General features: G+C 70.8%; 100 protein-coding genes, 1 tRNA gene and 1 pseudogene (1 of these 102 only partly in view). 51 read left to right on the forward strand and 51 right to left on the reverse strand.

Going from position 1 to position 115,343, the window contains the following annotated elements; translation table 11 throughout:
• Positions 1-206: 206 nt before the first annotated feature.
• Positions 207-473: a hypothetical protein gene (locus F1721_RS25835; protein WP_211840628.1), complete on the reverse strand. Its 267-nt coding sequence runs from the start codon at positions 471-473 to the stop codon at positions 207-209.
• 227 nt (positions 474-700) lie between these two features.
• On the opposite strand from F1721_RS25835, the pseudogene F1721_RS35185 reads away from it, so the two are divergent.
• From F1721_RS35185 to purB, 3 genes and pseudogenes are all read left to right on the forward strand, one after another.
• Positions 701-1,153, forward strand: a pseudogene (locus F1721_RS35185) (RNA polymerase sigma factor); the annotation flags it as partial.
• A gap of 98 nt (positions 1,154-1,251) precedes the next feature.
• Positions 1,252-1,632 carry a hypothetical protein gene (locus tag F1721_RS35190; RefSeq protein WP_246155325.1) on the forward strand — a complete coding sequence of 127 codons (381 nt, stop codon included), beginning with the start codon at positions 1,252-1,254 and terminating at the stop codon, positions 1,630-1,632.
• 423 nt (positions 1,633-2,055) lie between these two features.
• Positions 2,056-3,489, forward strand: a complete 1,434-nt coding sequence (gene purB / locus F1721_RS25845) for an adenylosuccinate lyase (RefSeq protein WP_150069386.1) — start codon at positions 2,056-2,058, stop codon at positions 3,487-3,489.
• A 50-nt stretch (positions 3,490-3,539) separates the two neighbouring features.
• On the opposite strand, the gene F1721_RS25850 is transcribed toward purB, so the two are convergent.
• Complete coding sequence (locus F1721_RS25850) at positions 3,540-4,190, reverse strand: TenA family protein (RefSeq protein ID WP_150069387.1); 651 nt, start codon at positions 4,188-4,190, stop codon at positions 3,540-3,542.
• A gap of 144 nt (positions 4,191-4,334) precedes the next feature.
• On the opposite strand from F1721_RS25850, the gene F1721_RS25855 reads away from it, so the two are divergent.
• The 3 genes from F1721_RS25855 to F1721_RS25865 all read left to right on the forward strand — a co-directional run bounded on the left by F1721_RS25855 (position 4,335) and on the right by F1721_RS25865 (position 6,619).
• Complete coding sequence (locus F1721_RS25855) at positions 4,335-5,228, forward strand: phosphoribosylaminoimidazolesuccinocarboxamide synthase (protein WP_150069388.1); 894 nt, start codon at positions 4,335-4,337, stop codon at positions 5,226-5,228.
• Between the two features lie 186 nt (positions 5,229-5,414).
• A complete protein-coding gene (locus tag F1721_RS25860) occupies positions 5,415-6,098 on the forward strand; it encodes a DUF2334 domain-containing protein (RefSeq protein ID WP_150069389.1) in 684 nt (227 codons plus the stop codon).
• 116 nt (positions 6,099-6,214) lie between these two features.
• Positions 6,215-6,619 (forward strand): ATPase, encoded by a 405-nt coding sequence (locus tag F1721_RS25865; RefSeq protein WP_246155308.1) that lies wholly within the window; start codon positions 6,215-6,217, stop codon positions 6,617-6,619.
• 391 nt (positions 6,620-7,010) lie between these two features.
• On the opposite strand, the gene F1721_RS25870 is transcribed toward F1721_RS25865, so the two are convergent.
• The 3 genes from F1721_RS25870 to F1721_RS25880 form a co-directional block, all read right to left on the reverse strand.
• Positions 7,011-7,646, reverse strand: a complete 636-nt coding sequence (locus F1721_RS25870; RefSeq protein WP_150069391.1) for an MBL fold metallo-hydrolase — start codon at positions 7,644-7,646, stop codon at positions 7,011-7,013.
• Between the two features lie 41 nt (positions 7,647-7,687).
• Positions 7,688-8,677, reverse strand: coding sequence for an NAD-dependent epimerase/dehydratase family protein (locus F1721_RS25875; RefSeq protein WP_150069392.1), 990 nt, complete (start codon positions 8,675-8,677; stop codon positions 7,688-7,690).
• Positions 8,678-8,776: 99 nt separating this feature from the next.
• Positions 8,777-9,181 carry a hypothetical protein gene (locus tag F1721_RS25880; RefSeq protein WP_150069393.1) on the reverse strand — a complete coding sequence of 135 codons (405 nt, stop codon included), beginning with the start codon at positions 9,179-9,181 and terminating at the stop codon, positions 8,777-8,779.
• A gap of 267 nt (positions 9,182-9,448) precedes the next feature.
• Here F1721_RS25880 and purS point away from each other — a divergent pair, with 267 nt between their 5' ends.
• The 3 genes from purS (at position 9,449) to purL (ending at position 12,772) form a co-directional block, all read left to right on the forward strand.
• Positions 9,449-9,688 carry a phosphoribosylformylglycinamidine synthase subunit PurS gene (gene purS, locus F1721_RS25885; protein WP_093159179.1) on the forward strand — a complete coding sequence of 80 codons (240 nt, stop codon included), beginning with the start codon at positions 9,449-9,451 and terminating at the stop codon, positions 9,686-9,688.
• A 136-nt stretch (positions 9,689-9,824) separates the two neighbouring features.
• Positions 9,825-10,496, forward strand: a complete 672-nt coding sequence (purQ, locus tag F1721_RS25890; protein ID WP_150069394.1) for a phosphoribosylformylglycinamidine synthase subunit PurQ — start codon at positions 9,825-9,827, stop codon at positions 10,494-10,496.
• Positions 10,493-12,772: a phosphoribosylformylglycinamidine synthase subunit PurL gene (purL, locus tag F1721_RS25895; RefSeq protein WP_150069395.1), complete on the forward strand. Its 2,280-nt coding sequence runs from the start codon at positions 10,493-10,495 to the stop codon at positions 12,770-12,772. Before purQ ends, purL begins: the two co-directional genes overlap by 4 nt.
• A 111-nt stretch (positions 12,773-12,883) precedes the next feature.
• Here purL and F1721_RS25900 read toward each other — a convergent pair whose 3' ends face one another.
• From F1721_RS25900 to F1721_RS25910, 3 genes are all read right to left on the reverse strand, one after another.
• A complete protein-coding gene (locus tag F1721_RS25900) occupies positions 12,884-13,918 on the reverse strand; it encodes a pentapeptide repeat-containing protein (RefSeq protein WP_150069396.1) in 1,035 nt (344 codons plus the stop codon).
• Positions 13,911-15,050 carry a hypothetical protein gene (locus tag F1721_RS25905; RefSeq protein WP_211840629.1) on the reverse strand — a complete coding sequence of 380 codons (1,140 nt, stop codon included), beginning with the start codon at positions 15,048-15,050 and terminating at the stop codon, positions 13,911-13,913. The genes F1721_RS25900 and F1721_RS25905 overlap by 8 nt, the downstream gene beginning before the upstream one ends.
• Before the next feature lie 91 nt (positions 15,051-15,141).
• Positions 15,142-15,867, reverse strand: coding sequence for a lysozyme (locus tag F1721_RS25910; RefSeq protein ID WP_150069397.1), 726 nt, complete (start codon positions 15,865-15,867; stop codon positions 15,142-15,144).
• Between the two features lie 646 nt (positions 15,868-16,513).
• Between F1721_RS25910 and F1721_RS25915 the strand changes: the two genes are divergently transcribed.
• Entirely contained in the window at positions 16,514-18,577 is a 2,064-nt protein-coding gene (locus F1721_RS25915) for a putative bifunctional diguanylate cyclase/phosphodiesterase (RefSeq protein WP_150069554.1), read from the forward strand.
• Between the two features lie 172 nt (positions 18,578-18,749).
• Here F1721_RS25915 and F1721_RS25920 read toward each other — a convergent pair whose 3' ends face one another.
• Together F1721_RS25920 and F1721_RS25925 are read right to left on the reverse strand one after the other, a co-directional pair.
• Positions 18,750-20,627, reverse strand: coding sequence for a glycoside hydrolase family 15 protein (locus F1721_RS25920; RefSeq protein WP_150069398.1), 1,878 nt, complete (start codon positions 20,625-20,627; stop codon positions 18,750-18,752).
• 185 nt (positions 20,628-20,812) lie between these two features.
• A complete protein-coding gene (locus tag F1721_RS25925) occupies positions 20,813-21,391 on the reverse strand; it encodes a type VII secretion system-associated protein (RefSeq protein WP_150069399.1) in 579 nt (192 codons plus the stop codon).
• 172 nt (positions 21,392-21,563) lie between these two features.
• On the opposite strand from F1721_RS25925, the gene F1721_RS25930 reads away from it, so the two are divergent.
• From F1721_RS25930 to purM, 8 genes are all read left to right on the forward strand, one after another.
• On the forward strand, positions 21,564-21,971 hold the full coding sequence (locus F1721_RS25930) for a PRC-barrel domain-containing protein (RefSeq protein ID WP_150069400.1): 408 nt from the start codon (positions 21,564-21,566) through the stop codon (positions 21,969-21,971).
• Positions 21,972-22,267: 296 nt separating this feature from the next.
• Positions 22,268-23,443 (forward strand): S8 family peptidase, encoded by a 1,176-nt coding sequence (locus F1721_RS25935; protein ID WP_150069401.1) that lies wholly within the window; start codon positions 22,268-22,270, stop codon positions 23,441-23,443.
• 256 nt (positions 23,444-23,699) lie between these two features.
• Positions 23,700-24,500, forward strand: a complete 801-nt coding sequence (locus F1721_RS25940) for a helix-turn-helix domain-containing protein (RefSeq protein ID WP_150069402.1) — start codon at positions 23,700-23,702, stop codon at positions 24,498-24,500.
• A 101-nt stretch (positions 24,501-24,601) separates the two neighbouring features.
• A complete protein-coding gene (locus tag F1721_RS25945; RefSeq protein ID WP_150069403.1) occupies positions 24,602-24,988 on the forward strand; it encodes a sterol carrier family protein in 387 nt (128 codons plus the stop codon).
• 165 nt (positions 24,989-25,153) lie between these two features.
• Positions 25,154-26,266, forward strand: a complete 1,113-nt coding sequence (locus F1721_RS25950; RefSeq protein ID WP_150069404.1) for a polymorphic toxin type 44 domain-containing protein — start codon at positions 25,154-25,156, stop codon at positions 26,264-26,266.
• Positions 26,263-26,853 (forward strand): hypothetical protein, encoded by a 591-nt coding sequence (locus tag F1721_RS25955; protein ID WP_150069405.1) that lies wholly within the window; start codon positions 26,263-26,265, stop codon positions 26,851-26,853. The genes F1721_RS25950 and F1721_RS25955 overlap by 4 nt, the downstream gene beginning before the upstream one ends.
• Before the next feature lie 210 nt (positions 26,854-27,063).
• Entirely contained in the window at positions 27,064-28,590 is a 1,527-nt protein-coding gene (gene purF, locus F1721_RS25960) for an amidophosphoribosyltransferase (protein ID WP_150069555.1), read from the forward strand.
• A gap of 105 nt (positions 28,591-28,695) precedes the next feature.
• A complete protein-coding gene (gene purM / locus F1721_RS25965) occupies positions 28,696-29,808 on the forward strand; it encodes a phosphoribosylformylglycinamidine cyclo-ligase (RefSeq protein WP_150069406.1) in 1,113 nt (370 codons plus the stop codon).
• 1,052 nt (positions 29,809-30,860) lie between these two features.
• Here purM and F1721_RS25970 read toward each other — a convergent pair.
• A complete protein-coding gene (locus F1721_RS25970; protein WP_150069407.1) occupies positions 30,861-31,049 on the reverse strand; it encodes a DUF3073 domain-containing protein in 189 nt (62 codons plus the stop codon).
• Between the two features lie 225 nt (positions 31,050-31,274).
• Between F1721_RS25970 and F1721_RS25975 the strand changes: the two genes are divergently transcribed.
• Complete coding sequence (locus F1721_RS25975; protein WP_150069408.1) at positions 31,275-32,153, forward strand: DUF8083 family protein; 879 nt, start codon at positions 31,275-31,277, stop codon at positions 32,151-32,153.
• A gap of 29 nt (positions 32,154-32,182) precedes the next feature.
• Here the strand turns inward: F1721_RS25975 and F1721_RS25980 are convergent, their stop codons facing one another.
• The 4 genes from F1721_RS25980 to F1721_RS25995 all read right to left on the reverse strand — a co-directional run bounded on the left by F1721_RS25980 (position 32,183) and on the right by F1721_RS25995 (position 35,655).
• Positions 32,183-32,992, reverse strand: coding sequence for a methyltransferase domain-containing protein (locus F1721_RS25980; protein ID WP_150069409.1), 810 nt, complete (start codon positions 32,990-32,992; stop codon positions 32,183-32,185).
• 392 nt (positions 32,993-33,384) lie between these two features.
• On the reverse strand, positions 33,385-33,945 hold the full coding sequence (locus tag F1721_RS25985) for an RsiG family protein (RefSeq protein WP_150069410.1): 561 nt from the start codon (positions 33,943-33,945) through the stop codon (positions 33,385-33,387).
• An 89-nt stretch (positions 33,946-34,034) separates the two neighbouring features.
• Positions 34,035-35,177: a CAF17-like 4Fe-4S cluster assembly/insertion protein YgfZ gene (ygfZ, locus tag F1721_RS25990; RefSeq protein ID WP_170301604.1), complete on the reverse strand. Its 1,143-nt coding sequence runs from the start codon at positions 35,175-35,177 to the stop codon at positions 34,035-34,037.
• A 49-nt stretch (positions 35,178-35,226) separates the two neighbouring features.
• A complete protein-coding gene (locus tag F1721_RS25995) occupies positions 35,227-35,655 on the reverse strand; it encodes a Fur family transcriptional regulator (RefSeq protein WP_246155310.1) in 429 nt (142 codons plus the stop codon).
• Positions 35,656-35,777: 122 nt separating this feature from the next.
• Between F1721_RS25995 and F1721_RS26000 the strand changes: the two genes are divergently transcribed.
• A complete protein-coding gene (locus F1721_RS26000; protein WP_150069411.1) occupies positions 35,778-36,626 on the forward strand; it encodes an aminodeoxychorismate lyase in 849 nt (282 codons plus the stop codon).
• A 442-nt stretch (positions 36,627-37,068) separates the two neighbouring features.
• On the opposite strand, the gene F1721_RS26005 is transcribed toward F1721_RS26000, so the two are convergent.
• On the reverse strand, positions 37,069-37,587 hold the full coding sequence (locus F1721_RS26005; protein WP_150069412.1) for a DinB family protein: 519 nt from the start codon (positions 37,585-37,587) through the stop codon (positions 37,069-37,071).
• Positions 37,588-37,704: 117 nt separating this feature from the next.
• Positions 37,705-38,346: a heme-binding beta-barrel domain-containing protein gene (locus F1721_RS26010; RefSeq protein ID WP_150069413.1), complete on the reverse strand. Its 642-nt coding sequence runs from the start codon at positions 38,344-38,346 to the stop codon at positions 37,705-37,707.
• Between the two features lie 224 nt (positions 38,347-38,570).
• Between F1721_RS26010 and F1721_RS26015 the strand changes: the two genes are divergently transcribed.
• On the forward strand, positions 38,571-39,311 hold the full coding sequence (locus F1721_RS26015; RefSeq protein WP_150069414.1) for a class I SAM-dependent methyltransferase: 741 nt from the start codon (positions 38,571-38,573) through the stop codon (positions 39,309-39,311).
• A 106-nt stretch (positions 39,312-39,417) separates the two neighbouring features.
• Here F1721_RS26015 and F1721_RS26020 read toward each other — a convergent pair whose 3' ends face one another.
• The 7 genes from F1721_RS26020 to F1721_RS26045 form a co-directional block, all read right to left on the reverse strand.
• Entirely contained in the window at positions 39,418-39,720 is a 303-nt protein-coding gene (locus tag F1721_RS26020; RefSeq protein WP_150069415.1) for a DUF1416 domain-containing protein, read from the reverse strand.
• A gap of 29 nt (positions 39,721-39,749) precedes the next feature.
• Entirely contained in the window at positions 39,750-40,598 is an 849-nt protein-coding gene (locus F1721_RS26025; protein WP_150069416.1) for a sulfurtransferase, read from the reverse strand.
• 30 nt (positions 40,599-40,628) lie between these two features.
• On the reverse strand, positions 40,629-41,078 hold the full coding sequence (locus tag F1721_RS26030; RefSeq protein WP_150069417.1) for a DUF4395 domain-containing protein: 450 nt from the start codon (positions 41,076-41,078) through the stop codon (positions 40,629-40,631).
• Positions 41,079-41,184: 106 nt separating this feature from the next.
• Positions 41,185-41,259: a putative leader peptide gene (locus F1721_RS35690; RefSeq protein WP_350945149.1), complete on the reverse strand. Its 75-nt coding sequence runs from the start codon at positions 41,257-41,259 to the stop codon at positions 41,185-41,187.
• A 99-nt stretch (positions 41,260-41,358) separates the two neighbouring features.
• On the reverse strand, positions 41,359-41,799 hold the full coding sequence (locus F1721_RS26035; RefSeq protein WP_150069418.1) for a TlpA family protein disulfide reductase: 441 nt from the start codon (positions 41,797-41,799) through the stop codon (positions 41,359-41,361).
• Positions 41,796-42,599 (reverse strand): LmeA family phospholipid-binding protein, encoded by an 804-nt coding sequence (locus F1721_RS26040; RefSeq protein WP_150069419.1) that lies wholly within the window; start codon positions 42,597-42,599, stop codon positions 41,796-41,798. Before F1721_RS26040 ends, F1721_RS26035 begins: the two co-directional genes overlap by 4 nt.
• 43 nt (positions 42,600-42,642) lie before the next feature.
• A complete protein-coding gene (locus tag F1721_RS26045; protein WP_246155311.1) occupies positions 42,643-43,401 on the reverse strand; it encodes an alpha/beta hydrolase in 759 nt (252 codons plus the stop codon).
• A 186-nt stretch (positions 43,402-43,587) separates the two neighbouring features.
• Between F1721_RS26045 and F1721_RS26050 the strand changes: the two genes are divergently transcribed.
• Positions 43,588-44,334 carry a response regulator transcription factor gene (locus tag F1721_RS26050; protein ID WP_150069421.1) on the forward strand — a complete coding sequence of 249 codons (747 nt, stop codon included), beginning with the start codon at positions 43,588-43,590 and terminating at the stop codon, positions 44,332-44,334.
• Positions 44,335-44,533: 199 nt separating this feature from the next.
• Here F1721_RS26050 and F1721_RS26055 read toward each other — a convergent pair whose 3' ends face one another.
• A complete protein-coding gene (locus tag F1721_RS26055) occupies positions 44,534-45,757 on the reverse strand; it encodes an APC family permease (RefSeq protein WP_246155312.1) in 1,224 nt (407 codons plus the stop codon).
• 134 nt (positions 45,758-45,891) lie between these two features.
• Between F1721_RS26055 and mshD the strand changes: the two genes are divergently transcribed.
• From mshD to pstB, 5 genes are all read left to right on the forward strand, one after another.
• Complete coding sequence (mshD, locus tag F1721_RS26060; protein WP_211840631.1) at positions 45,892-46,845, forward strand: mycothiol synthase; 954 nt, start codon at positions 45,892-45,894, stop codon at positions 46,843-46,845.
• 221 nt (positions 46,846-47,066) lie between these two features.
• Positions 47,067-48,182, forward strand: a complete 1,116-nt coding sequence (pstS, locus tag F1721_RS26065) for a phosphate ABC transporter substrate-binding protein PstS (protein ID WP_150069424.1) — start codon at positions 47,067-47,069, stop codon at positions 48,180-48,182.
• 166 nt (positions 48,183-48,348) lie between these two features.
• Entirely contained in the window at positions 48,349-49,311 is a 963-nt protein-coding gene (gene pstC, locus F1721_RS26070; RefSeq protein WP_246155321.1) for a phosphate ABC transporter permease subunit PstC, read from the forward strand.
• Positions 49,308-50,222 carry a phosphate ABC transporter permease PstA gene (pstA, locus tag F1721_RS26075; RefSeq protein ID WP_150069426.1) on the forward strand — a complete coding sequence of 305 codons (915 nt, stop codon included), beginning with the start codon at positions 49,308-49,310 and terminating at the stop codon, positions 50,220-50,222. Before pstC ends, pstA begins: the two co-directional genes overlap by 4 nt.
• Positions 50,223-50,232: 10 nt before the next feature.
• Positions 50,233-51,009 carry a phosphate ABC transporter ATP-binding protein PstB gene (gene pstB, locus F1721_RS26080; protein ID WP_150069427.1) on the forward strand — a complete coding sequence of 259 codons (777 nt, stop codon included), beginning with the start codon at positions 50,233-50,235 and terminating at the stop codon, positions 51,007-51,009.
• 100 nt (positions 51,010-51,109) lie between these two features.
• On the opposite strand, the gene F1721_RS26085 is transcribed toward pstB, so the two are convergent.
• The 3 genes from F1721_RS26085 to F1721_RS26090 all read right to left on the reverse strand — a co-directional run bounded on the left by F1721_RS26085 (position 51,110) and on the right by F1721_RS26090 (position 53,489).
• A complete protein-coding gene (locus tag F1721_RS26085; protein WP_150069428.1) occupies positions 51,110-52,810 on the reverse strand; it encodes a PstS family phosphate ABC transporter substrate-binding protein in 1,701 nt (566 codons plus the stop codon).
• 96 nt (positions 52,811-52,906) lie between these two features.
• Positions 52,907-53,053, reverse strand: coding sequence for a hypothetical protein (locus F1721_RS34560; RefSeq protein WP_170301605.1), 147 nt, complete (start codon positions 53,051-53,053; stop codon positions 52,907-52,909).
• 79 nt (positions 53,054-53,132) lie between these two features.
• Positions 53,133-53,489, reverse strand: coding sequence for a nuclear transport factor 2 family protein (locus F1721_RS26090; protein WP_150069429.1), 357 nt, complete (start codon positions 53,487-53,489; stop codon positions 53,133-53,135).
• Between the two features lie 108 nt (positions 53,490-53,597).
• Here F1721_RS26090 and F1721_RS26095 point away from each other — a divergent pair, with 108 nt between their 5' ends.
• On the forward strand, positions 53,598-54,401 hold the full coding sequence (locus F1721_RS26095) for a helix-turn-helix domain-containing protein (protein WP_170301606.1): 804 nt from the start codon (positions 53,598-53,600) through the stop codon (positions 54,399-54,401).
• A gap of 310 nt (positions 54,402-54,711) precedes the next feature.
• Here F1721_RS26095 and F1721_RS26100 read toward each other — a convergent pair whose 3' ends face one another.
• The 9 genes from F1721_RS26100 to F1721_RS26140 all read right to left on the reverse strand — a co-directional run bounded on the left by F1721_RS26100 (position 54,712) and on the right by F1721_RS26140 (position 63,943).
• Positions 54,712-55,554, reverse strand: coding sequence for a helix-turn-helix domain-containing protein (locus tag F1721_RS26100; RefSeq protein WP_150069430.1), 843 nt, complete (start codon positions 55,552-55,554; stop codon positions 54,712-54,714).
• Between the two features lie 151 nt (positions 55,555-55,705).
• Entirely contained in the window at positions 55,706-56,353 is a 648-nt protein-coding gene (gene phoU, locus F1721_RS26105) for a phosphate signaling complex protein PhoU (RefSeq protein WP_150069431.1), read from the reverse strand.
• A gap of 95 nt (positions 56,354-56,448) precedes the next feature.
• Positions 56,449-58,809: an LCP family protein gene (locus F1721_RS26110; RefSeq protein WP_246155313.1), complete on the reverse strand. Its 2,361-nt coding sequence runs from the start codon at positions 58,807-58,809 to the stop codon at positions 56,449-56,451.
• A gap of 250 nt (positions 58,810-59,059) precedes the next feature.
• Positions 59,060-59,929, reverse strand: a complete 870-nt coding sequence (locus tag F1721_RS26115) for a GGDEF domain-containing protein (RefSeq protein WP_150069432.1) — start codon at positions 59,927-59,929, stop codon at positions 59,060-59,062.
• A 297-nt stretch (positions 59,930-60,226) separates the two neighbouring features.
• Positions 60,227-60,664: a hypothetical protein gene (locus F1721_RS26120; protein ID WP_246155314.1), complete on the reverse strand. Its 438-nt coding sequence runs from the start codon at positions 60,662-60,664 to the stop codon at positions 60,227-60,229.
• Positions 60,665-60,701: 37 nt separating this feature from the next.
• Entirely contained in the window at positions 60,702-61,850 is a 1,149-nt protein-coding gene (gene dusB, locus F1721_RS26125) for a tRNA dihydrouridine synthase DusB (RefSeq protein WP_211840632.1), read from the reverse strand.
• An 86-nt stretch (positions 61,851-61,936) separates the two neighbouring features.
• Positions 61,937-62,626, reverse strand: coding sequence for a YqeB family protein (locus tag F1721_RS26130; RefSeq protein WP_150069435.1), 690 nt, complete (start codon positions 62,624-62,626; stop codon positions 61,937-61,939).
• Positions 62,623-63,225 carry a TetR/AcrR family transcriptional regulator gene (locus tag F1721_RS26135; protein ID WP_150069436.1) on the reverse strand — a complete coding sequence of 201 codons (603 nt, stop codon included), beginning with the start codon at positions 63,223-63,225 and terminating at the stop codon, positions 62,623-62,625. Before F1721_RS26135 ends, F1721_RS26130 begins: the two co-directional genes overlap by 4 nt.
• Before the next feature lie 88 nt (positions 63,226-63,313).
• Positions 63,314-63,943 (reverse strand): superoxide dismutase family protein, encoded by a 630-nt coding sequence (locus tag F1721_RS26140; RefSeq protein WP_150069437.1) that lies wholly within the window; start codon positions 63,941-63,943, stop codon positions 63,314-63,316.
• Between the two features lie 189 nt (positions 63,944-64,132).
• On the opposite strand from F1721_RS26140, the gene F1721_RS26145 reads away from it, so the two are divergent.
• The gene (locus tag F1721_RS26145) at positions 64,133-65,059 is read left to right on the forward strand and encodes a DMT family transporter (protein WP_150069438.1); all 927 of its coding nucleotides are present in this window, start codon (positions 64,133-64,135) and stop codon (positions 65,057-65,059) included.
• 78 nt (positions 65,060-65,137) lie between these two features.
• Here F1721_RS26145 and F1721_RS26150 read toward each other — a convergent pair whose 3' ends face one another.
• Both F1721_RS26150 and F1721_RS26155 read right to left on the reverse strand, forming a co-directional pair.
• Positions 65,138-66,262 (reverse strand): S8 family serine peptidase, encoded by a 1,125-nt coding sequence (locus tag F1721_RS26150; RefSeq protein WP_150069439.1) that lies wholly within the window; start codon positions 66,260-66,262, stop codon positions 65,138-65,140.
• A gap of 315 nt (positions 66,263-66,577) precedes the next feature.
• A complete protein-coding gene (locus tag F1721_RS26155) occupies positions 66,578-69,778 on the reverse strand; it encodes a right-handed parallel beta-helix repeat-containing protein (RefSeq protein ID WP_150069440.1) in 3,201 nt (1,066 codons plus the stop codon).
• Positions 69,779-70,010: 232 nt separating this feature from the next.
• On the opposite strand from F1721_RS26155, the gene F1721_RS26160 reads away from it, so the two are divergent.
• The gene (locus F1721_RS26160) at positions 70,011-70,808 is read left to right on the forward strand and encodes a sensor histidine kinase (protein ID WP_170301607.1); all 798 of its coding nucleotides are present in this window, start codon (positions 70,011-70,013) and stop codon (positions 70,806-70,808) included.
• Between the two features lie 46 nt (positions 70,809-70,854).
• On the opposite strand, the gene F1721_RS26165 is transcribed toward F1721_RS26160, so the two are convergent.
• Genes F1721_RS26165 through F1721_RS26175 form a run of 3 tightly spaced genes read right to left on the reverse strand, consistent with a single transcriptional unit; the run spans position 70,855 to position 72,163 of the window.
• Positions 70,855-71,097: a DUF397 domain-containing protein gene (locus F1721_RS26165; protein WP_150069442.1), complete on the reverse strand. Its 243-nt coding sequence runs from the start codon at positions 71,095-71,097 to the stop codon at positions 70,855-70,857.
• A gap of 29 nt (positions 71,098-71,126) precedes the next feature.
• The gene (locus F1721_RS26170) at positions 71,127-71,318 is read right to left on the reverse strand and encodes a DUF397 domain-containing protein (protein WP_150069443.1); all 192 of its coding nucleotides are present in this window, start codon (positions 71,316-71,318) and stop codon (positions 71,127-71,129) included.
• Complete coding sequence (locus tag F1721_RS26175) at positions 71,315-72,163, reverse strand: helix-turn-helix domain-containing protein (RefSeq protein ID WP_150069444.1); 849 nt, start codon at positions 72,161-72,163, stop codon at positions 71,315-71,317. Before F1721_RS26175 ends, F1721_RS26170 begins: the two co-directional genes overlap by 4 nt.
• Before the next feature lie 177 nt (positions 72,164-72,340).
• Here F1721_RS26175 and F1721_RS26180 point away from each other — a divergent pair, with 177 nt between their 5' ends.
• Together F1721_RS26180 and F1721_RS26185 are read left to right on the forward strand one after the other, a co-directional pair.
• On the forward strand, positions 72,341-72,586 hold the full coding sequence (locus F1721_RS26180) for an HC3 family zinc finger protein (protein WP_150069445.1): 246 nt from the start codon (positions 72,341-72,343) through the stop codon (positions 72,584-72,586).
• 1 nt (position 72,587) lies between these two features.
• Positions 72,588-72,896, forward strand: coding sequence for a hypothetical protein (locus F1721_RS26185; protein WP_150069446.1), 309 nt, complete (start codon positions 72,588-72,590; stop codon positions 72,894-72,896).
• Between the two features lie 224 nt (positions 72,897-73,120).
• Here the strand turns inward: F1721_RS26185 and F1721_RS26190 are convergent, their stop codons facing one another.
• Entirely contained in the window at positions 73,121-73,843 is a 723-nt protein-coding gene (locus F1721_RS26190; RefSeq protein ID WP_246155315.1) for a response regulator transcription factor, read from the reverse strand.
• 112 nt (positions 73,844-73,955) lie between these two features.
• Positions 73,956-77,891 carry a type VII secretion protein EccCa gene (gene eccCa / locus F1721_RS26195; protein ID WP_211840634.1) on the reverse strand — a complete coding sequence of 1,312 codons (3,936 nt, stop codon included), beginning with the start codon at positions 77,889-77,891 and terminating at the stop codon, positions 73,956-73,958.
• A gap of 275 nt (positions 77,892-78,166) precedes the next feature.
• Between eccCa and eccD the strand changes: the two genes are divergently transcribed.
• The 11 genes from eccD (at position 78,167) to F1721_RS26250 (ending at position 104,403) form a co-directional block, all read left to right on the forward strand.
• A complete protein-coding gene (gene eccD, locus F1721_RS26200) occupies positions 78,167-79,549 on the forward strand; it encodes a type VII secretion integral membrane protein EccD (RefSeq protein ID WP_150069447.1) in 1,383 nt (460 codons plus the stop codon).
• Between the two features lie 105 nt (positions 79,550-79,654).
• Entirely contained in the window at positions 79,655-81,085 is a 1,431-nt protein-coding gene (gene eccB, locus F1721_RS26205; RefSeq protein ID WP_281288820.1) for a type VII secretion protein EccB, read from the forward strand.
• A 93-nt stretch (positions 81,086-81,178) separates the two neighbouring features.
• Positions 81,179-81,532 carry a hypothetical protein gene (locus tag F1721_RS26210; RefSeq protein ID WP_150069449.1) on the forward strand — a complete coding sequence of 118 codons (354 nt, stop codon included), beginning with the start codon at positions 81,179-81,181 and terminating at the stop codon, positions 81,530-81,532.
• Between the two features lie 26 nt (positions 81,533-81,558).
• Positions 81,559-81,864, forward strand: coding sequence for a WXG100 family type VII secretion target (locus tag F1721_RS26215; protein ID WP_150069450.1), 306 nt, complete (start codon positions 81,559-81,561; stop codon positions 81,862-81,864).
• 38 nt (positions 81,865-81,902) lie between these two features.
• Positions 81,903-82,247, forward strand: a complete 345-nt coding sequence (locus F1721_RS26220) for a hypothetical protein (protein WP_150069451.1) — start codon at positions 81,903-81,905, stop codon at positions 82,245-82,247.
• A 57-nt stretch (positions 82,248-82,304) separates the two neighbouring features.
• Positions 82,305-84,473 (forward strand): hypothetical protein, encoded by a 2,169-nt coding sequence (locus F1721_RS26225; protein WP_150069452.1) that lies wholly within the window; start codon positions 82,305-82,307, stop codon positions 84,471-84,473.
• 15 nt (positions 84,474-84,488) lie between these two features.
• Positions 84,489-84,923, forward strand: a complete 435-nt coding sequence (locus tag F1721_RS26230) for a YbaB/EbfC family nucleoid-associated protein (protein ID WP_150069453.1) — start codon at positions 84,489-84,491, stop codon at positions 84,921-84,923.
• Positions 84,913-85,272: a hypothetical protein gene (locus F1721_RS26235; protein WP_150069454.1), complete on the forward strand. Its 360-nt coding sequence runs from the start codon at positions 84,913-84,915 to the stop codon at positions 85,270-85,272. Before F1721_RS26230 ends, F1721_RS26235 begins: the two co-directional genes overlap by 11 nt.
• A 51-nt stretch (positions 85,273-85,323) precedes the next feature.
• Positions 85,324-102,849 (forward strand): WXG100-like domain-containing protein, encoded by a 17,526-nt coding sequence (locus F1721_RS26240; RefSeq protein ID WP_150069455.1) that lies wholly within the window; start codon positions 85,324-85,326, stop codon positions 102,847-102,849.
• A 56-nt stretch (positions 102,850-102,905) separates the two neighbouring features.
• Positions 102,906-103,871 carry a hypothetical protein gene (locus tag F1721_RS26245; protein ID WP_150069456.1) on the forward strand — a complete coding sequence of 322 codons (966 nt, stop codon included), beginning with the start codon at positions 102,906-102,908 and terminating at the stop codon, positions 103,869-103,871.
• A 25-nt stretch (positions 103,872-103,896) separates the two neighbouring features.
• The gene (locus F1721_RS26250; RefSeq protein WP_150069457.1) at positions 103,897-104,403 is read left to right on the forward strand and encodes a type VII secretion system-associated protein; all 507 of its coding nucleotides are present in this window, start codon (positions 103,897-103,899) and stop codon (positions 104,401-104,403) included.
• Positions 104,404-104,554: 151 nt separating this feature from the next.
• Here the strand turns inward: F1721_RS26250 and F1721_RS34855 are convergent, their stop codons facing one another.
• Positions 104,555-104,764, reverse strand: coding sequence for a MerR family transcriptional regulator (locus tag F1721_RS34855; protein WP_150069458.1), 210 nt, complete (start codon positions 104,762-104,764; stop codon positions 104,555-104,557).
• A gap of 277 nt (positions 104,765-105,041) precedes the next feature.
• Between F1721_RS34855 and F1721_RS26260 the strand changes: the two genes are divergently transcribed.
• From F1721_RS26260 to F1721_RS26270, 3 genes are all read left to right on the forward strand, one after another.
• On the forward strand, positions 105,042-106,193 hold the full coding sequence (locus F1721_RS26260) for a hypothetical protein (protein ID WP_150069459.1): 1,152 nt from the start codon (positions 105,042-105,044) through the stop codon (positions 106,191-106,193).
• A gap of 29 nt (positions 106,194-106,222) precedes the next feature.
• Positions 106,223-106,720 (forward strand): hypothetical protein, encoded by a 498-nt coding sequence (locus tag F1721_RS26265; RefSeq protein ID WP_150069460.1) that lies wholly within the window; start codon positions 106,223-106,225, stop codon positions 106,718-106,720.
• A gap of 650 nt (positions 106,721-107,370) precedes the next feature.
• On the forward strand, positions 107,371-107,967 hold the full coding sequence (locus F1721_RS26270) for a helix-turn-helix transcriptional regulator (protein WP_211840635.1): 597 nt from the start codon (positions 107,371-107,373) through the stop codon (positions 107,965-107,967).
• Between the two features lie 9 nt (positions 107,968-107,976).
• Here F1721_RS26270 and F1721_RS26275 read toward each other — a convergent pair whose 3' ends face one another.
• Complete coding sequence (locus tag F1721_RS26275) at positions 107,977-109,089, reverse strand: sensor histidine kinase (protein WP_150069461.1); 1,113 nt, start codon at positions 109,087-109,089, stop codon at positions 107,977-107,979.
• Between the two features lie 161 nt (positions 109,090-109,250).
• On the opposite strand from F1721_RS26275, the gene F1721_RS26280 reads away from it, so the two are divergent.
• The gene (locus tag F1721_RS26280) at positions 109,251-110,294 is read left to right on the forward strand and encodes a carbohydrate-binding protein (RefSeq protein ID WP_150069462.1); all 1,044 of its coding nucleotides are present in this window, start codon (positions 109,251-109,253) and stop codon (positions 110,292-110,294) included.
• 53 nt (positions 110,295-110,347) lie between these two features.
• Here F1721_RS26280 and F1721_RS26285 read toward each other — a convergent pair whose 3' ends face one another.
• A complete protein-coding gene (locus F1721_RS26285; RefSeq protein WP_150069463.1) occupies positions 110,348-110,971 on the reverse strand; it encodes a DUF4232 domain-containing protein in 624 nt (207 codons plus the stop codon).
• A gap of 266 nt (positions 110,972-111,237) precedes the next feature.
• On the opposite strand from F1721_RS26285, the gene F1721_RS26290 reads away from it, so the two are divergent.
• The 4 genes from F1721_RS26290 (at position 111,238) to F1721_RS26305 (ending at position 113,470) form a co-directional block, all read left to right on the forward strand.
• A tRNA-Lys gene (locus F1721_RS26290) sits at positions 111,238-111,310 on the forward strand.
• 305 nt (positions 111,311-111,615) lie between these two features.
• Positions 111,616-111,921, forward strand: a complete 306-nt coding sequence (locus F1721_RS26295) for a hypothetical protein (protein WP_150069464.1) — start codon at positions 111,616-111,618, stop codon at positions 111,919-111,921.
• A 335-nt stretch (positions 111,922-112,256) separates the two neighbouring features.
• Positions 112,257-112,883 carry a ClpP family protease gene (locus F1721_RS26300; RefSeq protein ID WP_150069465.1) on the forward strand — a complete coding sequence of 209 codons (627 nt, stop codon included), beginning with the start codon at positions 112,257-112,259 and terminating at the stop codon, positions 112,881-112,883.
• Positions 112,880-113,470, forward strand: a complete 591-nt coding sequence (locus tag F1721_RS26305) for a ClpP family protease (RefSeq protein WP_150069466.1) — start codon at positions 112,880-112,882, stop codon at positions 113,468-113,470. Before F1721_RS26300 ends, F1721_RS26305 begins: the two co-directional genes overlap by 4 nt.
• Before the next feature lie 2 nt (positions 113,471-113,472).
• Here the strand turns inward: F1721_RS26305 and F1721_RS26310 are convergent, their stop codons facing one another.
• From F1721_RS26310 to F1721_RS26320, 4 genes are all read right to left on the reverse strand, one after another.
• Positions 113,473-113,820, reverse strand: a complete 348-nt coding sequence (locus F1721_RS26310) for a helix-turn-helix domain-containing protein (protein WP_150069467.1) — start codon at positions 113,818-113,820, stop codon at positions 113,473-113,475.
• 450 nt (positions 113,821-114,270) lie between these two features.
• Complete coding sequence (locus F1721_RS35420) at positions 114,271-114,396, reverse strand: hypothetical protein (RefSeq protein ID WP_281288822.1); 126 nt, start codon at positions 114,394-114,396, stop codon at positions 114,271-114,273.
• Positions 114,396-114,710 (reverse strand): hypothetical protein, encoded by a 315-nt coding sequence (locus tag F1721_RS26315; protein WP_150069468.1) that lies wholly within the window; start codon positions 114,708-114,710, stop codon positions 114,396-114,398. Before F1721_RS26315 ends, F1721_RS35420 begins: the two co-directional genes overlap by 1 nt.
• A protein-coding gene (locus F1721_RS26320; protein WP_150069469.1) for an NUDIX hydrolase crosses the window boundary here: on the reverse strand, positions 114,707-115,343 show its 3' portion. It continues 599 nt past the right edge of the window; only the last 637 of its 1,236 coding nucleotides appear in the window; its start codon lies off the right edge, out of view; it ends in the stop codon at positions 114,707-114,709. The genes F1721_RS26315 and F1721_RS26320 overlap by 4 nt, the downstream gene beginning before the upstream one ends.

Consider the following 115,343-nt stretch of genomic DNA (forward strand, 5'->3'; position numbering starts at 1 on the left):
GGCTCATCGCCGCGGCCGTCCGGACCGCAGTTTCAACGGGAACTGCGGTTCCACCGGCGTGTCGCGCCCGGACACGCCGAGACCTGTGGACAGGTCGTCGTCGCTGCGGTGGGGATCCTGCGATTTCAATGGAAATCGGAGGTCCGATTTCCATTGAAATTGCGTCCCCGGTCGGCGGATCGCAGCCGGGGAGCGCGCATCTCGGGTCAGAAGTCCCAGGTGGTCTCGGCGAAGTCGGCCTCGGTGACGCGATCGGCGCAGTCCGGGCACTTGTCGGTGATGTTCTTCGAGCGCGGGTCGCGGCCGATCGGGGTGGGCTGCGGGATCTTCAGCTCGGTCCCGCACAGCGCCGGGACGACCTGACCGGCGTACACCGCGCCGGGGCGCATGGTGATGGCGTGCCGCTCGGTCAAGCCCATCCCGACTATCCAGAACACGTCCTGCCGCTCGCCGCCGAACACGTCGATTTCCATCTCTGCTGCGCCCTCGCTCCTCGTCGTCCGCACCAACGATATTCGGGCGGACATTCCCACGGCCACCACCGCCCGAGGTATTGAGGTCCCCTTAAGGACGCGCACGGTTCTCCTTGTGAGCGCGGTCGGCGGAGCAACCCCTTTCCCCGCCCCGCGTCCGGACCCGTGCAACCGCACGCGGATCGGCTGCGTACAGAGCGGCGGTAGCGGGGAAGGGGACAAGCTCCATGCGAGCCGAACAGGAACGGGCGTTGTGGCTGCGCCGCTCGGCGTACCTGCTCTGCGGCGATTGGCGCCTGGCCGAGGACCTGGTGCAGAACACGCTGCTCAAGCTCTACAAGGCGTGGCGCCGCGTGGACATGTCCACAGTGGATTCCTACGTGCGCCGCGCCCTGCTGCGCGTGTGGCTGGACGAGCACCGCCGACCGTGGCACCGGGCCGAACGGCACGACGCCGATCCGCCGGAAACCGGTGACACCGCGGCGGATCCCGCCGAACTCGGCTAGCGCGCCTGGCACCGCGACACCGTGCTGCGCGCGCTGGCCGAGGTCCCGCCGAGGCAGCGGGCGGTGCTCGTCCTGCGCTGCTGGGAAGACCTGCCGACTGCCGAAGTCGCCGCCGCGCTGGGGTGTCCCGAAGGCGCGGTCAAGAGCCAGGCGTCGCGCGGGCTCCAGAACCTGGCGCGGCGATCGCCGGGTCCGATCCGGACCTGGCCCGAACGGATGCGGGGAGCCAGTGATGTCGGAGGAACTGCTGCGCGAGAGCCTGCGAGCCGCCGATGGGGCTCGACCCGGACGCCGTGGTCGCCGAGGGCAAGCGGAGGCAGCGCAGACGTGCCGGAATCGGCGCGACGGTCGCCACCGCGGTCGTCGTCGCGGGTGCGGCGGCGGTGCCGAACCTGCTCGTCCCGCAGTCGACCGCACCGGCAGCGCCGCAGATCGAGGTCGTCGACCCGATCGCCTGGCCACCGCCGGGCATGGTCCGGATGACGCTGCTGGAGGGTGTGCGGTTGAAGGCCTACCTGCCCAGGGCGATCTCCCGCGTCGTGCCGGACGCGCAGGGCATCACCACCGACCAGCCGTACGAGCCGGGGCCCGGGTTCGGCACCGAGACCCCGGCCACCGTCACGCTGCGCGCGGAGTTCCGCCGGTGGACCTGAAGATCGCGGTGCTCGGCCCCGGAACGGTGGACGTCCCGCCCGACCAGGCCTGCCGGGACGGCGAGCAGGTCGTCCTGCACTGCGAGCAGTACGTGCAGAACGACCGGTCCGTCGTCGTGGACGCCCAGACCCGCGTGGGATCGAACGTGCTGACGTGGTCGGTCCGGCACTTCCGGCCGGGCGGCACCGTCGTGACGGTCGACGTGCGCTACGGCGCCGACGACGCCGAGAGGTTCGGCGAGCCGCTGAGCCCCCCCCCGAGCTCACTGCGCTGGTCACCGACCCGAAGTTCGCCCTGTCCCGCTGAGCGACCCGAGGGACCCACGACGAGAGGAAGTCAACTCGGGCTCCCGGGGGCTGATCGCGCGGCCGGAGGGCCGGGGTGGGCCGAACGGGGGGTGCGCGCCGGTATCCTGGCTGCTCGTGACGGTCAAGCCCAGCATTCCGAACGTCCTCGCCGCCCGCTACGCCTCGCCCGAGCTGGTCGAGCTGTGGTCGCCGCAGCACAAGATCATCCTCGAGCGCAAGCTGTGGCTCGCGGTGCTGCGCGCCCAGGCCGACCTCGGCATCGAGGTGCCCGAGTCGGCGCTGGCCGACTACGAGCGGGTGCTGGAGCAGGTCGACCTGGACTCCATCGCCGCCCGCGAGCGGGTCACCCGCCACGACGTGAAGGCCCGCATCGAGGAGTTCAACGCCCTCGCCGGTCACGAGCAGATCCACAAGGGCATGACCTCGCGGGACCTGACCGAGAACGTCGAGCAGCTGCAGATCCGGCGCAGCCTGGAGCTGGTGCGCGACCGCACCGTCGCCGTCCTGGCGCGGCTGGGCCACCTCGCCGCCGAGCACGCCGAGCTGGTGATGGCCGGGCGCTCGCACAACGTCGCCGCCCAGGCGACCACCCTGGGCAAGCGCTTCGCGACCGCCGCCGACGAGCTGCTGGTCGGCTTCCACCGGCTGGAGGAGCTGCTCGCCCGCTACCCGCTGCGGGGCATCAAGGGCCCGGTCGGCACCGCGCAGGACATGCTGGACCTGCTCGGCGGCGACGCGGAGAAGCTCTCCGAGCTGGAGCGCCGGGTGGCCGGTCACCTGGGCTTCGGCCGGACCCTGACCAGCGTCGGCCAGGTCTACCCGCGCTCGCTGGACTTCGAGGTGCTGACCGCGCTGGCCCAGCTGGCCGCCGCACCGTCCAACGTCGCCACCACCATCCGGCTGATGGCCGGGCACGAGCTGGTCACCGAGGGCTTCAAGCCCGGCCAGGTCGGCTCCAGCGCGATGCCGCACAAGATGAACACCCGGTCCTGCGAGCGGGTCAACGGCCTCGCGGTGGTCCTGCGCGGCTACGTCTCGATGACCGGCGAGCTGGCCGGTGACCAGTGGAACGAGGGCGACGTGTCCTGCTCGGTGGTCCGCCGGGTGGCGCTGCCGGACGCGTTCTTCGCCTTCGACGGGCTGCTCGAGACGTTCCTGACCGTGCTCGACGAGTTCGGCGCGTTCCCGGCGGTGGTGTCCCGCGAGCTGGACCGCTACCTGCCGTTCCTGGCGACGACGAAGGTGCTGATGGGCGCGGTGCGGGCCGGGGTCGGCCGGGAGACCGCGCACGAGGCGATCAAGGAGAACGCGGTCGCGGTGGCGCTGGCCATGCGCGAGCAGGGCGCGGAGCGCAACGACCTGCTCGACCGCCTGGCCGCCGACGACCGCCTGCCGCTGACCCGCGAGCAGCTCGACGAGCTGCTGGCGGACCGCCTGGCCTTCACCGGCGCGGCGGCGGCCCAGGTCGGCGACGTGGTCGCGCAGGTCGAGGAGGTCACGGCCCGCTACCCGGAGGCCGCGGCCTACCGCCCCACCGACATCCTCTGAGGTCGTGAGTGCGCAGCCGTGCTCGAGCACCGCTGCGCACTCACGACCGGTCAGCGCCAGTGGGCGTTGAAGAAGTCCAGCTCGCAGCGGGTCGCCTGCTGGAACAGGCGGAGGCAGCGGGCCCGCTCGCGCTCGTCCAGCCCCGCGCCCACCCGGTCCAGCTCGCCGCACAGCCAGCGCACCCACGCCTGGAAGTCCGGGTTGTTGTGCAGCGTGATCCACTCCGCGTGCACGAAGTTCTCCGGCAGCGCGCTCGGCGCGCGCATCGCCCACTCCAGGTAGGACCACTCCGCGACGGTCAGCACCGTCAGGACCTCCGCGTAGCTGCCGCGCGCGTTGGCGTCCTGCATCAGCTCCCGGAACGCCACCGTCGCGTCGTCCAGCTCAGGGTGCACCCGGTCGGACTCGCCGACGCCCAGAGCGTCGAACGAGCGCTGGAAGTAGGTGTTCTCCTCGCTGGTGACCACCCCGATGCTGCCCGCGATCGCCAGCCGCGACGCGTAGCGGTCGGCCTTGGCCAGCCCGGAGCCGAGCAGCGCCAGGAAGTCGTCCACGAACTGGTAGTCCTGCACCAGGTAGGAGCGCATCGAATCGACCGGCACCAGCCCGTCGAACAGGGCCTGCGTGAACGGGTGCGTGATGACCGCCGTCCAGTCGGGCTCGCTGCGCTGGCGGAGCCAGTCGGTGAATGTCTCGGTCACGGAAGTCCTCCTGCGCCGGGTCCGGTGCTCATGCGTCCAATACACGGCGAACCGGCCGCCCCCGCCAGGCGAGCGCCCGGTGGCCGGGTCACTCCTACCACCGGGGTGCGGGCGCCCGGTCCCCGGTGGGGGAGAATCCGGCACGTGGTTGCACTCGCCGATTACCCCCAGATCGCAGCGGGCAAGGTCCGCCAGCTGCACGCCGTGGACGACGAACACCTGCTGCTGGTCGCCTCCGACCGCCTGTCGGCGTACGACCACGTGCTCGACACGCCGATCCCGGACAAGGGCCGGGTGCTCACCGCGATGAGCGTGTACTGGTTCGAGCTGCTCGCCGACCTGGTGCCGAACCACCTGGTCAGCGCCGACGACCCGCGCATCCCCGGTGAGGTGCGCGGCCGCGCGCTGCTGGTGCGGCGGCTGGAGATGCTGCCGGTGGAGTGCGTCGCGCGCGGCTACCTCACCGGCTCCGGGCTGGTCGACTACCAGCGCACCGGCGCGGTGTGCGGGGTCGAGCTGCCCGCCGGTCTGGTCGAGGCCTCGCAGCTCCCGGAACCGATCTTCACCCCGGCCACCAAGGCGGAGATCGGCGACCACGACGAGAACATCAGCTTCGACGCGGTCGCCGCGCAGCTGGGCGCGGAGCGCGCCGAGCAGCTGCGCGAGGTGACGCTGCGGGTGTACCAGCGGGCGGCGGAGCACGCGCGCAGCCGCGGCGTGATCCTGGCGGACACCAAGTTCGAGTTCGGCCTGGCGCCCGACGGCACGCTGGTGCTCGGCGACGAGGTGCTGACGCCGGACTCCTCGCGCTACTGGCCGGCGGACGGCTACCAGCCGGGCCGGGTCCAGCCGTCGTTCGACAAGCAGTACGTCCGGAACTGGCTGACCTCCCCGGAATCCGGCTGGGACCGCGCCTCGGACGTCCCGCCGCCGTCCCTGCCCGCGGAAGTGGTGACGGCAACCCGCGACCGCTACGTGGAGGCCTACGAGCGGATCACCGGCCGCTCCTTCGCCGACTGGCCCACCCCGGAGTCCTGACCGGCGCAGGAGCCCCGGCGTTCCGGGGCGGGGTGAGGTCGCTCGGTCGGGGTATGCGTCGGCGTGTCGTTGATGTCGGGCCGGGTGGACTGCCGAAGGTTGCGGCGTGGAGGTTCGCCGGATTTGCGCCGGGGCGACACCTGGTGGTCAGGTCGTGGACATCCCGGCCAGGCCGAATGAGGCATCGTGAGCCCGCCGCTGGTGGTGTCGTTGTCCGGACTCGACGTCCGGGTGCTGGACCAGTGCGCCGAGTTCGGCGCTGCGCTGGACCGGCGCGCCGTCCCGATGTCCCTGCTGATCGCGCCGCACCCGGCCCCGCACGCCGCGGTGCTGGACTGGATCGCCGAGCGGGTGGCCGCCCGCGACGCGGTGAGCCTGCACGGGTTCGCCCGCACCGCGCCCGGGCTGCGGGCCCGGCTGGCCCCGGCCGCCGGGCTGCCCGCGCACGAGGCGGGGCTGCACCTGGTGGCCGCCGCCGCGATCCTGGAGCGCCTCGGGCTGCGGACCAAGACCTTCATCCCGCCGCGCTGGCTCGGCTCGCCGGGCACCCTCACCGCCCTGCGGTGCCGCGGCTTCTCGGTCTGCGCGGACGCGATGACGGTCCGCGAGCTCGCCACCGGCCGGGTGCACCGGGGCCGCATCCGCGTGATCGGACCGGGTGAGCGGGCCGAGCCGTGGTGGTGCCGAGCGCTGGTGCTGGGAACCGGGCGGGCGGCCCGCCGAGCCCGCCCGGTGCGCCTCGCGGTGGACTCCGGAGTGCTGCGAAAACCCGCTGCGCGACAAGCGGTTCTGGACGCGATCGACCTGGCCCTGCACCACGGTGCCCGGCCGGTCACCTACGCCTCGTTCGGTGCCCCGGGCGGCCTGTGAAGGCCGATGAGGATCCCTTCATCGCACCTTCAGAGCTGCCTCACGCTCACCGCCGAAGCTGGTTCTCGTCAAGGGGAGAACGAACGAGAGGCAGCACGACGATGCGGAAGCGGACGATGAAGCGGACCTGGCTGGTGGCGGGCGCGGCGCTGGCGGCCCTGGGCCTCGGCGGCACGGGAGTGGCCCTGGCCAACACGGGCACAACCCCGCCCCCGGCCCCCCTCCCGACAACCCAACCCCAGCCCCCGAACCAGAACCAGGCCACCCCGGCCCCCCTCTGCATCGACGACGACCAGGACGACCTCGACGACCGCTTCGACGACCGAGACGACCTCGACGATCGCTTCGACGACCGTGATGACCTCGATGATCGCTTCGATGACGACCGCTTCGACGACGACCGGGACGACCGGTTCGACGACTGCGACGACCAGTTCGACGACGACCACGACGATCACATCGACAACCACACCGTCGACCGCGATGACCACGACGACGTGGACGACCGCGACGACGACTGAACCCCGGAAACGCCCACTACAACGGCGGTCCGAGGGACGGTCTACGACGGCCGTCCGGGGAGTGGTCTACGACGGCCGTCGGAGGGATGGTGACGACTGCAATTTCGATTGAAATTGCCCACCTCACCACCGCAGGCTCCGTCGAGAACGAGGCAATTTCGATTGAAATTGCAACACGCCCAAGCCGACCACCCACCGCTTCGAACCCAAACCCAACCACGCACCCAAACGACCCCCCGCACCAACCCAACCCCGGTATCACCACCGCGCCCCAGGCCCTGGCGAAGTCCGCCTGTACTGGTACGGGGTGCCAGTTCCACCGGAAACTGACACCCCGCCACGCCCGACAAGGCCAGCCCGCTCCCCGAGCGGTGGTACCCGCCCCGGGGGCTCAGACCGACGTCCGGGTGCCCTTCGCGAGCACCTCGACGGCCGTTCCCTCCGGGCGGAGCTGCTCGAACATCCGGTAGTGCATCTGCGGCGCGGCCAGCACCGCCTCGTGGATCGGGACCGCCGTTCGCGGGGCGACCGCGCGGAGGAAGTCGACCGCTTCGGAGAGCTTCAGCCAGGGGGCCGCGGTCGGCAGGCCGAGGACGTCGATGCGCTGCTCCGGCACGAAGAACGAGTCGCCGGGGTGGTAGAAGGCGCCGTGGTCGACGACGTACCCGATGTTGTCGACCACCGGGATGTCCGGGTGGATCACCGCGTGCGCGCCGCCGACGACGCTGACCGCCGCGCCGCCCAGCTCGATCGCGTCACCGGGCCGGGCGGTGGTCGCGGTCAGGCCGCGCTCCTCGACCGACGCCGCCGAGCCGGGGTCGACGACCAGCCGGGCGTTCGGGTTGGCCGCCAGCAGCGCGGGCAGCCGGTCCAGGTCGAGGTGGTCGAAGTGCTGGTGGGTGACCAGCACGGCGTCCAGGTCGCGCAGGTCCTCGAAGTCCGCGGAGAACGTCCCCGGGTCGATCAGCAGCCGCGCCGATCCGGTCTCGACCAGCACGCACGAGTGTCCGAAGTGGGTGATCTGCACGGTGTTCCTCCTCGTCAGACGGCCCGTCCACTGTCGCACGATCACCAGGGGCGGCTCGGCAGCGTCCCGAGCAGCTCGGCCTCCTCGGCGGCGGTGAGCCCGGCCTTGCGCGCCCGGTCGGCGCCCAGCGCCCGCTCGGTCGCCAGCGCCGCCGACACCGTGTCGGCCAGCGGCCGGACGCGCAGACCGGCGGCCAGCGAGGGCGCGGCGTCGTGCGAGGCGAGGCCCTCGTAGTCGTCCGGGATCCACAGCGGGAGCGACTTCGGCCCGCTCCAGCGCTGCACCCCAGCCTCGTCGAGCGCGTCCGGCGCGACGGCCGCGATCTCGGTGCCGGGCGGTGCGACGAGCGCGGCGACCTCCGCCAGCAGCGCGCCCAGCGTGCTGACCGGCCCGACGCCGTCGAAGGTCCCGGCGAGCCCGCGCTCCGCAGCGGTGACGATCCAGGTGGCCAGGTCGCGCACGTCGATGTGCTGGACGGGTGCGCCGGGGGTGTCCGGTACGAGCACCCGCCCGCCGCGGGACAGCCGCAGCGGCCAGTAGCCGAACCGGTCGGTGGGATCGTGCGGCCCGGTGATCAGGCCCGGCCGCACCACGAACGCGCGGTCGCCCATCGCGGCCCGCACCGCGTTCTCGCAGGCCACCTTGATCCCGCCGTAGGACTCGGGAGTGCTGGTGTCGGCGGAGTCGGTGATCGGCGCCAGCAGCGCGCCACCGGCGTTCTGACCAGTGGTCTTGTTGTCCGAGTAGACGTTGATCGTGGACACGAACGTCCAGTGCCCGGCATCGCCCAAGGCGTCCAGGGCCTCGCGGACCCACTGGTAGTTCCGCGCGACGTCGACGACCGCGTCGAACCGCTCCCCGGCCAGCGCGCCGAGCCCCTCGGCCCGGTCCACGACCACCAGCTCCGCGCCGTCCGGCACGTCGCCGCTCGCGCCGCGCGCCGCGCAGACGACCTCGTGCCCGCGCTCCAGCGCTGCCGCGGCGACCGCGTGCCCGACGAAGACCGTCCCGCCCAGGACCAAGATCCGCATGCCCAGCACACTTCCGGAAGAACCCGGCCGCGGCGACGGATCTCGCTACCGGTGAACACCGCGGGCGCCCCGGTGGCCGGAGCGCCCGCGGTGTCGCGGTCAGCCGGTGACGGTGATGGTCATCGTCGGTCCGGCGCCGCCGCCGACGCGGGTGTGCACCGGGTACTGCCCGGGCGGGACGTCGGCGATGGTCGCCACCGCCTCGGCGACGCCGTCCCGGTCGGTGACCACCTCGGCCAGGCCCTCGTCCGCCCCCACCGGGTGCTCGCGGTTGCGCACGAACGCGGCCGACGAGATCCAGCTGACGCCCTCCAGGCCGTGGTCGAGCCGCATGACCAGCGTGTTGCCCGCCTTGACCTGGGACTTGTCGGCGGTGAACCGCGGCTGCTCGGCGACCGCGACCCGGGCGGTGCCGGGGCTCGGTGCGGCGGTGGCCGGGACGGTCGTGGTCAGCGCGAGTCCGGCGAGCAGCGCCGCGCCCAGCAAGGTCTTGTAAGTGCGCATCGGAATGCGTTTCCCCTCAGTGGCTTTCGATCAACACCGGGCACCTCCCCTTGGTGCCCGCTCTGTTAGACGCCCCGGAGGGCCAGAGGTTTAGACAAGCTGGGAAATATGTGACGGAAGACACAGCTCGGGCCGGATGTGGTGAGCCACACCGCACCCAGCGCCCCTGCCCGGAGGGGTGAACGCCCAGCTCAGTTACGCTTTGCCGGTACTGCTGGCCATCCGCCGGATCCCGGCGGATCTGCACGGAAACCGGGAGCAGCACCCGTGGCCCGAGTCGTTGTCGACGTCATGCCGAAGCAGGAGATCCTCGACCCGCAGGGGCAGGCGGTGGCGAATGCGCTGCCGCGGCTCGGGTTCGAAGGGATCGCCGAAGTCCGCCAGGGGAAGCGTTTCGAGCTGGAGGTCGCCGACGACGTCGACGACGACACGCTCGCCAAGATCGCCGAAACGCTGCTGGCCAACCCGGTCATCGAGGACTGGACCGTCCGCAGGGTGGACGCATGAGCAGGTCTGTGCCAACTCCAGTTCTGCTCAACCGCACCTCAGGGGAACGTGACGCAAGCCAGCCACGGGAAACCGCGAAACGTGAGATCAAGCTGGTCGCAACCACCACTGTGAATCGCGGAGAGGCGGTACTGGCATGAAGATCGGCGTCATCACCTTCCCCGGAACCCTCGACGACGTCGACGCGGCCCGCGCGGTGCGCCGCGCCGGTGCCGAGTCCGTCGCCCTCTGGCACGCCGACCACGACCTGAAGGGCGTGGACGCGGTGGTCGTGCCCGGCGGCTTCTCCTACGGCGACTACCTGCGCTGCGGCGCGATCGCCAAGTTCGCCCCGGTGATGACCGAGGTGGTCGAAGCCGCCCGCAAGGGCATGCCGGTGCTCGGCGTGTGCAACGGCTTCCAGATCCTGTGCGAGTCCGGGCTGCTGCCCGGCGTGCTGACCCGCAACGCGGGCCTGCACTACGTCTGCCGCGACCAGTGGTTGAAGGTGGAGAACAACAGCAGCGCCTGGACCACCCGCTACGACGCGGGCGCCGAGCTGCTGATCCCGATCAAGCACGGCGAGGGCAACTACATGGCCGACCAGGCCGTCCTCGACGAGCTCGAGGGCGAGGGCCGGGTGCTGTTCCGCTACGCGGGGGAGAACCCGAACGGGTCCCAGCGCGACATCGCGGGCATCACCGACGCTCGCGGCCGGGTGGCGGGCATGATGCCGCACCCCGAGCACGCGATCGACCCGCTGACCGGCCCCACCGACGACGGCCTCGGCATGTTCCTGTCCGTTCTGGATGCACTGGTGGCAGCGTGACCAACATCGACACCGTCGAACAGGCGAAATCCACTCCCGAGCTCGACCAGCCCTACCGCGAGCTGGGGCTGAAGGACGACGAGTACGCCCGGATCCGCGAGATCCTGGGGCGCCGTCCCACCGACGCCGAGCTGGCCATGTACTCGGTGATGTGGAGCGAGCACTGCTCCTACAAGTCGTCGAAGGTGCACCTGAAGTACTTCGGCGAGACCACCACCGACGAGATGCGCGAGAAGATGCTCGCGGGCATCGGCGAGAACGCGGGCGTGGTCGACATCGGCGACGGCTGGGCGGTGACGTTCAAGCTGGAGAGCCACAACCACCCGTCCTACGTCGAGCCCTACCAGGGCGCGGCGACCGGTGTCGGCGGCATCGTCCGCGACATCATGGCGATGGGCGCGCGCCCGGTGGCGGTGGCCGACCCGCTGCGCTTCGGCCCGGCCGACGCCGAGGACACCAAGCGGGTGCTGCCCGGCGTGGTCGCGGGCGTCGGCGGCTACGGCAACTGCCTGGGCCTGCCGAACATCGGCGGCGAGGTCGTCTTCGACGAGTGCTACAGCGGGAACCCGCTGGTCAACGCCATGTGCGTGGGCGTGATGAAGGTCGAGGACCTGCACCTGGCGCACGCCAGCGGCAAGGGCAACAAGATCATCCTGTTCGGTGCCCGCACCGGGCTGGACGGCATCGGCGGCGTGTCGGTGCTGGCCTCGGAGACCTTCGACGGCGATGAGAGCGGCACCGGCCGCAAGAAGCTGCCGAGCGTGCAGGTCGGCGACCCGTTCGCCGAGAAGGTGCTCATCGAGTGCTGCCTGGAGCTCTACCACGCGGGCCTGGTCGTGGGCATCCAGGACCTGGGCGGGGCGGGCCTGTCCTGCGCCACCTCCGAGCTGGCCTCGGCCGGGGACGGCGGCATGCGGGTCGACCTGGACCAGGTGCCGCTGCGCGCCACCGGGATGACGCCCGCGGAGATCCTCTCCAGCGAGTCGCAGGAGCGGATGTGCGCCGTGGTGGAACCGTCCAACGTGGACGCGTTCCTGGAGGTCTGCCGGAAGTGGGACGTCACCGCCACCGTGATCGGTGAGGTCACCGACGGCGAGAACCTGGAGATCTACTGGCACGGCGACCTGGTGGTGGACGTGCCGCCGCGGACCGTCGCGCACGAGGGCCCGGTCTACGAGCGCCCGGTGGAGCGGCCCGCCGAGCAGGACCTGATCGCCGCGGACAACGCGAGCACGCTGGCCCGCCCGTCCACCCCGGACGAGCTGCGCGAGACCATCCTGCGGATGGCGGCCTCGCCGAACCTGTGCTCCCGCGCGTGGGTCACCGACCAGTACGACCGCTACGTGCGCGGCAACACCGTGCTGGCGCAGCCGTCGGACGGCGGTGTGCTGCGCATCGACGAGGAGACCGGGCGCGGCATCGCGATCGCGACCGACTGCAACGCCCGCTACACCCGGCTCGACCCGTACGCGGGCGCGCAGCTGGCGCTGGCCGAGGCCTACCGCAACGTGGCGACCACCGGTGCCACGCCGGTGGCGGTCACCAACTGCCTGAACTTCGGCTCGCCGGAGGACCCGGGCGTGATGTGGCAGTTCCAGCAGGCGGTGCGCGGCCTGGCCGACGCCTGCGCGGAGCTGGGCATCCCGGTGACCGGCGGCAACGTCAGCTTCTACAACCAGACCGGGCAGAAGGCGATCCTGCCCACCCCGGTGGTCGGCGTGCTGGGCACGATCGACGACGTCACCCGCCGCATCCCGACCGGCATCGGCGGCGAGGAGGGCGAGACGCTCCTGCTGCTCGGCGAGACGCGCGAGGAGTTCGGCGGCTCGGAGTGGGCGCGCGTGGTGCACGACCACCTCGGCGGCGTGCCGCCGAAGGTCGACCTGGCCCGCGAGAAGCTGCTGGCGGAGATCCTGGTCGCGGGCTCCCGCGACGGCATGATCTCGGCGGCGCACGACCTCTCCGAGGGCGGCCTGGCGCAGGCGCTGGTGGAGACGGCGCTGGTCGGCGAGTGCGGTGCCCGCGTGGTCCTGCCGGAGGGCGCGGACCCGTTCGTCTGGCTGTTCTCCGAGTCGGCGGGTCGCGTCCTGGTGGCGGTCCCGCGCACCGAGGAGACCCGCTTCACCGACATGTGCACGGCGCGCGGTCTCCCGTGGGCCAAGGTCGGTGTCGCCGACGCGGGCGAGAAGTCCCTGGACATCCAGGACGTCGCGAACATCCCGCTGACCGAGCTCCGCGAGGCCTGGGAGGGCACGCTGCCGAAGCTGTTCGGCTGATCCGGAACCGGAGGGCACCTTCCGCCGAACCGATCGGCGGAAGGTGCCCTCCGGTCGTCCTGTGGTCGTGAGTGGGAAAACCGGCTCCAGGCGGCTTTCGCACTCACGACCTCAGCGGGTGGTGACGGTCCAGCCCGCTGGCATCGTGACGTCGTGGTCCGGGCTGGTGGTGATGCCGGTGGTCACGACCTCGCCGCGGAAGGTGGTGCCGGACAGGTCGGTGTCGGCCCCGAAGTGCGCCTCGCGGAAGTCGGTGTGCGCGTGGAACTCGGCGTCGGCCATCGACAGGGTGGCGCTGAAGCGGGTCTCGTTGAACTTGGTCGTGCCGGTGAACCGGGTGCGGCGGAAGCTCGTGCGGCCGTTGAACTCCACGCCCGGGAACCAGGCGAGCTGGTGGAAGACCGCGTCGTCGCAGCGGAACCGGCCGTACAACCGGCCCGGCCCGATGGTCGCCGAGGTGAACCACACCGGCCCGTGGAACTCGCACCGGCTGAAGTTGTTGTCGCTGAACAACTTCCCGTACCGCAGGGTCAGCGTGCCGATCTTCCGGTCGGCGACGTCGAAGTACTCCAGCATCGCGCCGGTCAGGTCCAGGTCGTACGCCGGGGCGTCGGCGTCCCCGGCGCGCGGCAGCAGCTCCACCACGAGCCGCTGCGCGGTCAGGCGCACCTGGAGCATCCGCTCCGCCTCGTCCTCCTCGGCCCTGGTCTCGAACTCCGCGCCGTAGCGGACGTGCGCGAACGGCCGCCGCAGGTAGGAGCACAGCACGTCGAGCACGGTCTGCGTGTAGTCGGGCCGGTTGCGGGCGAGCCCGGCGAGCGCGTGCAGCGCGCCCACGCGCACCTGGTCGGTCTCGTGCCCGAGCAGCTCGATCGCACGGGCGAACCGCTCGTCGGCGATCCGGTCCCGGTCCAGCTCGACCCGTCGGTCCTCCAGCTCCTGCCGCTGCTCCTCGGTGCGCCGTCGCCGGTCGTTGAGCCACAGCGCGTACAGCGCGACGACGGAACCCGCGGCCAGCCCACCGGTCCGCAGCGCATCGGCCCCGGTGGTGCGCTGGTCGAAGACCATCAGCGCGGCGCTGACCCCGAGCAGCACCACGACGGCGATGGCGATGGTCGCGACCAAGCCGATCTTGCGCTCACCCATGTGCGTGATCCTGCCGGAGCGGCTCCGCCGAGATGCGCGCCAGATTCGGGCTTGGGAGCGGATCGAGGTCCCAGCCGTCCGGGAGGGAGACGTCGGCAGCCGTGTTGACCTCGGACTCGTGCAGGGCCGTCGCCGGTACCGGCGAGCTCACCCGGAGGTCGATTCCGCCGGAGAAGGACGCCCAGCGGAGGTCCAGATGTGCGCGGAAGGAAGCCTGCGCGAACGAGACGTGTTCGGCGAACCGAGCTTCTCGCAGGGCCACTTCCCCGTGGAACTCCGCGAGGCTGAAGCTGACCGGCGCGCTGCTCGTCGCGCACGTCAGGACCAAGCGGTCGTGGAACACGGCCTTCCTGGCGTGGAGCGGGTGCAGGAAGGTGGCGTCGTGGAGGTCGACCTTGCGGTGGAAGACCGCGCCTTCCAGGTTCGTCCGGTGCCGGAACCGGCACGCTTGCGCATCGAGGCGGCCGACGACCCGGCCGGAGAGGTCGAAGCGGTCCATGAAGGCTGCCGCGATGTCGAGGTCGTAGCGGGGCGGGTCCACCTCGTCGGTGGTCGGCAGCAGCGAGACCACGAGCTTGCTGGCGGTCTGCCGCACCGTCCGCTCGCGCTGCAGCTCTTCGGCGATCTCGACGTCGTCCGACCGCGTCCACTTCGGATGGTCGAACGGTCGTCGCAGGTACGAGCACAGCACGTCGAGCACGGTCTGCGTGTAGTCCGGGTTGCTGCGCGCCAGCCCGGCCAGCGCGTGCAGCGCGCCGACGCGCACCTGGTCCGCCTCGTTGCCGAGCAGCTCCACCGCTCGCGCGAAGCGCTCGTCGGCGGCTCGGACGTGGTCCTGCGCGGTCCGCCGGTCCTCCAGGGCCTGCCGCTGCTGTTCGAGGGCGTAGCGCTCCCGGTCCAGCTCCTGCCGCTGGGTCTCCAGCTCCTGCCGCTTCTCCTCGGTGCGCCGTCGCCGGTCGTTGAGCCACAGCGCGTACAGCGCGACGACCGAGCCCGCGGCCAGCCCGCCGGTGCGCAGCGCGTCCGCGCCGGTGGCGCGGGGGTCGAAGACCAGCAGCGCGATCGTCACGCCGACCAGCACCGCCACCGCGATGGCGATCGTGGCCACCAACCCGATCTTGCGCTCACCCATGCGCGTGATTCTGCCGGGTGGTGGTGGCGCTCCGGGGCGCGCAGCGAGAACCCGCGGTGCCGTCGGGAGCGGCACCGCGGGTTCGCGGAGGTCAGCCGTTGGCCAGGGCCTGCAGGCGGTCGTACGCGCCGTTGAAGGTGTTCTTGTCGATCGGCGAGGAGGTGTACTGCCAGATCGTCCAGATGCCCCAGTTGTACGGGAGCTGGCCGACCGTGCTCGCGTAGCGGGCGACCCACAGCGGGTTGGTCGAGCTGAAGTCGCCGTCGACGCACTGGTTCCACCAGCTGGTGCTGGTGTAGATGACCGGCCAGCGGCCGGTGCGCGAGTGGTAGGTGTCGCTGAAGTCCTTGATCCAGGCCGTCATCTGGCTCTTGGTCTTGCCGTAGCAGGTCGAGCCGTACGGGTTGTACTCCATGTCCAGCGCGCCGGGCAGGGTCTTGCCGTCCTTCGACCAGCCGCCGCCGTTGTCCACGAAGTAGTTGGCCTGGGCCGCACCGCTGGAGCGGTCCGGCAGCGCGAAGTGGTAGGCGCCGCGGATCATGCCCACGTTGTAGGAGCCGTTGTACTGCTGGGCGAAGTACGGGTTCTCGTACCCGGTGCCCTCGGTGGCCTTGACGTAGGCGAACCGCATGCCCTGGTTCCACCAGGACTGCCAGTCCACGTTGCCCTGGTGGCTGCTGACGTCCATGCCCGCCACGGTGGCCAGCGGGTCGACCGCGGGCACCGGCACGGGCAGCTCGTCACCGCCCTCGTGCTTGCGGATCTGCGAGCCCATCGGCGTGTCGGTCACCGGTTCGGAGCTGGTCTGCGTGCCCATGGCGGAGTCCCTTCCGGGAAGGGGGGTGCTGGCCAGCGCGGGCGCGCACAGGAAGACGACACCTGCGCAGATCATCGATGCTAGGGAGAGCAGCCGTAATCGGCGACCACGTCCACTCGGACGGTTCATCGGGGCCTCCTGATGATCGGATGCGGTGCGTCGTCGGGGGACGACGCGGCTTGCCCCGGAAGTGTCGCGAATGGTTTTCGTTGGAAGTAGATCCTGTGTTAGTTTTTAACCGGATTGGCTCAATCCGGACAGCTGAGGGTGAACTGCTGGCCACCAACGGGTAGTTCGGCTGCGCGCACAACCTCTCAGCCGGGCTGAGCGTCGAAACCAGCAGATCGATCATGACAGCCGTACTCGGGCGATCACGTGGTTGCGGACGGTAGTCGATCGTCGTGCGGACCACGCGGATGGCCTGCTCGGATGAGGTTACGGCTTACCCCGGGTGCCGCACATGATGTTCGACCGCCGGACCGATCCGGTCGTATGCTCCGAACGAGAACGGGCCGGGCGAGTACGAGTGGAGGGCGCCCCAGGCATGACTGGCTGGACCGCGCCGGTGCCAAGCGCTCACGAGGTGACCGCCGAGGTGAACCGAGCCGACCGACGCCGCTTCGCGGCGGCCTGGGCGCACGTGCTCATGGGCACCAGCTACGTGCCCATGACCAGCGCCGAGATCGAAGGCCGCCTGTACGGCTACACGGACCGACTGGTCGATGCCCTGCTCAGCGACCCGTTCGACGCGGCCGCCGCGCGCGAGGTCGGCGTGGACCTCGTCGCCGTGCACTTCACCAGCGCCGAGTCGCTGGCCCGCACGGTGAACCTGATCGGCGACGAGATGCTGGACGTGCTGCGGCTGGAGAGCACCCCGGACTGGCGCGGCCGGGTCGCGGCGCTGCAGGGCGCCCTGTGCTCCGGGTTCGTGCAGGCCGCCCGCAAGCGCACGCTGGACGAGCAGGAGGCCATCCGGCAGGCCGTGCTGGACGCCCGCGACGCCGTCGAGCAGGCCCTGCGCACCAGCGAGGCGCGGTTCCGCGCGATCTTCGCCGAGGCCGCCATCGGCATCGGGATCGGCGACATGGACGGCCGGATCCTCGAGGTCAACGACTCGCTGACCCGGATCATGGGCCGCTCCGGCGACGAGCTCCGCACCATGCTGGTCTCCGACATGATGCACCCGGCCGACCCGGACAGCGTCTGGCGGATGTACCAGGAGCTGGTCCGCGGCGAGCGCGACCAGTTCCGGGTGGAGAAGCAGTTCATCCGCCCGGACGGCGGCACCGTGTGGACCGAGATGATCGTGTCCCTGGTCCGCGGCGAGGACGGCCTGCCGCTCTACCAGGTGGCGCTGATCGAGGACGTCACCGACCGGCTGATGCTGCAGGAGCGGTTGCGGCACCAGGCGATGCACGACCCGCTGACCCGGCTGCCCAACCGGGCGCTGTTCCTGGAACGGCTCACCAACGTGCTGCGCCAGCACGAACCCGGCGACCGGGTCGCGCTGTGCTACATGGACCTGGACGGCTTCAAGGTCATCAACGACAGCCTCGGCCACCACGTCGGCGACGACCTGCTGGTCGCGGTCGCGGACCGGCTGGCCGCCGTGGTGCACGGCGACGACCGGCTCGTCGCGCGGATGGGCGGCGACGAGTTCGTGATCCTGCTGCAGAGCTCGCTGGGCACCGAGCAGGCCGTCGAGGTCGCCGACACGGTGCTGGACGCGCTGGAGCAACCGTTCCGCATCGGCGGCCACGAGCTGTCGGTGGGCGCGAGCATCGGCATCGTGGAGCGGCCGGTGAACGGGCAGACCGCCGCCGAGCTGATGCGCGACGCCGACGTGACGCTGTACTGGGCGAAGGCCGAGGGCAAGGGCCAGTGGGCGCTGTTCGACCCGGAGCGCAACGCCACCGAGGTCGCGCAGTTCCACCTGTCCGCGAAGATGCCCGCCGCGCTGGAGCGCGAGGAGTTCTACGTCGACTACCAGCCGCTGATCGGCCTGCGCGACCAGAACGTGGTCGGGGTGGAGGCGCTGGTCCGCTGGGCGCACCCGGAGCTGGGGCGGCTCGGCCCGGACCGGTTCATCGGGCTGGCCGAGGAGACCGGGCTGATCGTGTCCCTGGGCCGGTGGGTGCTGCGGCAGGCCTGCCGCCAGGCCAAGCTCTGGCAGGACCGGTTCGGCTCGGCGGCGCCGTTCGTCAGCGTCAACCTGGCGGTGCGGCAGTCGCGGGACCCGGACCTGGTCGACGACGTCGCGGCGATCCTGGCCGAGACCGGGCTGGAACCCTCGCGGCTGCAGCTGGAGCTCACCGAGAGCGCGATCATGGGCACCGCCGACGAACCGCTGGACGCGCTGCGCGCGCTGTCCCAGATGGGCGTGCGGATCGCCATCGACGACTTCGGAACCGGCTACTCGAACCTGGCCTACCTGCGCCACCTCCCGGTCCACGAGCTGAAGATCGCGGGCTCGTTCATGGAAGGCCTCCGCGACGCGGAACGGGCCGACCCGGTGGACGCCCGCATCGTGGCGACCCTGGTGGACCTGGCGCACGCCCTAGGCCTGACGGTCACCGCGGAAGGCGTGGAAACCCTGGCCCAATCCCGCCGCATGGCCGACATCGGCTGCGAAACGGGCCAGGGCTACCTCTTCGCCAAACCCGGCTCCCCGGAGGAGATCACCAAGTTCATCCTCGACCACCTGGACTGATGAGCACTTCCAGTGGCTGGTTTGCGTGACGGTGCGGGTCGCGAGGGTGGGTCATGCGCCTGCGGCGCATGCGACGACCTAGCGAGCGGTGCTGGTCGCCCGTCGCGGTCCCTGTTTTCCGCTGGAAGTGGTTGACGCCGTTCGCCTCGCGCTGGTGCACCGGTGGTGGAAGTCAGCCGGGCTTGCCGTTGCGGCGGCTGCGCTGGGCCCGGGTGAGGCCGCCGTAGAGGACCGCCGCAGAGTTGACCAGCGCCAGGTGGCTGAAGGCCTGCGGGAAGTTGCCCGCGAACGTCCCGGTCGCGGCGTCGTACTCCTCGGCGTACAGGCCCACGTCGTTGGCCAGCGCCACCAGCTCGCCGAACAGCTTCTCGGCCTCGTCCCGGCGGCCGATGTAGACCAGGGCGTCGACCAGCCAGAACGAGCACGCCAGGAACGCGCCCTCGCGGCCGGTCAGGCCGTCGACCTGGTTGCGGGACTCGCTCGCGGTGTAGCGGTCGACCAGCACGCCGTCGTGCTGCAGCTCCCGCTGCACCGCCTCCACGGTGCGCACCACGCGCTCGTCGTCCCCGGGCAGGAAGCCCACCGACGGCATCCGCAGCGTCGCCGCGTCCAGCGTGCTCCCGCCGTAGTACTGGGTGAACACCCCGAGCTCCGGGTTCCACGCCCGCTCCAGCACTTCCGCGTGCACCTCGTCGCGGATCTCCCGCCAGCGGTGCACCGGACCGGGCAGGCCGTCCTCCTCGGCGGCGCGCACCGCCCGGTCGAAGGCCACCCACACCATCACCCGGGAGTGCGTGAAGTACCGGTCGGGGCCGCGCACCTCCCACAGGCCGCGGTCCGGCTGCCGCCAGATCTTCTCCAGGTGGCGCAGCATCCCGCGCTGCAGCGCCCAGGTCTCCTCGCGCTCCGGCAGCCCGCGCTCCCTGGCCAGGTGCAGCACGTCCATGACCTCGCCGTACACGTCGAGCTGCAGCTGCCGGAAGGCCGCGTTGCCGAAGCGCACCGGCTGGCAGCGGCGGTAGCCCGGCAGCCAGTCGGCCTCCCACTCCAGCAGGTGCCGCTCGCCGTTGACGCCGTACATGATCTGCAGGTCGGCCGGGTCCCCGGCCACCGCGCGCACCAGCCAGGCGCGCCAGGCAGCCGCCTCCGCGGAGCAGCCGAAGTCGTCCAGCGCCAGCAGCACCAGGGTCGCGTCGCGCAGCCAGCAGTACCGGTAGTCCCAGTTCCGGTTGCCCGGCACCGCTTCCGGCAGCGAGCTCGTCGGCGCCGCGACGATCCCGCCGGTCGGCGCGTAGGTCAGCGCCTTGAGGGTGGCCAGCGAGCGGTAGACCGCGCTCGCGTGCGGTCCGGAGTAGCAGATCTTCGTGGTCCAGTCGCGCCAGAACTCCTCGGCGTCGCGGACCTCCTCGCCCGGGTCGACCGGCGCGGGCAGGTCGTCCGGGTCCGGGGACCACTGCATCACCCAGGACAGGCTCTCCCCGGCCCGCACCGTGCGGATCAGCTCGTGCGCCCGCTCGCGCTCGGCGCGCTGCGGCAGGACGTCGCCGCGCAGCACCGCGGTGTGCGGACCGGCGATGGCCAGGATGAACTCGTCGAGCACCGGGTCGGTCTCGCGCACCCGGCGCACCCAGGGCACCGCCTCGCCGTAGGCGAACCGCACCACCCAGCGCATCTTGACGTCGACCTCGCCGGAGATCCCCCGCACGGTCCGCACCAGGCAGGGCTGGGCGCGGTGGTCCTGCTCGTGCGGCGGCATGCAGTCGATCAACCGCAGCACGCCGTCGTCGGTGTGGAAGTCGGTCTCCAGCACCAGCGAGTTGGCCCGGTACCGGCGGCGCACCTCGCGGACCGGGGAGGTCGGCGCGATCTGCCAGTGCCCGTCCCGCTCGCCGCCGAGCAACCGGCAGAAGCAGGACGGCGCGTCGAAGCGCGGCAGGCAGAGCCAGTCGATGGAACCGTCCTTGCCGACCAGCGCCGCGGTGCGCAGATCGGACAGCAGGGCGTAGTCCTCGATCGGCCCCGGCCCGCTGCGCCGCTGATCGTCCGTCACCCAGCCGAGACTAGGCACAACCTCCGATGATCACAGTTCCAACGGGACCCGCGATCGGCCAGCGCACCGGGTGCCCGACACGCCCGGGTGCAGGGGGACTTCCGCGATTTCAATGAAAATCGGACACCTGATTTCCATTGAAATCGCGTCCACCCCGATCAACACCGCCGCGCGGAACGCGTGGATCAGCCGCGCTCGGCCGCGGTCTGGGCCAGGACGCTGTGCGGGATCACCGCCTGGACCGCCTCGTGCAGGTTGAGGCCGAGGGCGAGGCCGTCGAGCAGGTCCGGCAGGGCGCTGCCCGGAACCCGGCGGAAGCCCGGCCAGTCGGACGGCACCCGCCCCGCCGAGGTGCAGGCCGGGAGCAGCTGGCTGCCGTCGGACATCTCCGCGGTGTAGAGCATCGCGTCGTCCTCGCTCGGCGCGTAGAGCAGCAGCTCGGAGTCGAGGACCGCTGCGGGCAGCGCGGAATCGGCCATCCGCCCCTCGGCGATCTCGACCAGCACCCGCTCCAGCTCGTTGGTCGGCTCCGGCCGCTCGGCGACCATCGCGGACGGCTGGTAGCGGTCGTTGAACTGGAACTCCTCGTCGATCTCCCCGTCCGGGCCGATCCGGTAGGCGCCCACGATGCCCTCCGGCGGGACCTCGCCGCCGTCCGCGCCGTAGCCGGGGTCGGTGATGTAGAGCCAGCTGTTGGGGTTCTGCTCGGCGTGCGCGCGCATCTCGTCGGTGATCGGCGGTGCGGGCGGGGTGGCTTCGGACATCGCGGGCTCCGTGCTGTTGATCTTCGTGCCCAGCTGCTGCCGAGCACGCCCCCGAGAGTGCCACCCGCACCCCGGGACGCGCCGGGGCGGTCCCGGGACCAGCCGTTCCGAGGTGCCGCCGCGGCTGGTCCGGGGGGAGACTGGCGGGAGGTTTCGGGGAGGGGAGGCGGCGATGATCGGTCAGCGGGAAGCGTTGCGGATGTTCGGGTGCGAGGTGTTCGACCCGGCCGGTCATCGGATAGGCATCGTCGGCCAGCTGTTCATCGACGAGGACACCGAGCAGCCCGCCTGGGTCACCGTCCAAACCGGACTCTTCGGGACCAACGAGAGCTTCGTGCCGCTGGAGGGCGCCGCCTTCGACGGCGACACGCTCACCGTCGCGGTCGGCAAGGAGGCGGTCCGGCTGGCCCCGCGCGTCGACCTGGAGCAGGGCGATCTCCCGTTGGCGCAGGAGCGCGCGCTGTACCTGCACTACGGGCTGACTTACGGGGTCGCCCCGGACGGTTCCACCGACGATCTCGAACCCGAGTACGTGGAGGCGGTCCGCCTCCGGCTGCGGCGCTGGGTCGCCGCCACCTGATCGGCTAGCTGCGCCGCTCACCCGGCGAACACGGCTGAAGGCCGTTCAGCTCACCCGAGAACCGCTCAAAGCGGATCAACGTGATTTTTGCACGCGCCCGTCGCTGATCGCGGCGGGCGCGATTTTGCCTGCTCATTCCCGGTAAGCAACGCAGAGCTGGGAAAGCGTTCACCCCTCCGCACGATTGTGTGGCGACAAATCGCCAACATCACCCGTACGAGTGTTTTCCCTGGTTACGTTCCGGCGTGAAACACCTTCGCTCGGCCCCACCCGAGCGTATTTGAAGGAGGGGACACATGAGGAAGCTGCTCTACGGCACCGGGGCAGGGGTTGCCGCAGCGGCGCTCGTGTTCGCCGGGACTCCCGCCGGCGCACAGCCGCAGATCGAACTCGCACCGCTGATCCTGCACCCGCAGGCCAAGGTCGCGAGCGCCGACGACGCGGACGTCTACATCGTCAACCTCAAGGACGGCATCACCGCCCAGGGTGTCGCCGAGGAGCTCGGCGTCCAGGCCCGCACCGTGTACGACTCGGCGCTCAACGGCTTCTCCGCGAAGCTGAGCCCCGAGCAGCTGGACAAGGTGCGCGCCAGCGGCAAGGTCGAGAACGTCTCCCAGAGCTACCGCATCCAGGTCGAGCCGAGCAAGAAGCAGGCCGTCGAGTCCTGGGGCCTGGACCGCATCGACCAGCCGGACCTCCCGCTGGACAACAACTACGCCCCGAAGGGCACCGGTGAGGGCGTCACCGCCTACATCATCGACACCGGCATCGACACCTCGCACCCCGACTTCGGCGGGCGCGCCGAGGTCGGCTTCGACGCCCACGGCGGCGACGGCTCGGACAAGCAGGGCCACGGCACCCACGTGGCGGGCACCATCGGCAGCAACACCTACGGCGTGGCCAAGGGCGTGAAGCTGGTCGGCGTCAAGGTGCTCGGCGACGACGGCAGCGGCACCACCGAGCAGGTCGTGTCCGGCATCGAGTGGGTCGCGGAGAACGCCAACGGCCCGTCGGTGGCGAACATGTCGCTGGGCGGCCCGAAGGACCCGGCGCTGGACGAGGCGGCGACCAACCTGGTCAACAAGGGCGTCTTCCTCGCGGTGGCGGCCGGCAATGAGAGCCAGGACGCCGAGAACGTGTCCCCGGCCAGCGCCGAGGGCGTGTTCACCACCGCCGCGTCGGACAACCAGGACGGCTCCGCCGAGTTCACCAACTTCGGCGCCACCGTCGAGGGCTACGCCCCCGGCGTGGACATCGTCTCCACCGTCCCGGGCGGCGGCACCGAGGCGCTGAGCGGCACCTCGATGGCCAGCCCGCACGTGGCCGGTGTCGGCGCGCTGTTCCTGCAGGCCAACCCGGACGCGAAGCCCGCGGACGTGATCTCCGGGCTGCAGGGCCAGGCGGCCACCGGCAAGATCCAGAACGCGCCGTCGGGCACCATCACCGACCTGCTGCAGATCGGTGACCTGTGATCCGGTAGCGACATGCGAACCGCGGGCCCTTCCTGACACCGATCGGGAAGGGCCCGCGTCGCGTCCGCTGCTGCATTCGGGGGACGCCGGGATGCGGCCGAACGGGGTCAATCCAAGGTCGCTGACCACCATCCTGCGAAAGTCGGTTCCAGCGATCGTTCCCGGTGGATACGTTGCCATCAACGGGGGTGTTCAGTGTCCATCGCGGTACCGGTGCTGAATCGGTGCTGCCGGGGCACACGAGGAGGGGTGTGCCGTGCTTCCCGGATACACCGAGGACTTGGCGCAGTCGTCGACTGCGGTCGACGAACCGACGAGGGAGACCGCGACCACCGAGCCGCTCACCGAGCGGGCCGTGCGGGCGCAGGTCGCCTCGGTCGCCCGCGCTGCCCGGGCGCAGTCCGGCAACGGTGGTGTGCTGCAGGTCGTGCACGGGGCGAAGCGCGTCGGCTGGGCGGCTTATGAGCTGCAGCGCAACGCCTCGCAGCTGGTCCAGGGCGTGGCCAAGCCGCCGTACGTGACGACCGGGCCGCTGGACTCGCTGGAATCCCGCAAGCTCGCCGAGGGCGTGCAGTACCAGGTGCTCTACGACCGGTCCGCGCTGGCGCTGCCGCCGCAGCTGGACATCACCACCAAGCTGGTCGCGCAGGGCGAGCAGGCCCGGGTGATCCACGTGGCGCCGACCAAGCTGATCATGGTCGACAACGAGATCGCGCTGATGCCGCTGACGGTGAGCGAGAACACCGTGGAGAGCGCGGTCGTGGTGCGCAGCTCGGCGATGCTGGCCGCGCTCGGCCGGATCTTCGAGGACATGTGGCGCTTCGCCGCACCGTTCACCGCCGCGCACGACCTGTCCGGCCAGGACATGCAGCCGACGGAGGAGGAGCGGTGGATCCTGTCGCTGCTGGCCTCCGGAGCCACCGATGACACCATCGGTCGGCTGATGGGCTTCAGCGCCCGGACCGCGCACCGCAGGGTCCGCGAGCTGATCGCCCGCCTCGGCGTGGAGACCCGCTTCCAAGCGGGCATGCAAGCGGTCAAACTCGGCTGGCTGTAGGTTTCCGCTGGTCAGATGTCGTGAGCGCTTTGCGGGGCTATGACCCCGCAAAGCGCTCACGTGCTTTCACCAGCGACGGCGCGCTTTCGTAGGCTGGCCGCATGCCCAGTCGACGTGCCGTTGATCCCGGTGAAGTGCGCGATGCCGTCGCGGCGGTCCGCCCCTGGCTGGACGACGACGCGCAGCGCCCCGCCCGCCCCGAGCTCGCCGCCGCGGTGCGCCTGAGCCTGCGAACGCTCGAGCAGATCGCGCCGGGCAACAGCGTCGAGGTCCGCGTCCCGCCGTTCGCCGCGGTCCAGTGCATCGCCGGACCCCGCCACACCCGCGGCACCCCGCCCAACGTCGTCGAAACCGACGCCCGCACCTGGCTCCTGCTCGCCACCGGCCGCCTCACCTGGACCGAAGCGGTCGACCAGGGCGCCCTCACCGCCTCCGGAACCCGAGCCGACATCTCCCAGTGGCTCCCCCTGGTCCGCGTCGACTCCTGACCGCACCAGGACGATCTTTTCGTCATCCGGGAATACGTCCACCGTTTACGGATTCCGCAATAATGTGGGCCATCTGAGTGAACCACGCCTATTTCGCGACCCCTTTCGGCGGCACCTGACAGTCTGTGCCTCATCGGGGGATTCGCGAATGGGGGTTGTTTGATCATGGCGGATAAATTGCCGGAAGGACCGCCGCCGGGGCCCGGCAAGGGGCGTCCGGACCCGGAGGTCGGACGGGTTATCTATGCCGTCGGCGATCACTTGGAAGTGTCGGACAAGGTGATGCTGGCCGCGTTCGAAGCAGCATTGGTCGAGTCCGGCATGGAGAACCTGAACTACGGCGACCGCGACTCGGTGGGGGTGTTCCAGCAGCGGCCCAGCCAGGGGTGGGGGTCGGCCAAGGACTGCATGAACGTCAACTACGCGTCCAGGCAGTTCTTCTCCCGCGCTGCTGAGGCGGAGGCCGACAACCCGAAGTACAGCGCCGGTGAGCTCGCGCAAGCGGTGCAGCGGTCGGCCTTTCCGGACCGCTACGACGAAGTCGAGGACCGCGCTCGCGACCTGCTCGGCAACGCCGAGGAATCGTGGAAGGACCAGGCCGCCGGACCTCGGGCCGGTGGCCGGGGGCGCAAGGAGCCGGATTGGGCCGAAATCAGCGAAGGTCGGTTCAAGCGGACTCTGGAATACATCCACGGCGAAATGGTGCAGAACCAGAACTCGCCGATCGCCTGGGTGATCTGGGCGTTGAACGAGCCGTGGATTCCGGACCCGGACATCGGTGACATCGCGTCGAAGCTCTTCGGCGGAGCCGAATGGACCAAGTGGTTGCAGTTGATGGAGGACTTCGCCGAACACCCCACTGCGATGCTGCTTTTCGCGGTCAAGGTCGCGCCGGGCATGGACTGGGACCACAAGCCCAAGATCCGCGCCCGCGAGGGGCTGGACGAGGGGAATCCCGACCAGCTGTACTTCAAGATCCCGGGCGACGACGCGGGCCGCGAGGTCTTCTACGACGTCTGGTCGAACATCCACTACGGCTACGTCGGCCGGGCGTGCGGTTTCGACGAGGACGTGCTGCACACCGCACCGAGGCTGCCGGGTACCGGTGAACACGACAAGGGCGACGTGTTCAGCATGCAGGCCGGGATGGATCTGTGGAACGAGCACGAGGAGGACCTCACGCTTTCCCAGCTCCGCGCGAAGGCCTACGAGATGATCAACCAGATCGACCAGCACACCCCGAACCTCACGCAGGTCCGCAAGTGGAGCGCACCGTGACGAGACGGTGGCCGCTGGTCCTGACCGGGGTGCTCGTGGCGCTGGTGGCCGCGGGCATCCCGGTCTGGTGGTGGTTCGCGCTGCCCGGCCAGCAGCGGCGGGTGGTCGAGCCGATGGAGCTGGTCGACGTGCCACCGCCGGTGCTGCCCGGACCGTGGCAACACCGCCAGGTCGATTCCGGCCGGTTGCCTTCGGACTGGGGAGCCCAAGCGCAAGCGACCGCCGCATGGCAGCGGCCGGACGGCGTTGAGATCGACTACACCGTGCGCCGCTACGCCTCCTCGCGGTGGGCGCACTGGGCGTTCGATCGCGTCGACAGGCACGGCAGCGAGATGTTCGACGAGACGTTGGACCGCCCGCCAGCGCTGCGGCTGGCCGACGCCGACGAGGCCCGCTACGTCTGCGGGGAGATCCGCGGTAGGCCGTTCACCTGCGACAACTGGTGGATCGACCTGCGCTACGGGCAGTACTTGGTGCAGCTTCAGAGCACCGACGCGCCCAGTGACGAGCAGTCGATCCCACCCTGGCTGGCCGAGCTGGTGCGGACCGTCGACGCAGAACTCACCTCGGAGGTCCCCAGGCAGTAGCCGGGCGGTCGACGCGCGGTGATGGTGCGCGGCCGTCCCGGTTATGAGATGGCCGACACGCATCAGGCCGGGACTCGGCTGGTTTCGGGCTGTTTACACTGAGGTGTAACTCCGGCTCCGTCCTTCAGGGAGTTCTCGGTGGTCACCGACCGGCCCGAACCGGCTAACGCAAGTACGCACGCGGACCTCTCCAGCCCCGCCGACGATCCGATCGAACGCGACGTTCCCCGCGAGGAGTGCGGCGTCTTCGGCGTGTGGGCTCCGGGCGAGGAGGTCGCCAAGCTCAGCTTCTACGGGCTCTACGCCCTCCAGCACCGGGGCCAGGAGGCCGCCGGCATCGCCGTCGGCGACGGCTCGCAGGTGCTGGTCTACAAGGACACCGGGCTGGTCAGCCAGGTGTTCACCGAGCAGACCCTGGCGTCGCTGCGCGGCCACGTCGCGGTCGGCCACGCCCGGTACTCCACGACCGGCGGCGGCACCTGGGAGAACGCCCAGCCGACCTTCCGCACCACGGTCGCGGGCAGCGGCCTGGCGCTCGGCCACAACGGCAACCTGGTCAACACCGGCGAGCTGCGCGACCGGATCATCGCCGAAGGCGTGGACACGGTCTCGGCCAACAGCTCCTCCCCGGCCAACGGCTGCGACCGCGCCACCACCGACTCCGACCTGGTCACCGGGCTGCTCGCGGCGCGCGCCGCGGACCTGGGCATCGAGCAGGCGGCGATGGAGCTGTTCCCGACGCTCAGCGGCGCGTTCTCCATGGTCTTCTGCGACGAGCAGACCCTCTACGCGGTGCGCGACCCGCACGGCGTGCGCCCGCTGGTCCTCGGTCGGCTGGAGCGCGGCTGGGTGGTGGCCAGCGAGACGGCCGCCCTGGACATCGTCGGCGCCTCGTTCGTCCGGGAGGTCGAGCCCGGCGAGCTGCTGGCCATCGACGGCGACGGGCTGCGCTCCCAGCACTTCGCCAACCCGAAGCCCAAGGGCTGCATCTTCGAGTACGTCTACCTGGCCCGCCCGGACACCACCATCTCCGGCCGCTCGGTCAACGGCGCCCGCGTGGAGATCGGGCGCCGCCTGGCCAAGGAGCACCCGGTGGACGCCGACCTGGTGATCCCGGTGCCGGAGTCGGGCACGCCCGCCGCCATCGGCTACGCGCAGGCCTCCGGCATCCCCTACGGCCAGGGCCTGGTCAAGAACTCCTACGTCGGCCGCACCTTCATCCAGCCGTCGCAGACCATCCGCCAGCTCGGCATCCGGCTCAAGCTGAACCCGCTGCGCGAGGTGATCCGCGGCAAGCGGCTGGTCGTGGTGGACGACTCGGTGGTGCGCGGCAACACGCAGCGGGCCCTGGTCCGGATGCTGCGCGAGGCCGGTGCGATCGAGGTGCACGTGCGGATCGCCTCGCCGCCGGTCAAGTGGCCCTGCTTCTACGGCATCGACTTCGCCTCCCGCGCCGAGCTGATCGCCAACGGCCTGGACATGGACGGGGTGCGCCGCTCGATCGGCGCGGACAGCCTCGGCCACGTCTCGCTGGACGGCCTGGTCGCGGCCACCGAGCAGCCCCGCACCCGGTTGTGCGCGGCCTGCTTCGACGGCGAGTACCCGATCCCGCTGCCGGACGACGCCAAGCTCGGCAAGTACGTGCTGGAGGGCCAGCCCGAGCGGGGCGTGGCGGGACCGGCCGAACCGGTGCTGCCCGCCGGTTACGGCGCCGCCGAAGCGCTGCAACGGCCCTGATCCGCCCGCAGAGACCCCCGGGGTTCACCGTCGACGCGTAGCGTTGTCCGTGCTACACATGCGCGTCCGGCGAATCGCAAATCGCACCAGAATGTGGAGCCAGTCGTGTCCGAAGACCTGCTCGCAGGGTCTGCCCAGCCCGAGAGCCCGAAAGCCACCTACGCCGCTGCGGGGGTGAGCATCGAGGCCGGGGACGAAGCGGTCGAGAAGATGCGCCCGTGGGCGCAGCGCGCGACCCGGCCCGAGGTGCTCGGCTCGCTCGGCGGGTTCGCCGGCCTGTTCCAGCTCAAGCTCGACCGCTGGAAGGAGCCGGTGCTGGCCTCCTCCACCGACGGCGTGGGCACCAAGCTCGCCGTCGCGCAGGCCCTGGACCTGCACGACACCGTCGGCATCGACCTGGTCGCGATGGTCGTCGACGACCTGGTGGTGTGCGGTGCGGAACCGCTGTTCCTGCAGGACTACATCGCCGTCGGCAAGGTCGTGCCGGACCGGATCGCCGACCTGGTCAAGGGCATCTCGGAGGGCTGCGTGCAGGCGGGCTGCGCGCTGCTGGGCGGCGAGACCGCCGAGCACCCCGGGATGATGGCGCCCGGCGAGTACGACATCTCGGCCACCGGCGTCGGCGTCGTCGAAGCGGACGCGATGCTGGGCGCGGACAAGGTGCGGCCCGGCGACGTGGTGATCGCGATGGGCTCCTCCGGCCTGCACTCCAACGGCTACTCGCTGGCCCGGCACGTCCTGCTGGACATCGCCCGGATGCCGCTGGAGGGCCACGTCGAGGAGTTCGGCCGCACCCTCGGCGAGGAGCTGCTGGAGCCCACCCGGATCTACGCCAAGGACTGCCTGGCGCTGGCCGCGGAGGCGGGCGTGCGGACGTTCGCGCACGTCACCGGCGGCGGCCTGGCGGAGAACCTGGCGCGGGTGATCCCGTCCGGCCTGACCGCGGTGCTGGACCGCGGCAGCTGGACCCCGGCCCCGGTGTTCCGGCTGATCGCCCAGCGCGGCCGCGTCGAGGCCGAGGAGATGGAGCGCACCTTCAACATGGGCATCGGCATGGTCGCGGTGGTGACCGCCGAGGACGTGGACCGCGCCCTGGCGGTCCTCACGGCCCGCCACGTCCCGGCGTGGGTGCTCGGCGAGATCGCCAAGCAGCCCTCGGTCGAGGACGCTGGTGAGGCGGACCGCGTGGTCCTGCGCGGCAACCACCCGCGCTTCTGACCTGATCGCCGAACGCGGCCCCGGACCTGGTCCGAGGGCCGCGTTTCGCATTCACCCGCCGGAACGGGAATCCGCACCGGGGCCCGCTCGTTGTAGGGAGAGCTGGCGTGCGCGCGTGCCCCCGGGCCCCAACTATCGCCTGCGAGGAATACCGTCCGGCTGGAGCCTCACAGCGCCACCCGCCGAGAGGCGGCCCGCGCACGCCAGCGTCCGGAGTTTTCCAACCAAGCTTTGCGTGGCGGTGCCGGTGGCGGAACCTCAGCGCCCGCCTGGCTGTGGGTGCCCTGACTGATGTATGTCCAATACACGGCGTCAGGGCCGTCCTCGCCAGGCGAACGCTGAGAACCCGCGGCGGTGCCGGTTGCGAGGGTGGGTTATGCGCCTGCGGCGCATGCGACGACCTGGTCATCGGTGCCGGTCGTGCTTCGCGGTCGCTGTTTACCGCCGAAAGCGGCTTCGCCGCTTGCCTGACGATGGCTGATCGCCGAGCTCTGCTCGCTGCCGTGGGTTCGATGGTGGGGGCGCTGGTCAGTGATCGCTCGTTGGACGTGGCTTCGCCGCTTGCCTGACGATGGCTGATCGCCGAGTTCCCCTTGCTGCGGTTGCCTTGGTGGTGGGAGCGCTGGTCGTTTTTGCTCGTTGGACGCGGCTTCGCCGTTCGCCTGGCGATGGGTGATCGCCGAGCTCTGCTCGCTGCTGTGGGTTCGGTGGTGGGGGCGGTGTTGCTTTTTGCTGGGGGACCGGCGTGGGGTTCGGCTGGTGGTGGTTGTTGATCTTGCTGGGTGTTCGGTTGCGGTGGTTCGGGTTCGGTGGTTGATGGTGGTCAACGCAGGGAGCCGAGCGGTGTTGTCACCGCTCGGCTGCTGGTGCCCTGGAGCAGACGCACGTGAGTGGCGTCACCGGTTTCCCGGCGACGCCACTCACGTGAGCTCCTCCTATGTGGGACTCTGCGAGTTCGTCAATTCCCACCTGTCGGGTAGGACGAACGACTTGCGACGCGTCGTTCCACCGAGCGAGCAGCGTTCAACCGCCGTGTTCGGTGGAGATGTGCTTCAGCGTCGGCCGTAGTCGTAGTCGTCGTACCCGTCGTCGTGCGAGTCCTCGCGGTCCTCGTTGGACCACTCGCCGGACTCCGAGCCGGACAGCTCGCGCTGCAACGCCTCGATGTCCATGGACGGGGAACTGTACTTCAGCTCGCGGGCCACCTTCGTCTGCTTGGCCTTAGCCCGGCCGCGCCCCATGGCTCGACCCCCTCGCACAGGGTGTGCGGGGCGGACAGGGGAAAGTCGGCCCCGCATGATCTCGACAACTTTTCCTGTAACTACCGTACCGTGTCGAGGCGGTTGAACGCGACGTGGTGCCGGGTCTGAGTGGTCGTGTCTTGGGTGACGTCGCACTCCCCGCCGTTTTCCGACGTCCGCGAGTCGGCGGCGGGCCCCGCCGGGCGGTCTGGCACGATGCTCGCTGTGCCTGAGCCGTTCGTCGCCTACCTGAGGGTGTACGAGCCCTTGTCGTCCTTCGACGCACCGCTCCGCGAGGAGCTGGCGGCGGCGGTGGAGCGGGGGCCGGTCGATCCGTTCGACGCGGGGCTCCGGGAGCAGGACGTCTGGCTGCGCAGCCAGCTCGCCGCCCCGCCCCGTCTGCTGCCCGGGGAGACCGCCGACGGCGCGGTGCAGGGCGTCGGCGACGTGCTGGTGCTCGATCCGAAGGAAGTGCCGAGCGCCCCGGCGGCCACGGTCGGCCCGGGCCCCCTGGTGTGCCCGCTGGACCTGCGCGGCCGGTCCGCGGCGGCGCTGGTCGGCTTCCTGGGCGACTCGGAGCTGCCGCTGCGCACGGCGGCGCTGACGGTCCCGGTGGAGCAGGCCAAGGTGCGCGCCAGCGCGGTGGTCAGCGAGCTGGCGGGCGGCGCGGTGCACGTGCTGTCCTCGACCTGGACCGTGCCGCTGCCCTGGTTCGTGCTGGTGGACCCGACGGAGCGCTGCGTGTTCACCGAGCCGGACCGGCGCCGGGTGTGCTGGCGGGTGGCGATGGCCGACGCCCGCCGCCGGGTGGCGCGGGCGCACTCGATCGGCCGCCAGTCGATCGGCGAGGAGGGCCCGACGCGGATCCTCCGCGAGACGGGCCGCTGGCTGGAGCGCTTCCACCCGCACTCGGCGGTCGAGCTGGACTACGGCGGCCTGGTGCAGCTGATGACCTCCAGCGACCTGGAAGCGGACACCTCGGCCGAGGACGTGCACGCGATCGTCGACGCGATGGAAGCCGACGACGCGGAAGAGGTGGCCACCCGCTATGAGTCCCTCCGCGACTTCTGGTCGGAATTCGCCGCCCGCGAACGCCACAACTGACCGAAATTTCCAGTGGCGCGCTGCCCGGGTCAGGGGTGGCAGATGATCTCGCCGTTGAGGACCGCGAACCAGCCGTCCTCGGCGTTGATCCACTCGTGCCAGGCCGTCGCCAGGTCTTCCAGCTCGTCGCGGGTCGTCAGGCCGTGGCCCAGGGCTTGTTCGGCGAAGGACGAGCGGCGGATGCGGTCCGCCCACAGGTTGCCCCACCAGGAGCGCTCTTCGGGCGTGGCGAAGCACCAGGCCGTCGCGGTGCAGGTGACCTCGCGGAAGCCAGCCGCCAGCGCCCAGGCCTTCAGGTACTTGCCCCCGTCGGGGTACGCCTCGTTGTGCCGGGCGACGTCGCGGTAGAGCTCCAACCAGCGGTCCAGGCCGGGGTTCTCCGGGGACCACCGCATGCCGCCGTAGTCCGCGTCGCGAGCCGCGACCACCCCGCCGGGGCGGCACACGCGCCGCATCTCGCGCAGCGCGGCGACGGGGTCGGTCAGGTGCTGCAACACCTGGTGCGCGTGCACGACGTCGAAGGACGCGTCCGCGTACGGCAGCTCGTAGACATCGGCGTTGGCGAAGGTGACGTTGTCCAGCCCCCGCTCGGCCGCTCCGGCGCGAGCGATCTCCAGCGGCTCGTCGACGTTGTCGACGCCCAGCACGGGACCGGGTGAGACCAGAGCGGCGAAGTCGTGCGTGATCGTCCCGGGCCCGCAACCGATGTCGAGCACGCTGGCACCGGCCCGCAGGTGCGGGATCAGGTAACCGGCGGAGTTCTCGGCGGTCCGCCACCGGTGCGACCGCAGCACGCTCTCGTGGTGCCCGTGGGTGTACGTATCCGACTGCGCACTCATCAGATCATCTCACTATCTGGGAGAAATGTTCCAGAATATGAGCATAACGCGAACGGGTTCCGGGAGGGAAGAACCTTTCCGAAGGCGGCGATTCCGCGCGAAATCGCCAGAACACCCCGAACCCAGCCCTTCGGACGACGACGAGAACCACAACCTCCAGGACGGCCGTCCGAGGGGCGGTGACGACTGCAATTTCAATTGAAATTGCCCACGGCACCACCGCAGGCTCCGTCGAGAACGACGCAATTCCGATTGAAATCTCAGCACACCCAGGCCGACCGCCCACCGCTTCGAACCCCAACCCGGCCCGGTACCACCGCCGAACCCCAGGCGGTGATACCTCCGGCGACGCGCACCGCACCCCGGTATCCACTTCGGACACCGGGGTCACGTCAGCGCCGGTCCCGCTCCTCCGCGAGGCGGTCGTCCACCGATGCCGCTCCTTCGCGGTAGCGGCGGGCGATCTCGGCGTTCAGGCAGTCCACCACGCCCTGGACCTCGCGGCGGCGCTGGGACACCGAGTCCTCCTCGGCGGTGTAGGCCTCCAGGGCCTGGTCCAGCTTCGCGTCGGACAGCGAGGTCACGTTGGAGAGGTCGACGTCGGAGACGAGCGCTTCGACGTGCCTGCGGTGCGCCTCCGCCCGCGACGGTTCGGTGGTCTGGTAGCGGCCGGAACCGGTCGCCGGGCCGACGGCGTTGTCCGACAGGATGTTCACCAACTGCTCGACCACCGAGGTCGAGCCGTCCTCGACGCGGCGCCGCTGCTCGGCGCGCACGATGTCGATCCGGACGTGCAGCACGCGGCGCAGGTACGAGAGGTCGGTCTCCTCCTGCGCCGCCTCGTCCCGCAGCGCCCGCACCTCGCTCAGCGCGCGGCCTTCGATTCCACTGGTGTAGTCCGGGGACAGAACCCTGTCGATGCGGCGCCGTCCACCCGGGCGGACTTCGATCACGTGGCCATCCTCCGGCAATTCGGCCGAACTCGCCAACAATTCGGCGATGTCGTTTCGAAAGCGGTGCGGAACCGGGTGATCTCCCGGTGCTACCGGCCGCGCAACCGCTCCGCGGCGACCCGCCCCGGCGGCTCCCCGCTGTCCGGCGGCACCGAGTCCGGGTCCACCGCCGCGGCCACCGCCCGGTCCTCCGCCGGGTCCCCGGCGACGAGCTCGGCGTCCACCGGGGTCGAGCGCTTGAGCAGCGCCAGCGCCACCGGGCCGAGCTCGTGGTGCTGCACCACGCTGCCGACCCGGCCGACCTTGCGGTCGCCGTGCCACACCGGGTCGCCGGTCTCCGGCTGCACCTCCACCGAGCCGTCCAGGTGCAGCAGCACCATCCGCCGCGGCGGCTTGCCCACGTTGTGGACCTTGGCCACCGTCTCCTGGCCGCGGTAGCAGCCCTTGGCCACGTGCGCGGCCACGTGCACCCAGCCCAGCTCGTGCGGGATCGCGCGGTCGTCGGTGTCCAGCCCGACGCGCGGGCGCAGCGCCTCCACCCGCAGCGCCTCGAAGGCGAGCGTGCCGGAGGGGCGGATGCCCGCGTCGGTCAGCTTCGTCCACCACTCGACCAGCGATTCGCGGGGCACCACCAGGTCGATCGTCGGCAGCGAGCGGAACGGCACGTTGCGCGCGAAACCGCCGCCGGGCAGCGGCTTCACCTCGTACGGCGCGGACGGGACCGCCGTGAACTGGGCGAGGATGCCGCCCGCGTCCGGGCCGACCGCGGTGAGCACCGCGAACTCCGCGGTGGCGTCCCGGGGCTCCACTTTGGACCAGAAGCGCATCGCCTCCAGGTACTCCGGCACGGTCTGCTTGCCGTCCACCCCGATGGTCGGCAGCGCGCTGGTGGCCTGCGCGCCGGCGTCGGTGTCCAGGTAGACCACGCCCTCGTGGTGGGCGACCAGCAGGTGGCAGTCCACCCGGCCGTGGCTGTCGAGGATTAGCGCCTCGGTGCCCTGCCCGTCCGGCAGCTCGGTCAGGTGCTGCGACAGCACCAGGTGCAGCCAGCTCAACCGCTCCTCGCCGGGCACCGCGATCACCTGCCGGTGGGAGCGGTCCACCAGCACCGCGGACCGGCTGGCGGAGCGCTGCTCGGCGAACGGGTCGCCGAAGTGCCAGGGCACGCTCACGTCCACCGCGTCCTCCGGTGCGGGTACCGCACCCGGCAGGTCCAACAGGGGTGAACTCATCAGCGCTCCTCGGTGTGTTGCTCGGGTGCCCGGTCGGGCGTGCGGGCCATCAGCCCGCCTCGGTCGCGCGGCAGCTCCGGCAGGTGCCGGACAGCGCGAGGTGGGTGGCGTCCAGTTCGAAGCCGCGCTCGCGGCGCAGCTGGTCGGCCAGCTCGTCGAGCGTCTCGGTCGGCACCTCGTCGATCTCCCCGCAGCGGTGGCAGGCGAGGTGGACGTGCTCGTGTTCCTCGACGGAGTAGGTGGGTGCGCCGTGCCCGAGGTGCGTGTGCCGCACCAGGCCGAGCTCCTCCAGCAGGTCGAGCGCGCGGTAGACGGTGGTGATGTTGACCGTGGACGCGGTGCCCTGCACCTTGCGGCAGACCTGCTCCGGTGTCGCGTGGCCGAGCTCGCGCACCGCGTCCAGCACCAGCTGGCGCTGCGGCGTCATCCGCATGCCACGTTGGTGCAAGGTGCTGCGCAGCGATCCCTGGTCGCTCAATGCCCGCTCCTGTGCTCGGCGCGCTCCGGTCGGCACGTCCGATCGTAACTCCGCAGCGCCGCCCGCCGGACGCGTGCGCGACCCGCCCCAGCTCCGGGCGCTGGAGGTTCTACGCTTCCGGCATGCGCGTACTGGCACTTTTGGACGGGACGATCGCCGACCCGGAGGCTCCGCTGTTCCGCGCCGACGACCTGGGGGTGATGCGCGGTGACGGGATCTTCGAGACGATCCTCGTCGCCGATCGGCAGCCGCGGGAGATCGGCCCGCACCTGGACCGGCTGGAGCGGTCCGCCCGGCTGATGCAGATGCGGCTGCCCGAGCGCGCCGCGTGGGAGCGGGCGGTCCAGGCGGTGATCGACAACTGGCCGTGGGACACCGACCCGGAGATGGCCCTGAAGCTGGTGTGCACCCGCGGCATCGACGGCGGGGACGGCACGCCGCACGGCTTCGCGATGGGCATGCAGATCGGCGAGGACACCCGGCGCAAGCGCCGCGACGGCGTCGCGGCCGTGACGCTGGAGCGCGGCTTCGCGCCGGACCTGATGGACCGCGCGCCCTGGCTGCTGCTGTCCGCGAAGACCCTGTCGTACGCGGTGAACATGGCCGCCATGCGGGAGGCCGAGTCGCGCGGCGCGGAGGAGGTCATCTTCACCGCGACCGACGACTCGGTGCTGGAGGGCCCGACCTCCACGGTGGTGATCGCCCAGGGCCGCACCCTGCTGACCACCCCGCCGAGCTCCGGCATCCTGCAGGGCACCACGCAGGGCGCGCTGTTCCGCGCCGCCGAGCAGGCGGGCTGGCGGACCGAGGTGGCGAAGTTCCCGACCTCGGCGCTGTTCGAGGCGGACGGCGTGTGGCTGTGCTCCAGCGTGCGGCTGGTGACCCAGGTGCACACCATCGACGGCACCGCGATCAAGGCCGACCCGGAGCTGCACGCCGAGATCACCCGGCTCTACGAGTCCAACTACTGATCCGACCCCGTGCTGCCGCGATTTCAGTGAGGTTTTTCCAACCTCGTTCTGCGTGGCGGTGCCGGTGGCGGAACCTCAGCGCCCGCCTGGACTGCGGGGTCCCAACTTTATGTATGCCAATACACGGCAGTTGGGCCGTCCTCGCCAGGCGAACGCTGAGAACCCGCGGCGGTGCCGGTTGCGAGGGTGGGCTATGCGCCTGCGGCGCATGCGACCCTCGCCGATCGGTGCCGGTCGCCCTTCGCAGCTGCGGTCCACGGGCAGGATGAACGATTTCAATGGAAATTGGACCTCCGATTTCCATTGAAATCGTGCGGGTTGTCCACAGCCGTCGGCGTGTCGGGGTCCGACACGCCGACGGTGCGCAACTTCCATTGAAATCAGACCTTCGATTTCCATTGAAATCGCGGTCCACCGGTTCCGGAGCCGGAGCCCGGGACGGTCAGCCCATCGTCTTCTGGCCGTCGATGGTCTCGCGGATGATGTCCGCGTGGCCGGAGTGCTGGGCGGTCTCCGCCGCGATGTGCAGCAGGACCCGGCGCACCGTCCAGCGCTTGCCCTTCTCCTCGTCCCACGGCGCCTCCGGCAGCTGGTGGGACAGGTCCAGGTCCGGCAGGGTCGCGACGATCTCGTCGGTGGCCCGCGCGACCTCGTCGTAGTCGGCCAGCAGCGCCTCCAGCGTGTCCTCGTCGGTCACCTGGAAGGTCGCCGCGTGCTCGGCGAACACCGCCTCGTCGTAGGCGTCGAACTTGCGGCCGTTGCGGATGAAGTCGGCCCACTGGCGCTCCACCGCCGTGACGTGCTTGATCAGCCCGCCGAGGCACAGCTCGCTCTTGGTGGGCCGGGAGCGGATCTGCTCCTCGGTCAGGTTCTGCACCGCGTACCGGAGGAAGCCGCGGTGCGCCTGCAGCAGCTCCAGGATGTCGGCGCGCTCGCCGGTCAGGGTGTCCTTGCTGGTCATCGTTGCCCACCTCGAATCGCCGTCGTCACCGACGAACCTAGTGGGCAGGACCGACACCGCTCGGCGAGCAGCACAACGCCCGCGCTGCGCGATCAGCGCGGGCGTGCGGTGCTCGGGTCAGCCGACGACGCGGTCCAGCTTGGCGGACAGGCGCGGCTGGAGCTCGTGCTCGGAGGTCGCGCGCTCCTCGACGTAGGCCAGCGCGCCCTCGACCACGCCGTAGAGGCGGCTGGCCGCGGAAACGTCCTCGCTGGTCGGGGTGCGCAGGACCGCGTCGGTGCCGAACTGCCAGGTGGTCTGGGCGGTCGGCTTGCCGAAGAACATCTCCGCGACGCCCGTCTCGTGCAGGATCAGCAGCTCGATGGTGTCGTCCGGCTGCGGGCGGAAGAAGCCGGTCTCCCGGAACGCCGGTCCGACGACCTCGCCGCCCTCCCCGGTGAGCCGCCACGCGCGGCTCTCGTAGGTCAGGAACGGGCGCCCGTCGTGCGCGATCGTGACCTGCTGGATGAAGCGGTAGGTCTCGTCGAGCGACGGGTGCGAGGCCTCGCCCTCGCCGCGCCACACGCCGACCATCGGCAGCAGCGCCAGGCACGCGTCGTTCAGCGACGGCCCCAGGCGCAGGTTGGCCGTGTCGCCCGGGCCGGGCAGGTCCTCGAACTCCGGCACGTTGCGGTGCGCGGTGAGCTTGGCGCGCTCGGCGGCTGCGGCGACTGCGGCGTCACCGCTGCCGCGCTGCGGTTCGTTGGGCGTTGCAGTCACGGTGGGAAGGCTACCGGTAGCCCCGGATCAGTCGCTGTACAGGCGGTACACCACGTAGGCGGCGAACCAGATGGTGGCCACCGCCGCGAGGCCGACGAGGGTGACGAGGCCGTAGTGCAGGAAGTCGATAAGTTCCACGGGCAAAGAATAACCATCGAACGGGCCCGGCGGAGTGTGGCGTCGGGCATGATCTGGCGGGCACCGACAGCCGGGACGGGAATCACATGGACTTCGAGACGTTGCGCGAGCGGGCGCTGGCCTTCCGCGAGGACCTGCTGGCGCGCAAGGACGAGATCGCGCCCAGCGACTTCGGCTGGTACCCGTACGACACGATGGCCAACATCTTCCACCTGGACGCGCTGCTCAGCGGGCCGCAGCGGCAGGTGTTCGACCGGATCGCGGGCACCAGGGTCGCCGACATCGGCGCGGCCGACGGCGACTTCGGGTTCTTCCTGGAGGCCGAGCTGGGCTGCCAGGTGGACGTGATCGACAACGCGCCGACCAACTTCAACGGCCTGCGCGGCGCGCGGCGGCTGGTGACCGAGCTGGACTCGAAGGTCCAGGTGCACGAGATCGACCTGGACGCGCAGTTCGAGCTGCCCGCCGAGAACTACGGCGCGGTGTTCTTCCTCGGGCTGCTCTACCACCTGAAGAACCCGTTCTTCGTGCTGGAGCGGCTGGCCGAGCGCGCCGACCTGTGCTTCGTCTCGACCCGGATCGCGCAGCTCACCCCGGACGGCACCCGCATCCAGCAGCAGCCGGTGGCCTACCTGCTGGACCCGACCGAGGCGAACAACGACGCGACCAACTTCTGGATCTTCAGCGAGGCGGGGCTGCGCCGCCTGTTCGACCGCACCGGCTGGGAGGTCGTCGACTTCACCACGGTCGGCTGCACCGAGGACTCCAACCCGAGCGCCCAGGACCGCGACGAGCGCGCCTTCGCCCTCCTCCGCTCCAAGCGCTGATCAGTCGTGAGCGGCGATGGTCGCTCTTGCGGCCGTTGCCGCTCACGACAAACGAGGGGCACCTCCCGCCGCGGGAGGTGCCCCTCGCTTCGAAGGAATCGCTGCGTCAGGCGACCGCGATGTCCACCGCGTGCACGCCGGGGCCCGCGGTGGAGACGGTGGACTGGCCCTTGCCGTCGCGGTGGAGGGCTCGGACCGTCCAGTCACCGGGGGCGGCGTAGAAGCGGAAGTCGCCCTCCGGGGAGGAGACCACCTCCGCGGTGAACTCGCCGGAGGAGTCCAGCAGGCGGACGAAAGCTCCGCCGACCGGCTGGTCCCCGGCCCGCACCTTCCCGGCCACCACGACCTGGTCGGTGTCCTCGGCCACCGCCGTCGCCGACTGCTGCGGCGCTCCGCATCCGCTGCTCATGTCATCTCCTCACAGTCCGGGGATCTGCTTCAGTTCTTGGCGGCTTCGGCCGGGTTCTCGATCGGGACGCCGACCAGCGAGCCGTACTCGGTCCAGGAGCCGTCGTAGTTCTTGACGTTGGTGTTGCCCAGGAGCTCGCGCAGGACGAACCAGGTGTGCGAGGAGCGCTCGCCGATCCGGCAGTAGGCGATGGTGTCCTTGGAGGTGTCCAGGCCCGCCTCGGCGTAGATCTCCTTCAGCTCCTCGTCGGACTTGAAGGTGCCGTCCTCGTTCGCGGCCTTGCTCCACGGCACGTTGATCGCCGACGGGATGTGCCCGGCGCGCTGCGCCGACTCCTGCGGCAGGTGGGCCGGGGCGAGCAGCTTGCCCGCGAACTCGTCGGGGGAGCGCACGTCGACCAGGTTCTTGTTGCCGATCGCGTCGACGACCTCGTCGCGGAACGCGCGGATCGAGGTGTCCGGCTCCTGCGCCTGGTAGGTGGTGGCGGGCCGGTTCGGCTCCTCCTTGGTGAGCTCGCGGCCGTCCAGCTCCCACTTCTTGCGGCCGCCGTCGAGCAGCTTGACGTCGGCGTGCCCGTAGAGCTTGAAGTACCAGTAGGCGTAGGCGGCGAACCAGTTGTTGTTGCCGCCGTACAGGATCACCGTGTCGTCGTTGCTGATGCCCTTGGCGGACAGCAGCTTCTGGAAGCCCTCGCGGTCGACGAAGTCACGGCGCACGTGGTCCTGGAGCTCGTTCTTCCAGTCCAGCTTGATGGCGCCGGGGATGTGGCCGCCGTCGTAGGCGGTGGTGTCCTCGTCCACCTCGGCGAACACCACCCCGGCGGTGTTCAGGTTCTGCTCGGCCCACTCGGTGGAAACCAGGACCTCTGCGCGGCTCATCGAGCGACTCCTTCGTTGATCTTCGGTGGTTCAGCGGGTGTCTGAAGTGGACGCCCCGGCGGGCGCCAAGCGCCGGAGCACCAGGTACAGCTGGCAACCGAGGCAGTAGCCGAACACCGCGTTCAGCAACGCGGCGACCAGCGCGAACGCGTTCGCGACGAGGCCCAGGGTGGTCCACCCGGCCGCATAGCCGACGGTGGCCACCAGGGCGAACGCGAACCCGACCCCCTGCGAGAACCGGACGGGTGCCGGGTCCTCGCGCTCGGCCGGGTCGATCGGGGACAGTCGCGGCTGCACCGCCTGCCGGTACACGAAACCCCACGGGTTGAGCCGCATCCCGAGGAACGCGCACATCCCGAACAGCACCATCTGGGCGGCCAGCACCCGCCAGCTGGCGGTGATCAGCCCGAGGGCGAGGATCGCGCTGGTCATCCCGGCGGTGAAGCGGACGCCGCGGGGGTCGAGCGTTCCGGCAGACATGGGGCCTCCTGACTGTGGACTTCGGCTGCCGAGTCCGTCAGGCGGTGGGAGCGCGCACCGTCGCCACGACACGGCCGTGCGAGGTGCGAGACGTACTACCGCCCGGTCAGTGCCCGCAACACAGGCTGCTACCCACGCGGCAGAGATCGACCGCGCGCCTTCGGGTCAGCAGTACATGCACGCCACGGAGGCTACCGCCTGGACCGATCAGCGGGAACCCTGTTCACAGGGTGAGACGCCGACCCCGACCGTCACCCGGAGTAGTGCCCCCGGCCCGGGGTCAGGCCAGGTGGGGTTCGAGGGCGGTGGCGAGGTTGGTGCGGTGGGGGACGCCGCTGATGCGGAACAGCTCGGCGCCGGTGGCGTCCAGGACGAGGGTCGTCGGGGTGGTGTGGACGCGGAGGGGCGTGGACCACTCCGGGTGGTCGGTGAGGTCCACCTCCACGTGGCGGACGCCCTCGGTGCGCTGCGCGAAGTCGGCCAGCAGGACGCGGGTGTGGCGGCACGGCGCGCAGAACGTCGTCGACAGCTGCAGCAGCGTCACCTTCGCGTCCTGGTCCGGGGCGTCGGCGAGCCGCTGCTGCAGCGCCTCGGGAAGGAGGTCGGTCACGTTCTCCCCGCCGTTCCTCTCGCGGACCTTGCCCTGCCGGGACTTCCACACCGCGCCGATCAGCAGCGCCGCGGCCACGGCGATCAGCAGCGCCCAGGTGCCCGGGCTCACCCGGTGGTCACCCCGTCGGCGCTGATCGTGACGTTGTCCGCGATGCCCTCGACGACCAGCGCGCCGCGCTCGGCGCGCACCGCGGTGGGCTTGACCTCGAACGGCAGCATGCCCGGGTCCAGCGTGGTGCTGAACTGCTTGAGCACCGACTTCTCGAAGATCGACGGCAGCTCGATCGCGCCGAAGGTGCTGTTGTTCAGGTCCAGCTTCCGCGGCTCGATCTGCATCTTGCCGTTGACCAGCGACAGGACCGCGATCACCCGCACCTTGTTGTCGGATCCGGCGATGTTCACGGTGCCGTCGAGCTGCACCACCGCCTTGGTGCGGTCGGTGCCGGCGGCCAGCTGCTCGTCGGCGGCGCTGATGCTGCCGTCCTCGTCGGCCAGCGCGTCCTTGGCGGCGGGGTTGATGGTGAGGTCCTGGATGCCGATCAGCCGGGCCACGTCGGAGGCCTTGAGCTTCACCCGGCCGACCAGCTCGTCCACCGTGAGGTGGTCGGCGGTCCCGGCGATCAGCTCGGAGGTGGACACCTTCGCCCCGTGCAGGTCGGCCTCGATGCCGACCTCGTTGAACGGGCCGACCTGCACGGCGTCGGCCGCCATCTGCACGTCGCGGTAGTTCCCGGCGATCACCTGGGTGAGGAACGGGAAGCCGTTGATCCGCACCTCGGGGTTCTCGCGCAGCTTCAGCTGCTCGGCGACCTTCTTCGACACCTGGTACTCGGCGATGGCGGCGCCGCCGAAGTCGGCGCCCACCAGCAGACCCGCGATGATGACGAGGGCGATGACGAGCTTCTTCACCGAGCGGTCCGTTTCTGTCGGGGCAGGGGTGGGTCGGCGGGCGTCAGCGACCGCCACGATCGGGTGGCCCCACTGTATCGGCCGCCCACCGCGCGATGCGGTCCACCAAGTCCGGCGTGGTCGCGCTCTCCGCGTGCCGCATGCCCGCTTCCAGCCACAACTCGCCGCCACCTGCTTCGCTGAGCGCGACCGCGTCGGCCGCCGGGAAGTAGTGGTCCTGTGCACCGTGCACGATCAGCTGAGGCACCGGGATGCGCGGGACCAGCTCGATCGGCGAGACCGGCACCTCGTCCCAGGGCGGCGCGAGGCGGACGCCCAGCAGCCGCGCGCTCAACCGGCCGTGCGGCTGCTCCAGCAGCCAGTGCACCCGGCGCATCGCGGGCGTGTCGCGCACCCACCAGCGGGCGGGGCTGCTCACCGCGACCACCGCGTCCGGCGCGGAGCCCAGCGCGGCCTGGCGCAGCACCACCGAACCGCCCAGCGAGAAGCCGATCGTGACGACCCGGCGGCAGCCGAGCTCGCGCAGGCGCGCGACGGCGGCGTCGATGTCCAGCGCCTCGGCCGGGCCGACGGTGGTGCGGCCGCCGGACCGCCCGTGCCCGCGGAAGTCGACCGCGAGCACCGGGGCCCGCCGGGCCAGGCGGTGCAGGATCCGCTGCAGGGTGGGCTTGCGGGTGTGGTTGGTGAAGCCGTGCCCGACGACGAACCCGAGGTCGGCGGGCAGCCCGGGACCGGTCAGCAGCTGGCCGCGCAGCGCGGTTCCGTCGGCGGCCGACAGCTCGACCGCGCGCGGGCGACACACGCGCGTAACACGCGGTCGACTGCTGTTCACAAATGTGATGCGGCCCGTTGGACCTGGGCTTTTCCGCTGCATGTCGGTTATTCTCCTTGCCATCCACAGGCAACGACGCCGAGTCATCCGCCGCGCGCGGCTGGCCACTCCCTGCCCGGACGTCGGGTTATCGCCTTGGGGACGGAGGCCCTCCAGATGAGCTCCGAAATGCTGCTGCTGACCAGCGAACCAGATTGCGAAGCGGTCCTGCCCGCGCTCGCCCTGCTCCCGCACCGGGTGCGCGTGCTGCCCGCCGACCCCGGGTCGGTCCTGCCCGGCGGCGCGCACGAGGTGATCCTGGTCGACGCCCGCACCGACCTGGTCGGCGCCCGCGACCTGTGCCGCCTGCTCTCCGCCGGTGACGTGCCGGTGGTCGCGCTGGTCAACGAGGGCGGACTGGTCACCATCAGCGCCGAGTGGGGGGTGGACGAGATCCTGCTGCCGACCACCGGCCCGGCGGAGGTCGACGCCCGGCTGCGCCTGCTGCTCTCCCGGCACGGCGACGCGAGCAGCAGCGGCGACGGATCGCTGAGCGTCGGCGACCTGGTGATCGAGGAGGCCACCTACACCGCGCGGCTGAAGGGTCGGGCGCTGGAGCTCACCTACAAGGAGTTCGAGCTGCTCAAGTACCTGGCCCAGCACGCGGGCCGGGTGTTCACCCGGGCCCAGCTGCTGCAGGAGGTCTGGGGCTACGACTTCTTCGGCGGCACCCGCACGGTCGACGTCCACGTCCGCCGCCTGCGCGCGAAGCTCGGCCCGGAGCACGACGCGATGATCGGCACGGTCCGCAACGTGGGCTACAAGTTCGTCCGCCCGAACCGCAGCAGCACCCCGATCGAGGCGGAAGCCGCCGAGCGCGCGGACCTCGAAACCCCGGCCCGGGAGACCGCCCTCTCCCGCTGACCTGCGGTCCCCCCCGCGATTTCAATGGAAATCGGACATCCGATTTCCATTGAAATCGCGGGTTTCTCCACGTCGGACGGCGGTTCTGTCCACATGCGCCGGTGCGTCGGGCGCCCGACGCGCCGTGGGACCGCAGTTTCAATTGAAACTGCGGTCGGCCGTGCGCGGAGATCGCAGTTTCAATTGAAACTGCGGGGTGTCAGGACGTCCGGCGGTGGCGCCAGGCCCAGAGGGCGGCGCCGACGGCGAAGCAGGCCAGGCCTGCGAGGACCGAGGTCCAGGGCAGGGCGAAGGCGAGGACCGCGCAGCCCGCGAGGCCGAGGGCCGGGAGGGCGCGGGGGAACCAGCGCTGCGAGGGCGGCAGGGTGAGCGCCGAAGCGTTGGCGATCGCGTAGTAGACCAGCACCCCGAACGACGAGAAGCCGATCGCGCCGCGCAGGTCCGCGACCAGCACGAGCACCACCACCGCCGCGACGATCAGCAGTTCCGCGCGGTGCGGGGTGGCGAAGCGCGGGTGGATCGCGGCCAGCGGTGCGGGCAGGTCGTGCTCCCTGGCCATCGCCAGCGTCGTCCGGCCGACCCCGGCGAGCAGCGCGAGCAGCGCACCGAGCGCCGCCACCCCGGCGCCGACCACGGCGAACGGCGCGAGCTGCGGCAGGTCGCCCGCGCGCACCGCGTCGGCCAGCGGGGCCGACGACGTCGCGAGATCCGGGCCGAGCGCCACCAGCAGCGTGATCCCCACCGCGAAGTACAGGCACACCACGATCCCGAGCGCGATCGGGATCGCGCGGGGGATCGTGCGCTGCGGATCGCGGACCTCCTCGCCGAGCGTCGCGATGCGGGCGTAGCCCGCGAAGGCGAAGAAGAGCAGGCCGGAGGCCTGCAGCACGCCCAGCGGCGCAGGCGGCAGCGCCGAGGCGGGAGCCGAGGCGCCGCCGAGCCACACCGCGACCAGCGAAGCTGCGAGCGCGGCGAGCGTCAGCGCGAGCAGGATGCGAGCGAGCTTCGCGGTGCGCGTGATGCCGACGTAGTTCACCGCGCCCAGAGCCGCGGCGAACGCCGCGGCGGCGGGCTCGGCGTGGGCGGGGAGGAGGTACTCGGCGGCGGTCAGGGCCATCGCCGCGCAGGAGGCCGTCTTGCCGATCACGAAGCCCCAGCCCGCGAGGAAGCCCCAGAACGGGCCGAGGCGTTCGCGGCCGTAGACGTAGGTTCCGCCCGCTGCCGGGTGTTGCGCGGCCAGGGCTGCGGAGCTGGTCGCGTTGCAGAACGCGATGATCGCCGCCAGCAGCAGGCTGATCAGCAGCGCCGAGCCCGCCGCTGCCGCTGCTGGGGCGAAGGCGCTGAACAGGCCCGCTCCGATCATGGAGCCGAGGCCGATCACCACGGCGTCGGCGGTGGTCAGCCGTCGGTGGAGTGGGGGCACGCGGTGGTCCTCGCTTCCGGGCGGGTCGCAGCAACCTTCGGCCACCGGGCGCGAGCACCGCAAGCGCGGCGGGGTGAGGATTCCCCGGCACTCTTCCCGCGTCATCGGGCGGGAAGCTGGGTAACGTCGGTGGCGTGCAGCTGACTTGGCGAAATGGACTGGACAGCAGGGAAGCGGCCGAGGTCATGGGCCTGCTCGAGAAGACCGAGGAGGCCGACGGGGTGGCCCCGGTCGGCGAGCACGTGATCCTGCGCTTGAAGGCGCACCGCGACGTCATCCACCAGATCGAGCCGGTGCAGGCCGACGTGCGCTCCGAGCACTTCGTGCTGCGGGACGCGGGCAGCAGCCTCATCGGGTACGCGCACCTGGACACCGAGCACGAGAAGACCTCCGGTCAGCTGGTCGCCGAGCTCGCGGTGCACCCGGACCACCGCCGCAAGGGGGCGGGCGCGCGCCTGGTCGAGGCGCTGCTGGACCGCGCCGAGCTCTCCCTCGAACCCGCCCCGGACACCGCCCGGCTGCGGATCTGGTCGCACGGCGAGCACCCGGGCGCGGTGCGGCTGGCCGAGCGGTACGGGTTCAGCCGCCCGCGCGAGCTGTGGCGGATGGGCCGGGACCTGGCCGAGCCGGAGCTGCCGGAGGTCGAGCTGCGGGAGGGCGTGCACCTGCGCACCTTCCGGCCGGACCGCGACGAGGCCGCCGTGGTGGCGGTCAACCACCGGGCGTTCTCCTGGCACCCCGAGCAGGGCGGCATGACCGAGCAGGACCTGCGGATGAAGGAGCGCGAGGACTGGTTCGACCCGGCCGGGTTCTTCCTGGCCGTGGACGACCGCGACGAGCTGCTCGGATTCCACTGGACGAAGGTGCACCCGGACGGGACGGGTGAGGTCTACGTCGTCGGGGTGGACCCGGACGCGCAAGGCGGCGGGCTGGGCCGGTCACTCACAGTGGCCGGATTGCGACACCTGAGCGACACTGGCTGCCGCCAGGTGATGCTCTACGTCGAGGCGGACAACGCCCCGGCCGTCAAGGTGTACCAGCGATTGGGGTTCGCGAAATGGGATGTGGACGTGCAATTCGGACGCTGACCGTCCCGTGCTGTGCGTCACGAACACAACCCGGATTCGCGCCTTTGTTCCCCCGAAGGTATGTGCGTCTGCTTACTAAGCGTGCCTTGTTCACCTCTCGTTCACCTGAATGGCGAGGGCCGTCCACCACGGCTCCTTAACGTCCCTGGCGAGCGGCACAGAGCACGGGCCGAACGGGGCTCGGCCGCACATCCGCAGGTCTTTCCGAGTGGAGGAACGAAGTGAAGATCAAGCGGCACAGCGCTGCGTTCGCCGTTCTCGCCGCGGGCGCGCTCGTGCTCGCCGGCTGCGGCTCCGACCAGAACACCCCGCAGGGGGGCGGCAACCCGGCGCTGGACTCGCTGCAGCTCGAGTGCGGCACCAAGCCGGTCTCCGGTGAGGGCTCCTCGGCGCAGAAGAACGCGGTCGACGTCTTCGCTCGCGACTACGGGCTCAAGTGCCAGGGGCAGAACGTCAACTACACCAAGTCCGGTTCCGGCAAGGGCGTCGCCGCCTTCACCGCGGGCCAGGTCGACTTCGGTGGTTCCGACTCGCCGCTGAACGAGGAGAAGGGCGAGGTCGCCAAGGCCGCCGAGCGCTGCCAGGGCAACCCGGCCTGGAACCTCCCGATGGTCTTCGGCCCGGTCGCCATCGCCTACAACCTGGAGGGCGTCAACGACCTGACCCTGAACGCCGACGTGATCGGCAAGATCTACCAGGGCCAGATCAAGAAGTGGGACGACCCGGCGATCAAGGCGCTGAACCCGAACGCGCAGCTGCCGTCCACCGACATCGTGCCGTTCTTCCGCTCGGACGAGTCGGGCACCACCGAGAACTTCCAGAAGTACCTGGCCACCGCCACCAGCGGCGCGTGGACCGGCAAGGGCAAGACCTTCCAGGGCGGTCCGGGCGTCGGCCAGGGCCGCGAGGGCAGCGACCAGGTCTCGCAGTCGGTGAAGGCCACCCCGGGCGCCATCACCTACGTCGAGTGGTCGTTCGCCAAGAACCTCCAGCTGGGCCAGGCCAAGATCGACAGCGGCGCCGGTCCGGTCGAGCTGACCACCGAGAACGTCGGCAAGGCGATCGACGGCGCCCAGATCGAGGGCGAGGGCCACGACCTGCGCGTCAACCTGGAGTCGATCTACGGCAACAAGCAGCCGGGCGTCTACCCGATCGTGCTGAACACCTACGAGATCGTCTGCTCGAAGGGCTACGACCCGGAGACCGCGAAGGCGGTCAAGGCGTTCCTGACGGTCGCGGCCAACGCCGACCCGCAGCAGCTGCAGGACGCGGGCTACGTGCCGCTGCCCGAGGGCTTCAAGTCCAAGGTCACCGAGGCCGTCAACGCCATCTCCTGAGTAACCCGGGTCGCACCCAGCCTGGGCGAACAACGGGTCGAATCTACGAAGTGAGAGGCTGCAAGCAGCAGTGACCGACTCGACGAGAGCCGACCTGCGCCCCGCGGACACCGAGACCGGTGCCCCGCGGGGCGCTTCGGCGCCTAGTTCCGGACCGGAGGCTCCCATTTCCGCTCCCGACACCTCCGCGGGCAAGACGCACCGCCTCGGCGACCGGGTGTTCTCCTCGATCGCCACCGCCTCCGGCGCCTTCGTGGTCGCCCTGATCGCGGCCATCGCGATCTTCCTGCTGATCCGGGCGGTCCCCTCGCTGCAGGTCAACGAGGGGAACTTCCTGTTCAGCCGGGAGTGGGACACCCGCGACCCGAACAACCTCAAGTTCGGCATCCTCGACCTGGCCTGGGTGACGGTGGCGAGCTCGCTGGTCGCGCTGATCATCGCGATGCCGCTCTCCTGCGGGATCGCGCTGTTCCTCACCCGCTACGCCCCGCGCAGCCTGGCCCGGCCGTTCGCCTACATCGTCGACCTGCTGGCCGCGGTGCCGTCGGTCGTCTACGGCCTGTGGGGCTTCCTGGTCCTCGGGCCGGTGCTGCGGCCGGTGGCCCTGTGGCTGAACGAGTACCTCGGCTGGATCCCGATCTTCGCCGAGGGCAACGTGCGCCCGATGGGCCTGGGCACGGACATCTTCACCGCGGGGATCGTGCTCGCCGTGATGATCATCCCGACGATCACCGGCGTGACCCGCGAGGTCTTCTCCCGGACCCCCAACCAGCAGATCGAGGGCGCGCTCGCGCTCGGCGCCACCCAGTGGGAGGTCGTGCGGACCACGGTGTGGCCGTTCGGCCGCAACGGCTTCATCGGCGGTTCGATGCTGGGCCTGGGGCGCGCCCTGGGCGAGACGATGGCGCTGACCATCATCCTCAGCTCCACCACGGCCCCGCCCGGCTACAGCATCTTCGACGCCGGTGCCACCTTCGCCTCCAAGATCGCGCTCGGCTCCGCGGAGTTCAACAACAACATGCAGGTGGGCGCCTACATCTCGGCCGGGCTGGTGCTGTTCATCATCACCTTCGCCGTCAACGCGATCGCGCGCTGGATCGAGAGCGCCAGCGGTAAGGGGAAAGCATGAGGACCGACACCGCTGACGTGGAGCAGCTGGCCACGCCACCGGCGTTCCAGCGGATCAGCTTCGCGCGCAAGTTCAAGAACAACCTGGCCACCACGCTGTTCGGCGCGGCGTTCGTGATCGCCGTGATCCCGCTGCTGTGGGTGCTGTGGACGCTGCTGGAGCGCGGCCTCAAGCCGGTGCTCAGCGCGGACTGGTGGACGCACTCGTTCAACGGCCTGCTGCCCAACGACTTCGGCGGCGGCATCTACCACGCGCTGGTCGGCACCCTGCTCGAAGGCCTGGTCTGCCTGGTCATCTCGGTGCCGCTGGGCATCATGGTGGGCGTCTACCTGGTCGAGTACGGGCGGCAGTCGAAGTTCGCGAAGGTCGCCACCTTCATGGTGGACATCCTCAGCGGTCTGCCGTCGATCGTGGCCGGTCTGTTCATCTACGCGCTGTGGATCACCACCCTCGGCTTCACCCGCAGCGGCTTCGCGGTGGCGCTGGCCCTGCTGCTGCTGATGATCCCGGTGGTCGTCCGGGTCACCGAGACGATGCTGCTGATCGTCCCGGACGAGCTGCGCGAGGCGGCGTACGCGCTCGGCCTGCCGAAGTGGAAGACGATCATGAAGATCGTGCTGCCCACGGCGCTGTCCGGCATCCTGACCGGTGTGATGCTCGGCCTGGCCCGCGTGCTGGGCGAGACCGCACCGCTGCTGATCCTGGTGGGCTACTCGGCCTCGATCAACTTCAACCTGTTCCAGGGCGAGCTCGCGTCGCTGCCGCTGGCCATCTACATGGAGCGCAGCACCGGTACGCCGGCCGGTGACTACCGCATGTGGGGCGCCGCGCTGACCCTCGTGGTCGTCATCATGCTGATCAACCTCGTCGCGTCGCTGCTGTCGAAGCTGTTCGCGATCAAGACGAAGTAGGGACCGAAACATGGCCAAGCGTCTCGACATCAAGGACCTGAACCTGTACTACGGCAAGTTCCACGCCGTGCAGGACGTGACCCTGCAGGTGCCCGCCCGCAGCGTCACCGCGTTCATCGGCCCCTCCGGTTGCGGCAAGTCGACCGTGCTCCGGTCGCTGAACCGGATGCACGAGGTCATCCCGGGCACGCGCGTCGAGGGCAAGGTGATGCTCGACGGCGAGGACATCTACGCCAGCGACGTGGACCCGGTGCAGGTGCGCAAGACCATCGGCATGGTGTTCCAGCGGGCCAACCCGTTCCCGACGATGTCGATCCGGGACAACGTGGTGGCCGGGCTGAAGCTGGCCGGGGAGAAGAACAAGAAGAAGCTCGACGAGGTCGCCGAGCGCGCGCTGCGCGGCGCGAACCTGTGGGAGGAGGTCAAGGACCGGCTGAACAAGCCGGGCGGCGGCCTCTCCGGCGGTCAGCAGCAGCGCCTGTGCATCGCGCGGGCCATCGCGGTGCGCCCGGACGTCCTGCTGATGGACGAGCCGTGCTCGGCGCTGGACCCGATCTCCACGCTGGCGATCGAGGACCTGATCTCGAACCTCAAGCAGGACTACACGATCGTCATCGTCACCCACAACATGCAGCAGGCGGCGCGGGTGAGCGACCAGACGGCGTTCTTCAACCTGCGCGCGGTCGGCGAACCCGGCCAGCTGGTGGAGATCGACGAGACGGGCAAGATCTTCTCCAACCCGACTCAGAAGGCCACCGAGGACTACATCTCGGGTCGCTTCGGCTGATCCGGTCCGCGGCGAGGGGCGGCGATTTCGCGCGAAATCGCCGCCCCTTTCGCGTGTCCGGCGGCGGTTTCGCGCGAAACCGCTGCCGACCTCGGCCCGCTCAGCGGGGTGGTAGGCCGTGGCTGGGGTCTGCGACCGCTTGCTGGGCGGTGGGGAGCTCCGGTTGGCAGGACATCGGGTTCTCCAGGTCCGCGCACGGGCTGTGGCCGTGGGAGCGGACGATGTCCTTGCCCACCTGGTTGGTCAGGTAGCGGAGGAAGCTGGCGGCCAGGGAGTCCGGTCGGGGATCGCTGTAGGTGTAGCCGTACACCGTCTCCCAGAACGGGTAGGTGCCCTGGTCGGCGCCCTCCAGCGTTGCGGGCTGGCCGCCGATCCGCAGCTGGACCACGTCGTCGCGGCCGACCGCGGCCTGGGCCTCCGCGTAGCCGAGCGCGCCGGGCGTGGTCGCCACCTTCGCCAGCAGGGCCGCCGTGGAGTCCCGCTCGCACCGGGCGGGGGCCACTCCCGGGTCGAAGACCAGGCAGTCGTCGGAGGTGATGCGCGGCTCGCGCCCGGGCACGTCGTCGGACGGGTCCGGGTCGAGGACGTGCTTCTCGAAGGTCTTGCGGGTGCCGGAGTTGGAGTCCCGGCTCACCAGCCGGATCGGCAGGCCGGGCTTGCCGCCCACCTGGCCCCACTCGGTGATCTGCCCGGCGTAGATCATCCGGATCTGGTCCGCGGAGAGGTCCTGCACGGCCGCTTCCGGGTTGGCCACCACGCCGAAGAGGGAGAACGCCACCGGCTGGGGCAGCAGCAGCGGGTAGTCGCCGCTCTTCGGCCCGTCGGAGAAGGCGATGATCTCGGGGCTGCTGAAGTCCCCTTCGCCGGACTCGAACTCGGCCCGGTTCAGCTGGTTGCCCGCGTCGTTGAGCACCGACAGGCCCGCGCCGCTCCCGGTCGTGTTGACGTTGATCGTCGAGCCCGGGCAGGTCTTCTCGTACATCGCCTTCGCGTCCGCCAGGGCGGGCTGGAAGGCCGTAGAGCCGACCACGTCGAGCTGGCCCGTCGCGCAGTCCAGCGGGGCGGTGGACCGGTACTGCGAGACGACGTACTGCACGAGGATGATCGACACGAGGAAGGTGCTGAGCGCCACCACCAGCCGGACGGACAGCCGCTCGCTGCGGGTCTCCTTGAGGACCCCGAACGTGCCGACGTCCTTGCGCTTGCCCAGCAGACCGCCGTGGAACAGCCGGCGCGCCACCCCGCCCTTGATGCCGCCGATGACCTCCGGTTCCTTGATCAGCTCGGGCGAGTTGAGCGTTTCCGGGCGCCGGTCCAGCACCGCCAGGACCTTGTAGTGCTGGTAGGGGTTCAGCGACACGCGGGGCAGCTCGATGACGTCCTCGGCCACCCGGAGCCCGTTCTCCCGCGTGAAGTTCGGCGCCAGGCTCTCGTCGCTGAGCTCGGTGATCACCATCCCGGCGACCCGCCGCCCCGGGAACTTGACCCGGATGCCCACCGGGTCGTTGTTCGGGACGGCGTAGTCCTCCGGCGTGATGTTGGTGGTGCCGTAGTTCTCGACGCGCAGCAGCATGAACGACGGCGCCTTCAGCGGTTCGGCGTTCTCGCCGTGCACCAGGCGTTCCAGCGCCCCGGCGTCCGGGGACGAGAGGCCGGCGCCGCTGCCGCCGATGGTGTCCATCTGGATCCGGTAGCCGAGCCGCTTGCGACCGGCGATCGCGAACTCGTAGAGCCCGAGGAGGATCGGGACGAGCACGCCGAGCGCCGCCAGGACCAGGTTCCAGGAATCGCTGTCCGCCACGACCCGCTCCCCCTGCGCGCAGATCAACCGGGATGGCCAAATCTAGTGATTCCGAAGGGGTTTCGGGTTGTTTCGCGACGACCTGTCAGCTGCTGTTCACCGGGCGTTGGGTTGGTCGAGCAGACCGCTCGCCAGGGCCTGGACCGCTGCGGTGAACGACTTGCCCTCGCGCTGCACGTGCCGGATCAGGTCCGCGTGGAACGATCCCTGCGCCGCTTCGCGGAAGCCGGGGCCACCGAGCAACGACTCACCCGGAACGTCCTGGCAGCGATGAACGTTCGGTGGGAGGGCACCTCGTCAGCAGGTGCCCTCCCACCTCCGCTCACATCGCGGGGACCTTGTCGAGGAAGCCGTGGACGTGCTTGATGCGGCCCTCCGCGTCGAGGACCACCACGTCGAAGCCGACCACCACCGCTTCGCCGTCCACCGGGCCGAGCTCCCAGGTGAAGCGGGCGATGTCGTGGTGGGCGTCGAAGAGCTCGCCGGGGCGGAAGGCGAAGTCCGGGAACTGGTCCTGGACGGCGGCGATCGTCGCGTCGATCGCCTCGCGGCCCCGGACGTCGGCCAGCGGGTCGGTGTAGGTGCCCTCCGGCGCCCAGAGGGCGTCGACCGCGGCGCGGCGCTTGTCCGCGTCGCGCTCGTTCCAGGCGGCGATGTAGCGGTCGAGCAGTTCGGTCATCGGTTCTTCCTCCCGTGCTTCGGGTTCGGCAGTGCGGACAGCCTGCGGCGTCGAGGTCATCGCGTCGATTACCCGGGAGGTAATGGCGGTGGTGGCTACGGTCGTGGTGTGACGACGGTGGAACAGCGCCCGGTGGGCGCGCTGCTGCGGGAGTGGCGGGAGCGTCGGCGGTTGAGCCAGCTGCAGCTGTCGCTGGACGCCGACATCTCGGCCCGGCACCTGAGCTTCGTGGAGACCGGCCGGTCCAAGCCGACCCGGGAGATGATCCTGCGGCTCAGCGAGCAGCTCGACGTCCCGCTGCGGGAGCGCAACGGGCTGCTGCTGGCCGGGGGCTACGCGCCGGTCTACCCCGCGAGTTCGCTGGACGCGCCCGAGCTCGACGCGGTGCGCACGGCGCTGCGGCAGGTGCTGGTCGGGCACGAGCCGTACCCGGCGCTGGTCGTCGACCGGACCTGGCACCTGGTCGACGGCAACGAGGCCGTCCAGCTCCTCCTCGACGGCGCATCGCCGGACCTGCTGGCCCCACCGGTGAACGTGCTGCGGCTGAGCCTGCACCCGGAGGGCATTGCGCCGAACATCGCCAACCTCGGCGAATGGCGCGCCCACGTGCTCAGCAGGCTGCAGCGCCAGGCCGCCGCGACGGCGGACCCGGCGCTGCGCGAGCTCCACGCGGAACTCCGCGACTACCCGTGCGACCAGCCGGAACCCGAGGTGGAGCTCCCCGGTGCCGGTGACGTGGTGGTGCCGCTGCGCTTCCGCCGCGGCGGCGCGGTGCTGTCGTTCTTCAGCACCACGACGGTCTTCGGCACCCCGCTCGACGTCACCGTCGCGGAACTGGCGATCGAGTCCTTCTTCCCCGCCGACCAGGCCACGGCGGACCTCCTCCGCGCCCGCGCGGCGGACCGGTCCTGAGCCCGGCCTCGCGATTTCCATGGAAATCGGAGGTCCGATTTCCATTGAAATTGTTCATCCTGGCCGTGGACCGCAGCTGCGAAGGGCGACCGGCACCGATCGGCGAGGGTCGCATGCGCCGCAGGCGCATAGCCCACCCTCGCAACTCGCACCGCCGCGGGTTCTCAGCGTTCGCCTGGCGAGGACGGCCCAACTGCCGTGTATTGGCATACATAAAGTTGGGCACCCACAGCCAGGCGGGCGCTGAGGTTCCGCCACTTGCACCGCCACGCAGAACGAGGCTGGAAAAACCTCAATGAAATCGCGGAACTCAGGCGGCTGCGGACTCGTCGGCGATCGCGGAGATGAAGGCGCTGGAGTCCTTCGGGTTGAGGGCCCTGGTGCAGACCTGCTCGAAGGCCTTCAGGTAGTCCGCCGTGTCCGCCGCCTTGTCCAGGAAGCGGGAGTTCGCCGAGTCGCCGAGGTGCACCACCTGCGGGTCGGCCTCGTCCGGGAAGGAGAACACCGCGATCCGGTCGCCCATCAGCGGGTGGCCGCCCACCCGGAACGGCAGGACCTGGATCGTCACGTTGCGCCGGTAGCCGAGCAGCACGAGGTGCTCCAGCTGCTGGCGCATCACCCCGGGGCCGCCGACCGCGCGGCGCAGCGCCGACTCGTCCAGCACCGCCCACAGCTCCAGCGGCTGCTCGCCGAGCAGGCGCTGCTGGCGGGTCGAGATCACCGTGAGGCGCTCCTGCAGCTCCTCCGGGGTGTGCTCGTGCGCGTCCGTGGTCAGCAGTGCGCGGCTGTAGTCCGCGGTCTGCAGCAGCTCCGGCAGCGGGTCCGCGCCGTAGCAGCTCACCGCCTTCGCCGAGGTCTCCAGGCCGAGGTAGGTCTGCAGGCCCGGCCGCTGCGCGGTGCTCGGGTACTGCTGCCACCAGCCGCGCTGCTTGGAGTCCTGCGCGAGGTCCACCAGCGAGGCGAGCTGCTCGGTGCTCGCCCCGTAGAACTCGGCCATCAGCCGCACGTCCGAGGTGCGGACCGGGACCCGGCCGAGTTCGATCTGGCTGATCTTGCCCTGGGAGCAGTCCAGGTGGGCGGCGACCTCGCGGTGCGTGCGCCCCGCCGATTCGCGCAGCCGCCGCAGCTCGCTGCCCAGCCGTCGTCTGTGCACGGTCGGACTCTTACGCACCGCGCACCTCACCGACCGCGGTTCGGTACGTTCTCACCCGAACGAGGATCGCACACGCCGATCACAGCATCGAGTGCTGAGACCGACTATTAATACTTCGTTGGTCACAGCCCCGACGACCTGCGGGAACGGCTCAGCTGTTCGGCATCTTTCCGGTCACGATGAACACCACCCGGCGGGCCACCGACACCGCGTGGTCGGCGAAGCGCTCGTAGAACCGGCCGAGCAGCGTCACGTCCACCGCGGCGGCCACGCCGTGCGACCACTCCGGGCTCATCATCACGGTGAACAGGTGGCGGTGGAGGTCGTCCATCTCGTCGTCGTCCTCCTCCAGCCCGCGCGCCGCGTCGACGTCCTGGGTCTGGATGACGGTCCGGGCGCGCCCGGCGAGCTTGACCGCGATGCGGCCCATCTCGGCGAAGTACGGCTGCACGTCCGGCGGCAGGACCGCGTTGGGGTGGCGGCGGCGCGCGGTCTTGGCCACGTGCAGCGCCAGGTCGCCCATCCGCTCCAGGTCCTCGGCGGTGTGGATGGTGGAGATGACCGTCCGCAGGTCGCCGGCCACCGGGGCCTGCAGGGCGAGCAGCCCGAAGGCGTGCTCCTCGGCGCGCGCCCGCGCCTCGTCGACCTGCACGTCGTCCTCGATGACCTGTTCGGCCAGCTCCAGATCGGCCTCCAGGAGTGCCTTGGTGGCGCGCTCCATGGCGGTGCCGACCATGGTCGACATCGAAGCGAGTTCTTCGGCGAGCTCGCCGAGCTGTTCCTGGTAGACCTCACGCATGCTACCCAGGGTACTTCCAGCGGTAATCGGACAGAATGACCCGTGGTGAACCGGTGGTTAACACGCCATGAGTAATTTCTCGTCCGCGCTGCTGATCAGCCGCAGAGGTCGGTGCCCGCGTTCACCGTGGACAGGCCGGTCGGGACCGACGGCTCCTGAGGCTGGGTCGGGTCCGCCGGCTGCTGGTGGAAGCTCGCGCCGCCGCCGCTGGGCAGGTTCCCGGCCTGCTGGGGCTTGCCGTCGGGGTTGATCGGCTGGTCGTCGAGGATCGCCTGGAACAGCGCCCGGGCGTCCGCCTCGCGCAGCACCTCCATGCCCTCGTCGTTGGCGTAGCCGGTGGTGGGCACGGTGATGAAGGTGACCCGGCTGGGGTCCAGGCCCTGCAGCTGCTGGCCCAGGTCCATCAGCCGGTCGACGCCGATGTTCTCGCCGAAGGTGTTCGCGCTGACCGCCTTGACGAAGTTGCTCAGCTTGGCCGGGTCGAGCAGCACCTGGCCGGACATCGTCTTGCGCAGCAGCGCGGACAGGAACAGCTGTTGGCGCTGCATGCGGCCGTAGTCCGAGGTCGGGTCGCCCTCGACGTGCCGGGCGCGCACGTAGTTCAGCGCCTGGTCGCCGCTGATGGTGTGCTTGCCCGCCTCCGGGATCACGGTGCCGAGGGTGCTGTCGACGATCGGCTTCTCGGTGCAGATCTCTACGCCGTGCACCGCGTCCACCATCGACTTGAAGCCGTTGAAGTCGATGCCCAGGAAGCTGTCCACGCGCAGCCCGGAGATCTGCTGGATGACCTTGGTGGTGCACAGCGGGCCGCCCACCGCGTACGCCTCGTTGAGGCGGACGTCCTGCTGGGCCGGGGCCTGCTGACCGGTGTACTGGCCGGTCTTGGGGTCCCAGCGCTCGCAGGAGGGCATGTCGACCTGCAGGTCGCGGGGGAAGGACACCAGGACCACGCGGCTCCGGTCGGCCGGGATGTGCGCGATCATCGTGGTGTCCGAGCGGGCGCCCTGCGTCTCGTCCTCGGAGCCCACGCCGTCCTCGGGCTTCGCCCCGGCGCGGGTGTCCGAACCGACCAGCAGGAAGTTCTGATCGCCGGTCTGCTTGGCGACGTCCTTGATGGAGTCGGAGTTCGGGTCCAGCGCCGCGATGGACGACGGGCCCCAGAACGTGGTGGCGCCCCAGGCGATCCCCAGCGTCAGGAACACCGACAGCGAGGCGGCCACCGCGACCGCCATCACGATCAGGTTGGTGCGGCGCTTGCGCTGCTTCTTCTTCCACTCCATCCGGGACTGCCCGTCCCGTCCTTCGTGGAAGTCGAAGGGCATGTCGGTGCCGAGCTCGGGCTCCTTGCGCTTGCCGAGCAGCCAGGCGAACTTCTTGCGGCGCGCCTCCTCCTCGGCGGCGATCTCGTCGTGCACCGCGGAGAACCGGGCGAGGGTGGCGTCGATCTGCTTGATGTCGGCCTTGCGGTCCTCGTCGGCGTCCTCGTCGGACTCCAGGTCCTCGTCCAGCTCGTCGAACTCGTCGTCGTCGACCAGGTCGGACAGGTCGTCCGGGGCCGCGACGACGGCGGTCTCCTCGGCGGCGTTGGCCGGGGCGACGGGCTTGGCGATGGTGGTCTGCTGGTCCTCCGGGTTCAGCCGGGAGACCACCGAGGTCGCCTCGGCGCGCGGCGGCGCGGCCGGGACCGGCGCGTGCTGGGTGGTGGCCTCCAGGTCCTCGTTCACCGGGGGCGGGACCGGGCGGCTCGGCGCCGGGCGGCGCGTCCGGCGCGGCGGGCTGGCCGGGGCGTCCCCGCCCAGGGCCTGGTTGATCCGCGTGGCCTCGGCACCGCGAGTCGGCTCAGCACCGTTGCGGGGAGCAGCGGGCGGCTCGACGGGGGCGCCGTTGCGGCCGTTGAGCGGCGGCTCGATGGGCGCGCCGTTGCGGGGCGGTTCCGGGGGAACGTCCGGGCGTCCGCCGCGGGCGGCTGCGCCACCGGCGAAGGCGGCTGCAGCGCCGCCCGCCGGGCGGCGGCTCGGCGGGGGCGGGGTGTCCTGGCGTCGGCGGGGCTCACCAGCGGGCGGCTGCGGGGGACGCGCGCCAGCGGGCGGCGTCCAGCCGGGAGGCGTGCTGGGGCGGTTCGGGGGGGCCGGGCGGCGGCGCGGCGCGGCTTCCGGGGGGCGCGCGGCCGGTTCGGCCGGTTCCGGGGGCGCGGCCGGGCCGGGGGCGGGCTGCGGCGGGCGGGTGCGGCGCGGCTGCTGGGCCTGCGGGGGCTCCGGTTCGGCCGCGCGGCGGTGGGTGGAGCTGCCGGGGGCCTTGCCGTGCTTCGACAGCAGGTCTATGACGCGGGTGCCGCCGGTGCCGTCCTCGCTCAGCGCGCGGCGACGTCGACCGGTAGTGGCGGAGCCGCCGTCCGCGTCCGGGTCCGGGCGGGAACGCCGGTGCCCGACTTCGCCATGCCGGGGGTCTTGCGGCACGCGTTTTCCCTCCCACCTGCGAAAGCCAACGGTCTGCACGATGCCGACGCGCTCGATACCCCCCGACGTGTTTCGGACGGCGCCTCCGAGATAGTACGGCCGATCGCCCGAACTGACGATAGGACCGACAATTTCTTCACAATCAGTGCACGATCCCGCCTGGCACCTCGTCTATTTCGACCAACCGTGCTATGCCGTTTGACCGGCACAAATACGCTCGATCACACCCTGCGCCCTCAATTGAACGCGATCAGTAGCCGGCCGCTTCGCGCGGGTGTGTTCCTCGTCGCTCCGCGGCGATCCCGGCCAAACGGACATCGGATCCGATCCGGTGGGCGACCGCGTTGCGCCCCGCCTGCTTGGCGGCGTAGAGGAGGGCGTCGGCGCTGATCAACTGCTGCTCGGCGGAGATCGGCGCGGGTCCGGCGGCGGTGTGCTCGTGCGCGACGCCGACGCTGACCGTCACCCGCAGCCCCGGGGCCATCTGCGACCACGGGAACCGCTCCACCGACGAGCGGGCGGTCTCGCAGACCGCGACCGCTGCCGCCGGTTCGACGTCCGGCAGCACGAGCACGAACTCCTCTCCGCCGTAGCGCGCGCAGAACGCGCCGCTCGGCAGTGCCTTCTGCAGCAGGTCGACCACCCGTTGCAGCACCCGGTCGCCGATCAGGTGCCCGTAGGTGTCGTTGACCTGCTTGAACCAGTCCAGGTCGACCAGCGCGACGGCGAGCCCGGCGTCGGAGCCCGCGTGCTCGGTGAGCAGGTCGGCCAGCCGTTCGTCCAAGTAGCGCCGGTTGTAGCTCGCGGTGAGGCTGTCGCGCATGCTCTGCTCGCGGGCTTCGGCGTGCTCGCGGCGCAGCCGGTTGACCTCGTGGCGCAGCTGCTCCGGCACCCGCGGGACGTCCACGCTGGACCGCAGGTCCAGCGCCGAGCGCAGGTGGTGGTAGGCCTGGCGCCACTGGCCGCGCGAGGCCAGCAGGCTCGCGATCGATTCGTGCAGATCCGCCATCCCGGTCCCGTTGGCCAGGTCCTGGCGGGTGCGGCGGCCGGGAGGCAGCACCGGCGCTCCGTCCTCGCGAAGGGGTTCCGGCCCGGCGAAACCGTTGCGCAGTCCGGTCATCGCACTCACCTCCCGTCCGTGGTGTCGTCGGGTGTGACGGATCGCTTGAGCTGGTCTGACACGCCCCTCGCTCAATTCCCTCAACCGGCTGACCCCCAGGTCTGGTCCGAATTGCCGAGCGCCGGACGAATCCCCAACTGCCTAGGATGTGTACCGGGCCCGGGGTGGATGTGGAAGCGAAACGGATCGGACCCACCCGCACGGACGAGCAGGGCGACGCGCCCGTTCCACCACCGCATTGCAACTTCATCGGCACCGGCCAGCCGCCGCGTTACCGGAATTTGATCAGGCAATCATTCACCCGCTCGGACAAGGGGCGAATCCGTGCAGCCGCCCGTCCAGCACGACGAGGTGCTGCGAACCGATCTGGTGGCCGGTGACGGTGCCCGCCGTCCGCGTGGTCACCTCCACGCCGACCACCCAGACCTCGCCGCGCGGCGGCAGGCCGTCCGGTGCGTAGCCGGGATCGGGGCGCAGGGTGGACATGGCCGGGTCGAGCTCCACCGTGGTCCCGCCGAGGTCGCAGCTCCGGTCGGTGAAGTCCGGGTGCTGGGTGCGGCGGAAGAACTCCTGCTGGGCCTCCGGGCCGGACCGCGCGGCGGCGTTGTTGGCCGCGAAGTACTGCTGCGCCAACCGGAACGCGGGGGGCACCGCGGGCGACGGCGCGCAGGCCGCCGCGAAAGCCGCTGCCGCCGCGCCGATGAGGACACCTGATCGCGCAACGGTTTTCGACACCCGGGGCTTTCCTCTCGTGTGCAGCACCGGTGCCGGATCAGCCTCCGCTGTGGTCGATCTCCGCCGCGGTGGGCACGGTGACGTCGTCCGGGTCGTCGAGCCAGCCCTCCGGCAGCACGACCTTGCCCGCCGAGCCCTGGCGGCCGCGCGGCCCCTCGGCGTCGGTCGGGAACGGCACCTCCGGGTCGAGCTGGGCCAGCAGGTCCTCCAGCTGCGCCAGACTCGACACCATGCCGAACTGCTGCCGCAGCTCGGAGCCCACCGGGAAGCCGCGCAGGTACTGCGCCATGTGCTTGCGCAGGTCGCGCAGGCCCTTCTCCTCGCCCATGTGGTCGGCCAGCAGCTCGGCGTGCCGCTTGAGGACCGCGGCGACCTCGCCGAGCTTCGGCCCGGCCGGGATCGGCTCGCCGGCGAAGGCGGCCTGCAGGTCGCGGAACAGCCACGGCCGACCCAGGCAGCCGCGGCCGACCACGACGCCGTCGCAGCCGGTCTCGGCCATCATCCGCAGCGCGTCGTCGGCGCTGAAGATGTCGCCGTTGCCGAGCACCGGGATCGTCTTGACGTGCTCCTTGAGCCGCGCGATGGCCGACCAGTCCGCGGTCCCCGAGTAGCGCTGGGCGGCGGTGCGGCCGTGCAGCGCGACGGCCGCGGCGCCGTTCTCCTCGGCCAGCCGACCCGCGTCGAGGTAGGTGATGTGGTCGTCGTCGATGCCGATGCGGAACTTCACCGTCACCGGGATCCCGGCCGGTTCGGCGGCGCGCACCGCGGCCTGGACGATCTCGGCGAACAGCCGCCGCTTGTACGGCAGCGCGGAACCCCCGCCCTTGCGGGTCACCTTGGGCACGGGGCAGCCGAAGTTCATGTCGACGTGGTCGGCGAGGTCCTCGTCGACGATCATCTGCACGGCCTTGCCCATGGTCACCGGGTCGACCCCGTAGAGCTGCATGGAGCGCGGGTGCTCGTCGGGGTCGAAGGTGATCATCTCGAGCGTCTTGGGGTGCCGTTCGACCAGCGCCCGGCTCGTGATCATCTCGCACACGTACAGCCCGGCGCCGTACTCGCGGCACAGCCGCCGGAAGGCGACGTTGGTGATCCCGGCCATCGGCGCGAGCACGACCGGCGGATCGACCTCGTGCGGTCCGATCCTCAGTGCGGGCTTGCTCAACGTCGCGGTCACGACCTCCATTGTCGCTGGTGCGGCCCGTCACGTGCGCCGGGGGCGCGGGAAGTGCGGTCGTGCGCGGCGATGGTGGTAAGGACGACCACCGCCGCTCACGACGGGATGCGGCGGTACTGCTGGGTGTCGTCGCGGTCCCGGAGGACCACTCCGAGGGCTTGGAGCTGGTCGGCGAGGTCTGCTGCCGCTCCGTGCTGCTTGTCGGCGAGGGCTCGGGACCGGGCTCGGAGCAGGCCGTTGGTCTTCTCGTCCAGGTCCGGGTGGCCGTCCAGCCACTTCCGGAACTCGGACTCGTGGGGGTCGGCTTCGCCCGCCCACGGGTAGCCGAAGCGCTCGAAGGCCGCGCGGATCTCGTCCTTCGACAGGTCCGAGGACTTGTGGCGGGCCAGCTGCCGGGTGGTGGCGTCCAGGAAGACCAGGTCCTTGCGGTCCTGGAAGACCGCGTCGATCTGGTCGCGGCGGAGATATCGCTCCGCGCTGTCCTGCTTGAGGCGGACTCCTGCCGGGTCGACGGTCAGCTCCAGGCTCTCCTTCTTCGCCTCGGCCGCCAGCCAGGCGCCCGCGAGCAGGCCGACGACGGCCAGCACCGGCACCGCCCAGGCCGTCGGCAGGGTGGCGGCCAGGCGCAGCGGGCCGGGGGCGTCGCCGATCAGGTCGATGATCCAGTTCACCAGGGGTTTGACCAGGAAGCCCAGGCCGAGGCCGAGGGCGCCGCCGCCGATGCCCAGCGCCCAGAGCACGGCGTCCGGCATGCGGAGGGTGGTGGACGGGTCGGTGGTGGTCATGCGGTGTCTCCATGGTGCGGTCGGGAGAGGAAGCGGGTGATCATCCGGCGCAGCATCGGGCGCGGGTCGTGGTCGGGGTCGGCGTTGAGGAACGCGCCGTCGATGACGACCTGGATCCACTGGGCGGTCTCGCGCGGGTCCAGGTCCGGGTCGATCGCGCCGGTGCGGATGCCGCGCTCGACCAGCGCCGCGAAGCCCTCGTGCAGGACCGCCGTGGTCTCGGCGATGACCTGCTCCAGCTGCGGGTCCTTGCCGACCTGCCGGACCACCTCGACCAGGATCCCGGGGGCCAGCGGGTCCATCGCGTCCGCGGCCAGCGCGTCCACCATCGCCAGGATCGACGCCACCGGGTCGTCGCCCGCGGCGTGCCGCTCCACGAGTTCGCGGGAGGCGGGCAGGTCCTGCTCGAAGATCGCGCGGAACAGGGCCCGCTTGTCGGTGAAGTAGTAGAAGACGCTCCCCGAGCTCAGCCCGGCGGCCTTCGCGATCTCCGCGGCCGAGGTGCTCTCGAACCCGCGCTCGGCGAACAGCGCCGCTGCCGCCTGCATGATCGCCTCGCGCCGCGCGGCAGCGCGCTCGTGGTCGACGGTCCGTGCCATGCGCCCAGGCTAGCAGATTAACTGATTGGTCAGTTAAAGAATCGGCGCCGAAGGGAGGGCGCCCGCCGCGCGAGCGCCCCCGATCGGGTCAGAACTCGGCGTTGAGGCAGGCCAGGCGGCCTCCGGCGGTGCCAGCCTTGCCGGGTTCGGTGTGCGTGTGGGTCTCGTGGATCACGAAGGACTTCGCGTCCTGGCGGGTGTCGAACGACCAGGCGCCCTCGGTGGTGGCGCTGGCGTTGCCCTGCGCGTCGGTGTGGAAGTCCAGCCACACCTCGTTCTGCGGGTTCGCGTAGGCCGGGTCGACCGACGGCTTGACCGGGTCCGCCTTCTCCTGGAAGTGCGGGCCGGCGTCCTCGCCGGTGGCGCCGCAGGGCTTGGTGTGCACGTGCGCGCCGTACTCGCGGTTCGGCACCAGGCCGTGGACGTTGACGGTGATCTTGGTCCGGCCGTTGGTGCGCTGCGAGGTCAGGTCGACCTTGGCGCCGGTCGGGACCAGGGCCGGGTTGTAGGTGACCGCCTTGGCGCCCGGCTCGAAGGCCCCGTACGTCGCCGATGCCTGCTTGGTCGAGGCGGTCTGCTCGTGGCTCGGCGGGTGTTCCTGGGTGGGCTGGTTCCCGGTGGGCGGAGGCGTGGGGCCGCCGCCGCACCCGGCGAGCAGGGCCGCCGCCGCGCACGCGCCGACGATCGAACTGAGCAGTCGGGTCCGCTGCTGGAGCATGGGTATCCGTCCTTGTTCATCACCGGATGTAGCGGCGTCGATTCTGCCCGTGATGTCTATTTCGCGGCCACGGGCAGAGGCGGGTGGCGTCCGAGTCGCCCCGGTCGAGCGTAGGGCGGCGCGGCCCGGACGTCCTGTCATGTGAAACGGGGGCGAACGTGAAATCGGCTCGCGGATAGGTTTGGCCGCATGGCGTTGGCGCGGGGTTCGGACCGGACGTGGTTGGTGGCGCTGGCCACCGCGATGTGGGGCACGGACGCCCTGTGGCGGCAGCCGCTCGCGACGTCGCTGCCCTCGGCCAGCGTGGTGTTCTGGGAGCACGTGATCATCGTGCTGCTGCTGGCGCCGCTGCTGCCGCGGGCGTGGCGCGCGCTGGCGGCGTGCGGGTGGCGCGAGCGCATCGCGATGATCACCGTCGGCGTCGGCTCGTCGGCGCTGGCGACCGCGCTGTTCACGACCGCGTTCAAGGTCGGCGACCCGGTGACGCCGCTCGTCCTGCAGAAGCTGCAGCCGATCTTCGCGGCGGTGGCGTCCTACGCGCTGCTGCGCGAGCGGTTGAGCGCGCGGTACTTCGCCTTCGCGGTCCCGGCGCTGGTCGGGGCCTGGCTGCTGGCGTTCGAGGACCCGCTGCACATCGAGGTCTCGCAGGTGGTGCCCGCTCTGCTGGCCCTGGGCGCGGCGGCGCTGTGGGCGGCGGGGACCGTGCTGGGCCGGTTCGTGAGCAGCCGGATCCCCGCGCGGGACGTGACGGCGCTGCGGTTCTCCATCGGTTTGCCCGCGGCTGCGGTGGTCCTGCTGGCCAGCGGGTCGCCGGTGGCGGTCGGCTGGGACAACGCGTTCGGCCTGGTCCTGCTGGCGCTGATCCCCGGGCTGATCGCGCTCGGCCTGTACTACGTGGGGCTGAGCACCACCCCGGCGGCGCGCGCGACGCTGGCGGAGCTGTCGTTCCCGGCGACGGCGGCGATCGTCGGGGTGTTCGTGCTGGGCGCGGAGCTGAGCGCGACGCAGTGGATCGGGTTCGTGCTGGTGGTCGCGATGGTCGCGGGCCTCGGCTGGCACGAGCGGGTCAGCCGCGTGAAGGTCGTCGAAGCCCCGGAGGTCGTGCCCAGCCGGTGATCGGCACGTCCTTCTGCAGGTCAGAGACCGTGAGTGTTTTGGGGGGCTATAGGCCCCCAAAACACTCACGGGCCTTGGTCAGGAGGCCGGGCGCCAGCGGCGCTTCCGGCCTCGGGGGATGACGACCGCGAGTGCGGCGGCGGTGCCGATCACGAGTGCGGCGGCGATTGCCACGACCGCGGCGGTGATGGTCGGGGTGGGGTCGGTCGGGGGCGGCATGTGCACCGCTGCCGGGTTGGCTGGCGGTTTTCCTCCTGCGGCGGGGAGTTCAGCGGTCACCGCGGCAGCCGGGTCGACGATTCCGCTGCCCAGCAGCGGATTCGGGGCGCCGCCCGGCGGCGGGTAGGCCGTGTCGCGCAGGCGGCGGGCGAGCTCCGCGCCGGTCAGGTGCGGTCGGTAGGAGAGCACCAGGGCCGCGGTGCCGGAGACCTGCGCGGCGGCCACCGCGTCCCCGCCCGAGATGAACAGGCCGCCGCCGCGAGGCCCGATCCCCGTCATGGCCGCGCCGGGGGCCGCCACGTCCACCTTGATCTGCGGCTGCGCGGTCCGGACGGGAGCCCCGTTCGGGCTGGTCGCGGCGACGGACAGGACTTCCGGGTAGGCGGCCGGGAACGCGGGGACGACGTCGTCGCGCTCCCCGGCCGACGCCGGGGCCACCACCACGGCACCGGCGGCTGCGGCATCCCGCACGGCTGCGGCCAGCGACTCGCTGGGTCCGGTGGCGGCAGCGGCCACCGAGATGACGCGCGCACCACCGGCGACCGCACTGCGAATGCCGTTGGCCAGACCGTCGGCGGTGGCGTTGCCCCGGTCGTCCGTGGCGCGAACGGCCAGGATCCGAGCGCCCGGCGCAACCCCGGCGAAACCGCCGCCCGGATGCGGAGCAGCGGCGATGATGCCCGCGACGAAGGTCCCGTAACCGACGCAGTCCGGACCGGCCCCGCTCACCCGCCCGGCCAGCGCCGGTGACGTCGCGTCCACCCCGGAGCCGACGACGGCGACCGTCACCCCGGAGCCGTTCCCGTGCTCCCACGCCCGTTCCGGCTGGAGCTGAGCCTGCGCCCACGGCTTCTCCGTGGTGTCCACAGTGGATCCAGTGCGGCACTCCTGGTAGGACGAGAGGGTCGGGGAGATCGCCGGGAGTTCCGGCGCGGCGATCGCGGCCGGGGCCGAAAGCACCGACGCGGCAACGAGAACGGTCAACGACCGGACACCACTTCGCACCCCTCGAAGCTAAGCCGCACCGACCCGTGGCCGACACGTCCCGAAAAGGGGTCCTCCGGAACCTCGCGCCTTCCGGCCTCGTGCCCAGAGGTGATTTCAATGGAAATCGGACATCTGATTTCCATTGAAATCGCGTCACCCCCCGGGCGTCACCCCGGGTCAGATCGGTAGGTCCTCTGGTGATTCCGCGCTCCTCCGGGCTCGTGTCCAGGGGTGATTTCCATTGAAATCGGAGATCCGATTTCCATTGAAATCGCGTCACCCCCCGGGCGTCACCCCGGGCGTCACCCCGGGTCAGATCGGCAGGTCCTCCGGGTGGATGTTGCGGAGGTCGGAGAGGGTTGGGTCGGGTAGGGCGCTCAGGCGGCCCGCCTGGCGGGTCATGGTGGACTCCAGGAGCTGGCGGGCGTAGCGGGCGTTGCCGAAGTTGCGGTCGCGGGGCATCTCCTCGAAGTGGCGGCGCAGCGCCGCCAGGACGTCCTCGCCGCACTCGTAGCCGTTGCTGCGCGCGGTGCGGTCGAAGATCTCCGCCAGCTCCGCCGGGGTGTAGTCGGCGAACTCGACGTGGCGGGAGAAGCGCGAGCCCAGGCCCGGGTTGGTGGCCAGGAAGTCCTGCATCTCCGCCGAGTAGCCCGCCACGATCACCACCACCTCGTCGCGGTGGTCCTCCATCAGCTTGACCAGGGTGTCCACCGCTTCCCGGCCGAAGTCGTTGCCACCGGCCGAGGTCAGCGCGTACGCCTCGTCGATGAACAGCACGCCGCCGCGGGCCCGCTCGAAGGCGTCGCGGGTGAGCTGCGCGGTGTGCCCGATGTACTTGCCGACCAGGTCGGCGCGGCTGACCTCGACGAGCTGGCCGGTCGGCAAGACGTCGAGGTCGGCGAGCACCTCGCCGTAGAGGCGGGCCACCGTCGTCTTGCCGGTGCCGGGCGGACCGGCGAACACCAGGTGGTGGCTGATCTTCGGGGTCGGCAGCCCGGCCGCCGCGCGCCGCCGGTTCGCGGCCAGCAGGTTCACCAGGTCCTCGACCGCCGACTTCACCGAGCCGATGCCGATCATCTCCCGCAGCCGGGTCAGCGCCGACGGCTTCTCCGGCTCGGCGGCCTCGGGTTCCGCGCCGACGTCGGCGGGCAGCATGCGGGACAGCTCGGCCTCGTCGGCGTCGGGCTGCCCGGCGAGCCGGACCGCCTGCCGGTCGATCATCTCCTCGAACAGCTTGCGGGCCGCGCGGCCGTTGCCGAAGTCCGCGCCGCGGTGCAGCCGCCCGAAGTACCGCTCCAGCGCCTCGCGGGTGCCGTCGCCGAGCTCGTAGCTGTGCGCCTGGCACAGCCGCTCGACGATGGTGACCAGCTCGGGCACCGAGTAGTTCTCGAACTCGACGGTGCGGTTGAAGCGGGACGCCAGGCCGGGGTTGGAGGCCAGGAAGCCGTCCATCTGCTCGGAGTACCCGGCGGCGATGACCACCACGTCGTCGCGGTGGTCCTCCATCAGCTTGACCAGGGTGTCGACCGCTTCGCGGCCGAAGTCGGGCCCGCCGCCCTCCTGCGCGTTCAGCGTGTACGCCTCGTCGATGAACAGCACGCCGCCGAGGGCCTTGGTGAACGCCTCGGTGGTCTTGATCGCGGTGCCGCCGACGATCTGCGCGACCAGGTCGGCGCGGGCCACCTCCACCAGGTGCCCGCTGCGCAGCGCGCCGAGCGAGGCGAGGATCTCGCCGTAGAGGCGGGCCACGGTGGTCTTGCCGGTGCCGGGCGGCCCGGCGAAGATCAGGTGGCGGCTCATCGGCAGCGCGGGCAGCCCGGCCGCTTCCCGCCGCTTGGCCATCTCGGTCAGGTTCACCAGGGTCGTGACCTGCTGCTTCACCCCGTCCAGCCCGACCAGCGCGGCGAGTTCGGCCAGCGGTCCGGCCTCCGCGTCGGTGGTCCCGGCGTTGTCCCGGCTGTCCAGGTTCTCGATCTCCAGCCGGGAGCTGTCCGGCGAGTGCACGCCGACGCCGCCGTTGCCGGTGGCGGTGCAGTTGGTCACCGCGACGGGTTCGGCGGTCTCCACCCGGACGCCGTCGCGGGTGTTGTCGGTCAGCTCGCAGTCCTCGAGGGTGGCGCGGCCGCCGTCGTGCACCAGCACGCCGTGGCCGTCGTTCTTGCTGATCTTGCCGCGCAGCAGGGTGAGCTCGGCGTGGTCGGCGACGGTGATGCCGTCGCCGGTGCAGTCGCGCACCTCGCACTCCCGCAGCAGCCCGGTGCCGCCCCGCTCGACGGCCACCCCGGTCGCCGCCCGGATCACCGCGCGGTCCACCGTCGGGTCGGCGTCCTCGCCGATGCGCAGGCCGGTGCGGGCGACGTCGCCGATCTCGACGTCCTCCAGGCGCCCGTGCCCGCCGCCGAACACCGCGATGCCGTCGCCGCGCGCGTCCTGCACGGTGACCCGGCGCAGCATCGGGTTCGCCCCGGCGCGCACGGTGATCCCGGTGCCCTCGACGTCCTGGACCTCCAGCTGCTCGAACTCCGCGACCGATTCGTCGGTGAGCACCACGCCGTCCTCCGCGCAGTCGCGGACCGAGGTGTCGCGGAACACCGGCCCGGCCAGCTCGCCGACCTCGATGGCGGCCTTGCGGGTGCCGACGATCCGCAGCTCCTCGTAGCTGCCCTTGGCCTTGTCGGTGATCAGCAGGCCGTTGGCCTTGGTGCGGCCGACGCGGCACCCGGTCACCACCGGTTCGCTGCCGCCCAGCACGACCAGGCCGTGCTCGCGGGTGCCGGTGAACGAGCAGTCCCGCAGCGTCGGGCGGCCCTGGCTGTTCACGTAGGCACCGATCGCCACGTCCTTGACGGAGGTGCCGCGGATGGTGGTGCTGCTGCTGGCCTCCAGGGCGATCGCGGGCTTGTCGGTGCGGGAGATCTGGCAGTCCTCGACGGTGCCGCGGGATTCGGCGTTCGCGCAGACCCCGTTGCCCCGGCTGTCGCGCAGCACGCAGCGGCGGATGGTGGGCGCGGCCCGGTCGCTGATCACGATCGCCGAGCTGCCCAGGTGCTCGACCACGCAGTCCTCGACGACGCTGCCCGCCTCGGAGGTGTCGACGATCCCGGCCCCGGAGGCGTTGGTGACCCGGCAGTCCCGCATCGCCAGCGAACCGGATTCGCGCGCCAGCACGGCGGTCCAGGCCGAACCGGTCACCTCGCAGTCGTCCATCGCCGCCTGCCCGCGCGGGACGTCCACAGTGGGCAGTTCCGGGTCGCGGCCGCGCAGCACCAGCCCGCTGAGCTGCACGGCCTCGGACACCACGCGCACCGCGCTGCCGCGCACCGGGGACAGCTCCACGGTCCGCGACCCCTCGGCGGCGATGATGGTGACCACCTTGGTGATGACCAGGTTCTCCTGGTAGCGGCCGGGGTGCACCGAGATGACCGACCCGGGGCGGGCCTGCTCCAACGCCGCCGCGATGGTCCGGTGCCCGTCGGATCCCTCGGCTCGAACGGAAAGCACAGGCCGCGCCACTAGAAACTCCTCCAGCAACCGCGCGGACCCGGGCCCGGATCCGCTTGAGTTGAAACGGTGTTCCCAGCCTGCCCGCCGCAGCTCAGCGGCGTTAGTCCCAACAACGTCGCCCGCCGACCCCTATTCATGGGACTCCCCGCGCGCGGTTGCCGGGAGGTTAAATGGAGCGGACGAATCGGAGGGGCAGCGCAGCCGCCGGGGAACGCACTAGGGGTGACCGAACGTGGCCAGGGTGAGCAGGGGGCTGGTCGCGGCGTGCGCGGTGTCGAGCGCGACCGGCTGGCTGCTGGGCCGCTGGTCGCGCCGCCAGTCGACCCCGGAACTGCGCTGGCTGCGCCAGGAGCTCACCGCGACCAGCAACGCGCTGATCGAGGCCGAGCAGGAGCGCGCCGACCTGCGCCGAGCGCAGCGAGAGCTGATCACCGCGATCTCCCACGAACTGCGCACCCCGCTGGCCAACATCCGCGCCGCCGCCGAAGCCCTGCAGGACGGAGTGGCGCAGGAGCCGGAGCGCTACCTGGACAGCCTGATCGGCGGCGCGCAGCGGCTGAACCGCGTCACCGGTGACCTGTTCGAGCTGGCCCGCCTCCAGGTCGACAGCCCCCAGCGCACCCCGGCGCGCCTGGCCGACCTGCTGGATTCCGCGCTCGCGGCGGCGCTCCCGGTCGCGCTGGAGCGCGGCGTGCGGCTGCACGGCGTCGGCCTGGACAGCGCGACGGACCCGGTGCTGGTGGACGTCGCGGTGACCACCCGAGCCCTGGCGAACCTGGTGATGCACGCGGTCCGCCACACGGTCCCCGGCGAGCCGGTGACGGTGACGGCGGTGGTCTCGGGCGAGGAGATCGAGGTGATCGTGGTCGACGGCTGCGGAGGAGTGGCGGACCCCGACCTGGCGGCGGAACCGCCCGACAGCGGTCTGGCGATCACCCGAGGCCTGATCAGAGCCCACGGCGGAGACGTCCGCATAGACCAGGTGACGGACGGCTGCCGCTTCACCACCCGCCTCCCCGCGGGTCGCTGTGACTCGTGAGTGCTTTTGGCTGCTCTAGCGCCCAAAAGCACTCACGAGGACGCGCCTACCGTTCGAATCGGTCGGCCTTCACGGCGGTGATGAACGCCGACCACTGCTTGCGGTCGGCGACGAAGTAACCGGCGGCCCGGTCCTTGGTGTCGCGGACCGCAGCACCGTCGGCTAACGCACCGACCTCGACGCATGCCGTGTTGTTGCTTGAACGGCTGGACTTGCGCCAGGTCAGCGGTGCCTTGGTGGCGCGACGGATTGCGTGAGGTGGCGAGCCGTGAGCACTTTGTGGCGTCATAGCACCACAAAGTACTCACGGGAGCCGCATCACCGTTCGAATCGGTCGGTCTTCACGGCGGTGATGAACGCCGACCACTGCTTGCGGTCGGCGACGAAGTAACCGGCGGCCCGGTCCTTGGTGTCGCGAACCGCAGCACCGTCGGCTAACGCACCGACCTCGACGCAACTGGTCTGCTGCCCCGATCGACTCGACTTCCGCCACCCGGTCGGCTCTGTCATGTGGTTGCCTCCAACTTGTCCGCGCATTCAGCAATGAGCCGCACCGAGTCGTGCGGGCTCATGGTCAACTCGCGCAGGCTAGTTACCGCTTCCAGGTATGCCCGCGCGATCCCCACGTTGTGCAGCGACACCGACGACCGGTAGTGCTCCAGGTGCACGATCGGTGTCGCCTTCGGAAACTCGAAAACGATGAAGGCGCCCATGTGGGCGGGATGCCATCGTTCCGCACCGGCTGGCAGGACTCGAACCTCGACGTTCGGCCACTCGGCCATCTTGACCAGGTGGCGCAGTTGTTCGGCCATCACCGCCGCGCCGCCGATCCGCTCGTTGAGCGCGGCCTCGGCGATGAAGGCCACGAACTCAGGAGCGTTCTTCGACGTCAAAATCTCGCGACGGCCCACACGCATGAGCACCATCGTCTCGACTTCGTCCGGTGGAAGCCCCTGCATGATCGCCCGCGCGTAGTCGGAGGTTTGCAGCAGGCCAGGGATTACGCCCGTGGCAACGTCGATGATTCGGGTTGCCGTGCGCTCGAACTCGATCAGCGTCGTCAGCTCTTTCCGAGCCCCGGTCTTGCTGGTGGAAAGCCAATCGGGACGGTCGTCGCGAGCCATTTCGGCGAGTCGTTCACGCTCTTCCTCCGACACGCCGTAGGTGGCCAGCATTGCGGCAACCTCTTCGGGTGAAGCTGCGCGCTCACCTGTCTCGATCCGAGCGTACTTCGAGTGGTGCCCGCCGAGCTTTTGCGCCACTGCACGCACGGTCAGCCCGGCCTGTTCGCGATATTCCCGCAGTTCAGCGCCCAAAGCGCGCAGTCGCGGTGATCCGCTGCTGGTGCTGGCCATGCGACGAGCATAACGACGGCTCATAACCCCTCACCCATTCGCATCATTGGACGTGTCGCGCGCGACAACTATGTTGTTTGCGACAAGACTAGGACTCGCGACAAGAGTCGTCGCGGTCTCCAAGAGTGACGGAGGGTATGACGTGTTGCTCCGTGTGACGAACTGGGGGTGCGAGTGATGTACCAGCCGTACCCCTTCCATTGGGTTCCTGCTGCTGGGCAGCGGCATGCGAGTACTGATCGGCGGCCTGAGGGGGCCTTGGCCTATCCGACGGGGACGTCCGTGGCGACGTTGTGCCGGGAGCAGGTCGTGGCCGACAACTCCGAGATCGGGTGGCTGTGGCCCACCTGCGACGGCTGCAACACCGAGGCGCACCGGATCGCCCGGGAACACCGCACCACCTCGACCGAACGGAGCATCTGAGATGGCCACCGCACTGCCCGGCATCATCATGATCACCGCAGGCATCGCGTTCTACGCGTTCGCGATCTACTGGAACGCCCACCGCCCCCAGCACTCCGGCGGCGGCGAAGGCGCCCTGACGGTCCACCAGCTCATCGCCCACGTCGAAGCCGAACGCCGCCAACGCCAGCGAACCGGCCGCCACCGCCTCCACGAACCACACCCCGAGCCCCACCCGGAACCACCACCACCGTCCACTCCGGACACCCCAAGCGCACCGCCACCGCTCGAACTCCAGCGCAGAGTCCTCGACGCGCTCCACCACCTGTAGGGAAAGGCGATTTCTCTCGAAATCGCCCCACAAGCCAGGACCCGGCCGCACCGTGCCCCCGACCCCGCGGCCCGGGCCCTGCGGGCCGGTCGGCGCCGCGCCCCTCCCCAACGCGCCGACCGGCCACCCCACCCCGTTCAGCCTCCGCGCGATGAACGGCCTTGAGCAGGCGGAACCCCGGGTACCACCGCTGTTCCCCAGGTGGGGAACCTCGCGGCGCCGGGCTAGACCGCCGGGCCGAAGCGGTAGCCGACGCCCCAGATCGTGTGCAGGATCGTCGGGTTGGCCGGGTCCGTCTCGATCTTCTCGCGGAGGCGGCGGACGTAGACGCTGATCATCGAGGAGTCGCCGACCTTCCACTGCCAGACGCGCTGCATCAGCTCGTCCTTGCGGAAGGTCTCGCCGGGGTGGTCGAAGAAGAAGTCCAGGAGGTCGCGCTCGCGGCCGGTGAAGCGCAGCGGTTTCCCGGCTTTCGTGACCTGGCGGGTGGTCAGGTCCAGGACCAGGTCCTCGACCTGGCGGGTCTGCGGCGCCTGCTGCGGCTGGGCCGGTTGGCCCGCGGTGCGGCGGAGCAGGGCTTGGGCGCGGAGCACGAGTTCGCGCGGGCTGAACGGCTTGGTGACGTAGTCGTCCGCGCCGAGCTCCAGGCCGTGGATGCGGTCGTCCTGCTCGCCCAGGGCCGTGACCAGGATGATCGGCACCGAGCTCTGCTCGCGGAGCTTGCGGCACACGTGGGTGCCGTCCAGCCGGGGCAGCATCCGGTCCAGGATCACCAGGTCCGGGTTGAACGCCTGGAAGCCGTCCAGCGCCATCACGCCGTCGGCGGCCACCGCCACCAGCATCCCGGCGTGGTTGAGGTAGCTGGCGATGACCTCGGCCATCATCGGATCGTCCTCGACCACCAGCACCCGGTGCCTGCGCACCGCCCCGGACGCCCCGATGTCCACCGCACGCCTCCGCTCGAACCCGACCGCACCAGAGCCTAACGGGTGCTCGGCCCGGGCCGTCGGCACCCGAGCCGGGCGCGATCTCGCGGGGGCGGACCCCCGCGAGATCGGGTCACTCCGGTTTGACCAGCGGCGTCTGCAGCAGGACCGTCTTGCGGCGGGTGATGTACTGCGCCCGTCCTGTCGGGAGCTTCTTCGGCCGGACGTCGTGGAACACCGTGCCCTCCGACGGCGGGCAGGACAGCAGCACCGCCGGGGTGTTGACCTCCTGCATCCGGCGCAGCAGCGGGTCGAACGCCGCGCGGGACAGGCCGTTGGCGCTGCGGGAGACGATCACGTGCAGGCCGATCTCGTGGCCCTGCGCGAGGCATTCCAGCAGCGGGACGAACGGGTTGTCGCTGGAGTCGGTGCTGACCATGTCGTAGTCGTCGACCACGAGGAACAGCTCCGGGCCGGTCCACCAGTCGCGCTGGCCCAGCCGGGCCGGGCTGATCTCCGGGCCGGGCACGCGCTCCCGCATCGCCCGCGACGAACCCGCGACCGCGTCGCGCACGATGTCCTTGGAGACCGCGTAGCCGAGCCGGTACTCCTCCGGCACCGCGTCGAACAGCTCGCGGCGGAAGTCCACGAAGGTGATCCGCGCCTGCTCGGGCGTGTACTGGCGGGTGATCGCGCGGGCGATGTGCTGCAGCAGGTTCGTCTTGCCGGTCGCGTCATCGCCGGCGATGAGCAGGTGCGGGTGCTCGGTGAAGTCGTGCCACAGCGGTTCGACGTCCTCGCCGGACAGGCCCAGCGGCACCCGCAGCTGGCCGGTGGGGGCCGGGAGCTCGTCGGCGGCGAGCACGGTCGGCAGCATCTTCACCGGCGGGGCGGTCGGGCCGTGCCAGGCCGAGGCGATGGTGGCGATCAGCTCCTGGGTGCCCTCGGCGGTGCTGCCCTGGCCGTCCAGCCGCGGCAGCCCGGCCAGGAAGTGCGCCTGGTCCTCGGCCAGGCCGCGGCCCGGGATCTTCGGCACCGAAGCGGCCGCGCGCATGTTCACGGTGGACTCCACCGGGTCGCCCAGGCGCAGCTCGAACCGGGTGCCGAGCTGGTCGCGCACGCCGCTGGAGACCTCGCCCGCGCGCCCGGAGGCGATCATCAGGTGGACGCCGTAGTTCAGGCCGCGGGTGGCCAGCAGGGTGAACTGCGGGACCAGGTCCAGGAAGTCCTGGCGGATGGTGGTCCAGCCGTCCACCACCAGGAACACGTCGCCGTGCGGGTCGTCGGCGAACTCGCCCGCCGCGCGGCGGCGCCGGTAGGTGGCCATCGAGTCCACGCCCAGCTCGGCGAACCGCTGCTCGCGCTCCTCCAGCAGCGCGTTGACCTGGTTGATGGTGCGCATCATCCGCTCGGCGTCGAGGCGGCCGGTGACGCCGCCGACGTGCGGCAGCCCGGCCAGCGACGAGAGCAGCCCGCCGCCGAAGTCCAGGCCGTAGAACTGCACCTCGCGCGGGGTGTGGGTGAGCGCGAGGCCGGTGATCAGGGTGGCCAGCAGGGTGCTCTTGCCGCTCTGCGGACCGCCCGCGACGAGCACGTTGCCGCCCGCGCCGGACAGGTCGGCGACCAGCGGTTCGTGCCGCTGCTCGAAGGGCCGGTCGATCACCCCGACCTGCACCCGGAGCTCGCCCCGGTCGGCCACCGCGCTCAGCCCGCGCGCCTGGTCGATCTCCAGCGGCGGCAGCATCTGCTCCAGCGTCGGCGGGACCTCCAGCGGCGGCAGCCACACCTGGTGCGCGGGCGGTCCGGAGTCGCGCAGGCGCCCGACCGCGACCTCCAGCAGCGACTCGCCGGTTTCCTCCTGCGCCGCAACGGGTTCCTCCGCCACCGGCAGTTCGCGGCGCGGGACGTAGGAGGTGGTGTAGGGGACGATCTGGCGGGCCACCACGGACTGCCGCCGCTCGCGGCGCGCGTGCCGGTAGGTGCCGGACACGTACGCGGCCTTGAACCGGGTCAGGGTGTCCACATCGGTCTTGAGGTAACCGGCGCCGGGCTGCGACGGCAGCTGGTGGGCGTCCGGCACGCCGAGCACGCCGCGGCTCTCCATCGCGGAGAAGGTCCGCAGGCCGATCCGGTAGGACAGGTGCGATTCGAGCTGGTGCATGCGGCCCTCGTCCAGCCGCTGGGAGGCCAGCAGCAGGTGCACCGAGAGGCTCCGGCCGAGCCGCCCGATCATGACGAACAGGTCCATGAAGTCGCGGTGCGCGGCCAGCAGTTCGCTGAACTCGTCGACCACCACGAACAGGGTCGGCAGCGGGTCCAGGTCGGCGCCCTCGGCGCGGGCCTTCTCGTACTCGGTGACGGAGCTGAAGTTCCCGGCCTTGCGCAGCAGCTCCTGGCGGCGGACCAGCTCGCCGTGCAGGGCGTCCTTCATCCGCTCGACCAGCGACGCCTCGTCGGCCAGGTTGGTGATGACCGCCGAGGTGTGCGGCAGCTCGTCCAGGCCGAGGAACGTCGCGCCGCCCTTGAAGTCGACCAGCACGAAGTTCAGCGTCTCCGAGGAGTGCGTCAGCGCCAGCGCGAGCACCAGGGTGCGCAGCAGCTCGGACTTGCCGGAGCCGGTGGCGCCGATGAGCATGCCGTGCGGCCCCTGCCCGCCCTGCGCGGACTCCTTGATGTCCAGCTCGATGGGCGTGCCGTCGCCGGTGACGCCGATCGGCACCCGCAGCCGGGAGCTGCCCGCGGCCCGCAGCGCCTGCAGCTTGGCCACGTCGAAGCTGTGCAGGTCGGTGATGTTGAGCAGGGTGGTCAGCTCGAAGTCGGTGGCCAGCGGCTCGGTGGTGTCGGTGGAGATGGCCAGCCGGTAGGGGGCGAGCAGCCGGGCCAGCGACTCGGCGCGGACCGGGCTGAGCGAGTCCGGTCGGCCGACCGGGGAGGTGGTCTCCTTGCCCGCCCGCCCGATCCGCACCAGCTCCGCGCGGTCGGGGGTGACGCGCATGAGCAGCGTGCGGGGGTCGGTCTGCCAGTCCAGCGAGTCGCCGAGGTCGATCACCGTGGCGTTGCGGTAGCCGTTGGTGGCCATCCGGCTGCCGGGCGCGGGCTGCGCGCCGTCGAGCACCACCACGACGTACGGCTCGTCGCGGGTGGGCATCGCGTCGCGGTCGAAGAAGGGGCGTCCGGCCAGCTCCTCGCCGAGCAGCCCTTCCAGCTCACCGGGGGTTTCGGCGACCAGCCGGACCGGTCCGGCGCCGTCGGTCTCGGACGGGTGCAGGCAGTGCGGCAGCCACTTGGTCCACTGCCACCGGTCCAGCTCGCGGCCGAGGATCACGATGCGCAGGTCCTGCGGTGCGTGCAGCACCGCCAGCTGCGCGAGCATCGAGCGGACCATCGCGCGGGACGCTTCGAGGTCGCCGCGCAGCAGGATCCGCGCGTAGGCGCGCAGGTAGAGCGGGACCGGCTGGTCGGCGACCGTGGAGTAGGCGCGGATGAAGCGGCGCAGGGCGTGCGCGGACAGCGGTTCGAGGTCCTCGACCGGTTTGGTGTTGAGCTGCCCGATCCGGGTGCCGAGCTGCTGATCGCCGACGGCGATGCGGACCTCGCCGAAGTCCGCGTGCTCCGGGCGGACCTCCCACAACCGGGAGGTGCGCACCAGGGACCAGACCGCCGCCGGGTCGGGGTGCCGCCAGGTCTGCGCCTTGCGCTGCGCCACCACCGTCTTGCGCACCTGGCGGCGGACCTGCGCGAGGTAGCGCAGGTAGTCGCGGCGGGCGCCGGTCATCTGGCGCTTGCGCTCGGCGGCGGCGCGCAGGAAGTTCGCGGCGAGCATGCCGAGCGCGGCGAGCACCATCATGCCCATCGCGAAGTACATGATCGTGCCGCCGCCGCCCATGCCGGGGCGGAGGAAGATCATCACCATCGCCAGCGAGCTGAGCGCCATCGGCAGGTAGGTGATCATCCCGGACAGCCCGCTCTGCACCTCGGGCAGCTCCGGGGGCTCCTGGAGGGTCAGCTCGCCGGACGGCATCGGCGGCCCCGGTTGCCGTTCAGGACGGCGGAACAGCGTGACGCTCACGCGGATTCCCTTCCCGCTCGGGAAATTCACGACCAGCGCAGAATTCCACTGAGGACCGGTGATTTTCAGGTCACGTAAATCGGCGACAGCGCGATTACCGGAATCCGCCCTAGGGTTCTCACCAGGACGGCGGGCGAGAACCCGCCCCCTCGGTCTCGAGAGCGAACTGTCCCCCGACGATCGAGACCGCATTTCCAGCGTCGGGCACCGAATCACGGGTCCGGTGCCCGACGCTCCTTCACCGAATCCTCGCGGGAAAAGGAGCGTGAACGGGCGTGAGCACCAGCGCAGTCGCGGGTCTGTGCCGCCTGTCCATCCGGGCGCCGGACCGGAACTTCGACCTCGCGGTGCCGACCGACGTGCCGCTGATCGACCTGATGCCCACGATCGTCAGCTACGCGGGGAGCCAGGTCGAGGAGGCCGGTCTCGAGCACGGCGGCTGGGTGCTGCAGGACGTGGGCGGCGAGCCGCTCGACGAGGAGGAGACGCCGGAGGCGCTCGGCCTGCACGACGGGCAGACGCTCTACCTGCGCTCGCGGCAGGAAGCCATGCCCGCGGTGCACTTCGACGACCTGGTGGACGGCGTCGCGAAGGGCATGCAGGAGCGCCCGGGGGCCTGGAAGCCCGCGGCCACCAAGCGGCTCCTGCACGCGTCGGTGCTGGTCGCGGCCGGGATCATCTGGCTGGGGCTGCTCTTCCCGGGCTCGGGTTCCGGCGAATGGCTGGTCCGCTCGCTCGCCGCGGGTGTCGTGGCGTTGCTGCTGCTGGCGGCGTCGGGCTCGGCGTCGCGCGCGGTCGGGGACGCCTTCGCCGGAACCGTCTTCGGGCTCGCCGCGGTGCCCTTCTTCGCGCTGGCCGGGTTCCTCGCGCCCGGGCCGGGGGCGACCGGGATGGCGGTCCTGCTCGCCGCCTCGGCGACCGCGGCCGGTGGTGCGGTGCTGGCCCTGGCGGCGTCCGGGACGCACCCGCACGCCTTCCTCGGGGTGCTGGTGGTGTGCGTCTTCGGCGTGCTGACCGCGCTGTTGACGCTGCTCACGAGCACGCTGGCGGAGGCGGTGTCGGCCACGGCGGTGATCGCGGTGCTGTTCGGCGCGTTCGTGCCCGGCCTGTCGTTCCGGGTGGCGGGGTTGAAGATGCCGCCGCTGCCGACGAACTCCGAGCAGCTGCAGGAGGGCATCGACCCGCACCCGAGCCGGAACGTGCTGGACCGCACCGTGATCGCGGACAAGTACATGACGTCGCTGTTCCTGGCGGTCGGTGCGGTGTGCGCGGTGGCGGTCGCCGGGCTGCTCACCGAACCGGACTGGGCGACCTACGCGATGGCCGGGGTGCTGAGCGCGATCATGCTGCTGCACGGGCGCGACGTGGGCGGCATCTGGCACCGGCTCTCGGTGGTGCTCCCCGGCGTGCTCGGTTGCACGATGCTGCTGCTGGCGCTGTCCGCGCAGGACCTGTTCGGGCGTCTGCTGCTGTTCGTCGGCGTGGCCCTGGTCGGCACGGCGCTGATGGTGGCGGGCTGGACGGTCCCGGGCAACCGGCTGGTCCCGTACTGGGGACGCGCCGCCGACATCCTGCACGTCGTGCTCGCGGTGAGCCTCATCCCGCTGATGCTGACGGTGCTGGGCGTCTTCGGCTGGATCCGGGCCTTCAACGGCTGACCGGCTGGTCAGGGCTCGTGAGCGCTTTCCGGTGCTATAGCCCCACAACGTGCTCACGGGCGATCAGCTGCCGAAACAACGAGACTTTCGTAAGGGCGTGGGAGTGTGCAGTCGCGGCGGGACCAGGTTCAGGCGCACGTGTTCGTCATGGGGCGGCTCAGCGCCGGGATGCTGCGGGCCGATCCGGACATCTCCGACACGCCGCAGCGGCGGACCTCGCGCGGCGTCGTCATCGGGGTGATCATCTCGATCCTGATCGGGCTCGGGACCTTCCTGTTCGGGTTGATCAAGCCAGGTGGGGCGACGGCGTGGCAGGTGCCGGGCGCAGTGGTCGTGGAGAAGGAGTCCGGGGCGCGCTGGTTGTACCTCAACGGCGAGCTGCACCCGGTGCTCAACCAGGCGTCCGCGCGGCTGGTCGCGGGCGCGGACATGACGGTGCACACGGTGTCGGCGAACTCGCTGGTGGGCACGCCGCGCGGCGCGACCATCGGGATCCCCGGGGCACCGGACGGGCTGCCGTCACCGGGTGCGCTGAGCAGCGATCCGTGGCTGTCCTGCGCCGCCCCGGTCGGCGGCGGGCGGGACTTCACCGCGCTGATCGGCGAAGCCGACGGCACCGGGCTGACCGAGGACGAGGGTGCGCTGGTCGCCGGCCCGGACGGCGCGGTGTTCCTGGTGTGGTTCGGGCACAAGCTGCGGATGGACGTCCAATCCGCCGGGCCCGCCGCGCTCGGCTACAGCACCGCCGACCCGATCAAGGTGCCCGCCGGATTCCTCAACGCGCTGCCCACCGGCCCGGACCTGGTCGCCCCCGAGGTGCCCGGCCGGGGCACCCCAGGGCCGCAGCTGGCCGGTGCGCCGAGCGTGGTCGGACAGCTGTTCCGCGACGCCGCGGGCAAGCCGTACCTGCTGGCCGAGTCCGGCCTGGTGCCGCTCACCGACACCCTGTACAAGCTGATCAGCGGCGACCCGCGGACCCAGGCCACCGCCTACGGCGGGCAGCCGGTGGAACCGCGCCGGATCGGCGCGGGGGACCTCACCGCGCACTCCGCCCCGCCGGAGGCGAAGGACCAGCTGACCCGCGGCGGCGCGTTCCCGGAGACCCCACCGCAGCTGGTCGCGGACGACGACGAGCAAGCGCTGTGCGTGTCCACCACACCAGAACCGGTGACGACCACGGTGTCCATGGTGGACCGGAGCATTGTGGACGCCGCGCGGCCGGTGCTGCCGCAACCGGGGGTCGCGCTGTCCTGCTCGCGGCCGGACCGGGTCGGCGTGGAACCGGGAACCGGCGCGCTGGTCGCGGTGAAGCCCAGCGGCGACACCCCGTCGCCAACGCTGTACCTGGTCGCGGACAACGGCGTGAAGTACCCGGTGCCGTCCGCGGAGGTGGCCGCCGCCCTCGGCTACGCGACACCCCCGGTGCAGCTGCCCGCACTGCTGGTGGACCAGCTCGCCACCGGCCCGGCGCTGGACCCGGCAGCGGCCGGACGCCCGGTCACCGAGCTCCCACCGGTGACCCCGCCGCAGTGCTGAAACCCATTGCCGCGTCCCTGTTCTGGGATGTGGCCCCGCACCCGCCGCGGTCCTAGTTTCTGCGGTGGGCGCCAAGCAGATCGAGGAGGACGGATGGTAGCGACCAATCACATCGAAGCGAATTCGGCGGCGATCAAGAGGGGAATCAGCGACCTCGAAGGTCACGTCGAAGCGATGACGTCGAACGAGGCGAAGATCCGGGACCTCGCCGGTGTCCTGGGCCCGGTGTACGTCTCGGAAGCCGGGCGCCGCGTCGTTCAGCTGATCAACGACTGGCTGGAGATCTACGACAAGAAGGTCAAGACCGAGTTCCTCGCCGTGATGGACGCGCTGGGCAAGGCGGACCAGTCGTTCCTCCGGATCGACGACGACAACGTGCAGGCGGCCAACGCCTACCACAGCGCCTTCTACAACGAGCTCGCCAACCACGGCCCGCAGGCCAACTGACCACCGACTGAACGGAGGAACCACCCATGCCTGAGCGCCTCGAAGGGCTGCTGCAGACCCAGCCGGACGCGGTCGACGACGTCGCGATGCGCATCGTCGGCCTGGCCCAGAACATGCGCAAGCAGATGGATGAACTGGAGATCCGCCTCCGCAACCTGAGCAACAACGCGGGCGGTCAGTACGCGGAGTCCTGGGAGCAGACCCAGCGCCGCATCAACCGCTTGCAGGATTCGATGGACGCGAAGATGGGCGAGGCCGGTCAGCTGATCGGGCAGATGAGCGGCAACAACCGGCGCACCGACAACGAAACCGCGCTGGAGTTCAAGAAGTGAACGCCGTGCGTCGGGGCGAGTGGTGAGGCCGGTACCCGATGGGTCAGAGCAACGGTGAGATCAAGTACGACGAGGCCGAGAACACCCGGGTGCAGGGCCACGTGAACCGGGTCGCGTCCGAGCTGGCCAGCAACCAGCACCTGCAGGACCTGTCGCTGCACGGCAACCGGTTCCTCCCCGGGTCGGCCCAGGCCGCGGTGAACCTCAAGAACGCGGTGCAGAACCTCATGACGAAGGCGTTCGAGGAGGTCCGGAAGATCACCAGCACGACGCTGCCGGACATCGGCGACGGGCTGGACCGGACGAAGCAGAAGTTCCAGCAGAACGAGCAGAACAACAGCGATCAGGTCACGTCCCACCAGCAGAACCTGGACCAGCGCTGAACGACGGGTCGTCGCGGTCGGCGGCCGGAATCCTCGACCGCGGAAGGGGTTGAAGTCATGGCCGGTGCATGGGAGCAGGCGGTCAACAGCGTCGTGCCGCAGGATTCGCCGGTGCGCGACCGCGACGACCTGGCGGGGCCGGGCTCGCCGTCGTGGATCTCCGAGGTCGGCTACCAGATCGTGTACGACGGCTCGGCGTCCACGGCGAACTGGGACGTCTACCGGTCCGCGCAGATCCAGTCGACCAGCGACGTCCGGGTGAGCCATGCGCAGGAGTCGGGCGGCAAGTCACCCGACACGCACACGAACCTCGGCACGCTCTACATCTGGGCGAGGGTCAACTGGCCGCTGTTCGAGGGGGAGGCCACCACGTTCGGCCAGCTGACCCGGGTGGGCACCACCAGCCTGGACCCCCTGGTGCACCCGCCCCAGGCCAACTCGGTGACCAGCATCCCCAGCTTCCGGGAAACCGCGGACCTGCTGGCCAACGCGCGGAAGTTCCTCGAGGACAAGGCCGACGAGATGGCCAAGCTCGCCAACGAGGTGGGCAGCGGGGACAAGCTGGCCGGGGCCACCGCCCAGTCCCTGCAGCAAACCCTCCACGCCTTCGGCAGCAACCTGAACACGTTCGCCGGGGTGCTCGGTCGGGACACCGTGGTCAATCAGCTCCGAAAGGCCGGGGCGACCTTGGAAGCGCAGGTCAACGCGCTGCTGCAAGCCTTCCAGAACTGGCGGGGGTCGAAGCTGTGGAGCCCGGTGGCGGCGGTGAAGGAGGCGTTCGACAAGTACTCGCTGGAGAACCTCAAGGCCGATGGCGGGACGTTGACGAACATGGAGCACGCCGTGGGCAGCGTGCTGAACTCGGACTTCATCGTGAACCTCGACACCGAGGCGAAGAGCCTCTGGATGGACAACTACGCGGTCCTGCTCGACCCCGCCGCGCAGACCATGATCAACGCGGTCGAGAGGGACTACACCGCGGCCCTCCTCGCCACGCCGGGTGAGATCTCGTTCGGCGGCGGAAGCGGCGGGGCCAAGGACCCGCAGTCGCAGCTCGACGACTACCAACAGCAGGTGCAGGACCAGCAGGAGAAGTACCAGCAGCAGATGCAGGACCAGCTGGACCAGCAGCAGCAACAGCAGGAGGAGTACCAGCAGCAGCTGCAGGACCAGCAGCAACAGCAGCAGGAGGACCTCCAGTCCGAGCTGCCGGACCAGCAGTCGCAGGACCTCCAGCAGCAGGGCTCCGACCTGCCCGAGAACTCGGGTGGCTCCACCGAGCTGGACACCGGTGGTGACCCCGGCGGCGACGGCGAGGACTTCGACCTGCCCGACACCGACGTCTCCGACGAGACCGGGCAGAACCTGCCGACCGGTGGCAGCAGCACGAGCGAGGACGGCTTCGGCACCAACCAGGGCGGTGCGTTCACGCCCCCGCCAACGACTCTCGGCAGCTTCGGCTCCGCCCAGATCAACCCCAGCGCGCTGTCCAAGATGGACCCCGACGGCTTCGGCGGCAGCACCGTGGTCGGCCCGGACGGGACGATGGTGACCAAGCCGGACGGCACCCCGCTGAGCGTGCCGCCCGGCTCGAAGATCAACCCCGACGGCACCGTCACGAAGGCTGACGGTTCGCTGCTGCGGGATCCCAGCGGAAACCCGATCAAGGTCCCGCCGGGGTCGTCGATCCAGCCGAGCCTCCAGCCGGGCTCGGTGGTCAACCCGGACGGCACCGTCACCAACGCGGACGGCTCGCTGCTGCGCGATCCCCACGGCAACCCGGTCAGGGTTCCGCCGGGGTCGGTGCTCCACCCGAACTCGTCGGGCAGCACGCTCTACCCGTTCGGGAAGGCCAACCTGTCGCCGGACCTGCACACCTCCGGCAGCAAGTACGGGCTCGGCAGCGGGATCGGGTCCGACACCACCAAGCGGGCCGGCGGGTTCGGCTCCGCCGAGATCGGCGACCCGACGCGCCGGTCCACGGTGAACTCGTCCGCGCTGGACGAGGCCCTGCGCAAGCCCGTCACCCCCAGCACCGAGAGCGGACCGCGCGGCTTGGGCAGCAAGAGCGGCGCGAACGGCCAGACCCCGATGATGCCGCCGCCGATGGCCGGAGGCGGTGCCGGTGGCGACCAGAACCGGGAGCGGCAGCGCACCACCTGGCTGTCCGAGGAAGCCGACACCTGGAACACCGACGAGGGGTTCACCACCGCCATCGGTCGGTGAAGAGGAGGAGAAGCAGTGAACCGAGTGCCCTTCGACATGCAGGCGGAGCTGGACAAGGCGATGCGCGAGATCACCGCGCAGCAGCAGAAGATCAAGCAGCTGGAGGCGGACCTGCGGGCGCGATCGGTGACCGCCCGCTCCAAGGACCGGATGCTGTCCGCCACGGTGGACGCCTCCGGCGGTCTCACGAAGCTGGAGTTCCACGACGAGCGCTACCGCTCGATGGCCAAGGCCGAGCTCGCCGACGCGATCACCAAGGTCGTCGGCCAAGCGCGGGACGAGATGACCTCGCAGGTCAACGCTGCCGTGGAACCGCACGTCGGCGATGTGGCCGAGCTGCGCGACTCGCTGCACAACGGGTCGCACTGGGGAGATTTCCTGGCCCCGCTGTTCGCCATGCAGCGGGAGGCGTCGAACTTCCCGAGCGCAGGGCAGCGCGATGGCCGGTGAGATCAGCGTCCCGGAAGACCTCAAGCAGCGGTTCGCCCGGCTGAAGCTCGCCGAGGACGACATCCGGGAGGCGTTGTTCATCTGGCACGGGCTGGACGGTGCGCTCCGGGCGGCGGCCGGTAACGACCAGGAGACCTCGGCGGAGATCAAGAAGAAGGCCGACGTGGTGAACCCCGCCATCTCGGATCTGCTCGACGCGCTCGGCGCGGCCTTCGGCATCAACTCGGAGAAGGGGAAGTCCGCCCACGACAAGTTCACCGAAGCCGACAACTACAACGCCGACCTGGTGTCCCAGTGGGGCAACAGCTTGGAGGGCGGGGGCAGCGCCTCCGGCGGCGGCAAGCACTGACAGAGTCCGCAGTGGACGGACGCGCCGGGATTCGCCGGGAGGAGTTGAACGTTGGCGCTGTACATCCCGCCGGAGCACGCGACGGCGTTCGCCGCCCTCACCGGCTCGACCTGGCCGGAGGCCGACGAGGACCGGCTGCGCGAGCTGTCCGGGAAGTACCACGAGCTCGCCGGCACGCTCAGCTCGCTGCACGACCACTTCGCCCACCTGATCAACTCGATCAACCAGGACTTCGAGGGCGAGACCCAGCAGGCGTTCCTGGACTACGTGCGGCAGTTCATCGTCAAGAACGACAAGGGCGTCGTGCCGCTGGACGCCGCGGTCGAGGCCGCCCGGGGCATGGGCGAGTTCCTGTTCGAGACCGCCGCGAACGTCGAGTACATGAAGTGGCAGGCCATCGGGCAGCTGATCCTGATGGCCGCCGAGATCGCCGTGGCGGTCGCCATGGCGGTGCCCACCGGCGGCTTGTCGCTGCTGACGATCGGTTCGATCAAGGCGCTCACGAGCGCGATCCTCAGGCTGCTGCTGAGGCTGGTGATGGCCACCATCTTCTCGCTCGCGATGGAGCTGGTGTTCGCCAAGGCGCTGGACGCGGTGATCCAGACCGAGCAGCTGAACGCGGGCACGCGCAAGGAGTGGAACCACGAGCTGACCGACGGGGCGCTCAAGGGCGCGGCCATCTCCGGTGCGCTCGGCGGCATCGCGTCGATGGGCGCGGGAGCGCTCGGCAAGAGCGTCATGAACGCGCTGGCCAAGAAGCTGCCCTCGGGCGTCGTGGTCAAGTTCACCGACGGCATCTCGAACGCGACCGTCAAGGACCTCCTGCACAAGACCGCTGCGTCGGCCATCGGCAGCCCGGTCATGGGTGTGCACGGCCTGCTCAGCGAGGGCCTGACCAACTACGCCGAGAAGGGCGAGTTCGAGGTCAACTGGTACAGCTTCACCGGTGGCGCGGTGATGGGCTTCGGCGAGGAGCTCGGGGAGCACTTCATCAGCGACCCGCTCGGCGAGAAGCTGTCCAACGCGGTGTGGGGCCTGAACGAGCCGGGGAGCTTCGGCCCGAGCGCGGTTTCCGGCGCGACCTCCCCGACGGGCGGGACCAGCGCGCCGAACAGCGGTGGTCCGAAGTGGACGCCGAACTCCGACGCGGTCGGGGAGTTCCCGAACAGCACCGGGACGCAGACGGAGAGCGCCAGCACCGTCCCGCACAGCACGGGGACGCAGACGGCGAGCCCGAACACAGGGAGCGCTTCTGCCAGCAGCAGCGGGACGCAGACGGGGCCCTCGACCTCGCCCAGCGGCGGGACGGGTACGTCGGCCTCGAATCCCGGCAGCGGTTTCGGAAGCACCGGTGCGCAGACCGGCTCGTCGAGCTTCAGCAACGCCGGGACGTCCGGCCAGCACAACGGGGGTGCTCCCACCGGCTCCGGCGAGCACGCGCCCACCTCGAACGGCAACGGTGTTCAGGCTGGCGGCTCGTCCTTGTACGACCAGGTGCTGTCCCACCACGACGGTGGACAGACGAGTGCTCCGCCTGCCGGGGGCACGTCCACCCACGCGGGCGTGCAGACGGAGAGCACCTACTCCCACGGCGGCGACAGCTCTTCCAATACGCCGACGTCCACTGCGCTGGACGTGGGAACGCCGAACGAGACCACCGTCCAGGTGGGGAGTTCCTCGCACGACGCCGACGCGTGGAACCACACCGGCGTCCAGGTGGAGAGCTCTTCACACGACGGCGAGGCGTCGAACCACACCGTCGTCCAGGAGCAGACGACCACTTCGCACCACGAGAGCAGCTTCGACGACGGCATCGACCTGCCCGATCCGAACGACTTCGAGGTGCAGCACGAGCCGACGGCCAACGAGCCGTCCGAGCAGACCGCCACGCAGCACGGGCAGCAGCAGGCGCCCGTTGCCCAGAACACCGCGCCGTCGGCTCAGCAGACCTCCACCGGTCCGCAGTCCACCGCCGCTCCGGTGCAATCCGCGCCGAGCGCGACGCCGCCGAACTCCGGGACGCCGCACCCGGGTTCTCCGGCGAACCCGACTCCGCAGGTCACCGAGTCCGCGGCGAAGACCTCGACCGGTCCCGGAGCCGCCCAGCACGGCACTCCGACCGCCGCATCGCCCACGCGGACCACCGGGATCAGCACGCCCCCCGAACCGACTGCGGTGACCACGTCCAGCGCGCCGAAGGCGCGGCCGGTGTACGACCCGCAGCTGAACATCGAGGCGATCGGCGGCTTGCCGCTGGACGACCTGGGGAAGCACTTCCTCGACCCGGCCCAGTGGGAGGACCGGCGCGGGGGTGCGCCCGTGTCCCACATCCGCAGCGAGCACTTCGACCCGGGGCGCGGCGGTCGGCGGTCCGACCGGGACGGCAAGGGCATCCTCGACGGGACGATGGCCGCGGTCCGGTACGACCTGCGGCACATCGAGGTCACCCCCGGCCGGTGGGTCCGCGAGTTCACCGTCAAGCTCGACCTGGTCGGCCAGGGCGACCTCGCGAAGAAACCGGGGGAGGAGGACCCGCTTGCGGACCTGAAGAAGAACGTGCAGGACACGATCGAGGCGCAGGTCAACAAGCGGTACCGGTTCGCCGACGGCGACCAGTTCCACCTGCGCGTCGAGTTCGACTCCCCGGATCCGCACGCCCAGGTCCAGGCGCGGCACGGCGATCCGAGCAAGGATGTGAGCACCCAGCGGAACTGGATCTTCGAGGCGCGCACCGAGGAGTTCGTGCACGAGATCATGCACTTCCTGGGGCTCCCCGACACCTATCGCGACACGAACTCGGTGTTCCGGCGCAACACCCGCGACAAGCCCGGTCTGATGAACGACCTGGACCTGTCCGTCGACCTGACCGACACCGAGCTGGCCAAGATCAACGCCTACGCCACCCAGCTGGTGAACGTGGTCGACCACCCGCTCACCGCCGCCGACCAGCGGCCCCAGCAGCTCACCACCTCCGCCGACTTCGACCAGAAGGACTGGGCGGAACCGGCGAGCGGGAAGGGCAAGAAGGCCGCGGGGAGCAGCGGCAAGAAGGCGGCGAAGAACCAGAACGTCGAGACCGGACCGGACTACGGCCCGGCACCGTCGCACGACGGCCTCGACGTCTCCGCGGTGAAGAGCGGCAGCACCGTCTTCAAGAAGGCCCTCCGGGACTACTACGTCCACTTCTCGGGCGACGTGGTGAGCAAGGTGCCCGAACCTGCCCCGAAACCCGCGAACTCGCCCGTCGGGTTCGTCGCGACGGTGCCCGCGACGCCTGGCGTGGATCTCCACGCGCTCGCCGAGAAGTACTCCAACGCGATGTCCGGCGCGGACCGGCAGCACCGGCTCGGACTGGTGATCGGCCTCAACCAGCACCGCCTCGCCGATCGTGGGCACGAGGCGAAGATCAACGCTGCAATCAAGGAGTTCAACGCGGCGTGGGACAGGAACCCGCTCGGCATCCCGGTGCGGATCATCCCGTTCACCTGGTCGAACAAGCAGGTCCACGACGGGAAGCTGAAGCTCAACGACCAGAAGGCCATCCCGTACGGGATGCTCCGCGAGGTCATCCTGCGCCACGACGCGGGCAGGGAGTTCGTCGAGCAGATCGCGAGCGGCAACGACACGACCTACCTGCACATCGGCGACTCCGACGTGAAGTCGCTGACGACGAAGGACAACCAACCGCTGTTCGACGCGGCCGCCGAGCACCTCGGCGAGAAGTCTCCGAAGCTGTTCAACGGTGGCTACCGCAACCAGACGGCGTCCGAGGGGGCGTCCAAGAAGTCGGCGGTCGCGATGGCCATCGAGCTCGACCACGCGGTGCGCGACGCGATGGCGAAGGTCGACGCCCGTGCCGTGTACTTCACGGAGCCGGACGGCTTCCTGAAGATCGAGGATGCCTCGGATCCCCTCGGTTACAGCTGGACCTTCGGTACCGGGCACGGGGAGGGGCAGACCCTCCACGACACGGTGCGGGCCACCAAGGAGGACTCCGAGTTCAACTCCAGGTTCTCGGTGGCCACCGACGTCGATCGGCTCGCGAAGGAGCTGCAGGAGCTCGACGAGCAGAAGCAGCAGCCGACGGTCAGCGACCTGATGAACAAGCTCGTCCAGAGCCACGCGAACAGGAAGGTCTGGAAGGACCAGCTAGAGCACTACCTGGAGACGGTCCACGGGCTCTCGGGGAAGGCGCCTGACCTCGAGATCGCGGCGATGCTCGCGTTCGATGCCGTTCTTCCGTCGTGGTCGAAGGAACAGAACCAGAAGACCGTCGCCCTGAGCAAAGAACGTTTCGAAAAGTGGGGGGACGGGAATGCGACGAAGAACATCGTCCATATCGCCGCGTCCACACGCAAGGCGCTGAAGGAGACGCTCGACAGCTTCAAGGAAAGCGGCTTCTTGAAGGAGGACGAGGAAACCTCCTCGCACCCGGAACCGAGTGCGCCGCCGAAGCGCCGTCCCGAGGTGACGGTGGAATCCGCCTCCGCGAAGAGCTTCGCGGAGGCCTTGGGCGGTGTGGCCGATCCGCCGCACGAGGCCAGCACGCCGAATCCCGATGTCTCTGAACTGCAGCCGATCCCGCAGGACTCGGACGGGCCTGAGAACAAGCCGCTGCCGGACACCCCCGAGACCAAGCCGTTGCCGCCGCGCCCGTTGCCGGAGAAGGTTCCGTACGCGCTGGCCGTCAAGGGCGCTATCTCGTCCAACGCCGTGCTGCTGTCCTTCGACGGGCAGGTCGTGGGGCCGTTCAACGGCCAGGGCTGGCGGCAGAACGCCGAGCAGTTCGCCACCAAGCTCGCCAACCACGTCCGGCTGGACGACGCGACTGCCAGCGCTGACCTGGTTCAGCAGCTCACCGACTACGCGCACGCCAAGGGGCCGCAGGGCGTGCTGCACGCGCTCGCCGGGAACGGCAAGCAGTTCCGGGTGAACGGGGCCGACGGGCCGGTCGAGGTGCTCCTGAAGTTGCCGGTCGGCGACATCCGCTCGGTCGACCCGGGCACGCCCGGGCTGCTGGACGTCCAGGGCAAGGGCAAGCAGGAGACCTCGCAGAAGTGGGAGAGCAGCACCGAGATCGGGCGGCGCCGACCGGTCAACACCGTGGTCGGCGGGCTCATCTCGCTGGCCAACAACGCGGCCGCCGTCGTTCCGGCGCTCAACCTGGGCGGGGAGACCACCACCAAGTCCGGTGCGCGGCAGTACAACACCGTGGTCGGTTCGATGAAGGTCGGCTCGGCCAAGCAGGTCTTCGACGTCGGCTTCGACCTGCGCTGGGAGACGGACGGCGGGCGCAGCGGGCGGGCCGGGTTCGGCACCGGGCGGCTCGCCTACCCGGAGGAGAGCCTGGTCAGCAGCGCCGACCTGCCCGCCGCGAACAGCGCGGGGAACCCGGTCGCGCTGCCGACCAAGCTGACCGAACTGGCCGTCGCCGTCGACACCGTGGTGCTCGGTGACGTGCAGAAGGTCCTCAGCAACCTGCCGGAGCACGTCAAGCAGGACCCGGCGCTGCGCACCAAGCTCGGCGACAGCCTCAACCCCGCGCTGTTCGAAGAGGCCTCGGTGCAGGGCCTGGTGCACGGCGTCACCATCACCCACCGCTCCGAGCACGGCCGCAAGCTGCCGCCGCTGTCCCTCAAGCCCGGCACCAAACCCGCCGAGGTGTCGCTGCACGTCCGCCCGCAGCTCAGGGGCTACCGCGAGATCGGCACGTTCACCGCGCTGACCGGCACCGACCACCGGCAGGGTTTCGAGAACCTGCAGGAGACCTCGGTGCCCACGGCCTTCGAGGCCGGGCTGCGGGCCCGCTACCTGGACGGGCTCGGCGCGGACGTGCAGCTGGGCCCGAGCCTGCAGGTCTACGCCGGGCCGTCGTACAAGGAGACCAGCACCGGCAAGGAGATCTGGGCGCTCAAGCAGAAGGCCCGGGTCGACGGCCCGGTGGTGGCGTTCGAGCTGGACACCAGCCTGCAGCTGGAGCTGGAGTCGCAGGAGTTCGGCGGCAAGGCCCTGTCCTTCCAGGACCTCGGCGGCGTCGACGGCGCGGCGCACCACGTCGTGGTGGAGCAGTCCAAGGCGCAGGAGTTCCGCGACCTGCTCGACGCCGCGCTCGGCGACGGGCCGGTCGCGCCGCAGGTGACCACGGCGGCGGACCTGGACCCGCAGCGAGCCGCGGACCTGCAGGCGGCTGCGGAGAGCGGGCTGCTGACCGACCTGACGCACATCGAGAACGCGTCGAAGGTCTTCGACGGGGTGCGCCAGGTGCTGCACGACCGGCTGCGGGACGCCGGGGTCGAGCTCGACGCCAAGACCCGCAGCAGCATCGACCGGCAGCTCAAGGGGCTCAACCCGCTCGACCTGGCCGCGAAGTACCGCGACCTGGCGCACCACTACGACGACCTGCCCGCCGCTCCGCACGAGGTGACCGTGCAGGTCGGCGACCGGGCGTTCACCATCACCGTCGACGGCGTGCTGGGCAAGGTCGTCGGCGAGCAGCAGGTGGACAAGGCCGTGCTGACCGGGACCCGCTCGACCGGTTCGAGCTGGCGGGTGCGCGGCAAGAACGCCTTCAGCATCAGCGGGAACCTGGCCGCCTACGCCCGCAAGCGGCTGGCCAGCGACGGGATGCAGCGCACCATGTACGTCGGCGGGACCGTCGGCGTGCAGGGCAAGGGGGAGTTCGGCAAGAACAGCAGTCACCTGAGCGCCTCGGGCCAGGAGGACAAGCACAAGTACACCGGCCCGGCCAGCCGCGTCCGCCGCGAGATCACCTTCACCGCGCACGTCGAGGAGACCCGGCACCGCGGGCTCGGCGACCGGTGGGCGAGCGTGCACCGGCCCACCGACCTGGCCGAGCTCGGCAAGGGGTCGGTGCGCACCGACCTCGGCGACGTGACGGTCCGGGCGACCACCACGCACCTGGTGCCGAAGTTCCTCATCGACCTGCAGGCCCAGCTGCGCCCCGGCGAGCCGCTGCACGGCGACGCCCTGAAGCAGCACCTGGCGGCCAACCCGCTGCGCAACCCGGTCCGCCTCGACGGCGCGGTCATCTCGGCCACCGACCAGTTCTCGCTGCTCAACGAGAAGTTCCAGCAGCTGCAGAAGGAGGTCGTCGGCAAGTCCGGGCTGCGCTTCCGCCCGCCCGGCAGCAGCGCGCCGAAGAACCCGACGGACCTGCTGCGCGCCTGGTTCGACACGGCGCACCAGTCGATGTTCACCGGCGGGCAGCGGCGCACCGACGGCCTGGAGCCGGGGCTGCTGTTCGACCGGGCCGGGGTCGGCACCATCGAGCTCCAGGCCTTCAACCCCAAGCACGTCGACGTCCGCCACGACCTCTCGTGGCAGCCGTCCACCACCGGGGAGCGGTCCACGCAGCACGGGACGTCGACCAGCGGCTCCGCCGAGGCGGGCGGGTCGCTGCTGCTCGGGGTGGGCGAGCTCGGCGCGAACTTCGGCTGGCAGGCCGAGACCGGCGACCGGGGCACGACATCGGCGACCACCAAGCTCACCGCGGCCAAGCAGGCCGGGCCGATGCACCTCTACGGCGTGGACGTGCTCGCCACCATGAGCTGGGACACCTGGCAGAACCTGTTCGGCCAGCCCACCACGAAGGGGCAGGCGCTCAACCCGTACCCGATCGCGGCGACCCGGGGCCAGGTGCAGGTCCTGTTCCCCAACGGGGCCCTCGTCAGCCTCACCGAGGAGAGCCGGGCCGCGCAGGGGCTGCCCGCACCGGACGGCTGGGAGCCGCCGAAGCTGGTCCCGGTGCCCGACGGCGTCCCGGTGCTGAAAGGGCTGGGGCAGGCGCTGGACAAGGACGTCAAGGTCGTGCAGTTCACCCCGGACCGCGGGAACCCGAAGCTGTCGGCGTGGGCGACCGAGGCGGTCAAGGAGACGTTCTCGAAGCTGGTGCCGCACTCGGAGCGCGGCACCCGGGCCCCGGCGTTCGACGCGGTGCGCGCGCTGGACGGGCTCGACCACCGCGGTGCGATCCGGCAGGCGCTCAACGGCGGCTGGACGCGGTCGTTCAACCGCTCGGGCTGGTTCGGCACCGAGCACTACACCGTGAAGGTCGTCGCCGAGCCGGTCGGCACCACCCACCAGGTGATCCACCCGAAGCCGAACAGCGGCGGCTCCGCGGAGGCCACCGGCAGCACCGGCGAGGAGCACCAGGGCAGCCGGTCCACCAAGGCGACCGCGGGCCTGACGGTCAACCCGCTGGTGCCGCACAACGGCAACACCGCGGGCCCGACGGCGCTGCTCGGCGGGCACAGCGCGTCCGGCACCGAGGTCGGCGACTCGGTCACCGACCAGCACCAGAACCGCGCCCGCACCGGCGACAACGCGCAGTTCGACCAGCAGGTTCGGTTCACCGTCGAGCTCACGAAGTTCACCCGGCCGCCGCTGCTGCTGAGCACCATCACCAACGGCTTCGGCGGCAAGTCCTTCCGCGACCTGGGCAGCCGCACCATCGCCAACGAGCACAGCTGCCAGGGCACCGTGCGCCTCGAAGTGCCGGAGGACCTGGTGCCCAGCGGCGGTGCCGAGACCTCCCCGAAGGGGCTGGTCCCGGCCCCGCTGCACCCGCCGGAGATCACCGGGCAGGTGGCCGGGGCGACCTCGTTCGAGGTGGTCAAGGCGCTGCCCGGCGACCTGGTGGACAAGGTCGTCCAGGCCGTCGTCGAAGCCCGCGGCACCGACATCCCGGCGCAGCGCTCGACCGGGCCGGGCACGTTCAACCGGGGAGTCCTGGAGGCGGCGCTCTCGCCGGACTCGCTGGTGAACAACGCGAAGCTGTTCCTGAGCGAGGACGGCGCGACGATCGAGATCCGGGTGCCGGACCGCACCCGCCGCGAGGAGATCTCGGTGCGGGTCAACACCCGCTTGTACAACCCGCAGTACGAGCTGTCCTGGAACATGCCGCAGCGGCAGCAGAAGCACGCGCAGGTGCGCTCCGAGGACTACGCGGAGACGTCCGAGACCGGCTACTACGGGGGCTTGGGCTACGGCGCGACCAGCCCGCACGTCCAGCAGAACTCCGACGCCCGGCCGGTGAACCGCAAGTCCGGCGAGCGGCACGGCGCGAACAGCACCACGAAGCTGGAGGTCGGCGAGCGCGGCTCGAAGGTCAAGCTGAACCGCTACCGCGCGGACGCGGTGCACGTCATCGAGGTGTCCACCAAGCTGCGCGGCGGCCGGTGGACCGAACCGCACCGCACGTCCTGGCTCTACCCGAACAGCGTGGTCTTCGACGTCGGCGTGGCGGACTCGGCGAAGTTCGACCCCGACGCGCACGCCCACCGGACCCGGGCCGAGCACGAGGCGTTCGCGCAGGTCGACCTGGCCGCGGAGCTGGACCAGCTGTCGAAGATCCACCTCGACGACGCCGACTTCCAGTCCGAAGTGGACGCGCTGGCGCAGATCGACCTGTCCGGGGAATCGCGGATTTCCGAAGTGGACACTTCAGCGGACGGATCCCGCAGCCCGAACCTCTCCTCGCCCGAGTCCGGTCCCGACAGCCCGAAACCGACCCCGCCTGCGGCCGAATCCGACCCCGGCAAGCAGGAACCTGCCCCGCAGAAGCCCTCCGCGACCGTCTACGACGAGGCGATCGCGCAGGCCTACGCCCACCTCACGCCGGAGCAGGCCGCGAACCTGGATGGCCACACCCCGGTCTACGTGCACGGCGACGGCGACTGCCTGTTCCACGCGCTCAAGATCGCCAGCCCCGAGCTGGCCGACAAGTCGGTGGCGGAGATGCGCGCCCGCGCCGCCGACCACCTCCGGCAGAACTGGACCGACTACGCGCCCTTCTTCGACGGCATCGACCGGGACACGGCCGCCGGGAAGATCACCACACCGGGCTACTACGGCCCGGAGGTCGGGGACCACATCCCCGCCCTCGTCGCCCACGCCTACGACCTGAACCTCCAGGTCCTCGACCTCGACAGCGGTGTGCGCCACGAACTCGACGAGCGCGAGGTCCGCCCGGCCCCGGTCGTCCTCGCGCGCACGGGCCGCGAGGGCGCCGCGCACTACTACGCGACGCTGCCCGCCCCGGACCTGACCGTCGAGAGCACCGGGACCCCGACGCCGCTGGGCATCGGGGACAAGGTGATCTCGCCGTCGGCGAAGCTGCTCGCGGTCGGCGGCCGGGAGGTCGGCACCGCGAAGCAGCAGCTGGTCGGGGCGGTCGTCGACGCGGTCGGGGGCAGCCCGCTCGGCCAGACCTGGACCGGGGCCGACATGACCGCGCTGACCGAGCACCTGAACGGGCTCACCGAGGTCGACCTGGTGCACAAGCTCAACGCCGGGCACCTGGTCCCGCTCGGCCCGAAGCGGCACGCGTGGCTGCAGCTGACGCCCACGTCCGCCGCGCACGCGCAGCGCAGCCCGGGCGCGGCGCAGGAAGTCCGGTTCGAGACCGGGCCGAGCTCCGGCAGCAGCGAGCAGCACTCGCACAAGCAGAAGTTCAGCGTCACCCCCGGCGTCCTCATGGAGCTCTCCGGCAGCCCGTTCTACGTGTGGCCCACCGTCTCCACCAGCAAGGAGGGCGCGGTCAAGCACGGGCAGTCCACCTCGGAGAGCCTGCTCCACGAGCGCAAGCTGGGCCAGCAGCTGGCGGCCGTCGACCTCGACTTCGAGGTGCGCGCGACGCTGGTGGACGACGGCGTCCGCAGCGCCGAGGTGGTCGCCCCGCTGCCCGAGACGCTGCAGTTCGGCTACCCGCCGGAAGCGCTGGGCACCCCGGTCACCGACAACCCGCACCACACCCTGCGGGGCGACCGCCGACCACCGGCGGTGCCGACCGCGGTGCAGAACCTGATCAGCAAGGTCGCCGGGTACGGGGACCTCAGCGGCCTGCGCCAGATCGTGCTGCAGCACCTGGTCCGGCTGGCCCCGGACGCGTCCAAGCTGCACCAGGACTTCGCGGCCAACTTCTCCGAGGACGGCCTGCTGGACAACGCCACCCCCGCGCTCACCGGCCCGGTCAAGATCGCGCGCCAGGTGGCGGAGCTGCGCGACAAGTCCGGCCCGGTGACGAGCTGGCTGCCGCGCCCGGTGGACGACGCGGCCAAGGCGGTGCGGAACCACTTCACCTCGGACACCACGAAGTACAGCGCCGAGGCGACCCTGCGGCCGAAGCTGCGCGGGTTCCAGAAGGTCGGCACGTCCACCCTGCAGTCCGGCACCACCCGTCGCCGCGCCGAGCAGCTGGTGTTCCAGAGCAGCACGACCTCCGCGGCGGAGCTGGGCGTGGAGGTGCGCGGGCTCAAGGCCGTCGGCCAGGTGGGCGAGGCCGGGAAGCTCCCGGTGCAGGTCGGCGGCAGCGCCGCGCTGAAGGCGGGCGCCAGCCACACCACGACCGTGCAGGGCAAGGCCAAGCAGTACCTCAAGCAGAAGTCGTTCGCCGAGTCCGGCAGCACCCTGTACCGGATCGACCTCGGCCTCGACTACCAGCTGTCGGTCACCTCCGACGGCAGGAAGGCCGGTGAAAACCCCTCCGGAACCGGGGAAACCGCCGCCTACGTGTGGGTGAAGGACAGCGACGCCGCCGAGTTCGAGGCCGTCCTGCAGGCCGCGCTGGACGGCGTGCCGCGCCCGACGCCGCTGCCGCAGGCCGACAGCACCCTGACCGCCGAGCAGAAGCAGGCCTACGCCGAGGTCGCCAAGAACACCAGGCTCTCCGACCTCAGCAAGCTGACCGGATCGGAGCAGGTCGCGGACCGGGTCCGGCACATCGCGCGGGGCGCGATCACCCGCGACGGATCGCTGACGCCGGAGCGGCGCAACGAGCTGCTGACCGAGCTCGACGACCAGCTCGGCAAGCTGGACCCGGCGAAGCTGATCCGCCAGTTCGCGCACATCGGCACCAACGCGATCGCCACCGAGGTCACCGTGCGGGGCAACCAGTACGCGGTGCACAGCCCCAAGGACGCCGAAAGCGCGCTGGCCGACTTCGCGGCGCAGCTGGAGGCCGCAGGAGAACCGCCCCTCACGGTCGCCGAGAAGAAGCAGATCCTCGCCGAGCTCAAGGCGAACGAGGCGATCCGCGCGGAGAACGGGCTGCGCAAGCCCTGCTCGATCGACACCGAGGTGCACGTCAAGGGCAAGAACTACCCGGTGCGCAGCACGAAGTCCGCCTCGGCCGCAGCGGCGGAATTCGCCCACGAGCTGGGGAAGAGGGGCATCCACCTCGACGCGGACCAGATCGCCGGTGTCCGCGACATCCTGAAGGCGGACAAGCAGAACCGCCGCAGCGGCGGCAAGCACGCCTACGCCGTCCAGCTCGAACTGGGCGACTACCGGATCGACGTGGCGGTCACCGGCACCCCCAAGGAGGTGCTGACCGCCCAGACCGTGCCGAACGCCAAGATCTCCGGCAACCGCGGCCTGGAGACCGTCGTCGGCAGCTCGACCTCGGACGGCCTGTCCGGGACCTTCGCGGGCCGGTTCCGGTCGCGGATCAAGAACTTCGCCGCAGGCCCCGGCAGCGGCCTGTACGCCAACTTCAACGCCGGTTTCGACATCACCTCGTCGCGCAGCACCAGCTCCGGCTCGACCACCACGGCCGGGGACGAGACCGACGTGACCTACCAGGGGGCCGCGGTCGAGATCCAGCAGGCCTTCGACCTCGACGTCGCGGTCACCGTGACGCACCGGGGCGAGCTGCGCAGCAGCACCGCGGACACGGTGCACAGCGCGGCCGAGTACCTGGTCCCGGAGTTCCTGGCCGAGCACGCGAACAGCTTCCGGACCGGTGTGGTGCAGGTCCTGGACGCCGAACCCGACCTCGGGCCGAAGGTGCCGGAGGACCTCGGGTACGTGCTGACCTCGCCCGGCGACGCGACCTTCGAACTGCTGCAGGGCAAGTCCGGGCAGCTGCAGCAGGACGCGTCCCTGGCGGTCAAGGCGGCGTGGGAGCAGCAGCGGCTCAAGCTCCCGTTCACCCACGGGCCGAAGTTCCGCGCCGAGCTGGACCCCAACCAGGTCGGCACCGCGCTGACCCAGGGCCACCGGGGCCCGCAGATCACCGCCCAGGGCATCCGCAGCGGCGCGATGTTCGACCGCGCGGTGCGGGAGACCGCGTCGGTCGAGTACTACAACGCGAAGAAGATCGGCACCGTCGACGCCGGTTCGCTGACGGTCAGCGACATCGCCAAGCTGGGCCGCGGCCTGCGGTCCGGCACCGGTTCCGGCCTGTCCGGCGGCGGGACGCTGCAGCTCGGCGCGGTCGGGCTGGACGGCTTCGCGTCGTGGTCCGCCTCGCGGGACACCGGGCAGGGCGAGTCCGCCTCCGGCACGCACAAGCTCACCCACGAGTCCGGCGGGCGGTACGCGCTGGTCCTGGTCGACTCGGTGCTGACCCAGCAGGTGGACGGCTACCAGAACTTCCGCGGCCACCCGACGCACTGGAAGACGCTCAACCCCTACCCGGTCGGCGGCGCCCGGAAGCAGCAGAGCTACCTGATGCGGGACTCGACCGTCCTGCTGATGACCGAGGCGGACGCCGACGCGCTGCTGAACCAGCAGGCGGAGTCCACCGCTGCGACCGAGGTCGCCGCCCCGACCGACATCGGCAAGTCGCTGGACGCCTCGGTCGGCCTGCAGAAGCTGACCACCGACGTGCCGCTGTCCGAGCGCGCGGCGGCGATCTACCAGCGGCACGTGCCCGACCTGGTGCCGACGTCGAACCGCGAAGGAGCACCGGACCGGCCGCTCTACGACGCGATCCACCGCCTGCAGTTCCTCGACCAGAAGGCGGTGCAGCGCGAGATCCTCAACGGCGGGGTGACGCTCTACGAGGAGTACCCGACCTGGGAGGGCAACTACTACACGGCGCTGCACGTCGAGGCCGAGCCGGTGTCGGCCGCGGCGACGGTGACGGAGCTGCCGGACGGCGGTCGTTCCTTCGCCGAGCACCTGGCGGTCTTCGGCGACGACCAGCAGCACTCGCTGAGCACGACCAAGGCGTTCCAGCTGGCCTTCAACATCATGCCGCCGACCAGCAACCCGAACGTGCTGGCCGGACCGGCACCGGCGATCGGCGTCAGCAAGGGCTCGGGCACCGACCTGGCCACCGGCACCTCCGCCCAGCACGGCGACCGGACCGAGCGCACCGGCCGGAACGTCCGGATGGACGTCCCGGTGCGGCTGCGCTTCAAGCTCGCGGTCTACCGCGCGGACTCGCACCTGGTGCAGACCCTGACCAACGGCTGGGGCTTCTCGAAGAGCTTCCGCGACGTCGGCGCCCGCCACGTGGACCTCGGCGACGACGCCGCGGTGGACGCGAACGCCAAGCTGCTGGTGCCGGCGGAGCTGCAGAACGTCCAGGCCACCGCCGGGCCCCTGGAGGTCGGCGAGCAGCTGACCGGCAACGACGTCACGGAAGCCGCCCGCAACGCCGACTCGCTGCTGGTCACCAAGCAGTTCCGCGACGGCCTGGTGCCCTTCGTGGCCGACGTGATCAGCCGCGCGGCCAACGCCGACCACAGCGTGCACAAGCCCGCCCAGCGCCTGGTCGGCCACGGCAACCCGCACCGCGGCGAGCTGGAGAACCTGCTGTCCGACCAGCTGCTGCGCCCGAACGCCAAGATCCTCATGCAGGACGACGGCGGCTACGGCCACCGGATGACGCTCGCGGAGCAGACCTTCGCCAGCGACTACCGCGTCGACCTGAAGTACCGGGTGTTCAACCCGGAGCTGATCGGGCAGCAGAGCACCAGCCGCAACGAGCGGATGCAGGGCCGGTCCACCTCGGAATCGGTGACCGACGTGAAGAACCCGGCGGCGGGCTCGGCGACCGGCGGTCTCACGGCCCTGGACGGCATCGGCTGGGTGGCCCCGGAGGGCACCGCGGGCACCAAGCACAAGCTCACCACCGACGCCAACGACGGCATCGACCAGCAGACCCGAACCCGCCACGCCGACCAGACCCGCCACCTGTTCAAGCTCGACGTCCAGTACACGGCAACGGCCACGGCCACCTCCCGCCGCGGCAACACCACGACGTACGAGAACACGGCAACCCGCCGAGGCGGCCTCTGGGCCTCCCTGACCGAAGCCGAGGCCAAAGCCCTCGGCTGGCTGGAGGACGACGCGCCGGAGTCCGAGCCGCAGCCCGAATCCAGCGGCTCGCAGCTGCAGGACATGTTCATGGCGGCGCTGAACCCGCCGAAGAAGCTGCCGGGCATCGACGCGCACGGCCGGGCGGTGTACTTCAGCTCGAACGACGTGCAGGTGACTCCGCTGCGGTACGGCGACGGCCAGTCGATCGGCGTCACGTTCCAGACCGAGCAGCACGAGCTCAAGGTGAAGCAGGAGTTCGCCGAGAACACCGGCGGCAGCGGCATGACAGCGCTCTACGACGCGGGCGTCACCACGAAGGACCAGCTGGCGAACGCCACGCCGAAGTACGCGCAGATGGACTGGGCGGCGAAGGGCGGGGCGGCGCCGTTCTACATCAACGCCCACGGCCTCCCGAGAACCTTCGAGATCACCACCCCGGAGGGCACGGTCCAGGTCAGCGGCCAGGTCTTCGCGAACGTCCTCAAGCAGTCGGAGATCTTCCAGCAGGCGCTGGCGGAGTACCGCGCGAACCACCAGCAGGAACTGATGTCCTTCCAGCTCCTGGCCTGCAAGGCGGGCAGGATCGACGGCCCGGGCGGAGCGGCCTTCGACTTCCAGCAGGCGCTGCACGAGCACTTCCCCGACGTGGAAGCGGTCTACGCGAGCACCGAAGACGTGACGGTCGCCAACGACGGCACCCACGGAGTCCTCAACGGCGGCGACTGGAACAAGTTCACCCCCACCTCGACCACCTCGGCGACCCGGCCAGCAGGCACCGAGAACCAGCCGAGCACGAAGCCGACGCACGTCGACGTGGAAGGCCGGGACGGCGCGGAGCAGTTCGAGGAGTTCGCCGACAAGTTGAGGTCCTTCGCGGGCGGCCCGGTCGAGAAGCTCCACGCCGAGCTCACCCAGCTGTTCGAGGACTTCCTCGAGAGCATCCCCGCCGACCAGCGCGCCGGAAGGCTGAAGCAGGCCTGGGACCTCGTCGACCAGCTGCCGGACAGCTACCCGCCGGAGTCGGTCAACGCAGCGCTCGACGTCCTGGCCCAGCTCGACCCCTCGCGCGCCGTGCTCGCGATCCCCGGCGCCACCTACCTGTCCGGGAGCGTGGTGCCGCCCGGCCCGGGTTCGGGCTACATCAACCGGGACATCCCGGCCGTGGTCACCATCGAGCACGAGCACTACACGCCGGTCTACATGACGGTGTTCGCCGATGCCCTCGGAGAGCTGCGCCCGGAGGCCCCGGGGACACGTCCCGAGGAGATCGGCCTGCGGCACAAGGACTTCGGGCAGGACGAGCACGGCGTGGTCCAGATCCACACCGGAAGCCCCAAGGACACCGAGCTCACGCTGTGGGTGAGCATCGGCCAGGCGCTGCGGCAGGTCAAGTGGCTGGAGAAGTACCGGTACCAGGGGCGCGCGCAGAACCCGATGATCCGCTCCTTCCTGATCCCGCTGAGCGTCGCCAACGAGATCTCGCGCGAAGCGGTGACCGAGCACGACTCCGGTGGTCGCACCGAGGACCTGAACGTGGACAAGCACTTCGGGGCCAACCAGTTCGGCATCAAGAACCCGGTCTCGCTGGAGAAGCTGCGGAAGTTCGCCCTGCCCGGATCCCTGCGCACCTACACGGACGGCGATGTCGAGGGCAACCCGCACTCGTGGGGCGACGTCCGCCCGCTCGACGAACTGCGGGGCAAGCTGGGCGTGCCCGGCGAGCTGCGGGACTTCCGGGTGTACACCGAATCCGCCAGCTCGCCGGAGCCCGGCGAGTTCCTCGGGCACCACCAGTACGCCGCGATCACGTCCACGCTGCGGCGGATCGCCGCCGGTCACACCGGCAACCGGGGCCTGCTGGAGCGGGGCGAGAAGCGCGCGTCGAAGGCCTACGTGAAGCAGTTCTTCAAGGCGCACGCCCCGGAGGGGATCCTGAAGCAGGGGTACCGGGCGGCGGGCAACACCTTCGTGCACAGCTATGTGATCCCGTGGGCCACGCAGTCGCGCATCAACGAGGAGCTCTACAACGCCTACGAGCACTTCCTCGGCAGCAGCGCACCCCGCTGGCCCGTGGGGTACCGCCTCTCGGAGCAGGCGGCGTCCTTCCGCGGGCAGCGTCGTCCCGACGCCATCAAACTCGGTGCTGACCAGCGGGAACTCCTGGAAGTCCGGAAGGCGGTGCGGGACGGGTTCCTGCAGCTGGACATCTCCAACGCGCTGTTCCAGGAGGCCAGGGACCTCGGAGGAGGGGTGCCGAAGCTGGTCAACGACCTCAAGGGCGAGCGGAAGAAGATCCTGGACGACTACCTCTTCAAGATCGGTGATCGGAACGTGCTGCTCGAAGGCCGCGCCCGTGACTATGCGGTGAAGGCCCGGGAGAGCCTCGGCGAGCTGGTGAAGGTCCTGCGGAAGGTGGAGTCCGAGGGGGAGCTGCAGGAGGTGCCGGAACTCATCAAGCTCGCCAGGGCGCTCGAGGAGATCTGCGAAGCGGCGGGCGTCCGGTGGTGATGCCGTCCCCGTTATCGGTTACTTGAAGTGGGTTCGTCCCGGGTGGAGGCTCGGCGGTGGTTGACGTTTGGGGTTCGGAGATGATGCAGGACGAGCAGGACCGGGCGAGGCACGAGCTGCTGCTGCGGCTCGCGCCGAGGCTGCCCGACGACGTGGTGTGGCAGGCGCGGAGCTGGCTGGCCGCTGACCAGTGGCCGCACGCGGCTCGGCTGGTCGTGCAGGTGTTCCTGGAGTGGAACGAGCCGCTGCCGCCGGACGCCCGCGGGATCCTGCTCGACGGCGTGGACCCGGCGACCGCCGAGCGGGTCGCAGAGCTCGAAGACGCCGACGACGTTTCGGTGCTGCTGTGGGATTTCGAGGCCCGCGAGGACGAGACGTCGGAGAGGTACGCCGAAATCGTCCGCGCCTACCTCGAAGACCTGCCCGGCACGCACACCGCGTGGTCGGCTTGGCGAACCTCCGGCGGGGCGGCTCGTCCGCTGCACCTGGTGGAAACCCAGGGCGGGATGAAACCGCACGTGATCGCGGCTGAACTGGCGGACCGCCTCTGGCGCGCGGGCCTGCCCAGCCCGCAGGTGGAGGTGTTCCACCCGGACAGCCCGCTGGACGCCTACTACCACGCCCCGGCCCTGGTCGCGGGCCGCGAGATCCACGCGACCGGGCCCGCGCCGCACGTCGAGCTGGCCCGCTTCGACGAGAGCTCCGAGGACCGCGAACCACCGGGGCCGATCCGGGACGCCCAGCTCGCGTACCTCGAATCCGGCACTCCGCTGACGGAAGAGGACACCCTGGTCCCGGACCTGTTCGCGGACGACGGGGAACCGGTCGTCCCGGTGGCCCTCCGCACGGACGGCGCCTGGATCTGGTCCGACCTGACGACCCACTACCTCCGGACCCGCGGCATCGCCCTCCCGGAAGCATTCCGGGCCCACATCGCGGAAGCCGGTCCGAAGGCCCGCACCCCGACCCGCCGCGAATGGGTCGCGATGGTCGCCCTGGAGAACACCCCGCAACCGGCGTGAGCCGCGATCGGAGGAGGTCGTTGCGTTGAGCGCGGAACCGCAGTGGGTGTTCCTGATCGACCCGTCGAGGCAGCAGCGGAGCGGGCAGCCACCCCGCTCTGCGGTGGTCGGCGGCTGGTACGTCGAACCCGACGGCACGACGGGCCGGTTCCACGCGAACCCCGACTACGAGCCCGGCCCGGACTCGCCCACCGACCCGCTCGACGCCGCGCTGCGCCTGGCAGCCCGGGGCGAGCTGCAGGCCGAGCAGCTCCTGGCCGTGCTGGGTGAGGCGGCGTTCGGCATCGCTGTCGACGACGCAGGAGCCCCGGTGGTGGCCCCGGCCCCGGACGGGGTGCCCACGGTCCTGGTGACCAGCGCGCCCGCGCACCGTGCCCGAGTTCAGGTCGCGGCCTGGCGGGACGCCACCGCAGCGGAGCTGTCCCAGGTGCTGTCGGCCGAAGGTGTCGACGCCCTGATCAACCCCGGCTCAACAGCCTCGATGCGCATCCTCGCGGAAGCACTCCGCAGGGCCACCGCGCAGGTTCCGTGAGTGCTTAGGTGCGAGGCGGTCCCCAACCTCGTGAGTGTTTTGCCGGGCCGCCGGGTACTTCGTCGCCGACCGCGAGCAGTGGGCGGCTTTCATCGCCGCCGTGAAGACCGACCGGTTCGAGCCGTGAGCTCGCCGGGGACGACGAAGCCGGTCAGAGTCCCATTTCTCGGGTGGGTCGGGCCAGTTCGTCGGCTGCGGCGCGGCGGCACTGATCGTCGCGCCGCAGGTGCTCGATCAGCGCTTCGACCCTCACGAGCCGGTCGGTCCCGGCTGTGCGGAACTCGTTTTCGCCCTTCTCCAGCAGGTGGACCAGGTATGGGCGGGAGACGTTGAGGAAGTCCGCCCCCTGCTGGATGGTCAAGTCCGCGTCGGCGGGGAAGAGCGCAGCGCCATGACGGCCGTCCTTTCTCCTGCACTGGTCGGCAGCGTCTGAAGCGGCTGGGCTGGGGTGCAACCGAGTTCCCCCGGTTGTCCCCGTATTCGGTTACTTGTTCGTGCGCTCGCTGTTGACCAGGCTCTGAGCAGGGGCTCGGTGGCTTCAGCGCACCGCCTCCGCTGCGCGTGACCGCGCGTCCCCTGCCGGTGGGAGCAGTTGGCGATGTCGCGGCTGGAACGACTCAACCGATGGGAACCGACAGATGAGCCCGAGCGGCAAAGATGCGTCCACTGCAGGTGAGCACCCCTGGGAGCAGGCCTCCGGCGTCAGCGTGCACGCCGTTGCCGAGGCCGCCGACAGCGAGTTGAAGGCCGCCGCCGCGGACACCCAGGTGATGCCCGCCGTCGAGAAGTCCGCGCTGGCCGAGCCGGTCGCCGCCGCCAGCGGCAAGGTCGAGGCCGCGACCAGCACCAAGGCCGAGGCCGAAGCGGAGACCAAGGTGGCGGCCGTCGCCACCACCACCGCGAAGGCCCCGAAGACCGAGAAGGCCGCGGCGCGTCCCGGCAACCGCGTCTCCAAGCCGGTGATCGCCGCCGCTGCGGTGGCCGGGTTGGTGCTGCTTTCCGTTCCGCTGCTGGTCATGGGGCTGTCCAAGGACGACGGCCCGCAGCGGGGGTTGCCGGTGCCCGCCGCGTTCGAGGACGACGCGCAGGCCCAGTCCGGGTTCGTGCCGGGCGTGGCGCAGGAGCAGTCGAACCCCGGGCAGCAGGTGCCGCCGCCCGCACCGCCCGTCGGCAACGGGAACCCGGCCCCGCCGCAGGTCCCGGCCGAAGGGGGCGCCCCGCCGCCACCGCCCGCCGGGGAGACCAACCGCGTCCAGGAGAACCCCGCGCCACCGGCCGGGCCGACCTTCACCGCGGTCGCCGGGCCGGGCTGCGCGGGCGGCAGCTTCAGCACCCCCGGCTACTACACCCAGGGCGAGGCGGGCTGGAAGACCAGCAGCAACGGCGCCCACGCCGCCGACGGCTGCAACGGCTCGTTCTCCTCGCTGCCGATGTCGGGTGACCCGAACAAGGACGGTGACAACGCCGCGGTCTGGCGGTTCACTACTGGTGACGTCAGGCAGGGCAGCTGCCAGGTGTCGGTGTTCGTCCCCCGCGGCGGCCTCACGCGGGTCGGCGGCGACCCGAGCTACTACACCGTCTACCGGACGGACCAGACGTCGAACCCGGTCGGCGACTTCCGCATCCACCAGGTTCGGCAGCAGGGCGGTTGGGTCGACGCGGGCCGCTTCCCGGTCAGCGAGGGACGTTTGACCATCAAGCTGCACTCACGCGGCATCGACTGGACCAACGACGGGCCGACCTACGCGCGCCACGCGGCGGCGCAGATCAAGGTCGCTTGCGGCGCGTGAGATCGGCATCGATCTTGACGGAGGAGACCGTGTTCGTTTGGGAGCAGGGCGTGTTCATGCCCGCCGAGGTGGACGCGATGGCCGGTTCCGAGGCGCTGGACGGAGTTCTGCTGCACTTCGCCGCCGAGATGCCCGACCGCCTCGCCACCGCGATCGGCCACCAGCTGGACAGCGGCGACGTGCTGGGCGCGGCCCTGGCGCTGGCGTCCTTCGCCGCCCGCCGCGACCTGCTCGTCTCCAACGGCGACCGGCGAACCCTGCGCGAGGCCATCGAGTCCCACCGCGGCGACACGACCTCCGTCGACCAGCTCGACCGCCGGGCCGGTGCCCGCCAGACGCCGCCGGTCGCCGACACGCGGGTCATGCCCGCGGTTCCCCCGCAGGTCCCGCCCCGCTCGGGCACTCGCCAGCCGGTCCGGCGGGAGCACGCGGGCGGGCGGCCGACCGTCCCGGTGCCGGTCCGCCGCCCGGAGCGGCGGGTCGACCCGACCGCGCAGACCGTCCTGATGCCCGCCATCCGCGGGTGACCAGTGCGATTTCAATGAGGTTTTTCCAACCTCGTTCTGCGTGGCGGTGCCGGTGGCGGAACCTCAGCGCCCGCCTGGACTGCGGGTGCCCAACTTTATGTATGCCAATACACGGCAGTTGGGCCGTCCTCGCCAGGCGAACGCTGAGAACCCGCGGCGGTGCCGGTTGCGGGGGTGGGCTATGCGCCTGGCGGCGCATGCGACCCTCGCCGACCGGTGCCGGTCGCCCTTCGCGGCTGCGGTCCACGGACAGGATGAAAAAGGCTCAATGGAAATCGCAGGTCTGATTTCCATTGAAATCGCACCCCACCGGAACCCCCGGTCCTTCCCGCGGACCGGGTTCGCACCGCGCCGCGCACCCAGATCCCGCGCCCCGGGTGCGCGGCGCGGTCGCGCGAATGGTCGTGAGTAGCCCCAACGCGCTCACGACCCTTTCTTACAGTTTCTTACAACCTTTCCGACCATCCCTTACAGCTGCTCGACAACTCTTCGCGGGCAGCGCTCCCGCCGGTAGCGTTCTCGGTGTCCGAAAGCGGCCGGGAAAGCACCGGCCCCGAACAATTTCCGCCGAATCGCGACGAACAGCCGATGCTGCCTGTGCCGCGGCGCGAACCGGCGAAGTGTGGGAGTGAATCGCCTTGCTGATGCGCGTGCTGTCGGAAGTCACGGTGTTCGCCGACCAACCGGAGCTGCAGGAGAAGGTCACCCGGATGCTGGGCGAGGCCCCGCAGCGGTCGCTCACCGACGTCGCCGTGCTCGCCTTCGGCGGAGCCACCCCGATCGAGTCCCTGCAGCACTGCGTGTCCCGGCTCAGCCGCTCCTACCGGGTGCTGGTGGTCCTGCCGGAGCAGGCGTTCGACCAGGTCCCGGGGCTGCTGCGGGCCGGTGCGCTGGGCTTCCTCGGCACCGGCTGCGACCAGCAGGAGTTCCACGACGCGCTGGCCGTGGTGGCGCGCGGCGCGGTGTACGTGACGTCGGGTTCCCGCCAGGCGCTGACCGGCGTGAGCCCCGAGGCCGAGGCCGTGCAGCAGGTGCTCACCCGGCGCGAGCAGGAGGTGCTGCGCTGGATCGCCGACGGCTACACGCACTCCCAGGCGGCCCGCCGGATGGGGCTGTCCGCGGCGACGGTGGACACCTACGTCAAGCGCATCCGCGCCAAGCTGGAGGTCCGCAACAAGGCCGAGCTGACCCGCAAGGCCATCGAGCTGGGCGTGGTCCGACGGGAACCCCTTCTAACCGCGGCCTGACGACGGCGCTCAGGCCAGCGGGAGGGTGGCGGTGAAGCGGCAACCGCCCTCGATGTTGTCCACCGCCACCTCGCCGCGGTGCGCCTCGACGATGCCGCGCACGATGGCCAGCCCCAGCCCGCCGCCGACGTCCTTGCCCGCCGGGCGCGCGGGAGTTCCGCGCCAACCGGGTTCGAAGACCTTCCCCAGGTCCTCCTCCGGAATCCCGCCGCAAGCGTCCGAAATGGACAGCACGGCCACCCCGCCGGCGGAGTGCGCGGACACCGTCACCGCGCCGCCGGGGTGGGTGTGCCGGACGGCGTTGCCGAGCAGGTTGCCCAGCACCCGGCTGATCTGCCGGACGTCCACCCGGACCTCGATGGACTCGATGCCGCCGGGCACCAGCCGCACCCCGCGGTTGCGCGCCTGCGGCTCGATGGCGGTCACCGCGTCGTTGATCAGGTCCGGCAGCCCCACCGGCGTCAGCGACAGCGTGAGCGAGTTGGACTGGATGCGGGACAGGTCGAACAGGTCCCCGACCAGCTGGTCCAGCCGCTGCGTCTCCTGCAGGATCAGCCCCAGGTAGCGGTCCTGGTCGCGGGCCATGCCGTCCTGCAGCGCCTCGGTCATGGCCCGCAGCCCGGCCAGCGGGGTGCGCAGGTCGTGCGAGACCCAGGCGATGAGCTGCCGCCGCGAGGCCTCCAGGACCCGCTCCTGCTCGCGGGACGCGGTCAGCGCCGCGCTGGTCGCGGCGAGTTCCTGGGTCAGCACGGCGAGCTCCGCGGATCCGGACTGGGCGGGCGCGGCGAACCGCCCGTCCTCGCCCATGGTGCGGGTGGCGCGCGCGAGGTTCCGGCTGCCGTGCAGGATCCGCGCGCCGAGCAGCAGGCACAGCGCGAGGGAGACGGCGGTCGTCGGGATGCAGGCCAGCAGCACGGCGGTCATCGCCTGCTCGGTGAACACCCCGAGGAAACCCAGCGCGGCGAAGGTGAACGCGATCTCGATGACGGTGACCACCGAGAGCACCATCATCATCACGACCAGTGAGCTCCGGCGCATCATCCACAGGACGACGGCGCCGAGCACCCCCACGGCCACCGAGCACCAGAGCGAGACGAGAGCGACGAAGATGAGGTCTCGCATGGCCTTCGTTTCTGTTCGCGGCAACGGATCGTTCACGTTCGATGAAGGTGCCCCCGCGCAGGTTTCCCCCAGAACGGCGCAAAGTATAAGGTACGGACCGGAAAGCGGTGCGCCGTTCGGGGATCAGCACCGTTCCCGGACTTCTGGAGTTAGTGATACGAGTGACGTCGGGAACTGACCGGAATGACGGGCCGGACGGCGAATCGCTGGATTCGCTGCCCCCGGGACTGCGGATCTACGCGCCGCCGGAAGGCACCCCGGTGGAACCGGCGAAACCCGCCGAGCCCTCCTACGAGCAGGTCCCGCTGGCGTCGCTGTCCGGCACCGCCCCGGCGCCGCAGCCGTCCGCCGACCCCAGCCCGGCCAAGGGCGTCGGCCTGCCGTCGAAGTTCTCGCTGCTCGCCCTGGCGGCGGCGGCCGTGGTCCTGGTGTCGGTGCCGTTCGTGATCGCGCTGCTGATGACCGGCAACCGCGAGGCCGACCACGTCGCGATCGGCATGAACTCCTCGACGCCGCAGGAGACCGACGGCGTCGAAGCGCCGGAACCGGCGCTCCCCGCGCAGGAACCGCAGGAGGTCCTGCCGCCGTCCCCGGCGCAGAATCCGGGCACGACCGAGCCGGAGACCCCGGTGCGCAACCCCGCCCCGCCGCCCGCCGAGCCGCCGTCGGGCGAGGTGTCGCTGATCGCCGGACCCGGGTGCGCGAACAACGCGAAGCAGCAGTACCAGGCGGTCGGCTACTACGAGGACGGCTCCGAGGGCTGGTACTCCCGCAGCGGCGGCAGCACCGACGCCGGTTGCCGGGGAACCTTCGACGCCATGCCGATGTCGGGCAAGGCCAACACCTCGAACTCCGGCCTGTTCGCCAAGTGGACCTTCGACGTCTCCCCGGGCCTGACGGCGGCGTCCTGCCGGATGTCGGTCTACGTCCCGAACGACGGCGACCGCCGCAACGTCGGGGCCACCGCCGCGCACTACTCGATCTTCAACGGCTTCGACCAGGGCGCGGCGAACGTGATCGGCGTCGAGGACGTCGACCAGCCCGCCAACCGCGGCAAGTGGGTCGACCTCGGCACCCACCGCGTCGACCAGGGCAAGATCTCCGTCAAGCTGCACAACCGCGGCGAGGACTGGGAGGGCGGCGCGGACGGCGACGGCGCCCACGTCGCGGCCAGCCAGATCCGCGTCACCTGCACCGCGGCCTGACCGAGCAGAAGGGCGCCTCCCCGTCGCGGAGAGGCGCCCTTCGCGGTTCGCGATCAGAAGACGGTGACGCCCTGCGCCGACGGCTGGAACGATCCGATCTGGATCGACTTCACCGGGAACTCGGCGTACTCCCCGGCGCTCTGGTCGAAGGAGATGCGGGCGTTGGTCGTGGTGTCGGTGCCCGGCATCGAGGCCTTGAACCCGGTGGCGACCCGCGCGTCGGGGTCGTCCTTGCCGCCCAGCTCGAGCTTCACCCCGGCGAAGGCGGTCTTCCCCGGCTCGATGCGGGTCGAGGTCGGCGCGCCGGGGATCTCGACCTGCTGCGTCGGCACCTCGATCTCGGAGTTCGACATGTCCAGCGGCACCAGCCCGGCCCAGCCGTCGACCGTGCAGGCCTGCTGCGAGCGGTTCACCGCGGTCAGCAGCAGGACGCCGGGCCGGTCCGGCTGCACGGTGAGCGTCACGTCGACGTCCTCGGCGGTGCAGCTGGCCTCCTGCGCCTGACCGGTGCCCCCCACCTGGCCGCTGGCCTGCTGGACCTGCCCGCCGACCTGGCTGGACAGGGCGTTGGTGCCCGGAGCGGGCGCGCTGGTCGCGCCCTGAGCGCACCCGGTCAGCAGGGCGGCCCCGCCGACGAGAGCAGCGACGGCGCCCAGCGCACGAGTCCGGTTGAGCATGGTGGATTCCCCTCCGTTGTTCCTGCCGGGTGCGTCCCAACACCCTTTGCCCGGAAGACGCGCGCTACCACTCGAGGTTGCGCGAACCCCGGAAGTCGTCCGCGACCAGCGAGAACGAGAACCGCCCCCGATCGGCCAACGGCCAACCTGATGTGCCACGAACAGGTGAATCGCCAACGGGGCGCCCGGGTTGTGACCTTCATCGGAGGAGAAACCGCCCACCAGTACCGCACAAGATCGTCCGGACCTTGTAACCTGGGGCACGCGGGGCGTTAGCTCAACTGGCAGAGCAGCGGACTTTTAATCCGCGGGTTCAGGGTTCGATCCCCTGGCGCCCCACGAGACGGCGAAGGCTGCTCGCCGATTGGGCAGCTTCGCCGTTGTCCGCCTCTTCCGCTGCGGGGGCCGGGCCCCCGCAGACCCCCACGGTGCGTCGGCTCCGCGCTTCGGGGAGCGTGCCCGGCCTGGTCGTGGACCAGCGCTTCCTCGGGTTCGTGCGGAGCGCGGGTCGGATGGCGAAAGTCCCAGGTCATGAGGCTGGGAGGCCTGGGAGAGTTGAGATGCCGATGATCGTGTGGTGGCGCAAGCCACCCAGCGCCGAGGGGCGGCCCGATGGTCGGGCTCTCGTTGCGGCGCGTGTGTGCGTGGTCGCTCCGTGGGTGTACCTCGCCGTCTTCCTGCCCGTTGCCGTGCTGGCGCCGGTCACCGCCCGGGTGGGCGTGTGGGGGCTGCGGGTGCTGGTGGTCCTGGCCGTGGCCGGGTTGATCGCCGTGTTCGTCCGGCATCCCCACGACGATCAGGACGGGGACCTCACCTTCACCATGGGGTTCGGGTCGGTGCTGATGGCGCTGCCCGCCTTGATGGGGCTGTTCTGGCCGCTGGCCCTGCTCCCGCTGGTCGTCCCGGTCCTCATGATCGGTGCAGCCGTCCACAGGCGTCTGCGCCGATAAGTCCTGGTGCACCGTGTCCTGAAGTCCTCTGTGGTCGGTCCGATCCGTGGCTCTCACCTGTTGAAGGCCCGCAGGAGGCAGGATCCGATGCCGTCCAGGACGACGGCGATCACGATGATTTCCACTGTCTTCCCGGGGAAAACGGGTCCGGGGTGCGTTCGGAGGTGCTCGTCACCAGTCCCGGAAAGGGAATGGTGGCGTGCGATTGCGGTCATCGGCCAACCAAGTCCGATGTGGACGAACCGACTGCGCGTGGCCGACGGCGCTGCTGAGGGCTGATCTGCTCACAGCAGCGTGAGCGGCCAAGCGTGTCGGGGTGGGGGCATGGTCGGGGCATGACGAACGACGACAGGCGGCCGCTGTTCGACCACCGGCTCCGGGAGCGGTTCTTCAGCCAGCGGGTCCTGGTGCTCGACGGGGCGCTCGACGACGACAACGGGACGGTGCTGACCACCCAGCTGCTGTCCCTCGCCAGCGAGGATCCGCGGAAGGACATCGCGCTGTGGATCCACTCGCCGGGCGGTTCGGTTCCCTCGATGCTGGCCATCCGCGACGTGATGCGGCTCGTGCCGTGCGACGTGGCCACGCTCGCGCTGGGGCTGGCGTGCAGCGCCGGGCAGTTCCTGCTGTCCGCGGGCACGCCGGGCAAGCGCTTCGCGCTGCCGCACGCCCGGATCCTCATGCACCAGGGGTCGTCCGGGATCAGCGGGTCGGCGGTCGAGGTGGAGGTGCAGGCCGACGACCTGCGGCACACCCGGGACACCGTGCTCGGGCTCATCGCGGAGGACACCGGCCAGCCGGTCGAGCGGATCTTCGCCGACTCGCTGCACGACCGCTGGTTCACCACCGCGCAGGCGAAGGAGTACGGCTTCATCGACCACGTCGTCGACAGCCTCGACCAGGTCGTGCCCGTCCGCACGCACCAGCTCGGAATCGGTTCGACGGCAGGAGGCGGCGAATGAGCACCTACACCATCCCCAACGTCATCACGCGCACCGCGGCGGGCGAGCGGATCATGGACGTCTACTCGCACCTGCTGTCGGAGCGGATCGTCTACCTCGGCACCGCGATCGACTCGGGCGTGGCGAACGCGCTGATCGCCCAGCTGCTGCACCTGGAGGCGGACAACCCGGACCGCGAGATCAACTTCTACATCAACTCCGAGGGCGGCGACCCGTCCGCGATGCTCGCGCTGTACGACACGATGCGCTACATCAAGGCGCCGGTGGCGACGACGTGCGTGGGGCAGGCCGTCGCGGCGGGCGCGGTGCTGCTGGCCGCGGGCGAGGCCGGGCGCCGGTCGGTGCTGCCGCACACCCGGGTGGTGCTGCACCAGCCCGCGGCGCAGGGGCGCGGCGCGATCCCGGACCTCATCATCCAGGCCGACGAGGTGGTGCGGGTGCGCACCCAGCTGGAGGAGATCCTCTCCGCGCACACCGGCCGCGACGTCGCGGACCTGCGGCACGACACCGACCGGGACCGCGTGTTCGACGCGGCGGGCGCCGTCGAGTACGGGCTCGCCGACCGGGTTCTGGACCGCCGGGCCTGAGCTCAGGCGGCCATGAGCACGGGTCCTGCGGGACGGCGCCCGGCAGCGGGACCCGTGCCGCGGACCCGGCGGACGTCGCTGGCGATGCCGATGAGCAGGTCGTCGAGGCCGACGCCCAGCGCGCCCGCGACCGCGGCGATCATCTCGCTCGACGGCTCCTTGCGCCCGCGCTCCATCTCGGAGAGGTACTGCGGCGAGATACCGGCCCGCTCGGCGACGTCGACGAGACGCCCGCCCTGCTCCTCCCTGATCGCCCGCAGGTTCCGCCCCAGCGCCTCGCGCCACAGCGGTTCCGGCTCTCGATCAGGCGCAGGGGCGCGCCGCTGGTGGAAGGGAAGGATGTCCGCCATTCCGCCATCCTGACACCGATCCGGCCCCCGGACGCAGCGGTTCCGCTACCAGCGGAAACCGCGCACCGCGCCGGGCGGCTACTTGCTGATCTTGCGAGCCGCGAACACGACGATCAGCACCAGGGCGGCCAAGACGCCGAAGACGACGAGCAGTTCGGTCAGGCTGGGCATCGCGGACACGGAGAACATGCCGCCAGCATCCCACGCGGCCTCCGTCCGTCCCCAGCCTTTCGCCGAAGCACCACAGTGGACGGTTGTGGACTTCGCTGGCTTCTGCGCCGCGATGAAGCCCAGTTGTCGGCCGCGGTCAGCGGGGTTCGGGGAGGTCGAGTTGGTTTCGCAGGTCTGCCAGGGCCTGGGTTTTCTCCTCGTCACGCCAGTCTTCGACGTACCGGTGGAGGACGAGGATCAGCCTGCGGGCGCGGTCGTGGCGTTCGGCGCTCCAGGTCTTCAGCCGGTCCAGGCCGCGTGCACCGGTTCGAAGTCCGCGCCCGCGGGGAACAGGTGCAAGCCGATGTCGGCGAGGGCGGGGCGGCTCAAATACTCGAAGTGCCAGGCGGTTTCGAAGGAGAGCATCACCCCGGCCAGCGGGCCCAGCCAGGGGTCTTCGCCTGCGGCGACCTGCTCCAGCCACTTCTCGCAAGCCTCGCCGAGGCCGTTCTCGGCGAGTCCAACACGGCCAGCGCCATGGCCGCGTGCCCGGCCGCGGTGGTGCGGCCCGATTCGGCGATCGCGCCGAGCGAGGTTCGGGCTTGCGCGACATCGCCCGCGCGGTAGGCGGTCAGCGCGAGTTCGACCTCGTCCGGGATCGGGCTCAGCGGGTCGGGAGGGAGCGGCCGCGGGAACCCGTTGGCGTCCAGCAGGGCGTTTCGGTCTGCAATCGGGTTCATCGCGGCGCATCTTGGCAGAACAGGCCGACAGCGCGGAGGGCCAGGAGGAGCGGGAGGGAGCCGACGTCGCGGATCACCGGGGGAAGGCTCGGGGCTTCGAGGATCGGGGTTCCCGCGCGGAGTTCCGCGCTCAGGGCGGGGAGGTCGACCTCCAGGGCGGTGACGTCGGAGCTGTACAGGCGTTCCGCGCCGCGCGGGGCCGTGTCGCGGACTTCGGTGCTCGACACCGACAGGTGGGTCACCGCGAAGAACTCCGGTTTCGCCCCTCGTTCCATCCAGCGGGCGAAGCCCGTCAGCTCGGTGCTCGCGATGGTCTCCGGGGACAGGCCCGTCTCCTCGCAGAGTTCGCGCTCCATGCCGGTTCGCAGGACCTCGGCCAGGGTGGGGCGCTCGGTGCCTTCGGCGTCGACGAGGTCGCGGGGTTCCAGGGAGCCGCTGCCGGACGGGGCCAGCAGCAGGGGGCTGGCCGTGTTGCGGTCGGATTGGCCGACCAGCAGCAGCTTTCCGTCGGTCGTGAACGCCAGCGTGGAGATGCCCACGACGTCGGACAGGATGCTGGCCGTCAGCGGGCGGATGCGGCCGGAGGCGTCGGTGAGCAGGCGGCGGCGCGGGTCGAGGTCCTCGCCGGTCTCC

Source organism: Saccharopolyspora hirsuta, assembly GCF_008630535.1.
GTDB lineage: Bacteria > Actinomycetota > Actinomycetes > Mycobacteriales > Pseudonocardiaceae > Saccharopolyspora > Saccharopolyspora hirsuta.

Excerpts from the sequence above, each read along its gene's own strand:
- F1721_RS25945 (WP_150069403.1), top strand. The coding sequence starts at position 24,602 with ATGCCCAGTCGACGTGCCGTTGATCCCGGTGAAGTGCGCGATGCCGTC.
- F1721_RS25930 (WP_150069400.1), top strand. The coding sequence starts at position 21,564 with ATGATCGGTCAGCGGGAAGCGTTGCGGATGTTCGGGTGCGAGGTGTTC.
- dusB (WP_211840632.1), bottom strand. The coding sequence starts at position 61,850 with ATGGAGGTCGTGACCGCGACGTTGAGCAAGCCCGCACTGAGGATCGGA.
- F1721_RS26145 (WP_150069438.1), top strand. The coding sequence starts at position 64,133 with ATGGCGTTGGCGCGGGGTTCGGACCGGACGTGGTTGGTGGCGCTGGCC.
- F1721_RS26020 (WP_150069415.1), bottom strand. The coding sequence starts at position 39,720 with ATGAGCAGCGGATGCGGAGCGCCGCAGCAGTCGGCGACGGCGGTGGCC.
- F1721_RS26220 (WP_150069451.1), top strand. The coding sequence starts at position 81,903 with ATGGGTCAGAGCAACGGTGAGATCAAGTACGACGAGGCCGAGAACACC.
- F1721_RS25880 (WP_150069393.1), bottom strand. The coding sequence starts at position 9,181 with ATGCGCACTTACAAGACCTTGCTGGGCGCGGCGCTGCTCGCCGGACTC.
- F1721_RS26310 (WP_150069467.1), bottom strand. The coding sequence starts at position 113,820 with ATGGCGGACATCCTTCCCTTCCACCAGCGGCGCGCCCCTGCGCCTGAT.
- F1721_RS25950 (WP_150069404.1), top strand. The coding sequence starts at position 25,154 with ATGGCGGATAAATTGCCGGAAGGACCGCCGCCGGGGCCCGGCAAGGGG.
- F1721_RS25915 (WP_150069554.1), top strand. The coding sequence starts at position 16,514 with ATGGGCACCAGCTACGTGCCCATGACCAGCGCCGAGATCGAAGGCCGC.
- F1721_RS25835 (WP_211840628.1), bottom strand. The coding sequence starts at position 473 with ATGGAAATCGACGTGTTCGGCGGCGAGCGGCAGGACGTGTTCTGGATA.
- F1721_RS25875 (WP_150069392.1), bottom strand. The coding sequence starts at position 8,677 with ATGCGGATCTTGGTCCTGGGCGGGACGGTCTTCGTCGGGCACGCGGTC.
- F1721_RS26305 (WP_150069466.1), top strand. The coding sequence starts at position 112,880 with ATGAGCACCTACACCATCCCCAACGTCATCACGCGCACCGCGGCGGGC.
- F1721_RS35420 (WP_281288822.1), bottom strand. The coding sequence starts at position 114,396 with ATGCTCTCCTTCGAAACCGCCTGGCACTTCGAGTATTTGAGCCGCCCC.
- F1721_RS26030 (WP_150069417.1), bottom strand. The coding sequence starts at position 41,078 with ATGTCTGCCGGAACGCTCGACCCCCGCGGCGTCCGCTTCACCGCCGGG.
- F1721_RS26260 (WP_150069459.1), top strand. The coding sequence starts at position 105,042 with ATGAGCCCGAGCGGCAAAGATGCGTCCACTGCAGGTGAGCACCCCTGG.
- F1721_RS35190 (WP_246155325.1), top strand. The coding sequence starts at position 1,252 with ATGGGGCTCGACCCGGACGCCGTGGTCGCCGAGGGCAAGCGGAGGCAG.
- F1721_RS25935 (WP_150069401.1), top strand. The coding sequence starts at position 22,268 with ATGAGGAAGCTGCTCTACGGCACCGGGGCAGGGGTTGCCGCAGCGGCG.
- F1721_RS26140 (WP_150069437.1), bottom strand. The coding sequence starts at position 63,943 with ATGCTCCAGCAGCGGACCCGACTGCTCAGTTCGATCGTCGGCGCGTGC.
- F1721_RS26135 (WP_150069436.1), bottom strand. The coding sequence starts at position 63,225 with ATGGCACGGACCGTCGACCACGAGCGCGCTGCCGCGCGGCGCGAGGCG.
- F1721_RS26315 (WP_150069468.1), bottom strand. The coding sequence starts at position 114,710 with ATGAACCCGATTGCAGACCGAAACGCCCTGCTGGACGCCAACGGGTTC.
- F1721_RS26115 (WP_150069432.1), bottom strand. The coding sequence starts at position 59,929 with ATGACCGGACTGCGCAACGGTTTCGCCGGGCCGGAACCCCTTCGCGAG.
- F1721_RS25865 (WP_246155308.1), top strand. The coding sequence starts at position 6,215 with ATGAAGCGGACCTGGCTGGTGGCGGGCGCGGCGCTGGCGGCCCTGGGC.
- F1721_RS26000 (WP_150069411.1), top strand. The coding sequence starts at position 35,778 with ATGCGCGTACTGGCACTTTTGGACGGGACGATCGCCGACCCGGAGGCT.
- F1721_RS26300 (WP_150069465.1), top strand. The coding sequence starts at position 112,257 with ATGACGAACGACGACAGGCGGCCGCTGTTCGACCACCGGCTCCGGGAG.
- ygfZ (WP_170301604.1), bottom strand. The coding sequence starts at position 35,177 with ATGAGTTCACCCCTGTTGGACCTGCCGGGTGCGGTACCCGCACCGGAG.
- F1721_RS26050 (WP_150069421.1), top strand. The coding sequence starts at position 43,588 with ATGAGCTCCGAAATGCTGCTGCTGACCAGCGAACCAGATTGCGAAGCG.
- F1721_RS26285 (WP_150069463.1), bottom strand. The coding sequence starts at position 110,971 with ATGCTCAACCGGACTCGTGCGCTGGGCGCCGTCGCTGCTCTCGTCGGC.
- pstB (WP_150069427.1), top strand. The coding sequence starts at position 50,233 with ATGGCCAAGCGTCTCGACATCAAGGACCTGAACCTGTACTACGGCAAG.
- F1721_RS26015 (WP_150069414.1), top strand. The coding sequence starts at position 38,571 with ATGGACTTCGAGACGTTGCGCGAGCGGGCGCTGGCCTTCCGCGAGGAC.
- F1721_RS26235 (WP_150069454.1), top strand. The coding sequence starts at position 84,913 with ATGGCCGGTGAGATCAGCGTCCCGGAAGACCTCAAGCAGCGGTTCGCC.
- F1721_RS26215 (WP_150069450.1), top strand. The coding sequence starts at position 81,559 with ATGCCTGAGCGCCTCGAAGGGCTGCTGCAGACCCAGCCGGACGCGGTC.
- F1721_RS26180 (WP_150069445.1), top strand. The coding sequence starts at position 72,341 with ATGTACCAGCCGTACCCCTTCCATTGGGTTCCTGCTGCTGGGCAGCGG.
- phoU (WP_150069431.1), bottom strand. The coding sequence starts at position 56,353 with ATGCGTGAGGTCTACCAGGAACAGCTCGGCGAGCTCGCCGAAGAACTC.
- F1721_RS25925 (WP_150069399.1), bottom strand. The coding sequence starts at position 21,391 with ATGTCCGAAGCCACCCCGCCCGCACCGCCGATCACCGACGAGATGCGC.
- F1721_RS26170 (WP_150069443.1), bottom strand. The coding sequence starts at position 71,318 with ATGACAGAGCCGACCGGGTGGCGGAAGTCGAGTCGATCGGGGCAGCAG.
- F1721_RS26225 (WP_150069452.1), top strand. The coding sequence starts at position 82,305 with ATGGCCGGTGCATGGGAGCAGGCGGTCAACAGCGTCGTGCCGCAGGAT.
- F1721_RS25900 (WP_150069396.1), bottom strand. The coding sequence starts at position 13,918 with ATGGGTGAGCGCAAGATCGGCTTGGTCGCGACCATCGCCATCGCCGTC.
- F1721_RS25970 (WP_150069407.1), bottom strand. The coding sequence starts at position 31,049 with ATGGGGCGCGGCCGGGCTAAGGCCAAGCAGACGAAGGTGGCCCGCGAG.
- F1721_RS26005 (WP_150069412.1), bottom strand. The coding sequence starts at position 37,587 with ATGACCAGCAAGGACACCCTGACCGGCGAGCGCGCCGACATCCTGGAG.
- F1721_RS26130 (WP_150069435.1), bottom strand. The coding sequence starts at position 62,626 with ATGACCACCACCGACCCGTCCACCACCCTCCGCATGCCGGACGCCGTG.
- F1721_RS25910 (WP_150069397.1), bottom strand. The coding sequence starts at position 15,867 with ATGGGCACGCAGACCAGCTCCGAACCGGTGACCGACACGCCGATGGGC.
- F1721_RS25905 (WP_211840629.1), bottom strand. The coding sequence starts at position 15,050 with ATGGGTGAGCGCAAGATCGGGTTGGTGGCCACGATCGCCATCGCGGTG.
- F1721_RS26090 (WP_150069429.1), bottom strand. The coding sequence starts at position 53,489 with ATGACCGAACTGCTCGACCGCTACATCGCCGCCTGGAACGAGCGCGAC.
- F1721_RS26210 (WP_150069449.1), top strand. The coding sequence starts at position 81,179 with ATGGTAGCGACCAATCACATCGAAGCGAATTCGGCGGCGATCAAGAGG.
- pstA (WP_150069426.1), top strand. The coding sequence starts at position 49,308 with ATGAGGACCGACACCGCTGACGTGGAGCAGCTGGCCACGCCACCGGCG.
- F1721_RS26175 (WP_150069444.1), bottom strand. The coding sequence starts at position 72,163 with ATGGCCAGCACCAGCAGCGGATCACCGCGACTGCGCGCTTTGGGCGCT.
- F1721_RS26165 (WP_150069442.1), bottom strand. The coding sequence starts at position 71,097 with ATGACGCCACAAAGTGCTCACGGCTCGCCACCTCACGCAATCCGTCGC.
- purQ (WP_150069394.1), top strand. The coding sequence starts at position 9,825 with ATGAAGATCGGCGTCATCACCTTCCCCGGAACCCTCGACGACGTCGAC.
- F1721_RS26025 (WP_150069416.1), bottom strand. The coding sequence starts at position 40,598 with ATGAGCCGCGCAGAGGTCCTGGTTTCCACCGAGTGGGCCGAGCAGAAC.
- F1721_RS26275 (WP_150069461.1), bottom strand. The coding sequence starts at position 109,089 with ATGCGAGACCTCATCTTCGTCGCTCTCGTCTCGCTCTGGTGCTCGGTG.
- F1721_RS25980 (WP_150069409.1), bottom strand. The coding sequence starts at position 32,992 with ATGAGTGCGCAGTCGGATACGTACACCCACGGGCACCACGAGAGCGTG.
- F1721_RS26185 (WP_150069446.1), top strand. The coding sequence starts at position 72,588 with ATGGCCACCGCACTGCCCGGCATCATCATGATCACCGCAGGCATCGCG.